Origin of the sequence: Nostoc sp. UHCC 0302, from assembly GCF_038096175.1 — a bacterium.
Classification (GTDB): domain Bacteria; phylum Cyanobacteriota; class Cyanobacteriia; order Cyanobacteriales; family Nostocaceae; genus UHCC-0302.
In genome coordinates this window covers 57,672-173,014 of record NZ_CP151102.1, presented here as the reverse complement: position 1 = coordinate 173,014, position 115,343 = coordinate 57,672, and the positions used below count along the sequence as shown (strand labels likewise).

At 40.7% G+C, this 115,343-nt stretch carries 119 protein-coding genes and 10 pseudogenes (2 of these 129 cut by a window edge); 52 read left to right on the top strand and 77 right to left on the bottom strand.

Translation table 11 applies throughout. The features are described from left to right. Together WKK05_RS40990 and WKK05_RS40985 are read left to right on the top strand one after the other, a co-directional pair. Positions 1 to 84: the 3' portion of a hypothetical protein gene (locus WKK05_RS40990; RefSeq protein WP_341531959.1), read on the top strand. Its footprint begins 240 nt before the window's first position; only the last 84 of its 324 coding nucleotides appear in the window; its start codon lies off the left edge, out of view; the stop codon is at positions 82 to 84. Positions 85 to 250: 166 nt separating this feature from the next. Next, positions 251 to 1,567 (top strand): glycosyltransferase, encoded by a 1,317-nt coding sequence (locus WKK05_RS40985; RefSeq protein WP_341531958.1) that lies wholly within the window; start codon positions 251 to 253, stop codon positions 1,565 to 1,567. Positions 1,568 to 1,877: 310 nt separating this feature from the next. On the opposite strand, the gene WKK05_RS40980 is transcribed toward WKK05_RS40985, so the two are convergent. From WKK05_RS40980 to WKK05_RS40970, 3 genes are all read right to left on the bottom strand, one after another. Further along, on the bottom strand, positions 1,878 to 2,165 hold the full coding sequence (locus WKK05_RS40980) for a hypothetical protein (RefSeq protein WP_341531957.1): 288 nt from the start codon (positions 2,163 to 2,165) through the stop codon (positions 1,878 to 1,880). Between the two features lie 329 nt (positions 2,166 to 2,494). After that, positions 2,495 to 2,710 (bottom strand): hypothetical protein, encoded by a 216-nt coding sequence (locus tag WKK05_RS40975; RefSeq protein WP_341531956.1) that lies wholly within the window; start codon positions 2,708 to 2,710, stop codon positions 2,495 to 2,497. Positions 2,711 to 3,126: 416 nt separating this feature from the next. Continuing rightward, the gene (locus WKK05_RS40970) at positions 3,127 to 3,384 is read right to left on the bottom strand and encodes a hypothetical protein (protein WP_341531955.1); all 258 of its coding nucleotides are present in this window, start codon (positions 3,382 to 3,384) and stop codon (positions 3,127 to 3,129) included. A gap of 178 nt (positions 3,385 to 3,562) precedes the next feature. Here WKK05_RS40970 and WKK05_RS40965 point away from each other — a divergent pair, with 178 nt between their 5' ends. Beyond that, positions 3,563 to 4,291 carry a response regulator transcription factor gene (locus WKK05_RS40965; RefSeq protein ID WP_341531954.1) on the top strand — a complete coding sequence of 243 codons (729 nt, stop codon included), beginning with the start codon at positions 3,563 to 3,565 and terminating at the stop codon, positions 4,289 to 4,291. A gap of 161 nt (positions 4,292 to 4,452) precedes the next feature. Here the strand turns inward: WKK05_RS40965 and WKK05_RS40960 are convergent, their stop codons facing one another. The 4 genes and pseudogenes from WKK05_RS40960 to WKK05_RS40945 all read right to left on the bottom strand — a co-directional run. Continuing rightward, positions 4,453 to 4,701 carry a hypothetical protein gene (locus WKK05_RS40960; RefSeq protein ID WP_341531953.1) on the bottom strand — a complete coding sequence of 83 codons (249 nt, stop codon included), beginning with the start codon at positions 4,699 to 4,701 and terminating at the stop codon, positions 4,453 to 4,455. Positions 4,702 to 4,914: 213 nt separating this feature from the next. Next, a pseudogene (locus WKK05_RS40955) lies at positions 4,915 to 5,085 on the bottom strand (IS66 family transposase); the annotation flags it as partial. A 34-nt stretch (positions 5,086 to 5,119) separates the two neighbouring features. Further along, a complete protein-coding gene (locus WKK05_RS40950; RefSeq protein WP_341531632.1) occupies positions 5,120 to 6,427 on the bottom strand; it encodes an IS4 family transposase in 1,308 nt (435 codons plus the stop codon). A gap of 278 nt (positions 6,428 to 6,705) precedes the next feature. Next, positions 6,706 to 8,016 (bottom strand): annotated as a pseudogene (locus WKK05_RS40945) (IS66 family transposase); the annotation flags it as partial. 379 nt (positions 8,017 to 8,395) lie between these two features. On the opposite strand from WKK05_RS40945, the gene WKK05_RS40940 reads away from it, so the two are divergent. Next, positions 8,396 to 9,538 (top strand): IS4 family transposase, encoded by a 1,143-nt coding sequence (locus WKK05_RS40940; RefSeq protein WP_341531013.1) that lies wholly within the window; start codon positions 8,396 to 8,398, stop codon positions 9,536 to 9,538. A gap of 28 nt (positions 9,539 to 9,566) precedes the next feature. On the opposite strand, the gene WKK05_RS40935 is transcribed toward WKK05_RS40940, so the two are convergent. Then, entirely contained in the window at positions 9,567 to 9,725 is a 159-nt protein-coding gene (locus tag WKK05_RS40935; RefSeq protein ID WP_341531952.1) for a CopG family transcriptional regulator, read from the bottom strand. Positions 9,726 to 9,856: 131 nt separating this feature from the next. Between WKK05_RS40935 and WKK05_RS40930 the strand changes: the two are divergent. Then, positions 9,857 to 11,206 (top strand): annotated as a pseudogene (locus tag WKK05_RS40930) (transposase). Positions 11,207 to 12,035: 829 nt separating this feature from the next. Here WKK05_RS40930 and WKK05_RS40925 read toward each other — a convergent pair. Then, positions 12,036 to 13,793 carry a PQQ-binding-like beta-propeller repeat protein gene (locus WKK05_RS40925; protein WP_341531951.1) on the bottom strand — a complete coding sequence of 586 codons (1,758 nt, stop codon included), beginning with the start codon at positions 13,791 to 13,793 and terminating at the stop codon, positions 12,036 to 12,038. 339 nt (positions 13,794 to 14,132) lie between these two features. On the opposite strand from WKK05_RS40925, the gene WKK05_RS40920 reads away from it, so the two are divergent. The 3 genes from WKK05_RS40920 to WKK05_RS40910 all read left to right on the top strand — a co-directional run bounded on the left by WKK05_RS40920 (position 14,133) and on the right by WKK05_RS40910 (position 16,416). Then, entirely contained in the window at positions 14,133 to 14,699 is a 567-nt protein-coding gene (locus WKK05_RS40920; RefSeq protein WP_341531950.1) for a GIY-YIG nuclease family protein, read from the top strand. A gap of 44 nt (positions 14,700 to 14,743) precedes the next feature. Continuing rightward, on the top strand, positions 14,744 to 14,935 hold the full coding sequence (locus WKK05_RS40915; protein ID WP_341531949.1) for a hypothetical protein: 192 nt from the start codon (positions 14,744 to 14,746) through the stop codon (positions 14,933 to 14,935). Between the two features lie 104 nt (positions 14,936 to 15,039). Further along, positions 15,040 to 16,416 carry a serine hydrolase gene (locus tag WKK05_RS40910; RefSeq protein ID WP_341531948.1) on the top strand — a complete coding sequence of 459 codons (1,377 nt, stop codon included), beginning with the start codon at positions 15,040 to 15,042 and terminating at the stop codon, positions 16,414 to 16,416. A gap of 188 nt (positions 16,417 to 16,604) precedes the next feature. Here WKK05_RS40910 and WKK05_RS40905 read toward each other — a convergent pair whose 3' ends face one another. After that, positions 16,605 to 17,534, bottom strand: coding sequence for a LysR family transcriptional regulator (locus WKK05_RS40905; protein ID WP_341531947.1), 930 nt, complete (start codon positions 17,532 to 17,534; stop codon positions 16,605 to 16,607). A gap of 212 nt (positions 17,535 to 17,746) precedes the next feature. Here WKK05_RS40905 and WKK05_RS40900 point away from each other — a divergent pair, with 212 nt between their 5' ends. Further along, positions 17,747 to 18,658, top strand: a complete 912-nt coding sequence (locus WKK05_RS40900) for an aspartoacylase (RefSeq protein WP_341531946.1) — start codon at positions 17,747 to 17,749, stop codon at positions 18,656 to 18,658. Next, the gene (locus WKK05_RS40895; RefSeq protein WP_341531945.1) at positions 18,655 to 18,882 is read left to right on the top strand and encodes a hypothetical protein; all 228 of its coding nucleotides are present in this window, start codon (positions 18,655 to 18,657) and stop codon (positions 18,880 to 18,882) included. Before WKK05_RS40900 ends, WKK05_RS40895 begins: the two co-directional genes overlap by 4 nt. 728 nt (positions 18,883 to 19,610) lie before the next feature. Here WKK05_RS40895 and WKK05_RS40890 read toward each other — a convergent pair. Further along, positions 19,611 to 20,507, bottom strand: a complete 897-nt coding sequence (locus WKK05_RS40890; protein WP_341531944.1) for a tyrosine-type recombinase/integrase — start codon at positions 20,505 to 20,507, stop codon at positions 19,611 to 19,613. Positions 20,508 to 20,607: 100 nt separating this feature from the next. Between WKK05_RS40890 and WKK05_RS40885 the strand changes: the two genes are divergently transcribed. Next, positions 20,608 to 21,000 (top strand): helix-turn-helix transcriptional regulator, encoded by a 393-nt coding sequence (locus WKK05_RS40885; protein ID WP_341532201.1) that lies wholly within the window; start codon positions 20,608 to 20,610, stop codon positions 20,998 to 21,000. A 1,891-nt stretch (positions 21,001 to 22,891) separates the two neighbouring features. Here WKK05_RS40885 and WKK05_RS40880 read toward each other — a convergent pair. The 3 genes from WKK05_RS40880 to WKK05_RS40870 form a co-directional block, all read right to left on the bottom strand. Beyond that, positions 22,892 to 23,146 carry a hypothetical protein gene (locus WKK05_RS40880; protein ID WP_341531943.1) on the bottom strand — a complete coding sequence of 85 codons (255 nt, stop codon included), beginning with the start codon at positions 23,144 to 23,146 and terminating at the stop codon, positions 22,892 to 22,894. A 1,212-nt stretch (positions 23,147 to 24,358) separates the two neighbouring features. Further along, on the bottom strand, positions 24,359 to 25,117 hold the full coding sequence (locus WKK05_RS40875) for a transposase (protein WP_341531942.1): 759 nt from the start codon (positions 25,115 to 25,117) through the stop codon (positions 24,359 to 24,361). Next, on the bottom strand, positions 25,099 to 25,728 hold the full coding sequence (locus WKK05_RS40870; RefSeq protein WP_341531941.1) for a hypothetical protein: 630 nt from the start codon (positions 25,726 to 25,728) through the stop codon (positions 25,099 to 25,101). The genes WKK05_RS40875 and WKK05_RS40870 overlap by 19 nt, the downstream gene beginning before the upstream one ends. Before the next feature lie 1,271 nt (positions 25,729 to 26,999). Here WKK05_RS40870 and WKK05_RS40865 point away from each other — a divergent pair. Then, positions 27,000 to 27,434: a response regulator gene (locus tag WKK05_RS40865; RefSeq protein ID WP_341531940.1), complete on the top strand. Its 435-nt coding sequence runs from the start codon at positions 27,000 to 27,002 to the stop codon at positions 27,432 to 27,434. A gap of 540 nt (positions 27,435 to 27,974) precedes the next feature. Beyond that, a pseudogene (locus tag WKK05_RS40860) lies at positions 27,975 to 29,166 on the top strand (ISAs1 family transposase). A gap of 472 nt (positions 29,167 to 29,638) precedes the next feature. Here WKK05_RS40860 and WKK05_RS40855 read toward each other — a convergent pair. The 3 genes from WKK05_RS40855 to WKK05_RS40845 form a co-directional block, all read right to left on the bottom strand. Beyond that, positions 29,639 to 31,000 carry a right-handed parallel beta-helix repeat-containing protein gene (locus WKK05_RS40855; RefSeq protein WP_341531939.1) on the bottom strand — a complete coding sequence of 454 codons (1,362 nt, stop codon included), beginning with the start codon at positions 30,998 to 31,000 and terminating at the stop codon, positions 29,639 to 29,641. A gap of 357 nt (positions 31,001 to 31,357) precedes the next feature. Then, complete coding sequence (locus WKK05_RS40850) at positions 31,358 to 31,591, bottom strand: hypothetical protein (protein WP_341531938.1); 234 nt, start codon at positions 31,589 to 31,591, stop codon at positions 31,358 to 31,360. 223 nt (positions 31,592 to 31,814) lie between these two features. Then, complete coding sequence (locus tag WKK05_RS40845; protein WP_341532195.1) at positions 31,815 to 31,994, bottom strand: hypothetical protein; 180 nt, start codon at positions 31,992 to 31,994, stop codon at positions 31,815 to 31,817. A 1,082-nt stretch (positions 31,995 to 33,076) separates the two neighbouring features. Here WKK05_RS40845 and WKK05_RS40840 point away from each other — a divergent pair. Beyond that, positions 33,077 to 33,553: a response regulator gene (locus tag WKK05_RS40840; protein WP_341532194.1), complete on the top strand. Its 477-nt coding sequence runs from the start codon at positions 33,077 to 33,079 to the stop codon at positions 33,551 to 33,553. 10 nt (positions 33,554 to 33,563) lie between these two features. Here WKK05_RS40840 and WKK05_RS40835 read toward each other — a convergent pair. Both WKK05_RS40835 and WKK05_RS40830 read right to left on the bottom strand, forming a co-directional pair. Then, positions 33,564 to 33,859 (bottom strand): annotated as a pseudogene (locus tag WKK05_RS40835) (hypothetical protein); the annotation flags it as partial. A 105-nt stretch (positions 33,860 to 33,964) separates the two neighbouring features. Continuing rightward, positions 33,965 to 34,111 (bottom strand): annotated as a pseudogene (locus tag WKK05_RS40830) (DUF1993 family protein); the annotation flags it as partial. Between the two features lie 211 nt (positions 34,112 to 34,322). On the opposite strand from WKK05_RS40830, the gene WKK05_RS40825 reads away from it, so the two are divergent. Continuing rightward, positions 34,323 to 35,018, top strand: a complete 696-nt coding sequence (locus WKK05_RS40825) for a tetratricopeptide repeat protein (RefSeq protein WP_341532193.1) — start codon at positions 34,323 to 34,325, stop codon at positions 35,016 to 35,018. Between the two features lie 523 nt (positions 35,019 to 35,541). On the opposite strand, the gene WKK05_RS40820 is transcribed toward WKK05_RS40825, so the two are convergent. Next, positions 35,542 to 35,901 (bottom strand): hypothetical protein, encoded by a 360-nt coding sequence (locus WKK05_RS40820; RefSeq protein ID WP_341532192.1) that lies wholly within the window; start codon positions 35,899 to 35,901, stop codon positions 35,542 to 35,544. A 199-nt stretch (positions 35,902 to 36,100) separates the two neighbouring features. On the opposite strand from WKK05_RS40820, the gene WKK05_RS40815 reads away from it, so the two are divergent. The 3 genes from WKK05_RS40815 (at position 36,101) to WKK05_RS40805 (ending at position 37,767) form a co-directional block, all read left to right on the top strand. After that, positions 36,101 to 36,265 carry a hypothetical protein gene (locus tag WKK05_RS40815; protein WP_341532191.1) on the top strand — a complete coding sequence of 55 codons (165 nt, stop codon included), beginning with the start codon at positions 36,101 to 36,103 and terminating at the stop codon, positions 36,263 to 36,265. 149 nt (positions 36,266 to 36,414) lie between these two features. Then, positions 36,415 to 37,557, top strand: a complete 1,143-nt coding sequence (locus WKK05_RS40810) for an IS4 family transposase (RefSeq protein ID WP_341531013.1) — start codon at positions 36,415 to 36,417, stop codon at positions 37,555 to 37,557. Positions 37,558 to 37,635: 78 nt separating this feature from the next. Then, complete coding sequence (locus tag WKK05_RS40805; protein ID WP_341532190.1) at positions 37,636 to 37,767, top strand: hypothetical protein; 132 nt, start codon at positions 37,636 to 37,638, stop codon at positions 37,765 to 37,767. Between the two features lie 125 nt (positions 37,768 to 37,892). Here the strand turns inward: WKK05_RS40805 and WKK05_RS40800 are convergent, their stop codons facing one another. Beyond that, positions 37,893 to 38,066, bottom strand: a complete 174-nt coding sequence (locus WKK05_RS40800) for a hypothetical protein (RefSeq protein WP_341532189.1) — start codon at positions 38,064 to 38,066, stop codon at positions 37,893 to 37,895. A gap of 44 nt (positions 38,067 to 38,110) precedes the next feature. On the opposite strand from WKK05_RS40800, the gene WKK05_RS40795 reads away from it, so the two are divergent. Beyond that, positions 38,111 to 39,262: a pentapeptide repeat-containing protein gene (locus WKK05_RS40795; RefSeq protein ID WP_341532188.1), complete on the top strand. Its 1,152-nt coding sequence runs from the start codon at positions 38,111 to 38,113 to the stop codon at positions 39,260 to 39,262. A 32-nt stretch (positions 39,263 to 39,294) separates the two neighbouring features. On the opposite strand, the gene WKK05_RS40790 is transcribed toward WKK05_RS40795, so the two are convergent. Then, positions 39,295 to 39,630 (bottom strand): hypothetical protein, encoded by a 336-nt coding sequence (locus tag WKK05_RS40790; RefSeq protein WP_341532187.1) that lies wholly within the window; start codon positions 39,628 to 39,630, stop codon positions 39,295 to 39,297. Positions 39,631 to 40,032: 402 nt separating this feature from the next. On the opposite strand from WKK05_RS40790, the gene WKK05_RS40785 reads away from it, so the two are divergent. Together WKK05_RS40785 and WKK05_RS40780 are read left to right on the top strand one after the other, a co-directional pair. Beyond that, a complete protein-coding gene (locus WKK05_RS40785; RefSeq protein WP_341532186.1) occupies positions 40,033 to 41,382 on the top strand; it encodes an ATP-binding protein in 1,350 nt (449 codons plus the stop codon). A gap of 239 nt (positions 41,383 to 41,621) precedes the next feature. After that, complete coding sequence (locus WKK05_RS40780) at positions 41,622 to 47,801, top strand: hypothetical protein (RefSeq protein WP_341532185.1); 6,180 nt, start codon at positions 41,622 to 41,624, stop codon at positions 47,799 to 47,801. Between the two features lie 13 nt (positions 47,802 to 47,814). Here WKK05_RS40780 and WKK05_RS40775 read toward each other — a convergent pair whose 3' ends face one another. The 11 genes and pseudogenes from WKK05_RS40775 to WKK05_RS40725 all read right to left on the bottom strand — a co-directional run bounded on the left by WKK05_RS40775 (position 47,815) and on the right by WKK05_RS40725 (position 59,956). Continuing rightward, entirely contained in the window at positions 47,815 to 48,687 is an 873-nt protein-coding gene (locus tag WKK05_RS40775) for a DUF488 family protein (RefSeq protein WP_341532184.1), read from the bottom strand. Between the two features lie 444 nt (positions 48,688 to 49,131). Then, on the bottom strand, positions 49,132 to 50,121 hold the full coding sequence (locus tag WKK05_RS40770) for an RICIN domain-containing protein (RefSeq protein WP_341532183.1): 990 nt from the start codon (positions 50,119 to 50,121) through the stop codon (positions 49,132 to 49,134). Between the two features lie 932 nt (positions 50,122 to 51,053). After that, complete coding sequence (locus tag WKK05_RS40765) at positions 51,054 to 51,548, bottom strand: DUF1392 family protein (RefSeq protein ID WP_341532182.1); 495 nt, start codon at positions 51,546 to 51,548, stop codon at positions 51,054 to 51,056. Then, on the bottom strand, positions 51,545 to 51,799 hold the full coding sequence (locus WKK05_RS40760) for a DNA cytosine methyltransferase (RefSeq protein WP_341532181.1): 255 nt from the start codon (positions 51,797 to 51,799) through the stop codon (positions 51,545 to 51,547). Before WKK05_RS40760 ends, WKK05_RS40765 begins: the two co-directional genes overlap by 4 nt. A gap of 30 nt (positions 51,800 to 51,829) precedes the next feature. Continuing rightward, positions 51,830 to 53,137 (bottom strand): IS4 family transposase, encoded by a 1,308-nt coding sequence (locus WKK05_RS40755; RefSeq protein ID WP_341531632.1) that lies wholly within the window; start codon positions 53,135 to 53,137, stop codon positions 51,830 to 51,832. 270 nt (positions 53,138 to 53,407) lie between these two features. Further along, positions 53,408 to 54,172: a DNA cytosine methyltransferase gene (locus tag WKK05_RS40750; RefSeq protein ID WP_341532200.1), complete on the bottom strand. Its 765-nt coding sequence runs from the start codon at positions 54,170 to 54,172 to the stop codon at positions 53,408 to 53,410. Positions 54,173 to 54,490: 318 nt separating this feature from the next. Further along, positions 54,491 to 55,522 carry an IS701 family transposase gene (locus WKK05_RS40745; protein WP_341532180.1) on the bottom strand — a complete coding sequence of 344 codons (1,032 nt, stop codon included), beginning with the start codon at positions 55,520 to 55,522 and terminating at the stop codon, positions 54,491 to 54,493. A 288-nt stretch (positions 55,523 to 55,810) separates the two neighbouring features. Beyond that, on the bottom strand, positions 55,811 to 57,298 hold the full coding sequence (locus WKK05_RS40740; protein ID WP_341527375.1) for an IS1380 family transposase: 1,488 nt from the start codon (positions 57,296 to 57,298) through the stop codon (positions 55,811 to 55,813). Positions 57,299 to 57,441: 143 nt separating this feature from the next. After that, positions 57,442 to 57,963, bottom strand: a complete 522-nt coding sequence (locus WKK05_RS40735; RefSeq protein ID WP_341532179.1) for a hypothetical protein — start codon at positions 57,961 to 57,963, stop codon at positions 57,442 to 57,444. 209 nt (positions 57,964 to 58,172) lie between these two features. Continuing rightward, positions 58,173 to 59,444: pseudogene (locus WKK05_RS40730) on the bottom strand (IS701 family transposase); the annotation flags it as partial. Further along, a complete protein-coding gene (locus WKK05_RS40725; protein WP_341532178.1) occupies positions 59,387 to 59,956 on the bottom strand; it encodes a hypothetical protein in 570 nt (189 codons plus the stop codon). The pseudogene WKK05_RS40730 and the gene WKK05_RS40725, both read right to left, overlap by 58 nt. Positions 59,957 to 60,193: 237 nt before the next feature. Between WKK05_RS40725 and WKK05_RS40720 the strand changes: the two genes are divergently transcribed. Beyond that, positions 60,194 to 60,490, top strand: coding sequence for a hypothetical protein (locus tag WKK05_RS40720; protein WP_341532177.1), 297 nt, complete (start codon positions 60,194 to 60,196; stop codon positions 60,488 to 60,490). Here the strand turns inward: WKK05_RS40720 and WKK05_RS40715 are convergent. From WKK05_RS40715 to WKK05_RS40705, 3 genes are all read right to left on the bottom strand, one after another. Then, positions 60,435 to 60,689 (bottom strand): hypothetical protein, encoded by a 255-nt coding sequence (locus tag WKK05_RS40715; RefSeq protein WP_341532176.1) that lies wholly within the window; start codon positions 60,687 to 60,689, stop codon positions 60,435 to 60,437. The genes WKK05_RS40720 and WKK05_RS40715 overlap by 56 nt on opposite strands. After that, entirely contained in the window at positions 60,686 to 61,273 is a 588-nt protein-coding gene (locus WKK05_RS40710) for an IS630 family transposase (protein WP_341532175.1), read from the bottom strand. The genes WKK05_RS40715 and WKK05_RS40710 overlap by 4 nt, the downstream gene beginning before the upstream one ends. Positions 61,274 to 61,368: 95 nt before the next feature. Beyond that, positions 61,369 to 61,506, bottom strand: a complete 138-nt coding sequence (locus tag WKK05_RS40705) for a hypothetical protein (protein WP_185592387.1) — start codon at positions 61,504 to 61,506, stop codon at positions 61,369 to 61,371. Between the two features lie 49 nt (positions 61,507 to 61,555). Here WKK05_RS40705 and WKK05_RS40700 point away from each other — a divergent pair, with 49 nt between their 5' ends. Together WKK05_RS40700 and WKK05_RS40695 are read left to right on the top strand one after the other, a co-directional pair. Continuing rightward, positions 61,556 to 62,350, top strand: coding sequence for a hypothetical protein (locus WKK05_RS40700; RefSeq protein WP_341527844.1), 795 nt, complete (start codon positions 61,556 to 61,558; stop codon positions 62,348 to 62,350). A gap of 5 nt (positions 62,351 to 62,355) precedes the next feature. Beyond that, positions 62,356 to 63,195, top strand: coding sequence for a hypothetical protein (locus WKK05_RS40695; RefSeq protein ID WP_341527843.1), 840 nt, complete (start codon positions 62,356 to 62,358; stop codon positions 63,193 to 63,195). Here the strand turns inward: WKK05_RS40695 and WKK05_RS40690 are convergent. After that, positions 63,184 to 63,450 (bottom strand): helix-turn-helix domain-containing protein, encoded by a 267-nt coding sequence (locus WKK05_RS40690; protein WP_341532174.1) that lies wholly within the window; start codon positions 63,448 to 63,450, stop codon positions 63,184 to 63,186. The genes WKK05_RS40695 and WKK05_RS40690 overlap by 12 nt on opposite strands. Before the next feature lie 80 nt (positions 63,451 to 63,530). Between WKK05_RS40690 and WKK05_RS40685 the strand changes: the two genes are divergently transcribed. After that, positions 63,531 to 63,659: a hypothetical protein gene (locus tag WKK05_RS40685; RefSeq protein WP_341532173.1), complete on the top strand. Its 129-nt coding sequence runs from the start codon at positions 63,531 to 63,533 to the stop codon at positions 63,657 to 63,659. A 288-nt stretch (positions 63,660 to 63,947) separates the two neighbouring features. Next, positions 63,948 to 64,241 carry a carbohydrate-binding module family 14 protein gene (locus tag WKK05_RS40680; protein WP_341532172.1) on the top strand — a complete coding sequence of 98 codons (294 nt, stop codon included), beginning with the start codon at positions 63,948 to 63,950 and terminating at the stop codon, positions 64,239 to 64,241. A 42-nt stretch (positions 64,242 to 64,283) separates the two neighbouring features. On the opposite strand, the gene WKK05_RS40675 is transcribed toward WKK05_RS40680, so the two are convergent. The 10 genes from WKK05_RS40675 to WKK05_RS40630 form a co-directional block, all read right to left on the bottom strand. After that, positions 64,284 to 64,562: a hypothetical protein gene (locus WKK05_RS40675; RefSeq protein ID WP_341532171.1), complete on the bottom strand. Its 279-nt coding sequence runs from the start codon at positions 64,560 to 64,562 to the stop codon at positions 64,284 to 64,286. Further along, positions 64,559 to 64,777 (bottom strand): transposase, encoded by a 219-nt coding sequence (locus WKK05_RS40670; RefSeq protein WP_341532170.1) that lies wholly within the window; start codon positions 64,775 to 64,777, stop codon positions 64,559 to 64,561. Before WKK05_RS40670 ends, WKK05_RS40675 begins: the two co-directional genes overlap by 4 nt. Next, a complete protein-coding gene (locus WKK05_RS40665; protein ID WP_341532169.1) occupies positions 64,746 to 64,928 on the bottom strand; it encodes a hypothetical protein in 183 nt (60 codons plus the stop codon). Before WKK05_RS40665 ends, WKK05_RS40670 begins: the two co-directional genes overlap by 32 nt. Before the next feature lie 106 nt (positions 64,929 to 65,034). After that, entirely contained in the window at positions 65,035 to 65,268 is a 234-nt protein-coding gene (locus tag WKK05_RS40660) for a helix-turn-helix domain-containing protein (RefSeq protein WP_341532168.1), read from the bottom strand. 92 nt (positions 65,269 to 65,360) lie between these two features. Then, positions 65,361 to 65,603: a hypothetical protein gene (locus WKK05_RS40655; RefSeq protein WP_341532167.1), complete on the bottom strand. Its 243-nt coding sequence runs from the start codon at positions 65,601 to 65,603 to the stop codon at positions 65,361 to 65,363. A gap of 39 nt (positions 65,604 to 65,642) precedes the next feature. After that, a complete protein-coding gene (locus WKK05_RS40650) occupies positions 65,643 to 65,972 on the bottom strand; it encodes an ASCH domain-containing protein (RefSeq protein WP_341532166.1) in 330 nt (109 codons plus the stop codon). Between the two features lie 53 nt (positions 65,973 to 66,025). Beyond that, on the bottom strand, positions 66,026 to 67,789 hold the full coding sequence (locus tag WKK05_RS40645; RefSeq protein WP_341532165.1) for a hypothetical protein: 1,764 nt from the start codon (positions 67,787 to 67,789) through the stop codon (positions 66,026 to 66,028). Between the two features lie 61 nt (positions 67,790 to 67,850). Next, entirely contained in the window at positions 67,851 to 68,027 is a 177-nt protein-coding gene (locus WKK05_RS40640) for a hypothetical protein (RefSeq protein WP_341532164.1), read from the bottom strand. Positions 68,028 to 68,220: 193 nt separating this feature from the next. Continuing rightward, positions 68,221 to 68,355: a hypothetical protein gene (locus WKK05_RS40635; protein WP_341532163.1), complete on the bottom strand. Its 135-nt coding sequence runs from the start codon at positions 68,353 to 68,355 to the stop codon at positions 68,221 to 68,223. Between the two features lie 111 nt (positions 68,356 to 68,466). Beyond that, a complete protein-coding gene (locus WKK05_RS40630; RefSeq protein WP_341532162.1) occupies positions 68,467 to 69,318 on the bottom strand; it encodes a DUF5131 family protein in 852 nt (283 codons plus the stop codon). Between the two features lie 41 nt (positions 69,319 to 69,359). Here WKK05_RS40630 and WKK05_RS40625 point away from each other — a divergent pair. Continuing rightward, a pseudogene (locus WKK05_RS40625) lies at positions 69,360 to 70,022 on the top strand (cytosolic protein); the annotation flags it as partial. A gap of 25 nt (positions 70,023 to 70,047) precedes the next feature. On the opposite strand, the gene WKK05_RS40620 reads toward WKK05_RS40625, so the two are convergent. Then, positions 70,048 to 71,114, bottom strand: a protein-coding gene (locus WKK05_RS40620) for an ISKra4 family transposase (protein WP_341532161.1) whose coding sequence is annotated in 2 segments (ribosomal slippage) — positions 70,048 to 70,958 and positions 70,958 to 71,114 — 1,068 coding nt in all. Because the reading frame shifts where the segments join, the coding sequence is not laid out codon by codon here. Between the two features lie 65 nt (positions 71,115 to 71,179). Between WKK05_RS40620 and WKK05_RS40615 the strand changes: the two genes are divergently transcribed. Continuing rightward, on the top strand, positions 71,180 to 71,491 hold the full coding sequence (locus WKK05_RS40615) for a hypothetical protein (protein ID WP_341532160.1): 312 nt from the start codon (positions 71,180 to 71,182) through the stop codon (positions 71,489 to 71,491). An 88-nt stretch (positions 71,492 to 71,579) separates the two neighbouring features. On the opposite strand, the gene WKK05_RS40610 is transcribed toward WKK05_RS40615, so the two are convergent. From WKK05_RS40610 to WKK05_RS40575, 8 genes are all read right to left on the bottom strand, one after another. Next, positions 71,580 to 72,266 carry a hypothetical protein gene (locus tag WKK05_RS40610; RefSeq protein ID WP_341532159.1) on the bottom strand — a complete coding sequence of 229 codons (687 nt, stop codon included), beginning with the start codon at positions 72,264 to 72,266 and terminating at the stop codon, positions 71,580 to 71,582. Then, a complete protein-coding gene (locus WKK05_RS40605) occupies positions 72,263 to 72,466 on the bottom strand; it encodes a hypothetical protein (protein WP_341532158.1) in 204 nt (67 codons plus the stop codon). Before WKK05_RS40605 ends, WKK05_RS40610 begins: the two co-directional genes overlap by 4 nt. Before the next feature lie 56 nt (positions 72,467 to 72,522). Continuing rightward, positions 72,523 to 72,798 carry a hypothetical protein gene (locus tag WKK05_RS40600; RefSeq protein WP_341532157.1) on the bottom strand — a complete coding sequence of 92 codons (276 nt, stop codon included), beginning with the start codon at positions 72,796 to 72,798 and terminating at the stop codon, positions 72,523 to 72,525. A 37-nt stretch (positions 72,799 to 72,835) separates the two neighbouring features. After that, complete coding sequence (locus WKK05_RS40595; protein WP_341532156.1) at positions 72,836 to 73,129, bottom strand: hypothetical protein; 294 nt, start codon at positions 73,127 to 73,129, stop codon at positions 72,836 to 72,838. A gap of 37 nt (positions 73,130 to 73,166) precedes the next feature. Continuing rightward, entirely contained in the window at positions 73,167 to 73,829 is a 663-nt protein-coding gene (locus WKK05_RS40590) for a hypothetical protein (protein WP_341532155.1), read from the bottom strand. 152 nt (positions 73,830 to 73,981) lie between these two features. Further along, entirely contained in the window at positions 73,982 to 74,116 is a 135-nt protein-coding gene (locus WKK05_RS40585; protein ID WP_341532154.1) for a hypothetical protein, read from the bottom strand. A 144-nt stretch (positions 74,117 to 74,260) separates the two neighbouring features. After that, entirely contained in the window at positions 74,261 to 75,193 is a 933-nt protein-coding gene (locus WKK05_RS40580; protein ID WP_341532153.1) for a hypothetical protein, read from the bottom strand. A gap of 135 nt (positions 75,194 to 75,328) precedes the next feature. Further along, positions 75,329 to 76,375 (bottom strand): hypothetical protein, encoded by a 1,047-nt coding sequence (locus tag WKK05_RS40575; protein WP_341532152.1) that lies wholly within the window; start codon positions 76,373 to 76,375, stop codon positions 75,329 to 75,331. Positions 76,376 to 76,608: 233 nt separating this feature from the next. Between WKK05_RS40575 and WKK05_RS40570 the strand changes: the two genes are divergently transcribed. From WKK05_RS40570 to WKK05_RS40560, 3 genes are read left to right on the top strand one after another with little or no spacing between them, the layout of a single operon-like run. Beyond that, positions 76,609 to 76,944: a hypothetical protein gene (locus WKK05_RS40570; RefSeq protein WP_341532151.1), complete on the top strand. Its 336-nt coding sequence runs from the start codon at positions 76,609 to 76,611 to the stop codon at positions 76,942 to 76,944. A 60-nt stretch (positions 76,945 to 77,004) separates the two neighbouring features. After that, on the top strand, positions 77,005 to 77,442 hold the full coding sequence (locus WKK05_RS40565; RefSeq protein WP_341532150.1) for a hypothetical protein: 438 nt from the start codon (positions 77,005 to 77,007) through the stop codon (positions 77,440 to 77,442). Positions 77,443 to 77,446: 4 nt separating this feature from the next. Then, a complete protein-coding gene (locus tag WKK05_RS40560; protein ID WP_341532149.1) occupies positions 77,447 to 77,953 on the top strand; it encodes a hypothetical protein in 507 nt (168 codons plus the stop codon). 249 nt (positions 77,954 to 78,202) lie between these two features. Here WKK05_RS40560 and WKK05_RS40555 read toward each other — a convergent pair whose 3' ends face one another. Both WKK05_RS40555 and WKK05_RS40550 read right to left on the bottom strand, forming a co-directional pair. Next, positions 78,203 to 78,856, bottom strand: coding sequence for a sigma-70 family RNA polymerase sigma factor (locus WKK05_RS40555; RefSeq protein ID WP_341532199.1), 654 nt, complete (start codon positions 78,854 to 78,856; stop codon positions 78,203 to 78,205). Positions 78,857 to 79,226: 370 nt separating this feature from the next. Continuing rightward, positions 79,227 to 79,862, bottom strand: a complete 636-nt coding sequence (locus tag WKK05_RS40550) for a sigma-70 family RNA polymerase sigma factor (protein ID WP_341532148.1) — start codon at positions 79,860 to 79,862, stop codon at positions 79,227 to 79,229. Positions 79,863 to 80,465: 603 nt separating this feature from the next. Here WKK05_RS40550 and WKK05_RS40545 point away from each other — a divergent pair. Together WKK05_RS40545 and WKK05_RS40540 are read left to right on the top strand one after the other, a co-directional pair. Beyond that, positions 80,466 to 81,155, top strand: coding sequence for a thermonuclease family protein (locus tag WKK05_RS40545; protein WP_341532147.1), 690 nt, complete (start codon positions 80,466 to 80,468; stop codon positions 81,153 to 81,155). Positions 81,156 to 81,170: 15 nt separating this feature from the next. After that, positions 81,171 to 81,596, top strand: coding sequence for a hypothetical protein (locus WKK05_RS40540; protein WP_289794525.1), 426 nt, complete (start codon positions 81,171 to 81,173; stop codon positions 81,594 to 81,596). A 282-nt stretch (positions 81,597 to 81,878) separates the two neighbouring features. Here the strand turns inward: WKK05_RS40540 and WKK05_RS40535 are convergent, their stop codons facing one another. Together WKK05_RS40535 and WKK05_RS40530 are read right to left on the bottom strand one after the other, a co-directional pair. Next, a complete protein-coding gene (locus WKK05_RS40535; RefSeq protein ID WP_341532146.1) occupies positions 81,879 to 82,238 on the bottom strand; it encodes a hypothetical protein in 360 nt (119 codons plus the stop codon). Beyond that, positions 82,238 to 82,573, bottom strand: coding sequence for a DUF5674 family protein (locus tag WKK05_RS40530; RefSeq protein ID WP_341532145.1), 336 nt, complete (start codon positions 82,571 to 82,573; stop codon positions 82,238 to 82,240). The genes WKK05_RS40535 and WKK05_RS40530 overlap by 1 nt, the downstream gene beginning before the upstream one ends. Positions 82,574 to 82,796: 223 nt before the next feature. On the opposite strand from WKK05_RS40530, the pseudogene WKK05_RS40525 reads away from it, so the two are divergent. After that, positions 82,797 to 83,673, top strand: a pseudogene (locus tag WKK05_RS40525) (pirin family protein). 195 nt (positions 83,674 to 83,868) lie between these two features. Here the strand turns inward: WKK05_RS40525 and WKK05_RS40520 are convergent. Beyond that, positions 83,869 to 85,218, bottom strand: a complete 1,350-nt coding sequence (locus WKK05_RS40520) for an MATE family efflux transporter (RefSeq protein ID WP_341532144.1) — start codon at positions 85,216 to 85,218, stop codon at positions 83,869 to 83,871. A 208-nt stretch (positions 85,219 to 85,426) separates the two neighbouring features. Here WKK05_RS40520 and WKK05_RS40515 point away from each other — a divergent pair, with 208 nt between their 5' ends. The 10 genes from WKK05_RS40515 (at position 85,427) to WKK05_RS40470 (ending at position 91,614) form a co-directional block, all read left to right on the top strand. Next, entirely contained in the window at positions 85,427 to 85,750 is a 324-nt protein-coding gene (locus tag WKK05_RS40515; RefSeq protein WP_341532143.1) for a helix-turn-helix transcriptional regulator, read from the top strand. Positions 85,751 to 86,241: 491 nt separating this feature from the next. Then, positions 86,242 to 86,883: a hypothetical protein gene (locus WKK05_RS40510; RefSeq protein ID WP_341532142.1), complete on the top strand. Its 642-nt coding sequence runs from the start codon at positions 86,242 to 86,244 to the stop codon at positions 86,881 to 86,883. A 414-nt stretch (positions 86,884 to 87,297) separates the two neighbouring features. Next, the gene (locus tag WKK05_RS40505; protein ID WP_341532141.1) at positions 87,298 to 87,852 is read left to right on the top strand and encodes a hypothetical protein; all 555 of its coding nucleotides are present in this window, start codon (positions 87,298 to 87,300) and stop codon (positions 87,850 to 87,852) included. A 226-nt stretch (positions 87,853 to 88,078) separates the two neighbouring features. Then, a complete protein-coding gene (locus tag WKK05_RS40500) occupies positions 88,079 to 88,351 on the top strand; it encodes a hypothetical protein (RefSeq protein ID WP_341532140.1) in 273 nt (90 codons plus the stop codon). 44 nt (positions 88,352 to 88,395) lie between these two features. Further along, complete coding sequence (locus tag WKK05_RS40495; protein WP_341532139.1) at positions 88,396 to 88,794, top strand: hypothetical protein; 399 nt, start codon at positions 88,396 to 88,398, stop codon at positions 88,792 to 88,794. A 112-nt stretch (positions 88,795 to 88,906) separates the two neighbouring features. Then, on the top strand, positions 88,907 to 89,203 hold the full coding sequence (locus WKK05_RS40490; protein ID WP_341532138.1) for a hypothetical protein: 297 nt from the start codon (positions 88,907 to 88,909) through the stop codon (positions 89,201 to 89,203). An 88-nt stretch (positions 89,204 to 89,291) separates the two neighbouring features. Further along, a complete protein-coding gene (locus WKK05_RS40485; RefSeq protein WP_341532137.1) occupies positions 89,292 to 89,561 on the top strand; it encodes a hypothetical protein in 270 nt (89 codons plus the stop codon). A 162-nt stretch (positions 89,562 to 89,723) separates the two neighbouring features. Continuing rightward, on the top strand, positions 89,724 to 89,912 hold the full coding sequence (locus WKK05_RS40480; RefSeq protein WP_341532136.1) for a hypothetical protein: 189 nt from the start codon (positions 89,724 to 89,726) through the stop codon (positions 89,910 to 89,912). A gap of 73 nt (positions 89,913 to 89,985) precedes the next feature. Beyond that, entirely contained in the window at positions 89,986 to 91,059 is a 1,074-nt protein-coding gene (locus WKK05_RS40475) for a hypothetical protein (protein ID WP_341532135.1), read from the top strand. Positions 91,060 to 91,173: 114 nt separating this feature from the next. After that, positions 91,174 to 91,614: a DUF1257 domain-containing protein gene (locus WKK05_RS40470; protein WP_341532134.1), complete on the top strand. Its 441-nt coding sequence runs from the start codon at positions 91,174 to 91,176 to the stop codon at positions 91,612 to 91,614. Positions 91,615 to 91,689: 75 nt separating this feature from the next. On the opposite strand, the gene WKK05_RS40465 is transcribed toward WKK05_RS40470, so the two are convergent. Continuing rightward, positions 91,690 to 92,832: an IS4 family transposase gene (locus tag WKK05_RS40465; RefSeq protein ID WP_341531013.1), complete on the bottom strand. Its 1,143-nt coding sequence runs from the start codon at positions 92,830 to 92,832 to the stop codon at positions 91,690 to 91,692. Positions 92,833 to 92,897: 65 nt separating this feature from the next. Between WKK05_RS40465 and WKK05_RS40460 the strand changes: the two genes are divergently transcribed. The 6 genes from WKK05_RS40460 to WKK05_RS40435 all read left to right on the top strand — a co-directional run bounded on the left by WKK05_RS40460 (position 92,898) and on the right by WKK05_RS40435 (position 96,612). Further along, on the top strand, positions 92,898 to 93,344 hold the full coding sequence (locus WKK05_RS40460; RefSeq protein ID WP_341532133.1) for a DUF1257 domain-containing protein: 447 nt from the start codon (positions 92,898 to 92,900) through the stop codon (positions 93,342 to 93,344). A 3-nt stretch (positions 93,345 to 93,347) separates the two neighbouring features. Beyond that, complete coding sequence (locus WKK05_RS40455) at positions 93,348 to 93,560, top strand: DUF2997 domain-containing protein (protein WP_341532132.1); 213 nt, start codon at positions 93,348 to 93,350, stop codon at positions 93,558 to 93,560. Positions 93,561 to 93,628: 68 nt separating this feature from the next. After that, positions 93,629 to 93,883, top strand: a complete 255-nt coding sequence (locus tag WKK05_RS40450; RefSeq protein WP_341532131.1) for a hypothetical protein — start codon at positions 93,629 to 93,631, stop codon at positions 93,881 to 93,883. After that, a complete protein-coding gene (locus WKK05_RS40445) occupies positions 93,880 to 95,505 on the top strand; it encodes an AAA family ATPase (protein ID WP_341532130.1) in 1,626 nt (541 codons plus the stop codon). Before WKK05_RS40450 ends, WKK05_RS40445 begins: the two co-directional genes overlap by 4 nt. A 73-nt stretch (positions 95,506 to 95,578) precedes the next feature. After that, complete coding sequence (locus tag WKK05_RS40440; protein WP_341532129.1) at positions 95,579 to 95,809, top strand: hypothetical protein; 231 nt, start codon at positions 95,579 to 95,581, stop codon at positions 95,807 to 95,809. Between the two features lie 245 nt (positions 95,810 to 96,054). Next, positions 96,055 to 96,612 (top strand): WGR domain-containing protein, encoded by a 558-nt coding sequence (locus tag WKK05_RS40435; protein WP_341532128.1) that lies wholly within the window; start codon positions 96,055 to 96,057, stop codon positions 96,610 to 96,612. A gap of 82 nt (positions 96,613 to 96,694) precedes the next feature. Here WKK05_RS40435 and acpP read toward each other — a convergent pair whose 3' ends face one another. Further along, on the bottom strand, positions 96,695 to 96,931 hold the full coding sequence (gene acpP / locus WKK05_RS40430; protein ID WP_341532127.1) for an acyl carrier protein: 237 nt from the start codon (positions 96,929 to 96,931) through the stop codon (positions 96,695 to 96,697). Positions 96,932 to 97,240: 309 nt separating this feature from the next. Between acpP and WKK05_RS40425 the strand changes: the two genes are divergently transcribed. Continuing rightward, the gene (locus WKK05_RS40425; RefSeq protein ID WP_341532126.1) at positions 97,241 to 97,381 is read left to right on the top strand and encodes a hypothetical protein; all 141 of its coding nucleotides are present in this window, start codon (positions 97,241 to 97,243) and stop codon (positions 97,379 to 97,381) included. Positions 97,382 to 97,557: 176 nt separating this feature from the next. On the opposite strand, the gene WKK05_RS40420 is transcribed toward WKK05_RS40425, so the two are convergent. From WKK05_RS40420 to WKK05_RS40355, 14 genes and pseudogenes are all read right to left on the bottom strand, one after another. Next, positions 97,558 to 98,721, bottom strand: coding sequence for a hypothetical protein (locus WKK05_RS40420; protein ID WP_341532125.1), 1,164 nt, complete (start codon positions 98,719 to 98,721; stop codon positions 97,558 to 97,560). A gap of 51 nt (positions 98,722 to 98,772) precedes the next feature. Continuing rightward, a complete protein-coding gene (locus WKK05_RS40415; RefSeq protein WP_341532124.1) occupies positions 98,773 to 99,957 on the bottom strand; it encodes a hemopexin repeat-containing protein in 1,185 nt (394 codons plus the stop codon). A 268-nt stretch (positions 99,958 to 100,225) separates the two neighbouring features. After that, positions 100,226 to 100,777, bottom strand: a complete 552-nt coding sequence (gene cysC, locus WKK05_RS40410; protein ID WP_341532123.1) for an adenylyl-sulfate kinase — start codon at positions 100,775 to 100,777, stop codon at positions 100,226 to 100,228. Between the two features lie 127 nt (positions 100,778 to 100,904). Further along, on the bottom strand, positions 100,905 to 101,828 hold the full coding sequence (locus WKK05_RS40405) for a sulfotransferase (protein ID WP_341532198.1): 924 nt from the start codon (positions 101,826 to 101,828) through the stop codon (positions 100,905 to 100,907). Positions 101,829 to 101,994: 166 nt separating this feature from the next. Then, the gene (locus WKK05_RS40400) at positions 101,995 to 103,701 is read right to left on the bottom strand and encodes a calcium-binding protein (protein WP_341532122.1); all 1,707 of its coding nucleotides are present in this window, start codon (positions 103,699 to 103,701) and stop codon (positions 101,995 to 101,997) included. Positions 103,702 to 104,400: 699 nt separating this feature from the next. Beyond that, positions 104,401 to 104,532: a hypothetical protein gene (locus WKK05_RS40395; RefSeq protein ID WP_341532121.1), complete on the bottom strand. Its 132-nt coding sequence runs from the start codon at positions 104,530 to 104,532 to the stop codon at positions 104,401 to 104,403. Between the two features lie 459 nt (positions 104,533 to 104,991). Then, on the bottom strand, positions 104,992 to 106,035 hold the full coding sequence (locus WKK05_RS40390; RefSeq protein WP_341532120.1) for a hypothetical protein: 1,044 nt from the start codon (positions 106,033 to 106,035) through the stop codon (positions 104,992 to 104,994). 495 nt (positions 106,036 to 106,530) lie between these two features. Further along, on the bottom strand, positions 106,531 to 108,813 hold the full coding sequence (locus tag WKK05_RS40385) for a carotenoid oxygenase family protein (RefSeq protein ID WP_341532119.1): 2,283 nt from the start codon (positions 108,811 to 108,813) through the stop codon (positions 106,531 to 106,533). A gap of 230 nt (positions 108,814 to 109,043) precedes the next feature. Beyond that, positions 109,044 to 109,502, bottom strand: a pseudogene (locus WKK05_RS40380) (carotenoid oxygenase family protein); the annotation flags it as partial. Positions 109,503 to 109,756: 254 nt separating this feature from the next. Continuing rightward, positions 109,757 to 110,239 (bottom strand): TerB family tellurite resistance protein, encoded by a 483-nt coding sequence (locus WKK05_RS40375; RefSeq protein ID WP_341532118.1) that lies wholly within the window; start codon positions 110,237 to 110,239, stop codon positions 109,757 to 109,759. 216 nt (positions 110,240 to 110,455) lie between these two features. Next, positions 110,456 to 110,650, bottom strand: coding sequence for a hypothetical protein (locus tag WKK05_RS40370; protein WP_341532117.1), 195 nt, complete (start codon positions 110,648 to 110,650; stop codon positions 110,456 to 110,458). A gap of 94 nt (positions 110,651 to 110,744) precedes the next feature. After that, the gene (locus tag WKK05_RS40365) at positions 110,745 to 111,983 is read right to left on the bottom strand and encodes a hypothetical protein (protein ID WP_341532116.1); all 1,239 of its coding nucleotides are present in this window, start codon (positions 111,981 to 111,983) and stop codon (positions 110,745 to 110,747) included. Between the two features lie 217 nt (positions 111,984 to 112,200). Continuing rightward, positions 112,201 to 113,805, bottom strand: a complete 1,605-nt coding sequence (locus tag WKK05_RS40360; RefSeq protein WP_341532115.1) for a hypothetical protein — start codon at positions 113,803 to 113,805, stop codon at positions 112,201 to 112,203. Positions 113,806 to 113,983: 178 nt separating this feature from the next. Further along, a complete protein-coding gene (locus WKK05_RS40355) occupies positions 113,984 to 114,352 on the bottom strand; it encodes a helix-turn-helix transcriptional regulator (protein ID WP_341532114.1) in 369 nt (122 codons plus the stop codon). 410 nt (positions 114,353 to 114,762) lie between these two features. Between WKK05_RS40355 and WKK05_RS40350 the strand changes: the two genes are divergently transcribed. Next, positions 114,763 to 115,343 carry the 5' portion of a hypothetical protein gene (locus WKK05_RS40350; RefSeq protein ID WP_341532113.1) on the top strand. It continues 538 nt past the right edge of the window, so 581 of the gene's 1,119 nt are visible here — the first part of the coding sequence; it begins with the start codon at positions 114,763 to 114,765; its stop codon lies beyond the right edge, outside the window.

Here is a 115,343-nt window from a genome sequence, read left to right as displayed (position 1 = left end):
GTTGTAGCAGCGATAAAACGCGAAAATGTTTTGCTTCGTGAGTGGTTCGGGTTATGGTTGATTGCCCTTGTTCCTAGAAAATAGATGAAGAGATGCCTCCGATTGGGGGCATTAGTTTTTTGATTGAATCTCAATTGACTCCAAAGCGAGAGCGGAAACCCCGTTGTAAGCGATAAGCTTTCGCGATCGCCTGACTCACAATTGGTTAAAATGAGTGAAGTCTAACCTCCTTTACCAGCAGGAGAAGCATTTGAGCCAAAGTAGACCTACTGCTCCAAGCCGAAAACTGAAGATTACGATACTAACAGTAGGTTCAAGGGGAGACTTGCAACCATACTGCGCTTTGGCTATTGGCTTGAAGCGTGCGGGGCATGAAGTAACGCTGGCAACGCATGAGAACTTTGCATCATTTGTTAGGCAGTTCGATTTAAAGTTTGCAGCGATCGCTGGAAATATGCAGGAGTTTCTGCAATCAAAACAAGGGCAGCGATTGATAGCGGGAGAAAAGTTGAAGCCAGAAGAAGGAGATAAACTTTTGCTTCAACAGTTGGAATCTGCTTGGTTAGCGTGTCAGGAAAGCGATGTAATTATCTACACGCCGCTAGCCAACTGGGGATATCATATAGCGGAGAAATTAGGCGTACCTTGTTTTTTTGCATCATGTCTGCCGTTGACTCCGACAGGGATGTTTGGGTTTTTAAGATTTGGTCAAATAGCTAAAAACCCATTAAGGAAAGCGATTAACTATAGCAGCTACTTGTTAGTAGAGTTTTTATATTGGCAAAGATATCGAAAACTGCTCAATCACTTCAGAACCGAAACTTTGAAATTGCCGCCCCTGCCATATTTGGGCAGTCGCTTTAGACAGAAGACTCCGGCAAATGTATCGCAAATCCCTGTACTGTATGGATTTAGCCCACACGTTATCCCAAAACCTCATGACTGGCCGCATTGGGCGTATGTGACAGGTTTCTGGTTTATTGACTCTTCAGGTGACTACAAACCACCACCGGAATTAGAAGATTTTTTAGGACGAAAGCAAATACCTTTGTGTTTTGGATTTGGCAGCATGACGATGGCTAATCCAGAATATCTTACACATTACATTGTAGAAGCCTTAAAGAAAACCCATCAAGGCGGCATCATCTTGTCAGGTTGGGGGAACGTTGGAAGAACGGTGCATGTAAAAGATTCGCTACGAGTGTTTGTGATTAAGGAAGTTCCCCATGACTGGCTTTTGCCCCAAGTGAAGGCAATGGTACATCACGCAGGTGCAAGTACAACAGCGGCGGTGTTACGTGCAGGTATACCATCAGTGACCTTACCATTTTTTGCAGACCAACCAATTTGGGGTGAAAAGTTAACCCGACTGGGAGTCAGCCCACCACCAATCCCGTATAAAAAATTGTCTACTGAAACTTTGGCGGAGGCTATTGAAGTTGTACTAAGCGATGAGGTGATGAAGAAGAAAGCCCAAGAGTTAGGCCAGAAGATAAGGGGTGAAGATGGTGTAGCAAATGCTGTTAAAGCATTCCATCGACATTTGGGGTTATTGCAGGATGAGTAATGATGTGCGATAGCCTTTATGTTTAAGCGAGAGTTTCTCGCTTGGCACAGATATGCAGGCAGTACTAAAACACCCTGACAAAATAGCAACTATTTATACAACACCGAAATTGCTTTTCCCCCCATTTTTTCAAGGCATATCTTCATTAGAACTTACTACACTTTTACTGAATCAAACCGCTAATAAACTTGCTACATAAGAATAAAAGCCTACTACATATTTTTATTATCCATAGGAATAATAAAAATCATCACTCTAAGTTTTATTAGAGTTAATTCGCTTAGCCGACTGTATAATTTAACTGCCTAGCTCACCCACAGAAGTCATCCACCCGGATATCGCGCCACACGTCAGACGGTTGCCAACCAGAGTTACCAACGGAGCGTAAGGGGCGATAGTATTCAGGAATATAGTCAGATTCGGACGCTTCGATGTATGCGGATGGAGTGGGTTCAATTACTGGTTCGGGAATATCTTGAATTTCCGGTATCTCAGTAGCTTCGGCAGGTGATGGGGTTGGGTCTATTTTCTTACGAATGGGTTTTTCAGTTTTTTTGATCAGTTGGCGCAAATCCATAGGGAATCTTGGGGTCAACATAGGTCAGGAACTCCCAGATTAACAAAATTTGGGGAAATACGGCAAATAAACGTATTTTTTGCAACTATATATGTCCTGCTAGGTAGACGCGATTTATTAACTGTCATACATGGGTGCGTTGCTACATGAGTACAACCAACGCAAGTATGAGTCAGTAATCTATCTTAAGTAGGTTTTTGATGTATAAGACAGTAACTAAGCTGTTGATAGATGGTTAGGAAATAGTTTGCATAGCAGAGTACTCAAACGATACAGAATTGTGGGTACTCTTTATCTAAGTATTTTAGGATGTTCCGGGGTATAGCTAAGTAACAGCTTAGGTATCCTGCTCACATATTTGAAAGAGAATTAACCCGTTCTAGACGTTGACGCTGTTTCGACCATTCTTTGCAAGCCTCTGTTGCCAAACGTATTTCTTCTGGTGTCAATAGCTCATCCGATTTGCCAGAAGCTATAACCTTGGCTGCTGTTGCTGCTAAATTATAATTGACACCGTGTTTGACTAATTGTGTATGGAAATATTTTTCCTCGTCAAAAACTGACATAAAAAACTCTCTTTCAATCAACAGTTAGTGCATTAAAATTAATTTTGAAATTGGATAACAGCAACTACGGAAAATTATTACAAAGTTTTAAGCTCTTTAGCTTCTATCGGGAGAGGCATGAGTAATTATACTTAAGATTTTCCCAAGTTAGACAGCGCTCTCAGCAGAGTCGCTAACGGGAGCATGAGTTTCTTTTGGTGCTGCCAGAATTAAAGTAAGTTCAAGAGCAATGCGATTTTGTGAGATGGGTAAGCAGGGGAGGCAGGGGAGGCAGGGGAAGAGAAAGAAATAATTGTATAAACAATCTATTTCAGTAGTAAAAAGTACTAATATGTCTCTTTGCTCCCCCTGCTCCCCCTGCTCAAGAACAGCCTATTTCACGAGGATCTCACTTTTTCGCGTTGCTCCCAGTAAGTTCAAGCTGATGGTGGGGATTTAGTAATTCCCAATTCTCTCTGACTGTGCTTTAACTGTTTCCAAAGTGCCTTGATTTGGTTGTAAGACTCAGACGGGTCAAGCTTACCACTGGTTTGCAGCGCAGAAATGTAACCGACTTTTTGAGTAAATTCTTGTAAGTTGGCATTGAAAACTAAATTTTCTGGCTTCATCTGACCGTAGTAACAACTACGAGGGGAAAGAAAATTGTATTTGTCTTCAAGATTAGCTTCATCCATTATTTCGCCCTGATTAATTTGAACCCATCAAAGTCAAGCAAGCGATGGCGTTGGTGAGGTTATTTCAAGATATTTATCTTTTATTTATTAATTCAGTTATATGGGGTAAAGTTATGCCAGTTTGGCAAAAATATTCAGTTTTTTTGGCTAAAAATACATTAATTAACAATGCACAGACGTGGAAAGCGATAAAGGAAGGATTCTGGTAGTAGACGATGAAGCTAGCATTCGCCGGATTTTAGAGACACGACTTTCCATGATTGGCTACAATGTGGTCACAGCTAGTGATGGTGAAGAAGCTTTGTCAGCTTTTCATGTAGCCGCTCCTGACTTAATAGTTCTGGACGTAATGATGCCGAAGCTGGATGGCTACGGTGTATGTCAAGAATTACGTAAACAGTCAGATGTGCCAATTATTATGCTGACAGCCTTGGGAGATATCGCAGACCGAATCACTGGGCTAGAATTAGGCGCTGATGACTATATGGTAAAACCATTTTCTCCCAAGGAGTTAGAAGCAAGAATTGCTAGCGTACTACGACGACGCGACCACAAAAGCAGTGCCAATACGATTCCTAATTTTGGGATAATCCGTGTAGGCAATCTGAAAATCGATATGAATAAACGCCAAGTTCACAAAAACAATGAGCGGATTCGCCTGACTGGTATGGAGTTTAGTTTATTAGAATTGTTAGTAAACAACACTGGACAAGTCTTTTCCCGATTAGAAATGTTGCAACAAGTGTGGGGCTATGTACCAGGGCGTAATGTAGACACTCGTGTGGTAGATGTGCATATCTCGCGGCTGCGGACAAAGATAGAGTCCGACCCCAACAACCCAGAGTTGATTTTGACAGCGCGTGGTAGGGGTTATCTTTTCCAACGGATTATTGAATCAGAAGTCTAATCAAGTAAGATTCACTCCCTGAGTTTTACACAAGAAGCAGATTATATAATTGCTCTTGGGAGCGACATAACGAGAGTGCAATCATAATCCCCTGAGTTCGATGTTATGCTCAAAATTTATGCAACGAACTGGCTCTGTTCTAAATTTTGTCGGAATTAGCTTTATAAAGCAAGAGTAATTTCAGCTTTTGGCTCCGAGTCTGTAAAGTCTCCTTGCAAAAGAACCCAGTGAGTAACTTTAGTAACTGTGAACTTTTCTGCTTGAGAATAGACGTTCTGATTTGCATAAATCTCTACAGATTCGCCAATATTGGGTACTCTGCTCATTTGAACAACTGTCACCGATTCACTGTTGAAATCAGGTCTAATACTTAAAGCAGAATCATCAAACATTAACGCAACTGAAATCATTGTGAGTAGCTTATAGGATTAAAAATATGAAGGAACATAGAGAATTTAGTGCAAGGCGTAAGTAGAATATTGCTACTTTTGGTTGCTCACTTAAAAAGCAAGACGAGAGCAACACATTCTCTTGGTAGATATATGCATTGCTTTCGACTCTTGCAGCATAGAGAACACAATAAAGACTTAGCGCACCAATACTTTTCGGGTAAGGATTCAGGTCTAATATCCAGGAAGTAGAGACGGACGAGACTGATAGTCAAGAGAACCAACCAGTAGAGCTTGTGCAAAAAAATCAATTACAGACCTACCTTGACGGCGGCAGGTTTGTACCACAGTCAACAAATTAGCAGTGTGTTGAAACCGCTCCATTGAACGGGAACCACCGCTAACCCATCAGTGAGAGGTTAGAGTGATTGCACTTTTGTCAAGAGGGTGCGGGAAAAGGCGATAAATCCAGCTTGGAGACTGGTTTTCGCAGGGCTTTAACTACTCCTAAATCTTGATTTTCTTTGGCAGCGAAGTACTTAATTGGGTCATCCGCCTTACCTTTATCATAGGCGACACTAAAATGATATAAACCACGAAAAATCATCTCTAAAGAAATGCGGTCAAATGGCAAAGATAATTCGTCTGCAACCGCATCTCCCAAGTCAACCAATACTGCATAAAAGAGCCAAGTTGCCCACACTTGTAACTTCACACCATTAATAGAACCAGTCCATAAATATGACAGTCCCAATAAACGCTTGACCACGTAAAAAGCTTCTTCAACTCTCCATCTTCGGCGATATAAATCTGCGACAACGTAAGGAGGTAAGATTTGTGGGTCGAGGACAGAAGTAATATAAGAATAGCTAGTTTTACCAACCTTAATTTCTATTAAACGTAAAGTAAGCACTGGTGCACCACGACGAACAGTTCCAAGTTGAATCAATCGGTCTTTAACTGAATGGTCATAGCTGAAAATTTTTAAGTACTTAATAGATGCTTTGGCTTTTAAACGAGTAATAAAATGAACTTCTTGGTTAATGAGTTGTTGTAAAAAGTGGAAATGATAAAAACCTCTATCAAGTAAGATCAGAGTTTTAGCAGGTAGTAGTTTCAGCAATGGAGCTTCAAAGTTAGTTTCTGATGCAGCAGGATTAGTGTGAAACCAAACTTCAATAGGTAAGCGATTGACTAAATCAATAACTGTACAAATCTTTCCTGCTAATTGACCTGTTTTCAAGTCTTCTAGGCTTTTTAGCTTTCGGAATAAGGCTTCTAATGTAGACCCGTCAGCTATCCAAATTCGTTCAAAATTAAGAAGTGCAAATTTAACACTATCAGGAAGTGGTCGCTTCAGCCGTCGTTGCCAATTAAGTTGTAACTGAGGTAGTAAATCTTTAAATACTCGCTCAAATAATTCAGATGGGAATACTAAAAATCTTTCAGAAAGAGATTGTTGAGCAATTATTCTAGAACGACACCACAATAAATCTTCTCTTGCTAAAAGCCTTGTTAATTCTTGAACTCCAGGAACTTGTCGCCACAATAAAGTTAATACTGCTGCTACCATGAAGGATAGGTTGATAATTCTATCTCGTAAACCTAACTGCTTATAGTATTTTTGTTGAGCAAAGATAGCTGGAGTTAGTAACTCTTCTAAATGCGACGCAATCGCTTCATTATCTATGGTAGGAGTATTATGCTTTTGCGCGTGGTCGGAGTTTCGTTTTGCAGCTTTGGGCATAGTAGTCAACAAGCACTTTTCATTACCGCATTTGATTACTGAATTTACAATAATAATGAAACTCACTTTTGAAAAATTTATTCTCTCGTTACAATACTTTTTTGCCTCACATTTTAGCCGTTAAAAACTTATAGATAATGATAATCAAATAGAGAGGAAGGAGGCGAGTGTCGCTCGCCTCCTTCCCCTCCCCCACGCACGATTATCATTTTCATTAAAGTTTTTTTGAGTATTTTAACTGATTGACAAAATTTACTTTATTCTAACCTCTCACCGATGCCGCTAACCTTACGCTTTGTCACAGCCAAACGAAGCGATCGTTCAGCCTGATTGTTATCTGGAGGAACTTCAGGATAATCAAGAAAATACCACCATTGATTTGCTTTATCACGCAAAGAACGTAAAAGGTTGCCAGCTGTAGCTCCTGCCTTGTCAATCCACTGATTAAGTGAGGAGTGCAACTTAGATTTAAATTGATTGACCCAATCGTTGTAACCCAAGGAGTCAAGGCTCTCAAACCATTGAGCGTAATTCCTAAAGGCTTCATCAATTAAATTAACAAACGTTTCACCGATAGCTTGGTTGTGAAGACCTGGAAGAATAATTAGTTTTTTGAAGTGTCGGCGTAGATGAGCCAAACATTTCTGCTGGGCAAAAGCTGGATAACCATTGTAAACGCTAAAATCATCGCTGCTGAGTACCCCTGTATATTCAGTCCCTAAAATGGCTGATAATTCGGCTCGTGAACGAGTGTCAGCAGCAGTAAACAGGCAGAAATCAGAATTGGCAACTACCCACAACCATTCTTTGATCCCTTTGACTGACCAAGGTGTTTCATCCACATGAACATTAGGTTGTGTCTGTTTTACCCAATTGCTCAATTCATTAATGCTTGGTTCAATCGCTTGTTGGATTCGTTCATTAGTTGCAACTAACGTTCCTAACCCAATTTCAATTTGCCCCAGTTCCCACAACATTTCTTGCTGTTTTTCATAAGGCATGTGTGCATAATTGTTTACCCATCCTAAAAACGCCTGTAATCTAACTCCTAAATCTTGTCCTGGAACGATATCTGGCGACCATGAGGCTGTTTGTACATTTCCACAACACTCACACACGCAGGTATGGCGTTGATATTCTACTATTTCAATGGGACGTTCTACTAATTGCGCTACAGCCTGTTTTTCTACTTTTACTGCTAGGGGTGCAAATGCTTTGTTACCACAACAGATACAATCACTTGGACGTAAGATTTCATAACGGTCTACTCTGCCAAACCCCTTACGAGTTTTACCTTGATGTCCTGGCTGTCCACCTGGTTTCTTTTTCGGTTGATTTGATTCTTCTTGCAGGGGTACCTTTTTGTTTTCGCTCTTTTTGTGGATGTCTCCAGATGGTGGTTTCGACGAATTAGAACTGTCTAAATCCCTACTGATTTTTAAACGCTCTATTTCTTGCTGTAGTTCTAAAATGATTTTTTGTAAATCACGTATTACCTTGCTCTGCTCAATGATGATATCCACCAGTTCTTCTTTTGATAACTGGTTCAAGCTTTCTCGATCTAATTCTTGAGGCAGGTTTTGGTTCATATTTGCGATATTCTCCCTCAAGTGTCCCCTTTGTCAATACCCTGCCACCTGAATCCTTACCTTTTCGGGTTTTGGGGGAAAGGGGAAAGGGAAAGGGTTTGAATTTACCTTTCCCCAGACCAAAAGAGAGATTATTGGGTTTATCCGAAAAGTATTGCTTAGCGCACACGCCTTATATAAACTGAAGTATTTAAAGATTGGACTTTAAATTAATAACGAACAGCTCCCAAGGGCTGTGTGTAATAGAAGTAGTCTTCATTGTGTGGGCTATTCCTTGAGGGGATACGAAATACCCTGAAATAGATATAGGGCAACGAGTGTAGCAATTTGTGGTAAAACAAAAAGAGCATTCATTCGCAATAAGCTCTATTTAATGATAATATTACCAGAATTCTACGAGACACACCTCAAGCGAGAGCTTGGACGTACTGAATACTTATTACTAAAACTCCTTATCTGTTTATTACAATCTATTAAAACTGTTAGCCTTGAGGCGCTAGCGACTGCTTTACCAATACCAATACTATTTGAAAGTAGAAGGAAAAAACTTCAGCGATTTTTATCTTTAAATTACATCAATGTTGAAGAAATTTGGTTTCCAATTATCAAAAGCTGGCTAGAAATAAATTTTCCTTTAAATGAAGTTATTTATGTAGTTATAGATCGGACTAATTGGGGATGCATTAATCTATTAATGATTAGCGTGGTTTGGGACAAAAGGTCTATCCCAATATATTTTGAGCTATTAGACAAGTTAGGCTCAAGTAATTTTGATGAACAAGAAGCAGTATTTAAAAAAGCATTACCGATTTTCAAGGATTATAAAATTGTAGTGTTAGGAGACCGAGAATTTTGTTCAATAAAGTTGGCTAACTGGCTCACAGAGCAGAAAGTATATTTCTGCTTACGCTTAAAAAAGGACGCATTTATAGAAATAGAACCAGAAATTTGGCTGCAATTAAGAGATTTGGGTTTAGCACCTGGTCTTTCCTTCTTTTACCAAGGTATTAAATATACGAAATCTCAAGGGTTTGTTAGCTTTAATCTCGCTACTAAATGGAAACGGAAACGTTTTGGAGTTGCGCCGGAAGAGGGCTGGTTTATTCTGACTAATTTAGATGATTTAGATTCGGCTATTAAGGCTTATAAACAACGTTTTGATATTGAGGAAATGTTTAGAGATTTTAAAAGCGGTGGTTATAATTTAGAAGATACTAATGTATCAGGTCAAAGGCTAATTTCCCTAATATTATTAATCTCACTTGCATACACGGCTGCAACTATATCTGGTCAAAAAATTAAACGCATGGGTGTTCAAAAATATGTAGGCAGAATTAAAGAATCTGGGCGGACAGTTCGCCGTCATAGCAGTTTTTATATTGGATTATATGGGTCTAACTGGGTCGATTTCATGGAAAATTCTTATGAATTGGTGGCTGAGTTAATGACACTAGCTCCTAATAAGCGTAAGTATTATCAACAAGGAGAAAGGGCTATGAGGCTTATTTTATCTGCATTCTAGCCCTTTTTGTCCCCCCTCAAGGGGCTATTCAGGCGCTGATAACGTCTGTTATTGGCAAAGAGCGAATTAACTCCCGAATCACATCAGTTGCTGGTCTGCCCGTAATTGCACAATATCGTTCAAGTTTTTCGCTTTCAGTTGATGCGAGATTTATTGTGATTCGTTTAACAGCCCATTGTTTGTTCATGACTTACTCTTGCTTTTCAAATTTCCTTTTGTTATCCAATACCTTAGCCAAAATAAGAGGGTGAAGAGAGAGGGCTGATGTAGTAGAGTTATTGTCTTCCCAAACGACAACTCAAAAGCCACAATCAACCCATGCCCGATATCCTATCACTGTTACAATGCTTGTTACCGCAGATAAATGCTACGACGATGCGCCGAATGAGCCATATAATCCTGGCGATGTTAGCGATGAGCGGGCGAGTCACTATGCCCTTGAATCTCACGTTGGACAAGCACTGGTGGTAGTTACCGGACGATGTTGAGGTTCTTTCATACAGTAATACCTTGGACAACGTTGTTTTGGCTATTTTTCCGCAAGCATTTGTTCCGTGCGAATGAGGTATATTTGCTGGCAGGAGATGAAGTTGTAATAAGTAAATCAGGGAAACAAACTTATGGGCTGGATAGATTTTTTTCTAGCCTAGTTAGCAAACCTATATCAGGACTATCTTTTTTTACATTGTCATTAGTAAGTGTTGAACAAAGGCACTCGTTTCCGATTCAGATAGAACAGGTAATCAAGAGCGATATAGAAAAAAGTAGTATATCGCCAAGATTAGCAGAAATCAAACCTAAAGAAAAACGTCGACGGGGACGACCAAAAGGGAGTAAAAATAAAAACAAAACAGAAGTAATTCTCACATCGGAATTACTAAGAATTAAGAAGATGATTAATAATTTATTCAAGTTAATAGCTAACTTTATCCCTTTAACTTACTTAGTATTAGATGGTCATTTTGGAAACAATAATGCCTTGCAAATGGCTAGACAAGTTAACTTACATATAATTTCCAAGCTGCGTTGTGATTCGGCATTGTATATACCCTATCAATATCCTGACTCCAATAAACGCTCTCGTCGCAAATACGGTGATAAGCTCGACTATTGCAACATACCTGATAAGTATTTATGTAAAAGTACTATTGAAGACGATATCAAAACTGATATTTATCAAGCTACTCTACTCCACAAGGAATTTGCCCAAGCACTGAATATAGTTATTTTAGTCAAGTCAAAACTAATCTTAAAACTAATGCTCGTAGTCATGTAATTCTATTTACTAGCGACCTAGAATTGTCATATGAGAAAATAATTGATTACTACAAACTGCGCTTCCAAATTGAGTTTAACTTTCGTGATGCCAAGCAGTTTTTGGGGCTGGAAGATTTTATGAACTTGAGCCAAGTTGCGGTAACTAATGCTGCTAACCTAGCATTCTTCATGGTCAATTTATCCCACCATCTTCTCGCTGATTTTCGTCAGCATAATCCCAGCTCCGGCATTATTGATCTTAAGGCTTATTATCGTGGTTTTCGATATGTTCGTGAAATATTAAAAATGCTTCCGGAAATGCCTGAGCCTATTTTATTAACCCAGATTTTTGCCAAGCTTACCGCTTTAGGACGTATTCATCCCGTTTCCACTGGCGTTGAACCCTCGTAAATTGGCAGAGGTATTGTTATCTAGACTTACAACGTCAAATGCTCCTGTTAACAAACAATAGCCTCAGCTAGATGTTAAGCACAGCATACTTGCCGTAAAACTATTTCTAGCACATCCTTTACCAGGGTATTTACTTGCTATCCAAAACTTCACTAATAAATCATTTATATGAACTTTATACGTATTTTAAAATTACTTACGTTTTCTATAGATGTTATTAAGAAGCACATGAGAAACTAGAGAAGCAAAAGACTTATACTAAGCAAGTACTGCCGATTAGATTTTGGTTAACGCTATTTTTATATATAGCAATCCAATATTCATCTGCTCTTTATCCAGAGATTGAATCAACTAAGCTAAACTTTGGATATGAACTTCGAGCCTATCACTATATTTAACTCTCTAATTTAACAAAATATTAACGCCTTTGGAAAAATTTCTAGAGGCATTAACATTTAATAAATTTTGAATATCTGCCGAGCGTTGTGTTTTTTTTTACTCCTTAAACCAATATCACCCAATCTCACTAACTGATTCTCAGGCGATGGCGGTGCGGGAGCCCGCCCTTGAGTGCGATGGTGGAAGTACCCGCCTGATTGCGATGGCGAAACGCCCGCCGTAGGCGATCGCTCCTGTAAATATTTAGATGCTAATTCCGGGTTTGAAACAGTAAACTAATTTCTGGACAAAACTATAGTAAGTTGACTGTTTCTCCACTTTTTCAATTCGTTTGTCTACATATTCTCTTAGCCGTTCTTACCAATAACTTTGCTCAACCCTGCTGATCACCTTGAGATATAGATTCTCAAATTTCTTCAAAAAACCATTTTTACTCATTGCTTTTGTGACAGGCTGGAGTGCCAGGGACACATAAAGCGGTAATCTTTTGTGGCAAGAATGACGAGATATTAAAAAGGTCTGCGGGATTTTCAGAGCGCTGGCCTGTACCTGCTCCAACGATAACTATACCGTTATAGATGACTGCACCAGACACAATGGGAGTAGGGATCTGTTGTGGGAAGCCAGGAATAGACACAGGTTCAGCAATTGGAATCCGTGCAAGAAGAAGACCAGTATCTGTGTCATAGGCACGAAGTACGCCTTGTAAGATACTACCCGTAAAAGCCACTCCAGGAATGGCTGAAACAGGAGAAAAGCTGGCATCATCCGGTTTTTCTGTAAAGTTTTGCCACAACACATCTCCTGTATCCATATTCAGAGCATGGATAGTTGGTGTCTGGGGATTAAAGGTATCGTTAATTCCTCCAGGGGCTGTGGAAAAGTAGATCCGACGTGAGCGCTCATCTACTGCCGCCGTGGCAAGAATGCCACCAGCAACACCGCCAGGAACCACATTGCGTCGCCAGTATGGAAGTTGTTTAGCATCCAAGTCGTCCCAGCGCACGCCATTATAGTGATTGATGCCATCGCGATCAATAACGTAGTACGTACCATCCTTGTTGCCTACACCTACAACATCACGGAGTCTACCGTTGACCTGAATACGGAACAAGTTTGGTACTGCTCCAAACGCTAAATCAGCATTAAAGCACTCAAAGCCACCACCTTCACACGTTTCTCTTGGTCGCCAGCGCCATACTGGTGTGCCATCAAAATCTAAAGCAAAAATTGCCTCATTGAATGGTGAACTCGGTGGCGATGGTTTAAGTGTTTTGGGATCTTCGTCTACATCACAATTGCTTGATGCCAAGAAAATGAACCTTCTTTTAAAATCAACGGCTGGTGATGACCACACATTGCCACAACCAGTCGGCGTTCGAGCAAAGTCGCAACCAGGGCGACTCGCTAAGAATCCTTGAGGTAAACCTAGCTGCTGTTCTGTATGATAGCCATCAAATGCTCGAATCTCATCTCTTGGAAAAGCACGACAAGTTTGAGCAGTATCAACGTCAAAATACCACTGCAAGCGACCGTCACGGGCATCTAGAGCATATACTCCCCCTTTACCGCCTTCTAGGTCATTGACATCCATGCCAAATATCACTTTTCCGTTAGCAACTATCGGTGAAGATTCGGTTTGGTTGCGTTCTTTGCCAAAACCGCACAACTTGGATTTTTCAGAACATCCTGTGCCAGCATAGAATTTCCATATCTGCTTACCAGTGCTTGGTTCGAGCGCATACATGGTTTCGCCTGCACCGAAAAAGAGTCTCTGCTTACCGTCCACTATATCTATATGAACAGAGCCAACATTGGGAAAGCCAGCACCTGGTTGTACTTCGGTCTTAAAACGCCAGACCTCAGTGCCATTAGAAAGACGCAGTGCATAAAGGTTATTGTCCCAACTTTGAACAAATACAATTGATACAGGTTTGCTTTTATTTAGCTTGATCGGATAGATGACTGGAGATGCCGTTACAATTGCTCCAGTCTGAAATTGCCATTTAACAGTCAGCTGAGATACATTATTTTTATCGATCTGGCGCTCTGACCCATTAAAAAACAGACGCTTGGCACTACCAGCATAAGTTGGCCGAGCTTGAAAATTGAAGTCAGGGATACTAAACGCTGTAGCCATTGGTAAGGTTACCAAGGCAATCCAAAAGGTTATATGTTTCAACAACATAACCTAACCCCTTTTGCTTAAAATATGTTTTATCAGCACCGACATAAGCAGTTTAATTGATATAAATAACGCACAATACTTAATTTTTATGAATCATTCCAACATCAGCAATATGAAAATTTCAAAAATCTAAGTAGAACGAGTGAAAAAAATCAAACTATTTTAATACCTCGCCTCACGCAGGTTTGGGCGCAAAAATAAGTTTATGATTCCGGTTCCGGTTCCAAAGAATGCGATGGCGTACCCGCCCTTTCCGGTGGCATTGCACCAAGAAAGCAGTTAACAGGTTTACTCAGTTCAGTTTTGGGGGATAATCTATTGGGAAAGTAACTTCCAGTGATGACCTTGGAACCGAATCAGCTAGACCTCTTCTCAGATTTACCCCTGACATCAGCACGTCGAACAGAGACGTTGGTTATGAGTGCTGATGCCCTGCTGAAGTGGAAAAGGCAAGTTTCGGAGTATCAGCAGAAGGTAAGAGAGAACAAATCACCACAGCAGACGGCATTATTTGACATTGCAGCTAAGCATTGCGACCCAGAACGAATTGATCCGCTCTTGCTGCGGCTTGCGCCATTATCTTTTTGGAGAATGCCATCAGATAGCCCAGGGGAAGCGTGTCTTTATTTCATAATTGACTCGGCTGCTTGTGTTGTACTGTATGTGGGGGAAACTTGCAAAAGTAACAAGCGCTGGAAGGGCATACACGCCTGCAAAGACTATATCGGCAGCTACCAAGATTTGCACTATCGCTATGGGATTGAGACTGCGGTAAATGCGGCATTTTGGTGGGATGCTCCCGTTGACCGACGCGCACGACAAGAGTTGGAATTGAGCTTGATTTGGAAGTGGGGCTCACCTTTCAACAAAGAGAATTGGAAACGATGGGGGCAGCCATTTGGGTAGAAAAAGTAAACGACATTTGGGGATCACAATCATGACACCGCCAAATGTCCCAAATCAAGGTTGATGAGGTTATCTGTATCAAAAGCAGCGTCCTGATAGTATTTTACACATCTGGAAAATGCTGGCAGTTTTGCGTCATCAGTCGGACAGGTGGGATATTTGGAGAACAAAAAATTTACTACACAGCTTCTGCGGCGCTGAGGAGTGGGTTGGAGTGGCTCAGGGATGAAGTATGATTTTCTTTATTCGGCATGAAGCCCAAAATCAACGAAATATCTTACTTCAATTCGGTTAGTGATGATTGTGAATTCCGCCATGTCAAGAAATTGGTAGTTAATAGATGAAACAAAGCCTCAAGTATATATTTTTTAGTTTGGGGTTAATTAGCCTGGGTGTTGCGAGCTATTTTGGCTATACATTGTGGCGAGTTTTGAGTACTGGCACGGCTTATCAAGCTAAACAATTCTGTTCAGGTGTATTTGTCTCTGGGCGCACTCGTGAATCTATTTTCAACCAAGATGTTTTAGCTGAGATCAAGGGTTTATCAGCACTGGAACAGTCAATTGTCAAGTCAATTCAAGTAAAGATTGAGCGCCCACAACAATCTGTAACAGCAAGTATTTTCGGCTTGGCAAAACATCAAGCCATCTTTCGTTATGGGCTTGGTTGTACTCTAGTCATCGCTAGCTCTCAAGCAGAGTTGCGCTCACCATTGAAGCCAATGGATTTGGTTCCCCAAAAACTAGATGAACAGTGGTTGCTAGGGCAAACAGACCGAGAATCACCTGAAATTAACCAAAAACTCATCAAAGAAGCTCTAAACAGGGTTTTCCATCCCCAACAGCACACTAGGGCTGTAGTTATTGTTTATAAAGGTCAGATTATCGCCGAACGCTACGCGCCAGGGTTTTCCGCTCAAATGCCTTTACCTGGATGGTCGATGACCAAGAGTGTAATTAATGCACTTGTGGGGATTCTAGTAAAGTCGGGTAAACTATCGCTGACAGATAAAAATCTGATGCCAGAGTGGAACAATAGGGGCGATCGCCGCAGGGAAATTACTCTAGATTCGATGCTTCGCATGAGTAGCGGGCTGAAGTTTAACGAAACAGAATCAAATCCTCTAGGAGATTTGATTCAAATGCTATATGGTCGGTCAAATACGGCTGTATATGCGGCAAACCAGCCCTTAGAAGCCGCTCCAGATACTAAGTGGCAATATTCTAGTGGGACAACTAACATTATTTCCCGTGTAATCCGCAACGCGCTCAGTAACGATGCTGATTATCTAGCATTTCCCCGTCGCGCCTTATTTGATCGCTTGGGTATGAAGAGTGCTGTACTCGAACAGGATGCATCGGGAACCTTTGTTGGCTCGTCTTTCATGTATGCTACAGCAAGGGATTGGGCGCGATTTGGTCTACTTTATTTACAAGATGGTGTATGGGAAGGGCAACGCATTTTACCAGAAGGCTGGGTAAAGTACAGCCGCACCCCAACTGAGCTTTCCCCCAAGAAAAATTATGGCGCTCATTTTTGGTTGATGGACGTTGCTACATTATCTGGAAAAAACCAAATTCTTACCGCTCAAGGATTTCAGGATCAATACATTGCTATTATTCCTTCACACCAACTAGTGATCGTTCATCTGGGGAAAAATGAAAACGCGACGCATCAACAATTTATTCCTCAAATATTAGCGGCTTTTGCTAAATGAACTACCCTGCCAAGTAATGTTAGTTAATTGTGATCTGACTTTTCCCGTTAAGTCGTGAAACAACAAAATAGCAAGGGTTTCAGACTACAGCTTATTCTCAATTATTTAAAATTAGTGACAATGAATTACCAGAAATTTATAAAAAATTTTAAGTAAAACTAATGTTGATTTTGGCTTCGGAATTACACTTACTTTCCTAAGCTTTTCTGTAATACTATATTTTTGACAATCTCTATAAACTCATTTAAAACAGCAGATTGCTCATTGCGCCGCATTAGTGCAACAGTCTGGATTTTTAATTTGTCTGCTTCAATTCCTTTAATTAGTCTATAAACAACTCCCTGACGCTGAATATTTTGGGCATTCTTCAACAGTAATGACACCCCAACACCACCTGCGACTAAGCTCAATACAGTTAGCATCCAAGTTGCTTGTTGCACAATTTCTGGTTCCCGACCAAAAACCTGTTTACAAAAGTCGATAATTTGCTTATAAAAGTGGACTATATCTGGTGAAGGTAAGACAAAAGATTCATCCGCTAATGCTTTGAGCGGAATTTGAGCTTCATCTGCTAGTTTGTGTGACTCAGATAAAGCAATCACTAGTGGCTCTTGCAAAATAGGCACATAAATTAAATCAGGATGCTCATCCAAGGGTAAATAATTAAACGCAATGTCAATTTGATAATCTAGCAACTGCTGTATTTGGTCTTGGGGCGGTGACTCGCATAGAACTAGCTTGACATCAGGACGCTGGCTACGAAAAGTTTGCAGTACTACTGGTAGAACACTGTTAGTAATTGAGCTATTAACTGCAATAACTAACTGTCTTATGTCCTCTCCGCAACTAGCTCTAAATGCTCGTTCTTTTGCCTGTTTGAGCAGCCTTACAATCTCAACAGCATCTTTGTTAAAGACTTCTCCGGCAGATGTTAATTTTCGTTGTTTCCGGTCAATAAGTATACATGGAATCTTTGAGTATCCCAAGTCCTTTTCTAATTGACGAATATGCCTACCTAAATTTGGTTGGTCAATACCGTTTAAACTTTCAGCAGTCCGACTGAAATTGAGTTCATTTTTTACTAAAGCAAGAAAAAGCTCTATATCTTCTAGATTCATAAAATTATCTCTAATATGCAATTCAATATTACTAATTAAACTCTTGTTAATAAGGTTTATATCATAGTTTTATTGTTAAACCGTTCTTTCTGGTATGTAACTTTTGATTTGTTCAATGCAAATTTTGTTAGATAAAAAGAGGAATAAAGCATTTACTTTATCAAGTACTTATGTGATAAATAAATTAATTCAAATTTATCTCCAACAGAACTATGAGAGAAACCAAAGAAATTACCAACTATTTAATTAAGTTTGTAATGATTATTGGTGGAATACATGGGAATGAGCTTATAGGAGTATATCTAATTAAACTCTTTGAGAAAGTTCCCCACTTAATTCAACGACCTAGCTTTGAATCATCTACATTGTTAGCTAATCCCAAAGCTGTTGCAGAATGCAGACGTCATATTGAGAAAGATTTAAACCGCAGCTTTAATCGTGAAGACCTAAACGATCCGACACTCTCTACTTTTGAAGATAAGCTAGCAAAGCAAATTTACAAAAATCTTAAATCTCAAAATCAATCACAAATAAGTATGTTTGTAGATTTGCACAGTACAACTGCAAACATGGGGTTGACTTTAATTCTAGTCAAACTTCATCCTTGGTTGTTGCAGCTAGCAGTATATTTGAGTTCAATCAATCCAGAAGTGAGGGTTATTTATATACCATCTAATGCGGCAAATAACGTTTTGATTTCTCAATGCGAATTAGGTTTTGCGATTGAAGTAGGGCCAGTACCTCAAGGCGTGTTGGATGCAGTTTTATTTCAGAAAACAAAGGAAATAGTTTATGCCATTTTGGACTATTTACAAGCATTCAATCAAGGTTTAACCCAGTCTAATACCAATACGCTCACACTGTATGAATATGTAGGAACTGTGGATTATCCCAGAAATGAGCATGGAGAGATTCAAGCAATGATTCACCCACAACTTCAGTCTAGAGATTTTGCGCCTTTAAATCCTGGAGAGCCAATATTTCTTGCTTTTGACGAAGAAATAATTACATATAAAGGTGCATCGACTATTTACCCAATTTTCATTAATGAAGCCGCTTATTACGAGCAAGGCACTGCCATGTGTTTAACTAACAAGCGACAAATTGTTGTAGAGGCATTATGAAAGAGTTGTTGGACTACTTTGTTATCGGTGTTGCTATTACCGTGTTCTGGCTTTTCTGGCAAGGAACTTTTAGCAAAAATGACAATCCAGTTGATGCTTGTGTTGTCGAGCTTTTTAAGGAAACTCAAGATAAAATGTTGTACTCTGATCTCAAACACAAGTGCGCTCAAATGTGCCAACGTTTTGAATTGAAGGGTTGTCAACAAAATATTCCGCCTCTTTAAACGCCTCTAGTCTTTCTTCATCCTGCTTTCGGTTTGTGGACTTAGAGCTTAGCTTTAAGCTTGTAACGCGTCAGATGATGTACAGTTGCTCCCCTCAGCTTTGATTCCCAAAGTCTGAAACCTATACCGGACGTACTGTTAAATATTTTTATCTACTGCTTTATAGGTGGTTCCAAAATCTTAAGACTGGAGAAGATTCTAGGGGTTACACCCTGAAATTCCCTAATTCCGTACTTACTGTGTCCAAGGTGGCGTTGCTTAGTGGGTATGTATATAGGCTGAAGCTTTCAGTACGTAGCTTGTAAATTCTTTAAGAGTTATCCCTGTTTTGTCACTTTGGGAGAATGCAATAGCCCAAAGGATTATGCAGCTTTAGTTTCCAGCTTTTAGCTATGAATTTTAGTTTTTATTAGGAAATAAAGCCTCAAATGTTGATGAAATCAAAACCTCAGAGCAAGGCTTTGATTATTGTTTTCCGAGAGTGACAAAACAGGGTTATGGTGTTTATTTTTCTGATTTAAAAAATCTTTTTAGGGAAGGATAACTTGTCCGTTTGCGATTAGAAGCATATGGTGTCCGTAACGGACAAGTTATCCTTCCAATGACAATACTTAAAATTTCCTGCTACTCAACCCTCACCCCTTTGATGCAGAGTATGTGTAATACTCTGCTTTAATTTATCTAAGTAGTGTTTTAGAAGCGATCAATCTAGCAAAATCTAAAAAAAATTATATACTTCTAACTAAACTATTTAAAGCTGTCTTAGCTACTAATTCTGCTCTAGAAGACGTTATTTTCTGGTAGCGTAAAGTAGTTTGAATATTTTCATGTCCCATCAGCGCCCTTAACTCTTCAATCGCCATCAGACCAACCCGTTCGGTAGCAAAAGTATGACGCAGGTCATGTAGCCGAGTTTCTTTGAGTTCTTCATGTTGATCTACTACTTTCCTCCAGTCTGCATTCACTGTTCTGTACGAAACTGGGGTTACAACTTTAGTCGTCGGGTGCTGGGCAGTGAATAATGCTGTACTATTTTTATGACGATAATATTTAATATAGTCTTGTAAAGCATTATCTGCATCTTCGCTATAAAAACACCAGCGTTGTTTGTTGCCTTTACCAACCACTTGAAATTTGCGTTGCTCAAAATTTAGTTCTGATAACTGTAGAGATAATAATTCTCCAATTCTGGCTCCAGTTCGATGTAGCAAGTAAACTATCGCCTCTAACCTTGCATTCGACTTCTTCACACCTGCATACAAGACATCTAAGCCAGCTGGTGTGAAATAACGTATGATTTCGTCTGTTTTATGCTCTCCTCGCGCACGCTCTGGTTTCCTCTGACTTAATCGGCCTACAGGATTTGATTGGATATAACCTTCCTCAACAGCAAAATTAAACAGGGCGCTGATTATTGCTTGGTGACGATTGTGTGTTGTGTAGCTTAAATCATCTAAACTCTGAAGATAATCTTTTAGGAGCTGACGGTCTACTAGTTCTATAGGTAGCCTGCCATGTGCTTTTAGCAAAGATAGTAGTGTTTGCTCGTAAGATTTAAGTGTACTTGTAGCTAATCCTTGCCGGGAAAAGAAAGCTGTAGTAACTTGTGCTAATGTAGTTGTCAAGTTTCACCTCTAGATTTGAATAAAAGCAGTAAAATTTATTTCAAATACGCACTTAAGTAAAATAATTAGTTATATATTTTAGTACACATTAAAAGTATGGATAACACCCCCCAACCCCAAGAAACGCTGGCAGAGTACGTTAAAAGAATACGCACCAGCCTTTCGCAAGCGTCAAAATGATTTAGCGGTAAAGGCAGGTATTCACCTCCAGAGTATAGGTAAGATTGAACGAGGGATGACTACCAAGCTCAATAGCAAAAGTCAGCGTGGGTTAGCGGTTGCATTGCAAGTTCCACCGGAGTACCTTGATGCTGTTGTCCGCGGTGTTGCTGTCGTCACGTCAGATGTAATAAGATTTTGCTCCCACTGTTGGACTCCAGGCACGGCTGTTGAAGAAATATGGTTATCACCGTTATTAACTTCGCCAGTGCCAAACGCAATCGCAGGCTTAATCCCCGGTCGTTTCCATTATTCGCTTCTAAATTGTTATTGAAGATAAAACAGCAAAGCTGTTTACTCCAGAAGATTTTTTGTTTCAATTAATTCGCTTCCACAAAGTTAGTGGAGACTTGAAGAAGTTTAGAGCCAGGATATGGTCTACATGATGACGAAGACAGCGAACGGCTATCGCTAGATGAATAGCGCACTTCACAAGCAGAGCGATAAGCTCTTGCTTATAGCCTTCTCCTTCTCCCACACGCGCATGGCTTAAGCCTTCTCCCACACGCGCATGGCTACGCCAATGGAGACGAAGACAGCGAACGGCTATTGCAGATAATTGTCTCTGTGCGGAGTTGAAGAGCTGATGATGGTATGCCTCTTCAGTGGTGAATGACCGAATATTTCGTAATGACTTAGTGTCACAACACTTTCCTCAGACGAGCGCAATACCTAAGCCATACGTGGACTAGCCAGAGGATTGATAGGGAACTTTAAAGGAGCAATTGAAGACTTTGAGGGATACATAGTTAAAAAATGTTTTGAAGCTCTTTCTGAGTAAATGTCGGTTAACCCATAATATTGCCGCGACTGGAACCATAATATTGCCGCAACGGAGGCTGTAATACTCATTATTTCGTGAAGCGATCGCATCCTTTTTTGATGCATTGGAACCATAATATTGCCGGAAATCCAAAATGGAATTATAAGCTTGCCAAAAAAAGGTAATCTTAAGATTTGATTTTTTGGTTGGTGTATGATTCCTAAATGCTTATGCCAGAAGAGCTTCAGGTTTTTAGGAGATTTCAATCCTACATTTTTAGTCCAGGTTCGTTATCAACCATTTTATTGCCAAATGTATAGCCTGTAAGGATTATAGACAGTGGAAGGATAATATTGCCAATTTGAATTAGAAGCATAAGCACGTAAAAACGGCAATATTATGGTTCCACCGACAGTAAAGGGTTTAGTCGACGCATGGTTGTTGATGACAGGCTCGCTACTTTTGTCCCTTTTAATTCTTTTGTATATTTTTCTAAAAGCTCACTCTATAGGATGAGCAAATGGGCTGTCATTTACCATATATTAGCAGTACTCTGCGTAATTCTTAAGCCTGGTTAACAATAGCCAAGCTTTGCTAAAAATTTACAGCACCAGAAGTAGACGTATCTGAGAATACGTAGAAAGCAAGATGGAAATCTGCGTAAGCCTAATGGTTATCTGCGTGAGTCTGATAAGCTTAGTAGGTGACGACTAAGCTTATCTTTAAGATTACTAACTTTAAGGAATCTCTGTATTATCTATATTTCAAAAAGGCAAAACAGCCGTGCATCTCCATAAAACTTATTTTCTTGTTATGCTGCTCTGGCTCTGCTCCAGGGCAGTTTTCTATTTGCTGGTCAAAGCCAAGAGTAAGTTCTAGTAGTCTGCCAAGACAACGCTTGCGTTGTAGTCAGCAAGGGAGGCTGGCGTTGCAAAATCAATGAATAGTAGCAGTATTTCCTCCAATTCTCCCCCTGCTCGACCTACACAGCAATTTTGGGTTGGTGAACTACTACATTCACCAGCGATGCACTGAGCGTGGTCGTTGTGTTGCGCTCCTATCAAATTCTGACCCAGCGACCGACGGTAGTTGAGCGCGGTCGAAACTCAGGGCATCACTCCTGACTTTTGAATTCTGAATTCTCTATTATTAAAGAAGTAGAGCCATAAAGTTAGCCAATACTCAGTAAGATAATTGAAGTCCGAGAGTACACCGTCAGAGCGCATAAGCGTAAGATTCACACTCGCATTTTCAACTTTGTGTGCAAGCAGTGCCAACAGCCAACCCAACGCGAGACTTTGGGCCTATCAACTACAAGAGTGACGAGGGTAAGATGGGGTAACTTTTGTCAGATTACCAGCACGATGATGAGAGCGCTCGCTATCAAAAGTGTTTGACTAAACTAACTTCTGTACAGCTTCCCAAACACCTCGTTAAGAATTTGATTGACTTCATGTTCTGTTGCTGGAGTATCCCAGGCTCCCGTAGACACCAAACTTTGCGTGTACTCTTGAATCCAAATCTTTAAAAACTCTTTTTGCTCAACTCTTGTTCCTCTCGGCAATATTATTGTGACTAGAACTTGATTGAAGACCAGGCTGCAAGCTTCGCACACTCCCAGACCTGAAACATGAGTTTTGAAAATTCTGTTAGACATACTGGACTATTCCGGCAGAGACCAGAAGGATCAACAACTTGCGTGCAAGGTGTAGGAAACCCATCGATCAGCTGGGGAGCTTGATTTAAAAATGTTATTAACCTACTAATAGTAATTATAATTAAGGAAAGACTGCAAAAAAATATTAGTGTGCCATACAGAATTTGTATGGCACACAAGTAATTAATACTTAGTCATCTTTAGCAAGCCCGGTCTTATCGAATTGCTTTTCGACACAACAAAGATACAACTGTAAGAGGCACTCTTTAAAAAAGAGTGCCTCTTCTAAACAGTACAAAAGCATCAGTAAGTATACTTCACTGATAAATATCCAAGGAAAAGCAGTCTGAAACAACTACTCCCTACTTAACAAGTATAAACTTGGTAAAGTGGGAAACAGCGATACACGAATACCAGAACCAAACGATAGACGAGCAACAGATGGAAAATCTACTAAACCTCAATAGCGGTTGTTGATATTCCTGCCTACAGTTCTTAACGTTGGACTGATTTTTCTAGTTTATCCCCCTATAGGATGAGTAATTAAGCTGTTATTTGCTATATTGTAATAGCAGCCTGCGTAAATCCTTTTCCTTGTTTTTCAACTTTTGTATAACAGCAATAGGAACTCATCAAATCACTTGCTTGCGGAAGGTAATTACCTTCCGCAAGTAGTTTATCAACTCTATTAAAATAACATTTATCAGGGTAGATTTTCCCCAGCTTTATACTTTCTTAAAGTTGCTATTTTTTTCTTGCCTAAATTTTACATAGCTGACGTACAGTTATCTCACTAGTTCCAGAAGAAAATATTCAAAGCTTAACAATAAGAAGCTAAAAGCCGCCAGCTTAAAAATGTGACTAAAATGAAATACTTAGTTCAATTAGAGAAACTTATTGCTAGAAAATCCTGATTTAGACTACCCGTAAAAATCTGAGATAAACTAGTTTTTTAGATAGTTATAAAATACCTAGCTGCCAAGCGTACTCAGAAGAGAGAATGTTTGTATAATCCCAGATATATTAAGAAACTAGGTAAATGATGTCAAAGCCTTTGTGTACGTACATTTAAGGCTATTTTAACCGTTTTTTGTTTAAGTCCCAGTAAAAATAAGCTGCTAGTGGATGGTAGTTCACTTGCACTGAGTTTCATTTCTACTCCTTTATAAAACAATTTCAGAGTAGTTTTTCACTCTCCCCAATAAAAAGGAATTAAGAAGCAACAGGAATAGGAGGATGTTTTATACCTCTACGAGCTTGGGTTAGAACTTGAGCAATATAACTCCAAGGGTCAACTTTTCTCAGCCTGCAAGTTTCAATAACACTCAAAACAGAGCAATAAGCTAAACTACCTTCACTAGTGCGAGTTCCATAGCTAAGACGTCGGGCAATAACAGCATGTCTTAAAGCCCGTTCTGCTTCATTATTGGTCGGTGGTAATTGCGGATGATAAAAACACGCAACCACAGCATCCCAGTCAGCTAAAATCTCTTTTGCTAGAGCTTTTAACTTGGTATGCTCGACTCCCGTAGCCAATCGGCAGACTCGATAAAGGCGAGCGGGGTTTGAGTCGGTTTCATCCTTATCCCCGTCGCCAGTGGCAAGCTCATGTATTAGTTCCCTTAGTTCTTCTAATAGCCACTGCCCCAAATCCGCTACCTCCCGATCTACAGCTTCGGTCAAAGCGATCGCTTTGCGGATGAGATGAGCTAAACAATGTTGGCGTTTAGGGTAATTAATATAAGCCCCATAGCCATCAGTTATTAACCATCCCACAAATGCCGAGGTTATCAGACACAACAATTCTTCTTTGCGACGACTACCGATGTGGAAAACTGCAATTGTACTTGTAATAGCTACCCATAACCATCGATATTTCCCCTTTTCATACCAGGGTGTTTCGTCAAGGTGGATTATTTCTGCCGATTGCAATTCTTCAATTAATTCCTCAACTACCGGGGAACTAAGCATAAATCTCTACTTCTTCCTTCAACTACCGAAACGTAACCAAATTGTGGCTTTATTTTTGTGTGGTGTCCACAAGAGCAAGTTGCTTGATAATAGTGATGAAGCGTACATCTTACCTCAATTCCAGAATCTAATTTTTCTAGTTCTAATACGTAATAACCCATGTGGGGTTTTGCATCGGGGTCTATTTCTAACGAACTGTTACAGGATGCACAAGTTAGAGGATGATGGGCAACTATTTCACTGGCAACCAAGGGTGTTGTCCGCCATATTCCCTTAGCTCCTTTTTGCTTTCCCGGTAATTTTTTCCCAAATCCCTTGCTTTTCGGTTTCTCGCTTTCTTCTGAAACTTCCTTCTTTTCTTGCTTTGACTCCGAAACAGAAGTTTCACTCCCCGTTTCTTGTTTTTCTTCTAACTCCGAAGAAGATGTGCTTCTAAATTGGTCTGATGATGGGGGTAGGGAACTATTGCTTGAGTTTTGTTCTAATTTTTCTATTTGTTCGACTGCCAGAGAATGAAGATTACCCGCCACTTCTACCAATTTCTGTTTATCCAGAGATTGGAAGTAGTCCCGGTTCATTTGTGCGAGGTCTTCTTTGCTCAGTCGATTCATTCGTGTTTAGCTAAAATTGCACAATTATTTTTTACACTACCACATGATGCTCACCCCTACTTTTACCTATACTGCAAACCCTCACAGACGGGGGGAGAGTGAAAAACTACATTTCAGAAGCTAAATAGAATAACTGAAAGAAACCGAGCCTTTATTTAACTATTTTTCTTTCAAAATGTCTCGTAGATGTCGTCCCAGCCCGGAGGGCTGGGACAAGGCTGGATCTGTTTTTATGCCTAGATACTTAACTGAAAAATAAACAAGCTCAAATATAGTTACTTTCTTACTAATAACTAGAAATATTGATTCATAAAAAAGTCTAAATTTAGAATTCAGGATTTAGGTAAAAAATCTTTATAAGGGATTCAATCCTGCCACTTAAATTAAAAAGTTACACTCTTAATCTGCAAAAAATTGGAGTAAAACTAATCTCTAGCTTTTCGCTGATTGTTAAGCCCTTGGTTATGAGACACTCCGCAAAGGTAATTTCGTAGAGTAGACTACAGAACTCTCAATTTGCTGATGCTTTTTGACTAGTTTATTTATGCACCAATTACTCTAATTAAATTTTCAATTCCGGAGACTAACACATATATTCTTTACTGCTAACATAAAAGGAATAAATTTATTATACCCAACTATTTTTAGGGTATATTTAGCAATTAAAACAAAAGCTATTAGGGTCAGGTAAAATTTATTATACAGCACTTCCAGCAGATATGAGGTACGTCCTAAAAGCTGAAAGCAATGATAGGAGAGGGGCAAGGAGAAAACTATATTGCATAATAGCCGGAAGCGCTGTATCTCTGCTTAATTAAATATATAAATGGAAATTCAAATAGTTAGGTGTAAAGGCATAATCCTATTCTTTATGTCTAAATAATCAATTACCCTATATTGATTTGTTAAATCTTAACTGGCAAAATGAAATCATAACATAGTTAAGTTTTGTAAATTTAGTATTTTTTATTATGCCAAGCTAAACTCTTTTCTTAGTAATAAACAGAAAAATTATCTTGAGAAGGGCTGTAGAAAACTCGTTAATGCTAAGCTAACGGTTCGCTGACGCTGACGTGAGGGAAACCCTACCAAGACTTCTATCTCACTGTAAAAGCGTCTATGGAAAGAGAAATTGGAGCGTAAGCTTTTTCGTAAATGCACAGCCGATTATCGTCAGACATCCAAATTTGGGAGAAACCTCCGCTTTGACTTTCCACGCTCCTTCCCTACGAAGAGTGATTCTGACGAATGTACTTTTATTTAGCCAGTTTATGAATAAAGCTGAACACACTATTCTACTAGTCTCTGACGTTCCTACACAACTTTTAATTAAGCATATGCTTGAGCAGGCGTTGTTAGACCAGGTTTTTGTCTTGATAATGCACTCCAAAATCCAAGCTGTATATTATCTTGAAGAGATACTTTCTAATACTCACAACTACTGCTCTTCTCTACCTGTGGTAATATTAATAGATTTAAATTTAACTGTCCTGTCAGATTTCGAGTTACTCAAGTGGCTCAAGCAACATTCAATATTGATACATATACCAGTTGTGGTTATGAAAAACTCAGAAGATAAAGACCAAGTTTTAGAAGCAATGAATTTAGGCGCTAACTCTTACTTTTGTAAATCGCGCTCACTCAATAGTTTAGTCTATCTTGTGAAGGCTTTTTTGCCTAGCTATCAGATAATGGATGATTTTTAATTGACAGTTATTCATAGAGATTAACTTTAAGAACGCACGCGTTCTCTTGACGGTACAAAACTTTAGCGTTAAAGCAACCTTCTCAAATCAATACTCCAGACAATTTTTAGTTGACGAAATAGACAAGAAAGTTATCGAACTATTAAGGTGCTGATTAGAACAAACAAGCACCAATTCGATAGCCATGTGAAAATTTTACAAAGCGTACTGACCAAAATAGGGATTTTCACAAACCGCTTTCGACTGGTTCAACTGCTGCAACCTCATGACAATTCTTTCCCTTTGGCTAGCACTGAATGTCATTAAGAAAACGTGAAATCTCGCGCTTGGCAGGGTGTTGGGGGCAGGGCGAACGCATCTAAATATTGATGGAGATTAGGACAAGACCATGAAAGCAGGTAGTAAAGGGATTTAGGGAGTATAGAGCGAAAAAAACAGTTGTGATCGCCCAGGATGGAAGATATGGCAGCAAGGATAGACAAATGTAGTATCCTAACCTGGATTTAGGTGTGCTGTCATAGAAATAGATATTAAATAAACATGAAACTGAAGCCCAAAATTACAATAGCTGACCACTTTTTGGGAATAGAAGATCCAAGAATAGAGCGGACAAAAAGACACAAATTAATTGATATTCTGACGATAGCGATTTGTGCAGTGATATGTGGAGCAGAGGGTTGGATAGAAATAGAAATGTATGGATGTGCAAAACATGGTTGGCTAAAAACTTTTTTAGAATTGCCAAATGGGATTCCGTCTCCTGACGGAGACGCTACGCGAACACATGATACCTTTGCGAGAGTATTTGCCAGAATAAAACCAGAACAATTTCAACAGTGTTTTGTGAATTGGATGAAATCAATACAAAAGATAATAGAGAAAGATATAGTAGCAATAGATGGAAAAACATTGCGTGGTTCTTATGATAATGGCAGTGATAAAGCAGCAATACATATGGTAAATGCTTGGGCTGTACATAATAGATTAGTACTAGGACAAGTCAAAACAAATGCCAAATCAAATGAGATTACAGCTATACCAGAATTACTGAAAGTTTTAGAAATATCTGGATGTATAGTCACAATCTTATCAATAGGTTGTCAAAAAGAAATAGTTAGGCAAGATGCAGATTATGTAATTACATTAAAAGAAAACCAAGGTCATCTACATTCATATGTAGAAAGCTTATTCAAAATCGGTATACAGACAGGGTTTCAGGGATTAGATGAGGGAAGATACACAACAGAAGAGAAAGGGCATGGACGAAAAGAAATTCGTCATTATGTAATGATATCATCAGAAAAAGCACAGTTAAATTTTAATACAGACTGGGTAAAATTAAATAGTGTTGGTATGGTGGAGCATATTCGTCAGGAAAAAGGGGAAACAACAGTAGAAATTCGTTATTTTATCATTAGTCTTCCGAATAATATTGAAAAGTTTGCTAAGGCAGTTCGTGGTCATTGGGGAGTAGAGAATTCTTTGCATTGGGGAGGCAGCGCGTTGCGGGGGTTCCCCCCGTTGTAGCGACTGCCGTTATTAGATGTAGCATTAAAAGAAGATGAATGCCGCATCAGAAAAGATAATGCACTCTTATAATTTTGCAGTATTACGTCAAATAGCAGTAAATCTTTTAGGTAAAGAAAAACGGATGAAAGTTGGGATAAAGAACAAAGGATTTTTAGCAGCAATAGATAACGAATATTTAGTCAGAGTATTAGCGCAACTTTAAGTAAAATAATTACTTAAAATTTGAAACGAAAATAAAATATTTATATTAGTAGTAGTGATGGCATGAATTTTCTACTTATATTGTAATATTTAATTTTATCTAGTTACAATTTAAAGTTATTTCGAGCATTCGATAATACAACTGTTAGTTATTACAAATATAAAATGATTCAAATTTACTATTTTATTAACAAAAAGTAGTTTTTGATTAATAGTTTAAATGTAGCTTACTAAACTGTTAACAAATAAGATGCGTTTGCCCTGATTGTAAGAGTGATAAGATGTCTGGCATGAGTAGCTTGTAGTTTTTGAGTTGTCGTTGTGAGAGACAATAGCTCTACTACGAAGCGCCCTACCTTTTCATGCTCTTATTTTGGCTAAGGTATTGTTATATAACTATAGTTAGTCAAATAAAATCCCTAGATGTCTAGGGGTTCTTTGTTAGGTGTTGGGTGTTAGAGGTCAGGTATTAGTTATAAGTCACCTGATGTTCCAATAGGACTATTTACTAGCTTAGGATGCTTAGGTCTACCTGTGGTAGTAAGCACATCTAGCAATGGATCTACCTGAGTGATACTAGGGGTTATTTTCTTACCTGTACCCGATACAGCAGGGTAACTATAGTTACCGCCACCCTCAGTAAGGGTATAGGCGATCTGTTGCCCATTAGTGCCTGAGTTACGGTCAAAAACGGAGTCAGAGACTACATAAGAGCCTACAGGGTTCCACATGAAACCACTACCAGCCGCTAGGTTATCCTTAGCGGTTATGTTGTCAAAGGTGGCTGATATCTTGGCACTACCATTAATGGAAATAGCCCCACCGTTGCGTACTGCTGAGTTAGCAGAAAACGTAACTTGAATCAGGGTTACAGTGGCAGTAGATCCATTGATATAACCATCTAGCCATAAGCCACCTGCATCTCTAGCAGATATGTTACTGGCGATAGTGGTTCTTAATAGCTGAGTTGTACCTGCTAGTCGGATGCCTCCACCGTAATAAGTACCACGGCACTCATTGTCAGTGATAATACAGTCTTCAACTACTGAAGTATCAGGGTAATAGTCAAAGAAGTTAACCGCTCCACCGTTGCCAGCCAACGCAATATTGTTATGGAAGTAGCAACGGCTTAGACGACCTAAGCCACCTACTCGGTTAGCTACGGTCTCTGAGTCTTGACCAAAACCGTCTGTATAAATAGCACCGCCACCCTGTTTAGATGTGTTGCCTCCAAACTCTGAGTCTTCAACTATAAGACCACCAAGAGATCGGTAAATAGCACCGCCCACAACGCCCTTGTTGTTGAAAAAGTCGCAGTTATATACCTCTAAAGAGCCTCGGTTTCTAGTGGCGATACCACCAGCCGCGAAGCCATTATTTGCTTGAGTACCATCATTATTCTCAAATAGGTTATTACGTACAACTAACTTACTTTGAAAACCTGCGTGTATAGCCCCACTTGTGTCACCTTTGTTACCTCTAAAGGTACAGTTTAACACTGTGGTATTGCAGTAACTAGAGGTTGTTAAGCCTCCAGCCGTAAAACTACCAGTCATGTAGCCATTAATAAAGGTCAGACCTTTAATGGTGATGGTTGTACCCTGACCCAGTGCCATACACCGGAAAGCATTGTTACCACTAATAGTAAACATAGGTGCAGCACTGGCATCTACTGTAATATTCTTGGCGATGATCAGTGTGCTACCTACGGTCAATGTCTGACCAGCTAATGCAGGAGCAAACACTATTGAGTCTCCATTTATACTTGCAAAAATAGCCGCACGTAAAGAGCCTGTGCCAGTATCAGCAGTTGTAGTAACCGTTCTAGTAGTCATGAGTTATCCTTAAGATCACTGATAAAATCAGAACTTACGCATTGACAGGAATCTGACTATGTGAGTCGAATGGCACTAAGAAAAGGTGAAACGTCGCTAGGGCAGGGTGTTGGGGGTAGGGTGTAGGGTGTAGGGAAAGAGTAAGAAAAATAGAATGGGATAAGAACATTAATGAACTTCTTGCTCACTACACCCCACACCCTACACCCCACACCCAAAAGCCTTAGAAATAATAGGTTTGCCGTTATCTTAGTGCCATTCCTATGTGAGTCCAAGCCCACTCTTTGTTCAAGATGTTCCAGTATGAAGTCATGAGCCACTTGAAGAGACAAATTCCTCTGGACTTCATACCAGTTTTCAATTAACTGTTCGGTTCGCATTAATTCTAGTTGTGTGAAGCAGGGCGAACGCACGGTATTTCTGAAACCCTTGCTGAATAAGGATCTGGACGCTACCTTGAATATACTTCAGTACAAGCTGAACACCTAATCCTTCTTGCCGAAAGGCAATTTGATAGTGGTCTGGGTTGAGATCCTTGTTGTTCTCTTTGATGAAATTAAAGAAGCTGTTCAAACTAAAATCCGTATTCATTTGGTTTAATTCCTGTGTACTACTTGATTTTCCAAACACAGTTAAACTTGAATAGCTTAACTTTTATCTCCAAATACCACACTTGATAAGTACGAACAATATTTCCCGATTCCATCTGCATCAGAATATTTGCAAGTACCATGTTCTAGTGCAATTGCCTTTAATCACTATTTGGGCGTTGCTGTATCGAAATATGAATTCCTCAAATGATACTTCTTCAACCTTATTCTTTGAGTTTTTGCACCTTTGCGTAAGGCAAATTCATATTAGATTTGTTGGGAAATAACGTTAGAATAGAAATTGCTGAAACACCTGCACCATTTAGGTTGTAAGTATTTTTGAGCAAAATGACTGGGATATCTGCCATTGCTGAGTTATAGACATTGTTCGGCTGATTTCCCAACAACTCTATTCTTAATCAGCAACGCCACTATTCGAGTTAATACATCTTGCTGCTCTATTCCCTTTTTTAAGCACACTGGATTGCACATCTCAAAGAGATATTTTTTCTTGAGTGGGAAGACTCCTCAGAGCTACTTCACAGCATTCGTTTAACTTTCGCAAGTATTTTTCACCTGATCTGACCACACTTCATAAGTACAAACACTTACTTTTCAAGCAAAATATTATCTGCTTGCTCCTCCTGCTTATACCAGAATGATTGTGAGCAGTTAACTGTTAATAAAACTATAATTTCACTACCACCAATGCAGTGCACTCTGCCGTCTGATTCCCTTTTTTAGCACACGGGCAACTGAATAATCTCTATAAAAACTTTTTTGGTGGGATTATTAATCTAACACACTCTTGTGAAATTTCAAGTGCAATTCCAAAGCACTAACCCGAAATTGAATTCCCTGCCAACGTCTGGAGCAAAGGAAGCCTCTATTACAAAGTAAAGCAGGGCGTCGGCTTTTCAAATCCCCTAAAAAATCAGCTTTGAGGAGGGATATTTTGCACAAAAACAATCCCTCTTAAAGGGGAAATAAGGCATAAATAATCCCCACCAGGGGGATAATAAAATGAATAAGCATTTCTAATAATATGATTTCACATAGTGTAGTTAGATGTCGTAGCTACAGATATCACGATACTCAATTTTTTGGAGTTGCTGATTGAGAATATGAATTTACAGCAGATTTCAAGTTGATGAAGTACACAATATAGGTCTCAAAGTCAGGTATAAAGCCTATTTTATTCTGAATTCTGACTTCTGTCTCCTGAATTCTGCTGTATCTCACGCAGAGGCGCGGATTCGCAGAAAGTAAGAGTTGAAAAGAGTTGATTTTTGAATTTTATATTCAAATTCAGCAAGTCCCATTTTTTAGTGGCATTAGAAGAGCCGCGCTTTTATTAAACAGGGTGTAGTGTTTGTGAAAAAATACTCAAAATTCGGAATATACCCCCGTTAAAATGCCAAACTATAGCGCTAGCTCTAAGTAAAAAGATTTGTAATTGATTGGAGAGCTAAGGGGTAAATCTATCATGTCAGAAAATTTTGTTGCTCCGAATCAGGAAAATGATAGAACAGATATAGATATTTTCAAGGAACTAACAATTCTTGTCATCGATGATCTAGAGGATAACCTGGTTTTGATGAGCTTTATTCTTGAAAGCTATGGAATACAGGTAGTGACAGCATCCAATGCAAAAGATGGATTAGAAGCCGTTAAACAATCCCCGGTCGATATTTTAATCTCAGATATTAATATGCCGTTTAAGGACGGGTATTGGTTAATACAGGAGATCCGTTCGCTGCCGCTACCACAAAAAAGAGACATTCCAGCGATTGCTGTAACTGGTGATGTTGAATTTCAGGTACGCTCAAAAGCTCTGGCGGCTGGATTTCAGGCTTATATGGAAAAGCCTTTGGCTCCAGAGCAGTTAATTGCAGAAGTAGCAAAACTTTTAAAAAGCAGGAAAGAGAAATTGACGACCGTCTACTCCCAGTTTAAGCACTAGTTGTTGAGGTTATGTAGGAGGAGTAACCAGACCAGAACTGTACAGGGGTAGTGAGTATCAACCGTACCCAAGGATTGTGCAACCATACTGTTATAAAAGGTAAGTAAGCTAATCGCCATTCATTTTTCCAGATTGATTCGCTTGTAGTAAGGGCTTCAGCCCTGGTTTTATGCAACTTCAATGCTCATTAGCTTACAACCCTGTAATCATAGGCAGCGAACCTATGACTGAGACAGTACTAGTGATGCCTCCTATCACCACCTTTGGCATTAAATCGCGAGATTCTCTTAAGCGATGTTTTTTATCCCAGTATTAGTAAAGGGAAGGCAGTAGCCAAAAAACCTCTTGCAAGAGGTTTTTTCAGGGTAGTTTATACCTTTATACAGCGCCAAGATTTGTGTTAAACAAGCTATCGGGGGATAGACGACTATTAATCAATACAGAAGGATCTATTTTTTTAGTTTCTGCATAAACAGCACCTTTTTTAAGAATATTTGCAAGGTTATTCAGTGCACGAATAGACACGGGTATTGACGCTTGGTACATTGAAATAGTCATTGATATTTCTCCACAAAAAATCGGTTCTATCGTCTAAACTATGCTGAATCAACAGCTATATTCCAACAGATTAAGCAAAGCAGCTCAATATTTTGTATCGTATGTTACATTAGCATATCAAACCCGATAGAGCCAAAAATTCAAGCGACTTTGAGCTAACCCATCTAATATTAGAAGGGATTGGCTATAATCTGGTGTTTTTGGTTAGTTTATGCAGCAACAGACTATAGAAACTTATATTCAAGCGATCGCCATCTATGATGCTGCACTCAAGTTTGCTCCTAATGACCTCAAAACTCTTAAGCGCAAGGGTTTTGCTCTCGAAAAGCTGTCCGAGCTACAGTTATCTCAGCAGCAGTATACAGAGGCTATTGAGACTTTAAAGCAAGCGATCGCCACATATGATAGTGTCTTTTCTACATACCACAGTGATGCGATTGATATCAGTTATCACGGAACGATTATTGAAAGATTAGCCGAACTATACTTAACCAACAAGCAGTATAGAGAAGCATTCGCCACTTATCAACAAGCACTTACTACTTATGAGACTGCCATTCAACTTGCTCCCGTTGACTTTTGCAATCACGGGCTCAAAGCTGGTGCATTAGCATCTGTGGCTGATTTGCATTGCGGCTTGTCACAATACACCCAAGCAGTTCCTTACTATCAACAGGCGATCACTTGCTATAATACCTCGCTTGAAATTAAACCTCTCAAAGCTAATGAATTCGAAAAGGCTTGCGTGTTGCAAAGATGGGGTAACTGTTTTCAACAATTATCTCGAAACTCACAAGCACTTGAGTGTTACCAAACAGCACTTGAGATTTTACGCGAATTACCACCAACGGATAGGCATATTCTTTCTTTGGAAGAACAGATACAAAAACTGAGTCAACAGTCTTAATAAACTCTTTATTTATAACTGTTAAGTGACTCTGTTTTCAATCACTATATTTAGCGTATATTATTGATTATGGAAGATTTCGCATCTTGAGAATTTGAAGCAATATTATAAAATCCACTCTTGATAAACTATGCAATAGAGTTTGTCATTACTAATGAGGTATTAACTTGCAAGTAGTTAAGTTATTATATTGCATTAGTAACGCCTTCTTATTAACTTATTATTCCCAAAATGTAGCTGATAGTGTTGATTTATGCAGCTTGCGATTGGTTCAACTGCTGCAACCCTCATAATAATTCTTTCTCTCTGGCTAGCACTCACTTTGACACTAGCAACATGAGCGCGTCTTTCTGAGGAATATCTCTCGTAAATCCGCCAGCATCTCGAAGCTTTCGCACGCCTCTAAGCACTCAACGATGTAGTCGATTGAGTCGAGACGTAGCCACTCCTTTGTCGCTTCCTGGTCACAGATATAATACTGCATAGCTTCGCATTAGCTCTGACCATTATTTTAATACAGTACTCACTCACCAGGAGGATTTGAGCCGTTGCCACCTTGCCTAAAAGCTTTGGAAATCATCTGCTCCATGTGTTCAATTGCGTAATCGATTGTATGTATGAGGTCAGCCACGCTATCTCCTAACTGTTGACGTAATTCCCCGATGGCTAGATTGTTTTGAGCGATCGCCTCGCTGTTCTGTTGGGTTACTTCCCGTAACTCGGCTATGGCAGTGCTGTTTTGCTGGGTCACTTCCCGTAACTCGGCTATGGCAGTGCTGTTTTGCTGAACAGTCTGTTGCAGCACTCCTTGATTAGCAGCAACTTGCTCCAAAATTCGCTCAATTCGGTCAAGGCGATTAGTTGACTGTCCAGCGTCGCTCATGTAGGTACTTCAGGTGAACATAGGGAAAGCGTTCGGTCTAGCTAACTCATCATATCAAAGCTAGCAGAGTGATTTAAACCGGAAGACAACGTATTCCATGCATAAGGGAGCGACGGGTCAGCAGTGTCTTCATGCTCTCGATTTTATATGCGTTTAATCATTTATGCTGTGTACGCTGCTCCCTCAAAACACAGTTGCAATGGATCTCGACCGATATAGCTTGAACATTGCTGCTGAAAAATATCGCGGCTTACGTGGGGCAACAAAGCAGTGTAATTCTACAGCAGTTGCTCCTTTTCCTTGTGTGATGGCACTTTCAAAGTTTTTGGTTTTTTTGCGTAAAACTTTTCAACAACCTAGATAACTCTAGATAACTCTATATAAGACATTACCTTTGTGTTGTAGCCCTTGAGGGGATACGAAATACCCTGAAATAGATATAGGGCAACGAGTGTAGCAATTTGTGGTAAAACAAAAAGAGCATTCATTCGCAATAAGCTCTATTTAATGATAATATTACCAGAATTCTACGAGACACACCTCAAGCGAGAGCTTGGACGTACTGAATACTTATTACTAAAACTCCTTATCTGTTTATTACAATCTATTAAAACTGTTAGCCTTGAGGCGCTAGCGACTGCTTTACCAATACCAATACTATTTGAAAGTAGAAGGAAAAAACTTCAGCGATTTTTATCTTTAAATTACATCAATGTTGAAGAAATTTGGTTTCCAATTATCAAAAGCTGGCTAGAAATAAATTTTCCTTTAAATGAAGTTATTTATGTAGTTATAGATCGGACTAATTGGGGATGCATTAATCTATTAATGATTAGCGTGGTTTGGGACAAAAGGTCTATCCCAATATATTTTGAGCTATTAGACAAGTTAGGCTCAAGTAATTTTGATGAACAAGAAGCAGTATTTAAAAAAGCATTACCGATTTTCAAGGATTATAAAATTGTAGTGTTAGGAGACCGAGAATTTTGTTCAATAAAGTTGGCTAACTGGCTCACAGAGCAGAAAGTATATTTCTGCTTACGCTTAAAAAAGGACGCATTTATAGAAATAGAACCAGAAATTTGGCTGCAATTAAGAGATTTGGGTTTAGCACCTGGTCTTTCCTTCTTTTACCAAGGTATTAAATATACGAAATCTCAAGGGTTTGTTAGCTTTAATCTCGCTACTAAATGGAAACGGAAACGTTTTGGAGTTGCGCCGGAAGAGGGCTGGTTTATTCTGACTAATTTAGATGATTTAGATTCGGCTATTAAGGCTTATAAACAACGTTTTGATATTGAGGAAATGTTTAGAGATTTTAAAAGCGGTGGTTATAATTTAGAAGATACTAATGTATCAGGTCAAAGGCTAATTTCCCTAATATTATTAATCTCACTTGCATACACGGCTGCAACTATATCTGGTCAAAAAATTAAACGCATGGGTGTTCAAAAATATGTAGGCAGAATTAAAGAATCTGGGCGGACAGTTCGCCGTCATAGCAGTTTTTATATTGGATTATATGGGTCTAACTGGGTCGATTTCATGGAAAATTCTTATGAATTGGTGGCTGAGTTAATGACACTAGCTCCTAATAAGCGTAAGTATTATCAACAAGGAGAAAGGGCTATGAGGCTTATTTTATCTGCATTCTAGCCCTTTTTGTCCCCCCTCAAGGTTGTAGCCTTAAATAAGCTTAATTTTAGACCTAAGTAAATACCAGGGAGAAGGAAAGTGGTAAAAGCTCAACAAGAACAATTGTTAAAAAATCAAGGTAATTTTAAGCCACCCAAAGTAGGCTCTCCTGATAATCGACAAGGAGGGGCAACCCGTCAAGTAAAAGCACCTGATATCAAATTGGAATAATAACTGCCTTGTTTTGTGTCTTTCCGGAAAGTCCAAAATTCTAGCTGTATCTGATTACATACCGAATCTACTATATGTAAAGTCAGGGACGACAGCCTAAAAGTCCCTTATATAAATTCCACTGCTTAAAACTGCTCCGGTTCTACTCCTGGGCAGTTTTTTATTACACAGGTGGTCTCAAGAGAGCCTGCACCCATTGTCAGCAATTGAGATTCTTGTGCAGTGCGTTGTTTACCCGCAGGAGCCGGAATATTGCGCGGAGAGTCCGTAAAAGCAGATATTTTAGGTGTAGCAAGCATAAACCCTCATCAGCAGTAAAACTCCTAACACAGGCATTTAAGCAATGGCAAAGATTACGCAAGCAGAAGTTAGTAAGCAGTTTGCGATCGCAAACTCTAAAATCTGGGGGCGTGTGCTAATTACTATATCTATTGTGGCTACTCTTATTCCTGTTGTCTCGGGGACGTATTTGTATGGCACAGGATTTGGGACAGATTCAAATAAATCAGTAAGCATAGAAGAAGTAATAAACCCTAAAGATGGGAAGATTATTAAGGTTAGGAAAGAAACTGAGCAGTTCCAATCAGGTAAGACTCTTTGGGATTGGTTGAGCTTAGCTGGTACATTAGCTATTCCAATTTTAGTAGCTATTTTAGGATATCAATTTCAGCGTAGAGAGCAAAAACGCACTGAGCAGCAAAGTAACCTTGAAAGAGAAATAGCAGAGATTAATTCGCGTGAAGAAGGTATAGAAGCTTATATTGACCGAATGTCAGATATATTGCTTGACAAGCAATTATCACAAAAAATTAAAACTTTAGATTTTAGTGATGTAAAAAAAACAAGAGAAAAGATAGAACAAGATTCAGAATTAGATACAGCAATTAATGTTGCTCGCGTCAGGAGTTCGTCAATATTACGGAGGTTGAGCAGTGATCAAGAGCGTCAAGCAAGGATTTTATATTTTTTACGTGATACTGAACTTTTGAAATTTATTTTTATAGAAGCAAAGCTTGAAAAGATTAACCTTAAAGAATCAGTACTAAACGATAGTAACCTCTCTGGCGCTAACCTCAGAGGCGCTAACCTCTCTGGCGCTAACCTCAGAGGCGCTAACCTCGACGGCGTTGACTTCAAAGCTACTGACCTCAGAGGCGCTGACTTCAAAGCTGCTGAACTCCAAGGTGCTGAACTCCAAGGTGCTGACCTTAGAGGCGCTGACCTCCAAGGCGCTTACCTGTGTAACGCTAGCCTTAATGGCGCTGACCTCCAAGGCGCTTACCTGTGTAACGCTAGCCTTAATGGCGCTAACTTCCGAGGCGCTAACCTCTCTGGTGCTAACCTTAATAGCGCTGACCTCAGAGACGCTGACTTCCGAGGCGCTTACCTCACTGAAATTATTTGGAATGAGTTTACAAGATGGGAAGATGTACAAGGATTAGAAGCAGCTATAAATGTGCCTCAAGCTTTACTAAAACAAAAGAAGACTGCATAGCATTAATTTATACTCTAATTTCTCAGCAAACCTTACTCTCCCGACCCATCCCACCGAACACCGCCACATACCCCCCACTGAACACCCTCTGCACCCGTCCCCCACAACGCACCTCCAGAAAACTCACTAGCGCCCAGTAGTCCTGCTGGAGAGAAAGCTGTGGGCTTACTTTGCGTTCCGATTGCGATCTGTGCGAGCGCCTTTAGTACTGCTATTAGGCGATCGCTTGCATAAAGTAGAGATGCACCGCCGCTCTGTTTTGACTCTATCAACACTGTAGGGCTGGCTGCTGTCGAAGCTAATATAGTTTCGCTCCCTCTAGACAACACAATCCCACGCTTTGCAGATATAGGCTGAGTCCATCGCAATGCCTGAAATATTACCCTTGAGGGTACTACTGGGGGTTACCCATGACTGCAAGTATTTGAATATTCATGTCAAGGCATAAACACTTAAAATATGGGAGTAAAGATAAGTGTAGTGTTATTTAATAAAGTCTTGAAGAAGAATTCAGAATTCAGGAGTCAGAACAAGAAAGTGTGAGATTCAAATCCGCCACTAATTGTTCGATGATTACGTCTCCCTTTCGGAGAAGACCACTAAATCTCCAATAAGCGTGGGGGTTTTAAACCCTTGCAATTTATCTGCCAGTCGCACTCAGGTAAATTCTGACTCCTGACTCCTGACTCCTGACTCCTGAATTCTGTTTTAATAAAGTCTAATATTATTCTTTTTCTAAAAAATATTAAAAACCATTACATTACTTATTTATGACCATAGATTTACTAGAGTTTTTCCAGCGAACAGACCCCAGCCGGACTTTACAGGTCAATCAAGGCTTAGATAAGAAGTACTACATTGATTTCTCTCCAGTCAGGGGTGGCGATATTATTGGCAAGCTGAAGCAGAAAATTACGTTTTTCAAAGCGAACGAACCCACCTGCACCCTGTTCACTGGTCATATCGGCTGCGGGAAATCGACAGAACTAGTCAGGCTACAGGTGGAACTAGAAGCGCTGGACTTCCATGTGGTTTATTTCGAGTCTAGCGAAGATTTGGAAATGACGGACGTAGATATAGCAGATGTGCTACTCGCGATCGCTCACCGTGTAAGCCAAAGCCTGGAGAAAATCACGCTCTCGGAACCGAACAAATTCCACGAACTGCTGCAAGGGGCATTGAGGGCGCTAGACTCCGAGGTAACGGGGTTGAAGCTAAAAACACCAGTTGGCGACGTTGGCTTATCTACAGAAAAGGAGAAATTCTCTCTTGCGTTGGGAATCGGTGAAATCACAGCGAAGACGAAAAGTAACCCGATACTGCGAGAGAAACTTAACCAGTACCTGGGGCCACAGAAGACCAGACTCCTCGAAGCGATTAACCGAGAGCTGCTAGAGCCTGCGATCGCCAAACTCAAGCAGCAGGGGAAAAGGGGACTGGTAGTGATAGTAGATAACCTCGACCGTATAGACAACCGGATTAAGCCGTGGGGTCGTCCGCAGCAGGAGTACTTGTTTGTGGATCAGGGGGAGTTCTTGACAAAGCTGAATTGCCACTTAGTTTTCACAATGCCCTTGGCGCTGAAGTTCTCGAACGATTACGGAACGCTGACCCAAAGATTCCCAGAAGACCCGAAAGTACTGCCGATGGTTCCAGTGCAATGGCCAGACGGGAGCATACATGAGCAGGGGATGGGGCTGATGCAGCAGATGGTACTGGCTAGGGCATTCCCTGATTTGCAACCAGATGAACGGTTAAACTACATCAGTGAAGTCTTCGATAATACAGAAACGCTAGAACACCTGTGCAGAGCGAGTGGTGGTCATGTGCGAGATTTGCTCAGATTGCTGAATACCTGGATTCAGGAAGAAATGATACTTCCACTTTCCCGTAATACCCTAGAGCAAGTGATTCGCTCTCGACGCAATGAGATGACGATGCCGATTTCGGATTCGGAGTGGGAGTTACTACGTTATGTTAAGCAAAAGAAGAAAGTCAGCGATGACCAAGGATACCAAAAGCTAATCCGTAGTAGATTTGTGTTTGAATATCGAGATGGGGGTGAATCTTGGTTTGATGTCAATCCGATTTTGGCAGAAGCAGCGGAGTTAGGTAGTTGAGGGAGCAGTTCACCATTTACTAGGAAGGGGGAAGGGGGAAAGGGTAAAGAGTAAAGGAAGTAACTATTAGAGCTTTTCCCCGCAAGGCATAGAGCAAGTATTTTTAAATATGGAGAACGTTAAAGAAGATAATGCCGCCATGTACAGAGAATTAGCGTATAACTACTTGAAATACCTGTTTCCTAATTAATTAGTTCTCTTTCCCCTTTCACCTTTCCCCCTTTCCCTTCTTCAATTCTATGAGTACACAGCGCCAATCAGATGAACCCATAGACAACGAGCGTTCGCTACAGCAGTTAGCTTGGACGCTTCAGGCTTCTGTGGGTCAATTTAAGCTGATTTGGGCGCGGTGCAACTACAGTGATTTACGGACTCGCTTAATCGAAAGGTTAAGTGAAATCTGTAAAATCAAGATTCAGGTATTGCAACTCAAGGAATCGGAAAGAACGCTCTACACTGCAATCCGTTCAGAATTACAGCCAGATACCCAAGCTCTAATGATTGTGGGCTGGGAATCATTGCATGATTTACCGCAGATGTTGACAAGTGCTAATCAGGTACGCGAAGAATTTCGCAAAAACTTGTCTATTCCTGTAGTCGTGTGGATTAGTGAAGAGATTCACCACACCATCATGGAGATTGCCCCTGATTTGGAGAGTTGGGGAACTAGCAGAAGTTTTGCGATCGCGCAGAATGATTTAAGCGAGTTTATTAAACAACTGGCTGATAAATATTTCAGTGGTAATTTAAGTATAAAGGATTACTCTGTACTAGAGTTAGAATTAGAGGCAGCACAGAGAGAATTGCGGTCTAATGACCAGGAAACAGAAGCTAATTTAGCCTCTGCGCTAGGTTTTGTAAAACAGACTAACAATAAAATAGACGAAGCTTTAGAGCATTACCAAAAAGCCTTATTGCTATGGCAACAACTGAATAATACCCAAAGGCAGGGAAAGATTCTCGGTGAGATAGCTTACTGTTATTATCTCAAAGCTTTTAAAATTAAAGATATTGCTCATCCAGATTGGCAAGCTACTCGGCAGTATACGCAAGAATACATTACATTTCTCAACGAAGCTAATAGTCAAGAATTAACTGCAAATTCTATTGCTAAGTTTGGTAATATTTTACGTGATTTGAAGGAGTGGGAGCAACTTAAATATTTAGCACAACAAGCTTTAGAAGTACACGAAGCTAACAATCAGGCGATAGAATTAGCGAAAGATTACGGGTTTTTAGCACAGGTTGCGCTGGCTCAGTCGCACTGGAGTGAAGCGAAACAATTGGCGCAAAAAGCTTCAAATATCTTACCAGTAATTTCTGGCGCAGAAGTAACAGAGAGTTCAGAGGTAGTGGCTGGACTTGCAGAAAAACCAACTATTCCATACGATTTAAGCCTGTATTACTTTATTTTGGCACAGGCTGAATATGAATTAGGCGGACCCCAGCAGGCAATTCAAAACCTAGAAGTTGCAACAGATGTTAGTAGCCCTATAAAAGATTTGCAGTTGCACCTGGATATTCTTAGTTACTTGCAAGGGCTGTACTTTCAGAAAAAAGAATATCTCAAAGCATACAATACAAAACAGCAACAGAGGTCTATTGAACAGCAGTTTGGTTTACGAGCGTTCATTGGTGCAGGGAGATTACAGTCAACAAAGCTTGCCCAAGTTGCAATTACTAAAACTAAAGTTCAAGAAAGCATTGCTCCTGAAATCGCTGCATCAGGTCGGTTATTGGATGTAGAGCGATTAGTTGAACGTCTGGGACGGCATGATCACAAACTCATAGTTATTCATGGACAATCAGGGGTTGGTAAAAGTTCATTAGTAAATGCTGGGTTAGTTCCAGCTTTAAAGAATAAAAGCGTAGGTATTCAAGACTATCTACCTGTAGCAATGCGAGTTTACACCAATTGGGTAGAAGAGCTAGGAAAGCTAATGTGGGAGGCATTAGAACACAAAGGTAGAGCCAAGAATGAAGAATCTTTAGAAATTGAAATTGTTAGTTCAGAATTTCAAAGTTCCGCTTTAATTGCCCAACTGCGCGAAAATGAACAGCACAATCTCAGAACAGTGCTGATTTTTGACCAGTTTGAGGAATTTTTCTTTGCTTACACTCAAGAAACGCACAGGCAACAGTTCTTTGAGTTTTTGGGAGAATGCCTCAATATTCTTTCAGTAAAAGTAATTCTGTCATTGCGGGTTGATTATCTGCCTTACCTACTGGACTGCAATGAGTTATCTAGTATGACAATTATTAGCAAGGATATTCTCAGCAGCAATGTTCTTTACAAGTTAGGTAATTTTTCACCAGATGATACCAAGTTAATCATTGAGCGGTTAACAGAAACTACTAACTTTCAGCTAGAACCTGCTTTGATTGAGCAACTGGTGCAGGATTTAGCCTCTGAATTAGGTAGGGTGCGTCCTATTGAATTACAGATAGTGGGAGCGCAACTACAAACAGAGAACATAGCAACTTTGGCAGAATATCAGCAGCTTGGCACGAAAGAAGAACTAGTTAAACGCTATTTGGCTGAGGTGGTTAATGATTGTGGTGTAGAGAACCAGCAGATAGCCGAGTTTTTATTGTACTTGCTGACAGATTCTAAAGGGACTCGTCCACTGAAGACGCGTGTTGAAATAGAACGGGAACTGCAAGCATTAGCCGCAGAGATAGCCACGGATAGTAATAATTTAGATTTGGTATTGGAAATTTTTGTGAAATCTGGCTTAGTAGTTTTGTTACCAGAGAATCCGGCTGACCGTTATCAGCTAGTGCATGATTACATAGCTTTGTTTATTCATCAGCAACAAGAGCCGAAATTAAACGAGTTAATAGAGGAACTAGAAAAGGAAAGAAAACAACGTTTATTAGAACAAGAACAACGCCTGTTAACACAACAGCAGCTCAAACAATCTGAGGAAACTCAACAAATTTTAGGAAAAGCAAATAAAACAGCTAATCAGCGAATTTATATTGGATCTATCGTGTTAGCCACAACTTTTGTGACAGCAGTTGGAATAGGATTTTGGTCATCTACTAAAGTTATAAATGCTAGCGAAAGTTCAAGATTAGAGCGAGAAGGTAATAACACCTTAAAACAATTTGAATCAGATCAACTTGAAGCATTATTGCAGACAATGCGCGCTGCTCAAGATTTAAAAGCTTTAGTAAAAGATAGTAAAACTCTAGCAAATTATCCAACTACTAGCCCAGTATTAGCACTTACACATATACTAGGCAATATCTCTGAGCAGAATCAAATAAGTTATGTTGGAAAAAAGATTGCTTCAGAAAAGCTAACTTCTGATGGACAATGGGCAACTGGGCGAAAAGGTAATGTAGCTTATTTGTTTAAGCTTGATGGAGAAAAAATTATAGAGTTTAAAGACCCTAGAGGAGATATCGATGATGTTCAAAAAAGCCCTGATGGACAGCGTGTGCTAACACAAACCGTTACATCAAACAGTATTACTGCTACGTTGTGGAATATCGACAGGCAAAAGTTAGTCCAATTCAATCTCAACAGCACTGAAGATCAACCTAGTTTTAGTCCTAGTGGAAAATATTTAATACAAATAGAAAGAAGAAAGGATAATATTGTAAGAATATTTAATTCAGATGGACAAAAGCTAGCTCAATTTAAGATATCTAATGAAGATGCAGACTCTTTACCAGAGGTAGAATTTAGCCCTAATGAAAATCTCTTGATAGTAACAACAAAAAACTCTTCATCAATACCTAAAAAAATAGAAAAAACCGCTATGAGGTTATACAACCTCAATGGTAAAAAACTGGTTGAATTTAAGCTTCCGTTAGGAAGGCGTATTACTACTGCAAGTTTCAGTCATGATAGTCAAAAGCTATTAGTAGCAGGGGATGATGGAATCGTTAGACTGTGGAACCTTAATAGTCAAAAATTAATAGAATTTATCACTTCACGAAGTGCTGTTTATTATTCGAGAACTATTGATAATGGTACTGTGATAAAGATTGAAGGTAGTCTTTCTCATGCTCAATTTAGTCCAGATGGAGAGCGGTTAGTAACAGTAGAGAATGACGGTAGTATTAAGTTATGGGACTTAAGTGGACAAAAGTTAGCTGAATTTGTCTATGGATTTAACAGGATTATAAAAGTACGCTTTGTTCAAAATGGAAAAAACTTAGTAACAGTGGATAACGAAGGAAAAATCAATTTATGGAATATTGATGGAAAATTTATAAGGAGTTTCCAAGGTGCTACACCGTATTTGAATCAAGTATTATTTAGCCCTAATGAAAAACGTATAGCAATAGTGGACAAGGAAGGAACTATTAGGGTATGGAGTCTTGATGGACAAAAACTATTTGAATTAAAAGGAGATCAACAAGACCTAATTAGGGAATTTAATTTGACTAATAAACAATTAATTTTACTTAAAAATAGTAGTGAAGATGATACGGAAATTAGATTTTTTAATATTGAGCAACAAACTAAAAAGGAAATTAAAGGAAGGGTTGTAGTACGATTTAGCCCTAATAGTCAACAGGTAGTTACTGGTAAGGATAATAATACTCACGATTCTGGTAGATTATGGAGCATTCAAGGAAAACCGTTAGCTAAACTTGGTGAAAATCAGAATCAAATTTGGGCAGTAGCTTTTAGTCAAGATGGTACGCAGATAGTTACAGCTGGAGATAGTGGTATTAGGCTATGGGATAGTAAGGGCAGATTATTAAGAAAATTTGAGAATTATCCAACTTGGGTTCGAGATATACAATTTAGTCCTAACGGGCAATATTTAGCTTCTAGAGGAGACAATCTGGATCATGACCAAATTTCTCAGGTAATTTTATTTAGCTTAAATAATCCAGAGCAAAAAATATTTATTGATAAAAATAAACACTCAAGCACAGATATGCACTTTAGTCCAAATGGACAGTATTTTGTAACAGTAGGGCAAGATGATATTGTCAAGTTATTCAACCTGAATGGGCAAAAAATAACTGAATTCAAAGCAGATCAGAATGGAATTAATAAAGTAAAATTTGGAATTAACAGTAAAGTTTTAGCAACAGCAGGAAATGATGGTACTGCTAAACTATGGGATATCACTGGCAAGTTACTAGTATCCTTTAACGGGCATCAAGGAAAAGTTAATGAGGTACAATTCAGCCCAGATGGACAGTCTTTGGCAACAGCAGGAAATGACGGTAATGCTAAACTATGGAATTTGACTGGAAAAATATTGGCAGAATTCAAGGGATACAATCCAATTAATAGGCTACGATTTAGCCCAGATAAACAACGTTTAGTTACTCAAGACTTTTATGCTACTAAACTTTGGACTCTTAATGGACAATTGTTAGCAGAATATCAAGACCATTCAGAAGAATTGTCTGATGTAGAGTTTAGCCCGGACGGTAACTACTTAGCAACAGCAAGCCATGATGATAAAATTTTACTACACCCAGTTGAAGGATTAGATGAATTACTTATACAAGGTTGTAGTTTCTTAAATGATTACTTGGTTACTCATCCGAAAGAACTGGTAAAACTGGAAGTATGCCAAGATAAATCTAGAAAGATAGCAGCAGCCTCCTTTTTGGATAAAGAAGGTGAGGAACAAGCAAGACAGGGTAATATTAAGGATGCCGTTGAAAGCTTCCGCCAAGCATTACAGTGGAAGCCAAGTTTAACTTTCAATCCCGATGCAAAAGCTCAACAATTAGTCAAGGCTTCAGCTTTAGTTAAGGAGGGAAAGGAGTCAGGTGAACAAGGAAATGTTGAAGCTGCACTTGCTGCCTTCCAGGAGGCTTTGAAGTTAGACCCTAGTTTAGACTTTAAGCCAAAAACAAAAGTCGCTTTTCTACTGGTGACAAGAGGAGAAAAATTGTTAGAAGGGAAACAGTTTACGCAGGGAGAGGAGTTAGGAGAACGAGGAAATGTTGAAGTTGCACTTGCTGCGTTCCAGAAGGCTTTGGAGCTAGACCAAACTTTGAACTTTAAGCCAAAAACAAAAGCTGCTTCTCTACTGGTGACAAGAGGAGAAGAATTGTTAAAAGGGAAGCAGTTTAAGCAAGCAGCAGCCGCTTATCGAGAAGCCCAAAAGCTTAATCCAAAAGTCGAAATTTCTGCAAATTCTTGGAACTTACTTTGTTGGTATGGTAGCTTAAAAAAGCAAGCCAACATTGTGTTGCCTGCCTGTGAGAGAGCAGTAGCTCTTGCCCCTAATGATCGCAATATCCAAGACAGCCGAGGGTTAGCCAGAGCGTTGACAGGTGATACCAAGGGAGCAATTGCAGACTTTGAGGCGTACATTGCTGAAGCTGATGCAGATAGCAAAGCACGAAGACAACGGTGGGTGAAAGAGTTACGCGCTGGCAAGAATCCGTTTACAGATGCAGAACTCAAGAAACTGCGTGGCGAGTAGATGATTTTTAGAACTACACTGTAGAGTTTGATGCAGTTGTCTCATCACCCACGAACACCGCCACACACTCCCCACTGAATACATAAAGCACTCGCCTACCACAGCATACTACCAGAAAGCCCCCTAGCTCCCAGTAGTCCTTGACAATCCCAGGTTGCCACTGACGGGAGACGAGGTTGTAAACCTGTACTGAAGTTCCAATCCCGACATCTGCAATAACCTCCACATTCTTCCAGCCAGGAGGCAGTTCATCATAACTCTTGACACCACCAAGCAGTTCAGGAATAGTCAGATGTTCGGTAGTAGATTTGACTAGTGTAAGGGTACTCTCATTGTGAGTACCCAAAGATTCATTTGTAGGTTGTTCCCTTAGAATGACGATGGCTTGGGCTGCTGCACCGTTGTTGATGTTTAAATGCGATATGTTTGACTTGGGATCAAACTTGTAATATTCTTTACTTTGTGTTTTGTGAGGAGCCTGGGTATCGGTTAATCCGCTACCCTTATCTAACTCGGTGGCAATTTCAAGGGTAAGAACTGTATTCGTATCCTTTGGATAATTTACAACTTTACCAACTTCCCCGCCCCACAGTTCCGGCAGCGATCGCCCGATCACCTCCCGCCCAACGATATACCTGTGGCAGAAATCCCCGCTCTTCTCGAAACACAACAAGGTAATATCTGCACTCGTCTGCTGCTGCCTCCGCACCCAAAAGTCAATCAGCTGCTGCTGCTCCTGAAGAACCTCTCGAAACCGACGCTCGCATTCAAGTTCCGCTTCAGCATCCTGGGCTGATGACTTCCACCACTTGAGCAGTTCTGGAGTTGGCGCGAACAGTGGGAGGTGCTTGACGAGCCAGTTTTTGGTGAGGATACAGGGCAGCAATTCTCATTATGAGAATTGCTTAGTAAATCAGTTCTTTAGAAGTTAACTGACAATTGTCAATTATAAGTGAATGTCACTAAGAAAAAGTGAAACCCTTGCCAGTGTGGGGTGTAGGGGGAAATCATAACGCGGATTGACAAGTTTTACTCTTGATTTCAAATCTTATTCTTTCCCTTATACTCCTACACCCCTATGCCCGAAAGCTAAGCACATTAACGATTTGCCGTTATCAAGCGTGCCATTCAATTATAAGTGACCGAAGCTCCTTCGGGGCGGGTGTGGGGGAAGACAAGCAAGCCCCGAAGAATGGATACAAGCCTCCCCTTTTAAGGGAAAGAAAGAAAAAATGTGTTTTGAGGTGCGTAGCACAAAAAACACGGCATCTTTGTTTGAAACTCCTCCCTTAAAGGAGGAGTCCCCACACCCTACCCCCTGTTCATAAAGTTAGCTTTTACTTTCAACGGACAAAGTTTCTAACTTTACAATTAGATCATCAAAGTCTTGATCTCCTCCACCGTAAGTATCTTCAAAACCGTATTCATTTGGCGAGATCACTTTGACATGAGACTTGCCATCGGGGTTGGCAGCACTATTAAGAAAGTAAGCCAGAGGAGGATTAGAACCTTGATTTTGAGGGTTTTTCTCTAAAAATAGTGCTGGAGTACCGTTAGCAATCAAGAAGACACTATATTTTGACCCACCCGGTAAATCGTATTGAAAGGTTTGTCCTTTTTTATATGAACCTTGATCAGCATCTACTAAGGCAATACGGTTTTTTACAACTGTAGCAGCGTAATTAGGATCTCCGGGTTTGGCTCCAGCAATGCTGCCATCATCATTAATAGCGAAGATACCAAAGCTGTTGTTATAACCAATATTGAGCGGAACATTAACTGTGATTTGAACCCTGTAGGTTTTTCCAGCTTCAGTGTTTATCGTTCCATTATCTGAGATGGGTGGTAAAGAAGGTGTTGCAGTAGTTTCAGGCGATACAGCCTCAAATTTCCATTTGAAGTGATCGACTTTCTCATTAGGCGATTGTATAACCTTGGTTCCATTAGCTTTGAGACCACCATCCACAGCTAAAGCTTGACCAGTATGTTTAACTATGAGATAGAAATAACTATCACCCGCATCTTCTAACCGCCACTTGAAGTGATCGACTTTATCGTTAGGCCATTGTATGACACCAGTTCCATTAGCTTTAAGCCCACCATATACAGCTAAAGCTTGACCACTGTGTTTAGCGACAAGATAGAAATAGTTATCACCTGCATCTAGTAACTGCCATTTGAAGTGATCAACTTTTTCGTTAGGCCATTGTATGGTATTGGTTCCCTGAGTTTTACTAGCACCATCTACAGCTAAAGCTTGACCACTGTGTTTAGCAATAAGATAGTATTCTTTTCCTGCGATAGGTAGTGTTGAGGACATAGCTTAAACTTTCTCAATTACAGAAATGTGGATATAAATGTAGCTTTTCCCTTACCGGAAATGTGCAGAGATATCAGCACAATATTTTGCTACAAGACACTTATCTAAGACGTAACATTGCTACGGCAAATGGTTTTAGAGAAAAAAGAATAGCTAGGAGATTGCTGTGAGCAGCGTATATAGTCGCTGACTTGAAGCGTCTAGCTTGACTTTAGTCAGGATTAAAAACCGTTTGAAATGTTTAGGAGCAGGATTTACAGTCTTTAATTTCTCAGAATCTGAATGAGGATGCAAGGACAGTTAAGACAGTTAAGGTAACATTTAAGAAACCTTCATTTAACAGCATAGTTGCTTTATGGTAATTTTATAATGTGTTGATTACTACATTTGATAGCAGAGATAGGTTAAGTAAATTTATTTAAGTAAAACAAGGTGAAAAACCAAATTGTGTAAATATAAATATGCATAACCCATTTACTACGGTAACAGTGACATGGGCAGCGGTTTAACCCTGTTATGTCAAACTGGGAAAAGCCAATCTCTGAAAGGCTTTCAGAGATTGGCTTTTCAGCTTTTGGCTAGAAAATTTAATTTGTATTAGAAAAGAAAGGCTCAAAGTTTGATTAGATAAAGGTTCCAATGTTTAGCTGCTATTATTGTTTTCCGAAAGTGACAGAACAGGGTTAAGGGTATTTCTAACTCCAAAACAAGATAAAACTCTTTTTGACCTGAGAACGGCAGATGTACCGCAGAAAGTGAAAGACCGATCTTTTCAGCTTCGGCATCTTTGGTAGAGCCTTTCTACCATTTCAGGAATTTTGGAGTTGGCGCGAATAGGGGAAGGTGCTTGCCTCTCCAGTTTTTGAGAGGATACAGAGAAATTGAGATCCCTTCGCCTCGGATTTCGCCACGATAGAATGAGGTGAACACTGTCATAATCGCACCCGCTCCAAGTCATAGTCACTCACCCGTGCGATGGGCGAAGCCCCGCCAAGGGCGATCGCATCTGCTGACGTGAAAACCTCGTCGCCTTTTTCCGAGATGCCAGGGGACATCCATTCAATCGTGTAGAACCAAGAATCGTTGATCAGATGTATGCCCTGGACAATGCGAATTGTTGGCCCATCACCATGAAATCGAAACTCGACCAACTCACCCAGGCGAAACACAGGCTTTTCTCTAGTAATCGGTTGCAAGTTACCTGTACCAATGAGTTCGCTACCCCAAACAGTAATATTGTCATTACCCGTGAAGATTTCGTATTTCCAAGCGTGTTGTGACCACTCGACACCGCAGCAGTAACCGAATGCTTTGACTCTCTTGACGTACACCCGCTCAAGCAAACTTATCAGTAACGGCGGGATTCGTTGACCCCAGGGTGGTGAAATGTACCAGCACTGTTCTAAGTCGTGGACAAGGTTAGTCATGCGATCGCTCCTAATAATTTGCTCTGTACAGATATAAATAATTGAGTTGCAAAACTGGGAGGCACAGAATATCCAATAATTGACCCGGCCGTTGCTGCCTCTTGGGGGAACTCGTACCAACTGGGAAACCCTTGCAAGATTGCAGCCCCTTCAATAGACAAGGATTTGACTGTACCATCCGGCAACCAGATATCAGCGAACTTACTACGGTTACAGCCTTTGTGGTCGGTGAAATGTGATCGTAAGATCATCAGTGAGAGGTTAGAGTGATTGCACTTTTGTCAAGAGGGTGCGGGAAAAGGCGATAAATCCAGCTTGGAGACTGGTTTTCGCAGGGCTTTAACTACTCCTAAATCTTGATTTTCTTTGGCAGCGAAGTACTTAATTGGGTCATCCGCCTTACCTTTATCATAGGCGACACTAAAATGATATAAACCACGAAAAATCATCTCTAAAGAAATGCGGTCAAATGGCAAAGATAATTCGTCTGCAACCGCATCTCCCAAGTCAACCAATACTGCATAAAAGAGCCAAGTTGCCCACACTTGTAACTTCACACCATTAATAGAACCAGTCCATAAATATGACAGTCCCAATAAACGCTTGACCACGTAAAAAGCTTCTTCAACTCTCCATCTTCGGCGATATAAATCTGCGACAACGTAAGGAGGTAAGATTTGTGGGTCGAGGACAGAAGTAATATAAGAATAGCTAGTTTTACCAACCTTAATTTCTATTAAACGTAAAGTAAGCACTGGTGCACCACGACGAACAGTTCCAAGTTGAATCAATCGGTCTTTAACTGAATGGTCATAGCTGAAAATTTTTAAGTACTTAATAGATGCTTTGGCTTTTAAACGAGTAATAAAATGAACTTCTTGGTTAATGAGTTGTTGTAAAAAGTGGAAATGATAAAAACCTCTATCAAGTAAGATCAGAGTTTTAGCAGGTAGTAGTTTCAGCAATGGAGCTTCAAAGTTAGTTTCTGATGCAGCAGGATTAGTGTGAAACCAAACTTCAATAGGTAAGCGATTGACTAAATCAATAACTGTACAAATCTTTCCTGCTAATTGACCTGTTTTCAAGTCTTCTAGGCTTTTTAGCTTTCGGAATAAGGCTTCTAATGTAGACCCGTCAGCTATCCAAATTCGTTCAAAATTAAGAAGTGCAAATTTAACACTATCAGGAAGTGGTCGCTTCAGCCGTCGTTGCCAATTAAGTTGTAACTGAGGTAGTAAATCTTTAAATACTCGCTCAAATAATTCAGATGGGAATACTAAAAATCTTTCAGAAAGAGATTGTTGAGCAATTATTCTAGAACGACACCACAATAAATCTTCTCTTGCTAAAAGCCTTGTTAATTCTTGAACTCCAGGAACTTGTCGCCACAATAAAGTTAATACTGCTGCTACCATGAAGGATAGGTTGATAATTCTATCTCGTAAACCTAACTGCTTATAGTATTTTTGTTGAGCAAAGATAGCTGGAGTTAGTAACTCTTCTAAATGCGACGCAATCGCTTCATTATCTATGGTAGGAGTATTATGCTTTTGCGCGTGGTCGGAGTTTCGTTTTGCAGCTTTGGGCATAGTAGTCAACAAGCACTTTTCATTACCGCATTTGATTACTGAATTTACAATAATAATGAAACTCACTTTTGAAAAATTTATTCTCTCGTTACAATACTTTTTTGCCTCACATTTTAGCCGTTAAAAACTTATAGATAATGATAATCAAATAGAGAGGAAGGAGGCGAGTGTCGCTCGCCTCCTTCCCCTCCCCCACGCACGATTATCATTTTCATTAAAGTTTTTTTGAGTATTTTAACTGATTGACAAAATTTACTTTATTCTAACCTCTCACCGATGTCGTAAGATAGTGTTACAGGGCAAGTGTGCAGGTTTATACTTTGACTCTGTACGTCCCCCAACTCTCTGTATTAGCAATGGCGTTGGTTCGTTAGCCATCAGAAATTGTTCTACCGCTTGCCGTTGTTTGGGGAGTAGTTGGGAATCGGTCATGGTGGGGATGAGGTGAGCGATCACCTCATACCACCCTATTTGTTTTCTGTGAGCGGGTAGTGCAACACGACAACCCCTACTGGCAACCAGAACTAACCGCCGACGCGCTTGGGGTAGTCCGAATTTGTCCATGTTGATCACGCTGTAATCAACTGAGTACCCCTCAAGTTCCAAAGCTGACAGAATAATACTGAAACTCTGACTGTTCTGATAGTGTGGAACATTTTCGAGAGTGAACACCCGTGGCTGCAACTGTCGGATGGCTTCTGCCACAGCTAATGCCGCCGTCAGATCGTCAACCGTTTCAATGCCCTTACCCGCTTTGGCAGTGTGGGCTTGGCTGAAGTTGGCGCACACCGGGGAAGCATGGAGATAGTCGGGGTATCGCGGAAACCCTATGAATCCTAACCGCGCTACTTCTTGAACTGTTAGCTGGATTATTCTACAGCCATACTCGTTGAAGTTACGATGATGGGTTTTGGCGATCGCCCGGCTCAGTTCTGGTTTAGTCGGGTCGAATTCCACCGCGATGACTGGACGAATTCCGGCTTCGACCATCCCCGCTTCTATTCCACCGCCACCTGCGAAAAGTACTACGGCGATCGGGGCATCATCTGGAAGTATTGGTTTTAACGCTCTTTCATCACTCTCGCTAAAAAAAATGTGTTTTAAAATTATCCAGAGTTAAGTGTAATGTAGCCACGAAATTGGTTCATGATATTTTGTAATGACAAAAACTCGTGTTCTAAAAGAGGAATATTAAAAATATTTAACCAAGGCTTGAGCAAATTTAAAAATATATAGGGCTGAATAATCAAATGCAAGTTGTTTAAAGTTGATTTCCATCCCAGAGTGAAATCCCACCATTTATGTCGGCTATAAACTTCAGGCTCTTTGTTAGATACTGGGGGAATATTTTTGTTATCTGTTTGAGAAATGCTGCGCTAAATCTCGTTCGATAGCGTGCCAGCTTACCATTAAATATACACAACAAACAGTCTCCCACCATCTTTGGATCTGCTGATAATCAGTTAAACGAAAATCTGCCCAACCTAATTCATTTTTAGCTTGTTTGATACCATATTCAATCCAATTACGAAATCCATAGGTATTGCCAACTGTCTGTTGAATTTCTCCTGATAGATTAGTCATCAAATACCAGGTTGTATTTTTTCGTTCTTTCAATATATCTTTAGTAATCTTCCAATATCTAATATCTTCCCAGCCTTGGCAGATAATCTCTTGAATGTAGTAAGTTTGCTCTTTTCCATTAGAAAATATGCGCTCAAACGTATGCCAGCCACTGAATTCCACTTCTCCCAACTCTGCCCATGCCTGATGATTACTACGTACTGCTACTACATAATTTAATTCACATTTCTCTAAAATTGTGCGAAAAGTCTTACTCTCTCCATATAAGCAATCTGCTAAAACTATATCGAAATTAAATCCTAATTCTCGTAATTCGCTAATGATTTCTACTGCTAATTCTGGTTTGGTTTTATATATATCTCCTTCTTTAAGTGTTGATTTTGGTTTAAAAATTTTAAAAATTAAAGGAAAAACTATTGTTCCGAAAATTCCATACGCATTGACTGATACTAGACCATTTTCTACTTTCCCCAAATTCCCGATATATTGTCTTGATACATAATCCGTACTGTGTCCTTTCTTTTTGTCTCCGGTCTCATCTATTACTAAGATAAATGATTCTCCTTTTAACATTGATAATGTTAGAGACAATCTCCGGCTTTCCAGAAGTTTGGTATCCCAAGGTGAATCAGTTAAAAAATGGTGTAAAGATTGTTCGTTATCTAAGCCTACAACCTTAGCAATTGCTGGTAAGGATTTTCGTTTAATTTCCGATATCATTCCCAAATGAAGATATTTAAAACTCTCAAAACTTCTCACTTCTGGGAATATATCTTGGTATTCAGCACAGTAATCATCCACGAAGCGGACAGTGTTGACTGGTTTTCCCGGATTTCTCACAAGTGAGAAAAAATCATTGAGATGAGTAAAACTTAAAGTAAATTATTTTATACAACACTAAACTATAATCAACAACAGATTATGACAACGTGTAAACCGAAACTACAAAGACAAATATGATACATTCTAAACAATAAATACTAAAGCAAAGATTATTGAAAATGATAAATAGACAGCCTAAAGCTAGGGTTAAATCAATGAAATCTACCCAAGTTAAAGCTAATAACTATAATTCCAATTAGCTGAAAATCAACCAGAACAGTTTAGCCGAGATAAATAGCTGTAAGCTGTTGCAAAAATATTCTTGTATGGACAATCTCTACTAATAGCGATTAAAATATATCGGCTATTAACAGTAATAACGGCTCCCAATTTCAGTAACTTTGTACGAACAGTTCCAACAGTAGCATTTTTGAGTTCGCTTGTTGTTAAACATTGCTCTCGGAGAGCGTTTATCAAAATATAAGCAACAGAAGAAAACCACAGACGTAGTTGATTTCCAGCAAATGTATGAGTACTAGTTCTATCACTTTTTAGTGATAACTTCTGTTCTTTTAAACGATTCTCCATATCACCTCGTGGGCAATACTTCTGGGTATAAAGTCGTCCTGGAGGCACTAATTTAGTAGGGAGTGAAGTGACAACAAAACGAGTACTTACCCCTGACTTACTATACTCAATTTTTGAGACAACACGGCGATTACGGCTCCAAGATTTTAAAGTTTTATAATCAAGCGAACAATACCAAACTGAGTTATCAACAAAGGCTGCTGCTTGTTTTTTCAAGTCATCTGACGGAGTAAATAAAGTTTCAAAAAACTCTACTACAGTTTCCAGTTTTTGCGAATATTCAAGATAAGCCCGGTATTGGGTTGGTTGGGATAGTTGAATTAACCGACTATTCTGGGCTAACCCAAAGACATAATCTACTCCAACTTGAGATTCACACCAACTCATAATATCTTCTCTCGAATACGCACTATCTCCACGTACAATAATTTTCACATTATCCCAACGTAAACGTATTAGTTTTATTACTCGTTGCAATTCTGATAATGCACCCGACGCTGGATCTACATTAGAAGCACGAAGCTTTGCTGCAATTAAATGTTTACCGCAGAAAATATAAAGTGGAGCATAACAATATCCTCTATAATAAGGGTTAAAAAACACTTCTTCTTGATTGCCATGCACTAAATCATCAGTCACGTCCAAGTCTAAAATTATCTGTCGTGGTGCTTTGGAGTAGGATTCTAAAAATATTTCAACTAATAATTTCTCTATAGCTTCTGCATCATGTCCAATGCGATGATATCGACTTGATGCTCTTGATTCAACAGTTTCTGGACAGTGTTCGATACGATTTAAAGTGCTTTTACCTGCTAGGACTGGTAGTTCTTTTTCTGAACCCATTATTTTCCCTAGCGCCAGGATAAACATTGGATCGTGACGCAGTTCCTCGTGGTCGTTTAAGTCTTCATAACCCATTATCAAACCATATATTCTCTGCGTGATTAGGCTTTCTACTGAATGGTCAATTCTATTGGAATCTCGGTAATCTTTAAAACATCTTGCTACTCGCGATGTAATTTCTCTTTTTCGGTCTAGCTCCGCAATTAAAGTCAATCCTGCATCTGATGTTACCCTCTCACCCTTGAAATTAACTACGACTGGACATGATTTAACTTGTTCAAATTTGAACTGTTCCGGTATACAATCTGTTTTCTGAGGGGTCATGCTTAAAACTGCTGGAATTCATGTGCAATAGATATTTTGGCAGTTTTTGACTCCTCTTTTCTCCGGCTTTGTGAGAAATCCGGGTTTTCTGGGCGCTATCATTGATGAACTCTAAGGCTAAGTATTTTGTTCCTTATTATACTCTAGCCAGATTGATGAAAGAGCGTTAATTTTGTGTTATCAAAATTTTTGCAGACATCTAATTTTGGTGATGGCTTTTTAGTTTTCGCTCTCTTGATAAAAGCGATAATATCTTCCCTGGTTGCCCCCTGTTGTTGCATTAGACGAATCATTGGGACAGCGCCAGGAGGAATTGAGCCTATACTTCGTCCTTTCCAGACTCCATTGTGTTTTTCCTTCCAATTAAAACCCCATCGCCAACATTCAGGATTATTTGGGTCACGTTCACCAATCACACGTGGATAAAAAACCTTTGACCCATCAAGTAGCTTTTTAGTTTCAATGTACGGATACAGGCATCCAACCGATTCATCCTGTGAGGCTTTAACCCCTTTCTCTAAGAATTTTTCGAGTATCGCAGATAACTCAGCTATTACTGTTTTAGTCATGCGATCGCCTCCATGACCAAATCGGAATGGCACTAAGAAAAGCTCGAAGCTATGTAGAATAAGGGCTACAGCTTTAATGCCTAGTCCCGCAGTCATGGTATGAGTCAGGCGATGGTCGCAAAGCGAACCGCCTTTGGCATCGCAGATGGAGAAATGATGCAGGGTTGCCCAAAAATTTCGTAGTTAGAAAAAGCTTACTCGTTCATGGAATACTTTCTTTGATACGAGCAAGCCAACACTATAATTACTACTGTGACACTACGAGTACAAATTCTCAAGGATAAATTTAGCCCTCTTTTGTCACTTTATGCAGAGGAAAAATGGAAATCGGGGTTAGACAGGAAAGTAAAAGTTGGAGAGGTGAGGTTATAAATAATAGATTGGAGTTTAGTAAAACCCAAATATAGTTGAGGAATAGGAAAAACCGTTAACCAGGGGTATATCAGATTAAATAATGTAAAAGGTTGAATAATCAAACGGAGATTGTTAAGAATATTTTTCCAACCATTTCCATTATCCCACCAAGGATGGGAAGCAAATTTGGACTCTTGTTTTGGTGGAGATGCTTGAATCTGTTCTGAGTGCAGACTTACCATTAAATAAGTACTGCAAATAATTTCCCACCACCGTTCAATATCTGGGTAACGAGTCAAACGAAAATCAGCCCATCCCAATTCATTTTTACTTTGTTTCAAACCATATTCTACCCAAGTCCTTAACCCGTAGAAGTTTCCAACTTCCCTTGGTGTAATACCAGAATATTTACTCATGACATACCATGTAGAGTTATCGGGTAAATTCTCAGGATCTGTTGTAATTTCCCAATACCTCAATTCTTTTCGTTTTCCCGCAATTATCTCTCTAATAAACCGCTCTTCTGTCTCCAGATTAGAGAATACTCTCTGGAATTTATGCCACTTTAACTCTTGAACTCTCTGTCTTGGAAGTAGCTCCACAGAATGATTAGAGCGGATTGCAACTATATAGCTTAAATTTAATTCATCTAATACTTCAATAAAATTCTTACCACTTTCACCGTATAAGCTATCTGCAAGTACCAAGTTGAAATTAAAACCCATTGACTGTAACTTTTTCATCAATATTGAAGCTATTTGTGGCTTGGTAAGATATTTATCTTCTGGCTTTAATCTTTCACGGGGCTTGTATACTTCAAACAGTAATGGAAACGTCATCCCGCAGAAAACGCCATACGCTGTCACTACAACAATTCCATTTTCAGTTTTTCCCAAATTTCCTATGTATTGACGTTTCACGTAATCAGTTGACGTTCCTTTTTTCTTGTCTCCTGTCTCGTCAATAATTAAAATGATTGGTCTTCCCTTTAGTACCTGTAGAATTAACTCTAATCGCTTGCTCCTTAATTCTTCTATCGACCACGGTGATGACGTTAAAAAATGGTGTAATCCTTGGTGGTTATCTAGCCCTACAATTTTAGCGTTAGCGAAGCTCGCCGCAGGCATCGCAGGTAATGTTTTCCGTTTTATATCAGAAATACAGCCTATGTGGAGGTACTTAAAAGCCTCGAAACTCCTAACATCTGGAAACAGGCTTTTATACCCTCATTGTTTTGTGGTGGGTTTGGTTCTGCCTCTAGCTCAGAAATAAACCGATCCAACGCTCTAGACGCGGCTCTAAATTGAGGCGACGAGGTGGCGACTTTTGCCCTCAAGGATTTTAAAATGCGATCGCGGATTACCTGATAATTTGGCTTAGTTTCTGGTCTATCTTCTTCAATAACTTGTCTATCTTCTATTATTTCTTCTGTCGGTGGCTGTCTATCGTTTTGTCTATATTCTGCTAGCAATCGCCGCTCAAACTCCCGCAGTCGCTTGTCTATCTTACTGTCTAGATGTTTGTCTACTTCCGCCAGAATTGTCTCTAGAGAAGGTGTGTCTGTGGGCGTGGTAGTTGTTGGTTTACCCAATGCGGCAAGAATTGCGCCTATAACGAATTGGCTTGCGGTAGTGTTGCGATCGCTGGCAGCCTTTTTTATTTCGTCTAGCAGTTGGGGTTCTTGGTGCAGGCGAATATTTATTTGGGGTCGATTATTAATAGGTTTATCCGGCATAAAAAATGGTCTGTCAGTTCGTCTAACCAAAAACAGTACAATTTTTTGCGACCGATTTTATGGCGGATGAATTAAGCCAGATTCTAGTTGTGCGATAGTGTCCTTTCAGGGGATATCGTTTCACCTGTAATACGCACTTAACCCTTGCTCTGCGGCTGTTTAAGCCCTATGTCGTCATACTACTAATTCCCGACATCTCACCAGAAACACCAAACATCAAAACTAGGAATAAATTCAATGACTTCTCCAAAAATCTGCCAAATAACACCAAAAGAATATCAAGATGAGATTGTCAAAATCAGTAAACATTACCCTACATTTGGCACTGATAAAGCATTACCAACTTACAGCGCCGGATTATCTGAAGAAGTAGGTGAGGTAATGGGAATTATTAAACGGCACTTTAGAGGTGATGCAAAACCTGAAAACTTTAAAGAAAATTTGACTAAAGAACTAGTAGTCTGCCAAGGGAAGTTTGCTAGGTTAAATTTGGATATAAACGCTGCATTTTTTGACGTGCATCCTTGGTTTTAAAGCTCCAATGGACACTTGTTTGTTGTTGATTACGTTGTGATTCCCAAGCAGCAATTTCAGAAGTTAATGTTTCTGTATCAGGAATACGTCGTCCTAAACATTGACGAGATAAAACAGATAATTCAATTTCCACTTGATTCAACCCTTCGGGTTCGCCAGTTGCTTCAAGTCGGGGAACCCGCCCAACGCACTGGCTCACCAAGAAGCGTGTTTAGGGGTATAGTGAAACTCTAATTTTTGACTAATTCTACGTGCTTCTTGTGGTGTGAAAGCCTCATATAATGTACTTGGAGTATGAATATTCAGATTATCAACTACTAAACGGATTACCTCAGCATCGCGGTAATGAACATCTACTAACTCTTTCAATTGTTTAGCAAAGTCAATTTTTGTACGACGTTGTGTAACTTCAATATGCCTCCATCCAGCTAGAGGTTCAAAAAGGGCAAATAAATTTACTACGCCGTTACGTTTATATTCATAATCATAACGTTCAGATTTTCCTGGTTCTGCGGGTATTGGAAGTCTTACTTCTTCTACTAACTGATATGGGCGCTCATCCAAGCACAGTACAGGCTTTTTCGGATTGTATGGCTCATTATATAAATCCAACACATCTTCCATTCGGAGTACAAATTCTGCATTAACTTCTGGAATACACCACTGTTCTTTCAACCAGGGTTTAATTTCATTTTTTTTAAAGTTTGACGTACTGTTTCGTCGGAAATTGAATCTACTATCCCAACATTTACCAAGTGATCTGCTAATAATTGCATTGTCCAACGCACTCTTCCTTCTGGTGGATTCGAACAAGCAGTTGCTTTTCAATTATGCCTCCTGTTTTTCATCTAGTTTTTTAGGTTTTGGTCCCTAGCTATCTAATTGGTATACAAAGCAGGTAAACTGAGGAAAGCACCTAGCAGCAGTAAAAAATTAGTGATAGTAAAGTTGCCTCGCCATCGCCCAGAACGAAAATTCAGTAATATCAAACGAATAGTATTAGAATGTTCACTCATTGAGTGCGTGCATTGTGGGGCAGAATTAGCGCTACGCAGACCAAGACACATGCGTAAAACCATTCAAACAATGGATGGTGCAGTATTTGTGGCAGGCAAGAGTAAAGAATGTACCAATCATAGTTGCACACATTTTGGTAAACATTACTACGCGACTGGCGTGTTAAAATACAGTCTGCCTTACAGTACTTATGGGCTAGACGTGCTGGCATTTATTGGTTGGCAACATGAAAATGAGCATCAACAGTTGGCAGAAATTCGGCGCTTATTAAACCAGCGTGGTGTTGAAATTAACGAAAGCAATGTAGGTAAGCTATACCGTCAATTTCTGGCACTATTGGGTGGAACGATTGCACATACACAGGAGAAATTAGCTGCCACAGCAGTCCATCATGGTGGCTTGATTTGGGCAATAGATGCCTTACAGCCCGAAGGCCACGGAACCTTACTGTATGTATTGTACGAGGTATTAAGCGGTACACCAGTAAGTGGAATTCAGTTACCACAGGCACAGGCACAAAGGTTAATTGAGTGGCTGCAACCATATAAAGAGTTACCGTATAAAGTGCTAGCAACATTGTCAGATGGGGAAAAATCAATCATTGCGGCAATGAATTCAAGTTGGCCAGATGCACCCCATCAACGTTGTCAAGCCCACTTTCTCAGTAATTTAAGTGAAGTGGTGCTGCCATTAGACACAAAGCTCAGACAGCAATTAAAAGCAGATTTAGATGATCTGCCAAAAGTCCCTGAGTACTCAGAAAGAGCCCAACACCCAGGCTCCGAACAGCAGCAAGACAGTCTCCCTTTTTTTCAGGAATCCCCTATTTGTCACGAGACATAGAGTTAATGGCAATCGAATCCCAGATTCGGGCTGCGGTTCGGGATTGTGTCAATCGCACCAGTCGCAAACCTTTTCGCTGGGGCGGTTTAAGCGGCTACCAGCAATTAGAAACTATTGGACAGATACTACGTAGTTTACCATGTCGAGAACTTGATACAGATTATTTGTCTCTCTTGTCAGTATGGATTGACCAAGCCTTAAGTAGCAATCGTTCATTAGCCTCCGACTTAGAAGAAACACACAATTGGTTGCAACGAATTGCAGAATGTTTGCACTATCCTGAACAAACCAGTCCACGCATTGATTGCGCGACCGATGTTACACAAACTGTAAAATTACCTTTAACAAGTTTTCAAGTTCGGCGCGAAATGGAAGAGTTATTACAGCAATTTCAGCCCGACCCTCAACAAAATCCCGCACAGTTTGCCTTGAAGAAAAAGCTACAAAAACTATGGCATAAATACGGTACTGATTTATTGCACTGCTATGACATTCCTGGCTTACCGCCAGATAACTTGAAAATGGAAGCTATGTTTAGCCTTTTGCGTCGCAATCAACGGCGAATTAGTGGGCGCAAATCAACTGCCGAATTACGTGATTTTGGGCAATATCAAGTTCTTTTCTTCGCCGAAAGTGAACAAATGTTGCTGACACAAATTCGGGAAGTGCCTGTAGCGGAATACAACACTCAACGTCGCAGATTAGCAATGGATGAAGCACCCCGTCAACAAAAACATCGCCTTCATCGTCATCCAGTTACCACAATACAAGCTTTAGTCGATCAACATACGGAACTTCTGACTGTGCTTGAGTCTCAAGCCCTGAAATACCAATTAGATAGCTAGGGGTTTTGGTGGATATTCCCCATCTTTTAAAGCAAAATCTAATCCGCCAATTACAAATTTTTCTCTTGTTCTTTCCACCGTAGCAACATGAACTCGCACTGTAGCAGCGATCGCCGTGTCCGTTTCTCCTTCCGCCGCCATCAAAAGAATGTTTGCACGGGTGATAGTTCTTGCTTTGTGCTTTCCTTTTTTGATGATTGATTGCAGTTGTAAAGCTTCATCTTCGCTTAAATCTACAATATATTTTTTTGCCATGCTCAACCCCCTTTTTGAATAGTTTATCAAATAGGGGTATTACCTAGCAAATTTGCCTTGGTAGACTACTAGGAGACGTTGTGGCACAGTTGGTACTGCTTGCGAAAGAATTCGATATTGATTTTGAAGATATTCTCATTGTGAATATTAACAAACTGCATAAAAGAATCCAAAATGGTACTCAGCTAGGTAGTGGTGACGATAGATAAAATATGCCTACACAAGCAGATTAACCACACATTCCCCATAATTCCATTTGTAGCAGGTAGCGCTTCTTATGGCTAGCTGTGGCGTTTTTGCATTGGTGATGAGGTGCGAATAGGTAGGTGTGCAAAATAACCATAAACACTAAAAAGGCATACAGCCTTCTCTAAACCTAAAAAAATTATTAAGTATTTCTTAAGTTTCTTAAGTGTCTTAACAGTCCTTGCTTTTTTATTTCCAACACAGGACAATACTGAAGTTTTAGTCCAAAGAATTATTGGAAATTAGATTTAATGAAAAAGCTACTCATTCGTGTTTTTCTCACAATCGTCCTAAGTATAGGGCTGATGACAAGTAGTATAAGTATCGCCAATGCTGAAACAGTATCTACTGTTCCTACAGTTCCTGATTATCCATGCGAACCTGAAGACGTTGATAATCTCTATCAAAACCCTGAAGACCCCAATAGCTTTTATCAATGTGCGCCTTATGGACTTGTACTAATGAAATGCCCATCTGGGTTGGCGTTTGACGTAGACTTGAATATTTGCAATTGGCCGAAAGGTTCAGAGCAAGATTCACAATAAGATATAGGCTTGAAAATCTAGTAGTCTGCCAAGGGAAATTTGCTAGGTTAAATCCGGATATAAACGCTGCATTTTATTACGTGCATCCTTGGTTTTAAAGCTCCAATGGACACTTGTTTGTTGTTGATTAAGTTGTGATTCCCAAGCAGTGATTTCAGAAGTTAATGTTTCTGTATCAGGAATACGTCGTTCTAAACATTGACGAGATAAAACGGATAATTCAATTTCCACCTGATTCAACCCTTCGGGTTCGCCAGTTGCTTCTCCTGTCGGAGACGCTGTGCGAACAAGTCGGGGAACCCGCCCAACGCACTGGCTCACCAAGAAGCGTGTTTAGGAGTATAGTGAAACTCCAATTTTTGAATAATTCGGCGTGCTTCTTGTGGCGTGAAAGCTTCATATAATGTACTTGGAGTATGAATATTCAGATTATCAACTACTAAGCGAATTACCTCAGCATCGCGGTAATAAACATCTACTATCTCTTTCAGTTGTTTAGCAAAGTCAAATGAGTGTACGACGTTGCGTAACTTCAATATGCCTCCATCCAGCTAAAGGTTCAAAGAGGGCAAATAAATTGACTACCCCGTTACGTTTATATTCATAATCATAACGTTCGGGCTGTTCTGGTTCTGGTGGCAAAGGAAGTCTTACTTCTTCTACTAATTGATATGGGCGTTCATCCAAGCAGAGTACAGGTTTTTCGGATTGTATGGCTCATTATATAAATCCAATACATCTTCCATTCGGCACACAAATTCTGCGTTTACTTCGGGAATACACCACTGTTCTTTTAACCACGGTTTAATTTCGTTTTTTTTAAAGTTTGACGTACTGTTTCGTCTGAAATATAATCTACCATCCCAACATTTACCAAGTGATCGGCTAATAATTGCATTGTCCAACGCACTCTTCCTTCTGGTGGATTAGAACAAGCAGTCGCAATTAAGAATGCTTCTTGCTTTTCGTCTAACTTTTTAGGTTTTGGTGGATGAGCTTCATCCTTTAAGAGCCTGTCAAGAAACAACTTTTACAATCTGCTATCTGAAAAGCTTGCTATGAAAGCATTTCTCACTTTAAAAAAGCAAGGTTGTTTCGTGACAAGCTCTAAAGCAAAATCTAACCCCCCAATGACAAATTTTTCTCGTATTCGTTGCACTGTCGCAACGTGCGCTCTAACTGTACCAGCGTTCGGCTTTGCCGTTGCCCTTTGGGCATCGCTTGATCCGTTTCTCCTTCCGAAGCCATCAGAAGAATGTTTGCACGGGTTATGGTTCTTGCTTTGTGCTTACCTTTTTTAATTATCGATTGCAGTTGAGAAACTTCATCTTTATTTAAGTCAACAATGTACTTTTTGGCCATGTTACACCCCGTTTTTGGCTATTTTACCAATTAGAGGTTTTACTTAGCAAAGTTACCTTGGCAGACTACTAGCTGCCAATGGTACTGCCCAGGTATACCCCAACCTGACACAACCTGTGAGAACCGACAGTCAACTATTGTGACGATACCGATGACTTGACCACGACGGAGACTATGAAGTTCTGGTATAGACACGCCCATGCTTTGACAAAAGATGGAGGCGATTTCATATTCCTTCTTGGTACACTTTTTCGCAGCATGGATTAGAATATCGCCTCGGTAGTTGATGGGCCAGCCACGATTCTCTATATCCTTGGTGGAGTAAATGATTCCCCATGCCCAAGGTTGACGGACGGATATCGCTTTCATGTACTACCCTCCAAAAATTCAGTAGTTGTTGAACTGGAGTGATCGCATTCCTTTTAAAAATCCACCCATTTGATATCAATAATCTGTCCATTTTTTTTAACTAGCTGACATTGATTAATCGGGTCAGATGCCCAATCAATTGCTTTTTGCCGGAGGACATCGCTACCAAAGTGGAGATACTTTCTCATGTCTTGAAGGATGGCTTCGTCATCTGGGATGGCAGATTGAACTATTTGAACCAGGGGCGTGAGCTTTTTTGGTTGCTGTGCTTTTTTGGCTTTTAATGCTTCAACCACGGCTTTTGCAGTTTCTATCTCCTGATTAGAGACAGGCAGTTTTTTCGCAATTGGTACAACGTTAGGTGTAAAGTTCGCCCAAAATTGACTTTCTTCGGGCTTGATTATAGTTGAATAAGCTTGAGGATTAATACAACCAAATTCATCCTTTGGTGGCTCAATACGAGGGGAATCAGGCGTGATTGGTGTTAGGTTCGGTTTTGGAGAAAGTGAAGAAGGACTTTGTTCTAGAGTGGGAGTATCTGTGCTTAAGAACGGCAGAGCATAACTGGCAACAAGTTCAACAACTTCACTGGAAGTCTGAGGTTGGGTAACTCGCATTTGTTCGGGCAAGCAGGCAACTGCACGCGCCTGTTTTGCTATTTGTTGTTCCGAATGGGTGGTATCCATGCCGTTACTGCGACGTGTCTGGATATTAACCACGCGATGAATGAAAGTGGATTGATACCATTCCCATTCAATTGGCAGGTTAGTCACGTCATTGCGAAAGTGTTTGAGTACTTTGGCTTTATTGGCGTGCAGATCGCTGCCATATTCTTTCATCCAGCGGGTAGCAAGGGCGGTTTGGAATTCGTTGTCAAGCTTGCCGTCTTGGTTTCGCCACGGCCCCGAAGGTAGCCAATCCCAGGCAATATCCTTGGGGTTGGTGCGGCGATTGTTAAAAAATGGGTCGGGCGGCGGCGGCGGAACATTTGCCTTTACCAGAGGCTGAATTGCAACTTGCATAGTCTCGGATTTTTTTGACAACGGAGCAGAGAAACTTGAATTAGATTCTTCTTGTAGAATTTGAAATCCAAATTCCGCTTTTTTTTCTTCTCTCTCTTGCTCAAGTTTTAGGTTATTCGGTATGAGAGAGGGATTTAGGGAGAGAGAAGAAGTCTCTTGAGAAATCTCTATGAAATCTCTATATATAGATAAGTTACTCGTTTCGTAATCGGTTGTTACTGATTTCGTAGCTGCTTGTTGACGATTTCGTAACTCCTTGTTACGCGTTTCGTAATCTGGAGTTACCCATTTCGTCAACAAGGACTTTTCAAGGGTTTGAGCGTTTTGGTTGGATACAGTGCGATAAGTAATTGCAGCTAGAGCTTCTGGACAAATGTCGATGTGCATGACATTGGGGAGGACTCCGTAATTGGTTTGCACTGGTTGGAGAATGACTTTGATCAAGCCCATTCTTTCTAACAGGTGCATTGATTCGCGGATACATCGTGGTGAAGCATTGAGTGATTCGGCAAAAGCGTCGGGACTACGGCGCAATAAATCTTCTTTGAACTTTTTCTTCCAGCCGATTTCTTCACCTGTCAACTCATCTCTTTGTAGATATGGACGATACCAGTAAACAATGTCAGCCAAAATATCAATCGCTAACCGATCTGCCTTTTTCTCACCAGACTTAGTTTGATAACAAATATGCTTGTACCAGCTTTTTGGGGTGATGTCGCCCTCGAATTTGATGTGAGCAACAGCATCTACTATCGGGTGTCCTGTCAAGACAGCACTACAGAAATCTCTATTCATACAATTAGGACTCCATTGAAATATGCAGAAAATCCCCTGGTAGTTCCTTGATCTGGTTAATTTAATGAAGGGGTGATGCTCGTTTAACTAATTCACCAAAACCAAGGCTTTCGTGTTCCCGTTCTAAAATCTGTCTGAGCAAAGTACCAAGAGGAATTTTTTTCCATGCAGCAACTTGGCGAAATTCCTCGTACGCTCTTTCTGATAAAGTGACTGTAATCATGTAGCGCTCTGTCATCTGACTCTCCAATATTTGAGATAGTTAAAAGATGTCTATTTAGCTCTTGATAGTACAATTATACTATCAAACATCACAATTGCATAATAAAATCAATGCGTTAGTACAACAATTGTGAGATAACGGCAGCATTCTTTCCGATAATCAATTCTGAGCCGGGGCTGTCCTTGATGATCTGGTAAATGCCTCTTAGTTAATCTGACTGTTGTAAAATTCCGGCGATTAAGTCACCACCAGCTACGTCTACATAACAACGTTTGACTTCTATCGTGTCCCTAGAACGCGATTCCCAAGATAGAAAACTGTTTTGGTCACAGAGCCAATTCATATTTCTATACCTCAAGGATCAGGTTTTCTGCTAGACTCATAGTTAACAATCTCCAGTTTCTAAAGTTTTGTGGTTCCTTATCCCCCGCATTGCCCTTGCGGGGGTTTTACTTTAGTCACACATAGATAGAGATAATTCTTGCAACCGCAGATGTTTGGGAAACTCCTCAATTTCTCCCCCCTTGTGATCACAGGTTTTAAATCGCTGTCCCCCAAGGTGAGCATTAGCACCCAACTGCTTCACAAATACGGGTGTTTTCGATTGTTGGCATTGTTGGACAATTAAATCAATCCATTCGATGTGGCATGGTCTTGAGTTTGGGCCAGACTCACCACCAAGAATGAGCCATTGAACATCTTCATTGACTAATTCCCGTTGATAATCATCACTAATTAATCTTTGGAAAACACCTGCTTGTATAAAGTCAATTTCTTCAAGTAACGGCTCACAAGATAAAAATCGGACTACTGCTGGTATTTGTAATAGTAGAGGAATACGTTTGTCGGCTGTCTGTTGATTCTCTACTGATGTACCAACCCAAATATTTGCAGGTAATTTATCTAATCCGTGACAGGAGAGCCATTCGTTTATAGAGGACAGCATAATTTCTGGGCGCTTGGTGAGGATTTGGAATGTTTGCTTTGGTGCAACGAACATCCCATCGAGCATTTCATGTTGCCAAAAGCGTGGAACCCACTCACCAAAAACATCAGTCATTGAAGAAACAAAATGCTTTCTAGATTTTCTCTGAAATCCCCATTTACGGATAGCTTCTGTATCTAATATTAGCTCTGGTGGTTGTCTAGAGTAGGGTTGCTTGTTTCCGCCAAAGAAAGAATTTTGATTCAACTTCTCGCTATAGCAATTTCTGCAACCCTCTGAGACTTTTTGACACCACCAACCGCCAGTCTTTACACGAATGATATTATCAGTTTGGTCTGTCCATTCTATATTTGTTGGCATAATTACTTCTCTCTCATTAACTTGAAATTGAAAAGTTGAGTATGACTAATAAAACACCTCAAACGGAATATGATTCGCCGTGGAAGCAGATACTACAGTTGTATTTTGAAGATTTCATGCAATTCTTTTTTCCGCAAGCACATAGAGAAATTGATTGGAGTCGTGGTTTTGAGTTTCTCGATCAGGAGCTACAGCAGGTAGTCCGCGATGCTGAATTAGGAAAGCGGTTACTTGACAAGTTGGTGAAAATTTACCGCATTGGGGGCGAAGAATCTTGGCTACTGATTCATGTAGAAGTGCAAAGCCAAGAAGAAACCGATTTTCCCAAACGTATGTTTGTATACAACTATCGGATTTTCGACCGTTACAATCGCTCTGTTGCATCATGTGCAGTACTTGGGGATGACAACATCAACTGGCGACCGTCGCAGTTTGGTTACGAGTTGTTTGACTGCACTGTTCATTTTCAGTTTCCCGTGATTAAGTTGTTAGATTATCAACAAAGGTTGTCGGAGCTAGAAGCTAGCCGTAACCCGCTTGCTACTGTGGTCATGGCTCACCTAGCAGCGGTACAGACCCGTAGCGATAGGTCGCAACGCAAGCAGCAGAAACTGGCTTTAGTGCGTCGGTTGTACGAGCAGGGGTTTGAACGAGATGCTGTTCTCTCTTTATTAGCTTTTATTGATTGGATGTTGACGTTACCGGGAGCATCTCACTTTTTGAAGTGGCTCAAACAGACAATAATCCATTGAGGTAAGCACAGCGATGAGCCAGAACTTGAGGCACATTTTCTCGTTTCCATTGCGCCCCAGAAATCTTTGTTCGACGGTCAATCTGTTTAACGGCAGATTCAACTGACCCAGAACCAATTGAACAAATTTCTTCAGCTTGATGATATTCGTAGTTGATGATGCGATGACGATGCTTATCGAGATAACGACAAAAGTTTTGCACTTGTTTACCCTGACAACCAGTAAATAAGGTTTTGGTTTCTTCTACTTGACCTTTCCATAGTAAAGCTTGTGCCTGTTTCAAGCGTTTCTGTGAACCTCCAATTTTGTGAAGGTTTTCTATTAAATGAAACCAATCCAGTACTTCTCGACGTTGTACATCAGGTGCTAATTGGTCAACAATATTCCAAATGCCGTCATGTCCATCACCAATACAAGTGACTGTACTACCCAGTTGTTGGTGATTAACCCAATCAATTACAACCTGATTATTTTGAAAAGACGTTCCCACGGTTTCATGGTGATGTAAGCTAATCGCTTTATAGCCCAGCCATGCACTTATTTCTCCTGATTGAGTCCGCACACGAATGTTTCCACCATCGACACTTAATTCTTCAACTGTATGTTCTTGTCTTGGCAATTCAAAATTCTGACGATGCACTAATCTCTGTTGACTGCTATTGGAAACCTGTACACCTGTAAAATATTTGATGTCTGATGCTGCATCTTCATAACTAACATTCGCACTTACCCTCAAACAACAAGTTTCTAGATACGGGCTCAGTTGAGTACTCGGCGCAACTTCTAATTCAATGGCTTGTTTGCTAGTTATTGGTAACTCTCCAAGGATGCTTTTGAGTCGTCGTTCATATCCTGCGCTTGTTCCTGTAATCGTTTTGATAAAAAAACCCCTACTTCTGGCATAACGTGCTTCTGCATTTGACTCCGCACTGCTTCTTCAATTCCTGCAAGATTTGTGAGCTTTTCTTTTGACGTATCTTCGTACAATATTTTAGCGATCGCTTGAATATGTTCTTGAAGAGTTTGCTTTTGTTCTGGGGTCATCGGTAAGTAAATACACTCGTTTTACTTATCCTGACTGATTTTCGCCATCTTTGCAAAAAACTGGGATGCTCCCGACGTTACCATTAGATTTAGAACTAGAGTTTAAAAGGGAAGTAGAACAACTGGAGGTAGAAGTGCGTATGCAGTACATGACATCATTTGAGCGAATTGCCCGAATAGAATCTTTGTTAAAAGGCATAGCTTTGGGATTAAAACTCAAATTTGGAACACAAGGACAAAACTTATTACCTGAAATCGAACTGATTGAGGATGTTAATTTACTCGAATCAATCTTAGAAGCAATCGAGACAGCAAATACTGTTGATGAACTGCGTTCTATTTATCAGTCAGCAGGTGACACTCCGCCACTAAATTAGCGTTTTTTGAGTTTGATATCTGATTTTTCAATCTTCAATTAGTAATGATTCAGCTTTAATACTTTTACTCGCTTACTCACAGCATTTTTCAGGTGTAATTTGTAATAATCTCCCCACTTGCAATCGCCTGAACAATGTCTTCTGCCCTTTCTTGCGAAATCGCCTGTTCTGGATTCTTGTAAAACCCAGCGATCGCCTGCTTTGGACGCACAATAATTTGTTGCCCTGTTGCGCGTTTATCCCACACAAAGCAGGATATGGTAATGTTGTCTGTTGCCCAACGAGTACCCCTTTTGTCCTTACGAAAGCAGAAGCGGGGCATAATGATTACAAGCGACGGCGGGTGCTGCTGCAAGAAATCCGCTCGGTCATCACAGGGTTCGAGAAAGCTAGTAAGTAAAAATGCTGCAACACCCACACAAGCTTTGTGGAAGGCATTTTTAATAATTGGGGATGCGAACTCCGAATATGGCGGATTAGTGCAGATCCAATCGCACGCTGGAAACTCATCCCAGGACTTGGATAGTGTTGCATCCAAATGGTAATCAGCTTGTTTGTTCGGATCAATATCATTCGTCCACATTTGCTTGGTGTAGGGCCATACTCTTAACAAAGAAGCAATCGCCCCATGTCCTACACATGGCTCACCAATCACACCGGACAATTTGACATGACGCAGTAGTTCAGTTGTAAACCATGAGGGGGATTCGTAGAAGTTCAGAGGATGCCTACCAATAGTTTGTGGTTGTGGTGTCAGTAGTTGTGCAACAGTCATAAATCTTCTGGTGTTTGTTTGACAATTTTGGCGCTGATTGATTCAAAATCAACGTGAAAAATATTCAAATCCGTCAGCATTTCGCCACTGTTATAGCGGTCTACTATGTGCTGCCTAATAGCGGGTTCTGTTAGCCCATCAGGAATATCAATGTGGGCTTGGGATGAGATTTTCTCGACAAGTGTGACAATGACTTTCATTTACACTCCATTAGTTTTTATTTTGTAACTTGTAAGGAAGTACTAAGGACGGTGTACTACTCACGCTTTAACTGAACCCCTGGCAACAAACGTTCTTCAGGGAATAAACAATCGATTTCATATTCATCATCATCTTCATATCCTTCGGATGAATCATTGATTGATTCAAATTCTTCCACTGCAAAAATAGCCATAGCTACACACGCCCTTTCTGCTGGATGTGTGGCTGATTGCATCCGGTAGCCTTCAGGAACTACATAGCCCTGAATCGCGTAGAAGTTACGGGCTAACTTTTCGATGAGTACGTCTTTCTGGAAGTATCCGAGTTCCATATTTTTTCCTCTTATTTGTTAACATGAAGCAGTTCAGCTAGGGTTCAATAAATCCTTCTTTAAGTACTTTGAGATGATGTTTTTGTTCCAGATGCAGTGCGACAGCTTTAGCTAATTCTTTGTTGTCATAGGGGCTTTTGCCAATAAAAAAATAACCTTGATTTTTTCGGTAATCATGAACTTCTACGCCATCTTGTGCCAAAGAAAGAAGATCATTGACAATTTCGGAATCTACTTCTCGATAGAAATTGATTTCAATCCGAAAGTTTTGATAGGCATAAATTTTGCAATCATACTTATTAGAAGGTAATTTGATGTTTCCGAAGTTCATAAGCTTTCTCACTTTTTACTAGTTGTGTTCTAGCGTATTACCTCCACGGGGTAAAATTATTCCATTGAAACCAGCTTGAGCCAGCCTCCGAATAACTAGCGGTGCGGTGGATGGCTATTGGATTACCCCAGCAACAGCAAGCGTTGATAGCGAATGTCGGTTTATCCTGCAATGTTCCATCTGGTAAGAGAATCTGGTAGACTTCATCCTCAGACCACAGTTCTAGCCACTCCCGTTGCAAGTATTCGGCGTAAAACTGACTCCAGCGAGATTCTAGCCAACGCGATTCTGTTTCACGGTTGTAACGCCACAGCTTGAAGGCGAGGTTCCAATGTGCGAGAAACTCTAGCGCTACAGGCTTAGATTGCATTAATATCTCCTTATCCCCAGGAACGAGCGTTAACTCTTCACACAGCCGGGGAAGCTCTACAGCCATGCCGCCATACTCGACGGTGTACCACTCGATACCGCTGATATTTTGGCTTACCTGTTCTGTCCACAGTGTTTGTCGCTTATCGGCTGTGTCTTGCGCTCTCGTGAGAAACATATCGAAACGCAATACAGCTTCTACTGGGGATAAACCGCCTTTTGCTGTGTGGTTTTGTAGGGCAAGGTCACAGGCTCCTTCCCAACCGGTTGCATTGATTTGGTCTATTTGTTGGGCGATCGCAGCGGCTCTTGGGTCTTGAAATCGTGTCATTAACCTCTCCTTATCTGTTACTTATTCTTTGTTTCATCAACAAACTTTAGAATCTTTTATGGAGATTTGATTTACGGAAATAGGTATTGGTTTAATAGCTGGCATTTAGTAAACCAAAGCTCAAGTTAGTGATAACTTTTGGTAGATGGTCACTAAACCGATACTTTTTCCTTCTTACTGGCGAAAGTCCCCGCCTGTCTGAGGGCGAAGCTGGAATGAGGATGGGCGAAGAATTCTTCAATTGCTTTTGTTAGGGCTGCGGCTCTTGTGTCTTGAAATCGTGTCATTAACCTCTCCTTATTTGTTACTTATTCTTTATTACATCTACAAGCTTTAAAATCTTTCAGGGACAGTTCGATGTAAATAGGTATCAGTTTAATAGCCAGCAGTTAGCAAAAGACAAGTTAGCGGCAACTTCTGATTGATGGTCACTAAACCGATACCTTTTCCTTCTTACTAGCGAAAGCCCCCGCCTGTCTGAGGGCGAAGCTGGGGTGAGGATGTGCGAAGAATTCCTCAACCGCTTTGGTTAGTCCTGCTGCAACTTCTGGGTCATGGCAGGCGTAGACGTAGACTTCTTGCTGAGTACCATTAACCAATCGTGTTTCTTGGCGTGAGCCTAAATGTGGGTAGAATGTTCTCACCCATGTGCCGAGATGACCACGGTAGTGAGTGCCGCTCAGGGGGACTTTTTTACCTAGTTCAATCTCAGCGAAATTCACCACGCCAAGCCACTTTTCTTGTGTGCCGATTAAAGCCTGTCTGTTGTAGTCAGCTATCAGATTAGCAGCGAAGTCTTTGCAATGCTGTTCGATGTAGGGATTGAGTCTGCCGCCTGTCAACTCTGCGAGAGTCTTCATCGCTTGTACGAAAGTTTGCAAACGCTGTTCGACTGGGGGAAGGGCTGGTGTAGAGGGCTGAGATGGAGGTGTAATATTTGGTACAGCTACAACTAAATCTAAAATTATTGTTCTTACTTGGGCTGCAATTTCGGATTCAGTTAGTAGCATTGCAATGCGGAGCGTCCCCAAAGGTGAAAACACCCTGGCTTGGGCTGTTCGGGATGCTAGACCCAGTTTGGAGCGAGCATCAGATAAGTCTTTACCAGTCAATTTTCTAGTTTCGTTATCTCGGAACTCCTTACTGTTTCTCTCGTAGATATGCTTAACACCTTGTATAGAACATTGAAAATACTGAGCTAACTGTTCAACTGTTGCCCAGCCTTGCCCATTCCAAGCGGCAAACACAAGAGCTTTTGCTTTGTTCAATACTTGTTGAGAGCGAGAATCATCCAACCCATCTAATGCAGATGTCCTTAAGGAGGGAGACTCGATTAAAGCGCTTTGGTTCAAAGACAAACTCATGCTAACTCCTTGAATTAATATATTTTTTGGCAGGAGATAAACTTGAAGCCTGGAAATGCTTGAAAAGATGCATCCGCTCTAAGTAGAGATGAGCAGCAATAAATATTGCTGCCCACTTCTAGATTTATGCTGCGATTAATTCTGACTTGTACTTTCGTCGTCGCTGCATTCATCAAAACTCAGCATCTCAAACGGTCGGCCTAATAATTCCTTACAATCAGTAAGTTTTGTTTGGATGCTGGGTAAGATTTCTAGCATCGATAAGCGCCAGACTGCATCAAATGCAGACTTACACATCACTTGTTGTTGATTCTCCTGGCTGCTTATCATCCACCAATTCCCGTCAGTGCATCCGACTTCACCCAACAGACGGTGATTGTGGTATATGCGACCGTCATTGTAGATATCAAAGCCATACTTTTCGCATTCAACGAAAATCTGGGACATGATTTCATTACCAGTGATGAAAATTTCCTCTGGTAACTGTTCTTGTACAGGTAATGTACCTCGTTGATATTGCTGCTTAATGAAGCTGTGGCATCTGGCTGCGGAGAGGTCGCGAAAAATTTCAACTGAGTTAACCAAAACTCGCCAGTATAAATTCTTGTAATTGTCGTGATCGTAAACGACGCTAGCTACAAGATAGTCATCGCCAATAAACGCTTCTTGGTCATAATATGAGATTTCCAAGATTCTTGGCGCTTCTGGGACTTCAAGCGGCGCAGGGAATGTTTCCCTGAGAGTTCCGTCTTTGTGATGCCATTCAATGAAGCGCTGGCATCGGGAAACTGTGGTGTTGCGGAATTTCTCTTTACCATTGACCATCACTACCCAGGGTTGGGTTGCGAATTCATCATAATCATAGGCGATGTAGGCGACCAGTTCTTTGCCACAGTAGACCTCGTAGTGATGGGAAGTGATTTCTACTGTTGTCAGTGGCTCAGGGGCTATGGCTTTGGCTTGAGCAGTAATGTAACTGTCGAGTTCGGCTTGAGCTAGGGCTTGTTCATCAGTGACTTTTTGAGTTTGGGCGGACTGGTAAGTAATAATTGCGTTTATCCAGCACTCTTTATAACGCTTGTCTGTAACTTCAACTTCAGAAACAATTTGCACATAAATAGTTTTGAGTTGTTTAAGAGTTTTTCGTTGCAGTTGTTGTTGGGTGTAGATAGGGTGTGTCATGATAAATGTTGCTCCATTTATAAAGTGGATGTTTTACAAAAGGCGATCGTCTCGAAAGTTTCTCAGGCTAAGGGCGTCGCCTTTTGTTATAAGCTTGGTTTCCCTTGCTTACAACTCCTATTTTATGCTTTTAAAAGCATAATGTCAAGTCTTTAAAAGCATCAGCTATGGTTTTTATGGCTTGCCATTTTTCTTTTAAAGGTATAGAGTTGTTAGGTAAGGAGGTTGTTACTATGTCTGGCATTAGCAAATTGCCTTATGCCTTTGTAGACTTATATAGAAGTCGCAGAGGTATAAGTATGGATATGTCCGTGATCAGGGAGCGGATGGAGGAACTGGGCATAGATTTAGCAACGTTAACCCGCCGCTATTGCGAGATTCGTCGCCGGAAAGGAGATGAGTCAGCAACCCCTGTCAATCGGAGAAATATGCTTGCTAAGGCAATATCTGATCAAGGAAACCCAACGCTGGAAACTTTTATGGACATACTTGCTGCTTTAGATGGCAAAGTCCTAATTGAATGGAAAAGCACAAAGGTGAAAGAATTTGGAGGTGATAATGCAGCATGAGTGCAATCAAATGTAAAGCAATCAACTTCCTAGCATGATTGTTCAACCAGAGGTGGACTAATGAATGAGTTACCACCTAAGCGCAAAAGAGCCACTATCTCTTCATCCAATGACAACGCACCTCCAAATAATTTTGCCCAAAAACATATATCCCCCGAGAAAAACCCAATTACAACTACCGTTACTGCTGTTGAAATCGCTGAATTAAGCGAGCAAGAGCAAAGCTTACGCCTTCATTTAGAACGCAAAGTGGAAAGAGCGTTTTTTGAAGCTGGTAAAGCTTTAATGGAGTTACGCGATGGGCTTACGCCCCGCCGCAGGCGATCGCCGTTTATATCGCTCAACTCACCGTACTTTCGAGGAATATTGCCGAGTTCGCCCTTGGCGTTGGCAAAGCCATCGCTTTGGTCACAGCCGCTAAAAGTCGAACTACTTAATTGCAGCAGCCGATGTGTACGAAAATTTGACAACAATTTGTTGTCAAAATTTGGGAATTGAGGATTTGACAACAAATAGATCACAAATTCTGCCTACCAGTGAAGGGCAAGTTCGACCGATGACGAAGCTAGAACCTCAAAAGCAGTGGGAGGTGTGGCAAGCGGCAGTGCAACAAGCTGGTGGCAAAGTGCCTACTGGTCGTGTTGTCAAGGATGTAATTGACCGGATTCTGGAGCGTACCAAAGTTCCTAACCCCTACCACCTTGGGGAAGTATGCCAGATTGTTGTCAAAGATGACCCAGACTTACGCGGTAAAGGTGACTGCTGGTGTATCGTTAGCCATGTAGGGGAATTCAGCTGTACTGTAACAGCATGGGATGGGCAATATACTGTGAAAATCGACCACCTTAAATCACTCAACTATTTGGATTCGGAATGTCAACAGATGCAGTTAATCAGCGATGGCGCAAGCACCCAGCGAAGCTTAAGCCTTCGGCTATCGCATAAACAGGCTGCGAGACAACGAGAACTTAGAGCAGGCTGCCCGTGCTGTGCTGAAGCACTTGGGTGAGTTGAAACGCCCGTATTTGATCCCTTTTGAGGAAGAGCTTTTGAGTTTTATTGAGCAAAAATGTACAGCTAAAGGTTAATCTGTGCGTGATTGGAGTACTTAAAAGAGTTTAAAGGTTTTGTCTTCCCCCTTTCTACTTAAATGACAAAAATTGAAGTATAAAGCTATACTAAATATATAAAGCTAGTATAGCTTTCAAGTTTGATTAACTAATATCATCCCTAACAGGGAAGAAATTCTCTAGGATTTTTATAGTAAGCCCTCTAATTCAGCAAATTTTCGCAAGCGTGGCAGACACTGACGTTGATAAAAACTGCTCAATGTCGGAATTGGCAACCCAAATTCCTCAGACAATTCTCTCCAGCTAACTTCTGGGGGTAGGCGTTTGAGAATTAACACCTGACAATTCACTTCTGGATGCCCTTGAATGTGAGTATGACGCAGTTCTCCATCAGAGTCTGTTTTGACCCATATTTCCAAGTTTTCCAAAATGGGGGGTGCTTGGGGAGTGGCAGGCAAGTTATCTATGGGGTCAATAGTTTCATTCCTGTCACCCGATGTAGACTGATAATGCCTAAGAGAGACTGTTGTAGCTTGTTCTCGGTGGAGATTTAAGTAAAAGTCTTGTAGTCTGCGTTTTAGGTAAGCATTTAACCAAGTAGTAACACTGCCATAAGTAGGGTCATAGATTTGACCTGTTAAACCTTCGCAGATGTTGCGACAGAAATACAACCAGGTTTGTTGCAGTGCATCTTGATAGTAAGGAGTACTTTCCCTCCATAGTTTTCTAGAAGTTAAGCGGATAATTTGTGTGAGCAGTTTCTGACGCTCTTGGCTTCCAAGTGGGTGTCCACAGGCTTGTGTAATTAGGTATCTTAGGTGTTCATCGGGGTTTTTCTCCACTGAATTACCATACGATAGATCAAGAATTTCCTGATTTATTGTTTGTAAACGCTTATTAACCTCTGTATCAGTATGAACACTTTTTACTTCTAAAGAATTTTGAAGTCCTTTATCAGCCTCAGAAGGAATAAATAAGTGATCATCAAGTAAAGTACTAATTTCTTCTTCTATAACAATCGGTATTAGTTGCTCTTGTTCTTGATAAGCTAGGTTGATTTCCCCAATAATCTGTTCTAACTCAGGATCATCTAAAGCTGTTTCTATAACTTGAGCAAGACTGTCCATATTTCCTTGCTCAAGGGCTAGGATATAGCGATGAATTGCTTGCTCACGAGAAGTAGAATTTTGACCATTACTGTTTTCGTACATCTTATTTGTCCTTTTCAAGTTTCCGCATATTAAGTGCGTAGGCTTGACGCAACCGCACAATCGCTCGGTGTAAGCGTACCCAAGCTGTTCCTTCCTTAATATTTAAGGCTGAAGCTAACGATTTCCCCTTCAGCCCCTCAACAAAGGATAATCTAAGTACTTCTCGATCGCTGTCTCCAGCTAAACAGAGTAGTTCTTCTAAAATAAGCCGCCCATAAGGATCGCTTTGCTCTGGTAAATGATGTAAGAATTCAAACATTTCTGCTTCTGAAGTTAATTCAAAACCAAGTTGCTGAATTTTTTTGCGAACTTGGGGAGTATCTGTAATAGGCGTAATGTGTTGAGATTCATAGCACTGTTCGCGTCGCCTTTTTCGCATCACATTGAGAGCTACACCAAGTAGCCAAGAAAGTGCTGGACGATTAATGTCATAATTTTGTGATTTTTCAAGAGCGATTACGATAGTGTCCTGTAAAATTTCTTTAACTAGCGTCTCGACTTGAGTGCGCTCTTTCACAAAACCAAACTTCCAAATGTAAACTTGAATACCCACCAAAAGTTCTTGATAATGCTGTTCAATAACTTTTCTGAGTAATTTTTGCTTCAATTCTTTATCTTGTGAGCTATGACTGTTCAACGTACCCTCCTAAATATCATCCGAAAGAGATAATTGTTAGAAGGGCTACAAATCCTTTGTGAGCCACAAAAACTTATGAAACTGCACATCTACTATTCCATGCCAAAACATTGCTCCTATTATTCAATTGTCAAAAGGGCAACAAATCCTTACAACCTTCAGGAAAATAATTGAATTAAGGGGATTAGACAGCTGCTTTTCGAGCTAGGGTATGTTCGTACAGTATCTGCGTTAACATTCCTCAAAAAGAATGAAAAGACACTTGCTACTGAAATAAATACTTATACCAGCCTATACCCTGGATTTCTCACTTTACTAGCTATGACACAGCAAAATGAAGAGGTAAAATTACAAAGCGCATGACTTCATCTCATCTGTTAGTGTCAGGGGTTGTCAGATATAGCAATATTGTTTACCCAAAGGCGGATCTGCTTTAAGCAGGGATTGCCGCGAGTTGAGGAAAAAAGAGCTTACTGAGCAAATGGGAGTAATTTATTTGAGATTAGATTGTCTAAAGCTTTAATCTATGAAGGGAGTTCACTATAGATAGTGATTGCTGATTCATAACTGGGAATCATGAGGTTAGAGTGATTTCTAATACTTATGTTCTCTAAATTTTACTTAATCGCTTTTAGTAGTCTGTTGTTAGCTCAAACAATGTTACCCGTTGTTGCCAATAATCTTAATGCCACAATTGTAAGCGTCGGTGACGGTGACACTATACGTGTAAGAACTGGTAATAAAACTGTAACTGTCCGCCTTGCTTGCATTGATGCACCAGAGATGAAACAAAGTCCTTGGGGGCAGCAGTCATCAGCAAGACTTAAACAACTGCTACCAGTGGGACAAGCCATTACTCTACGCCCTGTTGAAACTGATAAGTATAAGCGATTGGTAGCAGAGATTTATGTAGGGAATCGCAGCATCAATGTCAACATGGTGCAAGAGGGAGAAGCTGTAGTTTATCGCCAGTATCTCAAAGGCTGTCCGCAGTCTAAAGATAGCCTGTTACAAGGTGAAAACTACGCCAAACAACAGCGTTTAGCTTTTTGGAGCCAGTCTAATCCTGTAATGCCTTGGGACTTCCGCCACAAAACTACCCAACGGACAACTTCAGCGCTAGCTCAAGGACAGCAACAGAACAACTGTGACCCTGCTTACCCAGATTTTTGTATTCCAAAGAATTCACCAGACTTAAATTGCCGAGATATTAGCCAACGAAGATTTAAAGTGCTGCCACCCGATCCTCATGGTTTTGATCGAGATGGTGATGGCATTGGATGTGAACGGTAGAAGGAGAAAAATTACATGAGATTAATTAAAAAACTTTTAGCATTATTTTTTCTGGGATTTGGAATTCCATTTTCTATTTTGATGATTCTGGAAATGATTAATCCTAAAACTACCCCTAAAGACAAAGAAGGTGCTGTAGCTGCTTTAATTATTTTTACTATTCCGTCAACAGCTATGGGCGGGTGGTTGAGTTGGTCTTTAATAAAGCATCACAAAAGAGAACAAGGATTACTACTTGAGTCAGAACAAAAACGGATTGAGTTAGTGTTTTTAGAATTACTTGAAAACAACTCCGGGAAAATAACAGTATTGCTACTGGCGAAAAATGCCCAGATATCAACTCAGTTTGCTAAACAGTATTTAGATGAGAAAGCTAAGGAACTTAGTGCTGATTTTGAAGTAAATGAGGATGGGAATGTTTCATATCGGTTCTTATTATGAGACTGCTACAATTACAGTAGTTTAGGTCAAGTGATTGCGTTAAAGCTCAGTACCGAAGGCAATAGTATACCTCTTATCCAGATTTTTTCCTGACTAAGAACTCACCAGATTTGAATTGCCGAGATGTTACGCAAAGAAAGTTTAAAGTGCTGCCACCTGATCCTCATGGGTTTGACCGAGATGGAGATGGTATTGGGTGTGAGTAGTAAAAACCAGACTTAATATGATAACTCAGCGTCTCCTGTTGTGAGGAGGGCTGTAGGGCAATTGCACTGCTTAAAACTATGCACTCATGGATTCAGAAGTGAGCAAACCTGACATATTCAATACTCGCTGTGACCAAGTAAATGCAATATCTGCAATATTTGCAGTTTCGTGTGAGTTGTTCCCAATATTAAGCCAATTCTGTTTCCAGCCTTGCAGCAAGCCTTGAAGTTGATCTAATTCACTATTAATTTGGCTTTCTCGCTGGATCAAGGACAAATATAGTAAACTTTCGTCTAACAATACCGGAACTACTTCAAGGCTTGCACTTTTTTGTGACCAAGAGTTAAGACGTGCCAAAGTAGCGGCCAACTCTCCCAATTGTTGTGCGTGGGGTAGATTTAGAAAACTAGCTTCAATTGCACTCCAGTTGGGCATTATAATCCTCCCAGCAACTGCTGGGTAATTTGGGTGACTCGTTCTCGAATTTCGGGGGATCTAATTACCATACTACGGTTATTTTGGCTGGGGCGGATGTTGATGATTGACTCAAAGGCAATTTCCTGAGTGGAAGGAGACCAATCAGCACCCCAAATATCTCGTTGTCTGCTACCGTCTTTAAGCAACTCTTGTTCACATTCGTAATGGCGAACGCCACCACCTGCAATAACTTTGCGTTCGATATCTACTGCTATTTTAATAAATACCTCCCAAGTTTTCAGCATTTCTTTTATCTGTTCACTGGTAGCAGGCTCACGGATGATTAAAATCAATTGAAATTAGTCCTAATTAGCAATTAACAACGTCAACTTATACACTACTGGTTCATGCCAAACAAATGAAGATAGGCAATTGGTAATTTTTAGTTGCGCGTTGAGAACTCGGCTTGGGACAGTGAGAAATTTTAAGACAAACAGATACCTCTTAAATGTTGGCTTTTTCTCAAATGAATCTACCTATAATAATCTCATCATTCATAATCTATTTTTATCAATTATGGCAATAATTCAACTGATTGAACCCGAAGTTAAAGATTTAGGTGGGTTTACTGCCCGCCGGAGTCTGCCATATCTTAATCGCCAAATGGTCGGGGCGTTTATCTTTTTTGATCATCTTGGCCCGTCCGTGTTGCCCCCCAACAGAGGCATTGATGTGCGACCACATCCTCATATTAATCTTGCAACAGTAACTTACTTGTTTGATGGTGCTTTGATGCACCGCGATAGTTTGGGTACTGTGCAGTCAATCCAAGCGGGTGCAGTGAACTGGATGACGGCGGGCAAGGGGATTGTACATTCAGAACGATCTCCGGATCATGACCGCTATAACGAAGCCAGCATTCATGGAATTCACCTTGCCTGTAGAATACGAAGAAACAGATCCAAGGTTTACTCACTATCCTGCTGAAACTCTTCCGACCTGGGAAGAGAATGGCGCTATCATCAAACTCATTGTTGGACAAACACGCTTCTATACCTCACCTGTGAAAGTTTTCTCACCCATTCTTTATTTAGATGTGGTGCTGTCTGCCGATGCTCATTTCATTGTCCCCAATGGTTATTCTGAGAGGGCAGTATACAGTGTCACAGAAGGGTTAAACATTAATGATGAACCGCTAGAGCCATATCGCCTCGCCATTTTAGAGCCAGATAATGAGATAAAGGTTTCTGCTGTCGCTGCTGCTCGATGCATTATTATTGGTGGTGAGCCATTGGGTACACGCTACAAATGGTGGAATTTTGTCTCTAGCCGAGCAGAGCGAATAGAGCAAGCTAAAGCTGATTGGCGCGATCGCCGCTTTGCAACCTTGCCAGATGAAACAGAGTTTATTCCACTACCAGAAGTGGTAACAGAAGCTAATCCCTTCTCCTAGTAGCAGGTCTGAATTCCTCACTTTTTTATTCTAAATTCTGAATTCTTTTTCAATCTTGTAGCTGTTCGGCTGAACCAAAATGATCACGCAATTAAAGTAGCTTGCCACTCTCACAACACCGTTCAAATTTACAAGTGATATACAGCTATACAGCCGTGAGTTCACCAACAGCTACAGACAATTCATCGGTGTTTCTCAGTAATTAGTTGTTCTGGTGCTAAAGCGCCAAGTCAAGATTATTGCAGCGAGGGTTAAACCAATAGCCAATCCCCACCAAAGACCAATAGCTCCATAGCCCGACGTGATTCCGAAAGTATAACCAGTGAATAAGCCAACACACCAATAAGCAAAAATTCCAATCAACATAGGGATTCGAGTGTCTTTGAGTCCGCGTAATGCTCCCGCAGCAGTAACTTGCACACCGTCAACTATTTGAAAAATCGCCGCGACTCCGAGCAATTTCACTGCCAGGGCAACCACCTGTGCATTGTTTTGGTCGTTAATGTCAATGTAAAGAGAAATAATTGACTTTGGCACAAGCCAAAATGCAATGGCTGCTACAGCCATAGATAAAGCTGCAATGGCAATGCCTACATATCCAGCCAGACGAGTGCTAGCGAGGTCATTTTGTCCGGCTAACTGCCCAACACGAATTGTTGTCGCAATAGAAACGCCCAGCGCAATCTGAAACGACATAGAAATAGTTTGTAAAGCAATTTGATGAGCAGCAAGGGCATTTGTTCCTAATTGCCCGCTCAAGAAAGTGACGACAGTGAACAGTCCTACTTCTACTGCAATCAGTCCGCCGATTGGCAGCCCAACCTGAAAAATCTCGCCAATGATATGGCGATGTTCTAAGGTAAAAGCTTTGTAAAATGAGGGTTGAAAAACACCATATACTGCAAATTGAGGTTGATTACATACATAAACTGTCAAAGCAACAAACATACTCCATAGTGAGAGTGTGCTTGCCCAACCAATACCAGCTAAACCCATCGCTGGAAAACCCAGCTTACCAAACATCAGCACATAGTTAGCAGCAATGTTGAGCAAAGTACCCAAAACTACAGTCACCATCACTAATTGCGGTTGCAACAGAGCAGAAAGAAAACTTTTAAGTACCGCAAAGCCTAAAGCAGGAATGAAACCCAGTGCGATCGCTCTTAAATAAGTCTGTGCTAATGCTGCTGTGTTAGCATCCTGCCCTAGTTGCAGGAGTAAACTACCTCCATTGCAAAACAGTAAAGTAATCGGTATTGCTAGTATCAGAGATATCCCTAATCCCAGCCGTACAATTGTCCCGACTTTCTCTTGATTTCCAGCTCCGTATGCTTGAGCAGCTAGGGGACTAACAGCAGAAACAATACCAGTAAACAGCAGCAGACAAAAGCCAAAGATACTAGCTCCTAAACCTCCAGATGCAATGGTCTGACTTCCTAGCCAGCCCATCATTACCGTATCCACAAAACCAGTCGCCCCCTGAGCCAGTTGTGCCAAGGAGAGAGGTATGGCTAACAAGAGGCATTTCTTGATTTCAGAAAACATAATAACCCGATGGAGAGAACAGAGGGTTTTTGAAAAATGTAAACCTGATGAGTGGAAATGTTGCTTTTTTGAACTAAAGTCTTTGCTATGCCTGCCATGTGCGTAAAGAGTGAAATACGGATTATATAGCAAGCAATCGCTTTGGTTCAATTTTTGCTACTAATAGTTGCAATTATCCATTATATTAGTCAATAAATAGTTGCATAATATGATTAGTCAAGAAGAACAGCCAGAGGTCACAATGATACCGCTAACAGAAGTAGGATCTATTAAATGGACAGATGCACGTGGGCAGAAAATGCGTGAGTTGCGTGGCGATATACCGTTAATGGCTTTAGCCAAAAGGCTTACTGAATTTGAAGTAGATATTTCTCGCCAGTACTTGAACAGGATAGAAACAAATACAGAGGTCAAAAACGTTTCCCCAGAACTCATTACTGCTTTGTGTCAAGTATTTGGCTGTACTTTAGCCGAATTACTATGTTTGAAATCAACCAAGATTGTGCAACTAGGGATTGACAACTGTAACTAAAAGTTGCACAATAATGCTCAAGGAGAGCAAGCTGCTTTCCTCAAACACGAAATCCGAGAGCAACTGAATCAAAACTGAAGTGCCGCCGGGAAAAGTAGCCGGAGCTAACCCGGAGTGGCCGGAAGTAAACTTCTAATGCTGAAGCCGCCGGAGAGATTCCGATGACCTACCAAGTCTGAAAACTGGTTGCAAAAAAAATCAAGATTACAGAAGGCGATCGCTACTCCTCAGTAAGTGATCGCCTTTTCAATGGACACCACATGGCTGCACAGAGGACACGGCAACATCCCAACATCTTCTCTACAGCTTAGTGATATCTGGTGTTTTGACATCAGCTGATACGTTTCAAGAGTGGAATATTTTCATGAGGCTTCGCCAATTCTAGATTGAGAGTGTTGTGCAAGCACAACAACTTGACACAAAAACAGAGGCGATCTCTTGACCTGATAAATCTGCGATCGCCTTTATTACCTAATTAAGGTTTTAAAATTATGCCACAAGTTGCAACAACTGTAACCCCTTGCGTCAAAGTTGAAGAATTAAGAGTAGTAGAAGTCTGCTTTGGCTGCCACGAATATTACGCTGATGACAAACTGATAGCCAGCATCACCTATGACCATGACCACTTAACGCAACGCTGGGTAGTCATGGTCAATGATGAAGAACTCCATCGTGCTGCTACCCCAATGCTTTGCCATCGCTACATCTGCTGGGAGTATAAAGCCGGCTCACTACCAGTGCAAGAGCAAGAAGCTCCAGGCGCGACAACTGGGAATGAAATCATGGTTCAGATTGCTGACGAGTGTGAAAAGTACGGTTTTGAAATCCTAGACGATGGTATTTACTACCAAGACCAGAAGCTTGGTCAAGTAGGCTGCACTAACGGCAGATGGTGGGTCACAAGAACTTCGTCAGAACATCAGCAGAAAGTCCCGTGTGACTCTGCTCTTGATGCGGTGTGGTCGTTGTCAATGACTCAACTAACCTGTTGCGAAGACTTGCTAGATAGACCATTCGAGACACTAACGGTTGAAGAATGGCGAAGGCTAGTGGAATATCAGCCAGAAGTTAGTAGTGGTGTAATTGCTCATCAGCAGCCAAAAGCCCTCTGTCTTACTAAAGGGTTTGGTTAAAGTAGCTAGGAAGAGTACGAAAACTGAAAAGCCAGATACCTGTCTGGCTTTTTAGTGTTAACAGGATATGGTAATGTTTGAATAGTATCAGATAAATATCTTTACAAATACTGATACGCATCATATATGCAACGGCATTTTACGCATTCAATCTAGATATTAGTAAAAGCCTCATCTAAAGAGCGAGATGGGGCTTGTTTAACTTTCTTGCACTGTTACTGTAAAGCAATTATGCAGTTAACCAATATTCCATTAGACAGAATAAACTGCGATGTAGCACTGTTAAGCGTAATAAATAATACAGCTTTTTCTAAGTCACAAAATACTAAGGGCAGGATATACAAACACATTTAAAAACAATAACTCTAATAAGGCTGCGCCAAGCATCGATGAAAATGTATTGGTATTAAACACATGACTCCTCAAGAAACATCAGAATTATTTGCCCTCTTGATGCGCCAAGAAGAATTACTCAAGCAGTTGGTCGCTTCAATCAATAAACCGAAACTGGGATTGCACTCTGATGCTGGCAGTTGCAAAATCTACTGCAATCGTCATAACAAATCGTTGTGGTATGTGCTATCGAATAATGAACCAGTTGCGATTACCCAAACTGCTTTAACTGGATATCTGCGAGAACTGAAATTTGATAAGAGCGACAGGAATGGGGAAGAAAAGTGCAAATTGTTGATTTCAATTCAAGCAGACAAACTCTACATCTTAGAAAGCGGCTATGATACGCACTTTTCAAAAAGCATATTAGCAGCCGTTGCCTTGTTGACTCCACAACAGCTTTATTCCCCAGTGACAATTCAACCGCAGGCAGGGGATAAGGGAACTGTGTTGTTCTGTCGCGTGTGGGTAGGGTCTGAGCTAATCATGGCTAACTACAACGAGCAAACGGATTGGCGAGAAATAAGTAAACAGGCTTTAGCTGTTACGAAAGCTGCGAATGAAATGGTGTTTTAAGCAGAAAATCTTAATAAAAATAGGCGGAAAAAATCCGCCTACTTGGGTGAAAAATACTGCTTAAGAACCGATTATTGCAGATTACTTGAGAACCTATTTAAAGTTATGTCTTAAGTATGAATTCATCAGTTAGTTATAAATAGGGTTTGTAACAAATTTTACTATCAGTTGCTCAAACCTTATCTACAGCTTACTGTGCTGTGTATTCATTACCCAAAATAATCTAATGACAACAACAATTGTTCATCCAACTGTCGAAAACTTACAACAGTTTTCTGACTCATTTGACTTATCCAAGCTGTTGAAATCTGAGGGAGTTTTGCCGTGGCTTTTGGCTAACGGTTGGAACTATGACGACAAGACACGATTAATTGCAGACATTGTTGACGAGTCCACGAGTCTTGATGAAGTTTGGGATTCATCAGAGTTTGATTTTAACGCTTTACCAGATGAAGAGAAAGCAAAACTTCATCAAATCTTCGAGCATTTCTATCTGTAATCCTCTGTCACTTTCAACCACTAATTAATCAAAAGGTAACAAAAATGCAAGCCACAATCACACTGACACGCTCTCTATCTCAACCTCTTTTTACTATAGGTCAGCGTACCCAACAGGGAAAAATTATTGGTATCAATTATTCGACTCAAAAGAATCGTCAAGGTTGGTACTATACAGTATTAGTCAATGAAACTACTGGTCAAGCACTAAATTTACTGGAAACACAAATTCATCTCCTAGCAGAGCAAGAAAAAGAAGCCCAAATCCTAGCTGAAATTGATTTACACTTGCAACGGCTAGCGGTTCTTCAAGAAGAGTTGAATACGGATTTGGAAATCCGTACTCCATTTGGTACAATTCCTGCGCCTATCTCTCTGACCCCTCGCTCACCTAACGGCACATCCAGATTATCCGAGCCAAGGAAAAAAAGACTTACTGCTTAACAAGAGTTGCTCATATTTGTCAAAAAGTGGGAACTGAAATCTCTATAAAGTTCCCACATAATTACCAAATGGTAGCAATAAACTATAGCACACTCTACAACAATTGCTGCAAATGAGTAAAGTACAACAACACGAATCAGCTTGGAATGCACTGATGGGGTTAGATAAACGCCATTATGTAGCTACAGGATTTTATGCACTTGGCGACGCTTATTTAATAAGTGGAAAAGACCCCAAATACAAAAATATTATTGTTCTTGTAGAACATCGGCAGAAAACACAAATCAATCATTGGCAATACCAGTGCAAGAAATCCGAATGCTCTCAGCAGCCGACAATCACAACTAACGGTGACGATGGTAACGGGAATTTGAAACGGAAAGCTCCATCACTTAAGGTTTACAACTAAACAAGAGAGCGCAATTGTTGAAAGTATTTCTGGGCAATCGCTACGCTGCTTAGAGATTGAAAGTATTTACTAAATCAGGAGAACGAAAATGGAACTTAATCCTGTTTACGAGCCAAGGCTATTAAATCCATCAAAGGTTTACCAAATTGATGGAGGGTTATATCAGTATTTGCGTCAATCAGGTACTAGTACTAATCCTCGATATGTCTTTGGTCATTTACCTACCCCAGGACACAAAAAGAAATCAGATATAGTTTTAAATCGGACTAAATTAGCAATCCGTTGTCAAGAAGTAGTAGGGATGTCTGCCTCGACTTCTGCGCCTGGAGATAACTCTGAACAACTTCAATTATTTTGAAACAGAATACAGAATTCAGAATACAGAATTCAGAATTTAGTTAAGAAAAGCATTTCAAGCTATTTTAATTATTTCTGAATTTTGATGAAATCTGTTGACTTATTTGTGACCTAGAATTCAGTTTATTCTGACTTCTGACTCCTGAATTCTTCTTTTAAAGTCATGTCAATTTATAAACCACCTGTTGTCAAACGACCCATTAAGTTACAAAACAATGGGTCTACAAAGATAGTTTACCGAACTATCAAAAACATTCATCGGCTAAAAGATAGTCAAGAGTTAGGAACTGCAACTATCAATCGTACATCCTATATGGTTCGGAAATCAGGAACTTATTGGGTTGTGGTCTAGCTTCCAACTATGGCTTTGCAAGAGAGCTTCGCTACACAAGAAGTGAAAAGTAATAATTGGAGAATTAACAGAAATGGTACAAGCAATTGATCACGCTGCTACTTCAAACTTTCTAACTGATGCAGTGGTTGAACGTCATAATTTCTCGCAGTTGAATAAAACCCGTATTCGGTTTCGGATTCAGTTAAAGAAAAGTACAAAATCTGCTGCACCTAAATGGGCTGATGTCTTAAAAGGTGAAGTCTCTGAAATTGAATCAGACCTTGTGAAAGTAACGAATTCCGAAGTTGGGCTCAGAGGTATCAAGGTATTCAAGAAGTTGGACGAAGCCGCCGCCCAACTCAGACAAGAGATTGCTTCTGTGCAGGAGTGGATGTCATCTGATACTGGTGATTGGGTTTGCCCAATTGATTTAGCTCCACTTGTTTGGAGTCAACTTCTTAATATCAGAGATAATATCGCCCCTGGACTGCGTAATCAATTAAAAGTTGATTACGAAGCAGGACTTCTCGATTATCAAGAGCGGATTGACCAGTTCCTCTCACTTAACACTTGGGAATTACCGCAGTCCAAGCAAGAATCAGTAAAAGCCAACTTGCTTCGAGCCTTCCCTACTCTGACTGACCTTGAAGACTACTTACAAGTAATCATAGGTCGTCCAGTGATTATCCCAGCACTGTCTGAGCAACTGAACCAGCAGCAAGCCGAATGTCTAGACCAGATTACCAAGTTCATCCAACAGTATGACCAAAATCTAGAGCAGCGGTTACGTGAATCAGCCCTCGCTGGTGGTGAACAACTTGCTGCTCAATTACTCGAAGAGTTGGCTGATTGGGAACCAGGAAGGAAACCGGTTCTCTTTAAGAAAAAAATGCAACGGCATCTGATGAAGGTTCAGGTGTTACTGGCAAACGCTGATCCTCTTGCTGGCAGCAGCTTGGAGGCGATGATGGCGCACTTGGATTCAATTGTGAATGATCCGGCGATTGAGTCCAAGAATCTAGGTTCAGATACGCGCAGTCAGTTGCAGCAGAAGATGGATTCTATCCGCACCAAGTTGTTAGATGAACAACGTAATCTCCAACAGTTAGCAACTGGCGACGTAGGCTTGTCAAAAGCTACCGTCATGTCGTTCAAGTTCCGGTAAAAAAATAGTCTTGGGCGAGAGTGTATTCGCTCAAGACTAATGAATTTGATGATTAAAAGTGCCATATTCACTTCAAAAAGAATATCGCACTTTTACTATTATGAGCAAAATTCCATGTCACATTTTTCTAAAATTGCAGTCCAGTTTAAAGACCAATCCTGTTTAGTTGAAGCCCTTCGACACTTGGGCTTTTATCCCCAAATCCACTCTTCTCCAGTTAATTTGTATGGTTGGCGAGGAGACAAAAGAGAGGAAGTTGCTCACATAGTTGTACCTCGTGAGCAGATTAGTCGTGTCAGCAATGATTTAGGATTTTGGTTCAACGGTACAGATTATGAATGTTTAATTTCTGATTACGACCGACACAATGGACAAGCCTTTTCAGGTGTTGGCTTAGGCACACAGTTTATCTCAAAATTGCGACAACATTACATCAATTTGTATCTACCATTAGTAGCTACGCAATTTGGAGGTGAAATAGTAGAAACCGTGACAAATGGTTCTGTTACTACTGTTCGAGTCAGCCTACAAACTCAACAACATACTAGAAAATAAAATGTCACACTTTGCAACCGTTAAAACTAAGCTTGCTAACCGTGAATGTCTGGTCTTGAGGGGGGACAAAAAGGGCTAGAATGCAGATAAAATAAGCCTCATAGCCCTTTCTCCTTGTTGATAATACTTACGCTTATTAGGAGCTAGTGTCATTAACTCAGCCACCAATTCATAAGAATTTTCCATGAAATCGACCCAGTTAGACCCATATAATCCAATATAAAAACTGCTATGACGGCGAACTGTCCGCCCAGATTCTTTAATTCTGCCTACATATTTTTGAACACCCATGCGTTTAATTTTTTGACCAGATATAGTTGCAGCCGTGTATGCAAGTGAGATTAATAATATTAGGGAAATTAGCCTTTGACCTGATACATTAGTATCTTCTAAATTATAACCACCGCTTTTAAAATCTCTAAACATTTCCTCAATATCAAAACGTTGTTTATAAGCCTTAATAGCCGAATCTAAATCATCTAAATTAGTCAGAATAAACCAGCCCTCTTCCGGCGCAACTCCAAAACGTTTCCGTTTCCATTTAGTAGCGAGATTAAAGCTAACAAACCCTTGAGATTTCGTATATTTAATACCTTGGTAAAAGAAGGAAAGACCAGGTGCTAAACCCAAATCTCTTAATTGCAGCCAAATTTCTGGTTCTATTTCTATAAATGCGTCCTTTTTTAAGCGTAAGCAGAAATATACTTTCTGCTCTGTGAGCCAGTTAGCCAACTTTATTGAACAAAATTCTCGGTCTCCTAACACTACAATTTTATAATCCTTGAAAATCGGTAATGCTTTTTTAAATACTGCTTCTTGTTCATCAAAATTACTTGAGCCTAACTTGTCTAATAGCTCAAAATATATTGGGATAGACCTTTTGTCCCAAACCACGCTAATCATTAATAGATTAATGCATCCCCAATTAGTCCGATCTATAACTACATAAATAACTTCATTTAAAGGAAAATTTATTTCTAGCCAGCTTTTGATAATTGGAAACCAAATTTCTTCAACATTGATGTAATTTAAAGATAAAAATCGCTGAAGTTTTTTCCTTCTACTTTCAAATAGTATTGGTATTGGTAAAGCAGTCGCTAGCGCCTCAAGGCTAACAGTTTTAATAGATTGTAATAAACAGATAAGGAGTTTTAGTAATAAGTATTCAGTACGTCCAAGCTCTCGCTTGAGGTGTGTCTCGTAGAATTCTGGTAATATTATCATTAAATAGAGCTTATTGCGAATGAATGCTCTTTTTGTTTTACCACAAATTGCTACACTCGTTGCCCTATATCTATTTCAGGGTATTTCGTATCCCCTCAAGATGTCTGGTACAAGCTTTACAGGATTTGAACCTCGCACCGCAAGTACATGAAACAGCACAACCACTGCGAGGTTATTACGGTAGCTCCCAGGGAAGGAGTGCTGAAATTATCGTATCTGGTCGCACGATTAAAGCCCGTGCAGACATTGGATTCAAGTGGAATCAAGAGAGTAATGTGTATGATGTGATACACGATGCCTACGAGACAGACCCTCGTTTAGGGCAAGACTTCTTTAGTAACAAGTTAATGCTGGCTTATGGACAACGGATGGTTCGTGCCAAGGCTGTCGAGCTTCAGCAGCAATTTGGAGACTGTGCGATCGCTGAAGAAACCAACGGGGCTGTGCAAACCCTACGCCTAACTTTCGCCGGACATCAGCAACAACAGCAATATACAAGGAGATAACGCATGGAACGTTCAATATTGATTCATTTTGATTCAGTGACAGGTGAAGTTCGTGTGGAGGCTGAGGGATTTGACGGAGTGAGTTGTTTATCAGCTACGCAACCGTTTGAATCCGCACTTGGAGTTGTGGACGAAGGCGATCGCATTTATAAAGACGAAGCCCAAACCCAACAACTTCGGGCTACGAACAGCAGCCAAACCAGACTTAGACAGTAATAAGAAAAGGGGAACTGCGACTATTGCCAATGGCTTTGTTGTCGTGGTTCTCCCAAATAAGAGATTTTATGTACCTACCAAAAGAATACCCTTTTATCCATGTATACGCCCAGCAAAAACCACGCCAGCCCGTGATCATCAAAGCTAATACTGAGGGTTTGTGTGTATTGATTAATGCAATTGTAACTGCAATCGCTCAACCAGAGCGCAATGGTATGGCTGAGGTTTTTGACGGCGATGCCGAAGTCTATGAGGTAATCGTGAGACTGGTTAATACTCACGATGAACTCTCTCTAGTTCCTTATGAGATTGAAAAACAATGAAACTCTCAAATTTACTCTCCACGCTTGATTCACAAATCCCCATTGCAGCGCTTGATGTACTGTCGCCCGACGAAGCAACGATTATTCAGTGGTTAACTACTGAAGCTAACAACAAGTTAAAAAGTCCAGTGTTCTTTTGGAACCTCGGTGTTTCTAGTTTAGAACAGTGTTTGATTGCGTCGGATGGTGGCTTGATGTTTAAGCCAGTAGCGGAGTATAAGAAACCACCACACGCTGACCCGCTGTTATATGTATTTGATTACATTGCAAATTTTAGTGGTGATGGAGTCTTTATTCTCGGAGATATTCACTCGTTCATTGGTAAGAATTCGCCTTCGTTATCCTGGGAGATTGTCAGTAAGGTAAAAAATCTCTACCATCGCCTCAAGCCAACTGGAAAACGCATTGTGCTGCTGGGGCAAAACATTCAACTACACGAGTCACTCATACGCTTAATTCCTTACTGTGAAGTGCCTCTCCCCAGTGTTGAGCAGGTAAAAGAGCATATTAATTGTTACTTGTACGACCTGTGGGAATTAGCTTCTCAAATTGATGAGCCTTTTAAGTTGAATTTAACCAATTCCGATCAAGAAACCCTTTCTCGCGCAGCTTTAGGACTGACCTTGGAAGAGATTAGTGATTTCTTACGCCTGACGGTAAAAGAAAAGCTGACCGACGATGGCATTGTTGTTGATGCCGACTTCATACCCAAGGCTGTCGAGTACAAAACTCGACTATTGGCTCAGATGGGTATCGAGTTGGGTAAACCTGCCAGCGTACCATTCGGCGGTTTGGATTTACTGCGCGAGTGGTTACAAAAACGGCGGCGGCTGTTCACAACTGAGGCGCGTGAGCTGCATTTGCCGCAACCCAAAGGTGTGCTATTGGCTGGAGTTCCAGGTACAGGTAAGTCAATGGTTGCCAAGAATATTGCTAATATCCTGAATTTACCACTACTCCAGCTAGATATAGCCTCAATGCTAGGTTCTTTAGTTGGTGAATCTGAGGGGAATGTTCGCCGCGCACTCAAAACAGCCTCAGCGATTGCACCTTGCATAATTTGGATGGACGAGCTTGAAAAGGCTCTGTCTGGAAGTGGCGACACCAGCGGCGTTTCACAGCGAATCCTGGGGAACATCCTCACGTTCATGTCTGAATGTACAACTGGTGTGTTCGTTGTGGCCACTTGTAATGACCCATCTGCGCTACCTCCTGAACTCAAGAGAAAAGGACGTTTTGATGAAATGTTCTTTGTTGATTTGCCGACAGAACCGGAACGAGTCCAGATTCTAGGGATTCATCTGCAACGCTTTGGCATCACTGTTGAATCGGAGTATTTGGAGGCGATCGCCACCAATACTGCAAAGTTTTCAGGCGCAGAACTGGAGACGCTTGCTGCTGAAGCTGCACTGTTGGCGTTTGACGAAGGTAGACCACAGCAAATCACACTTGGGGATTTAGAAGCCTGCCGTCAAACCATTACCCCGCTTGCTATTCAGGATGCGGCGGCGGTGGAACGAATGCAGGGTTGGGCGGCTACCGCACGACGGGCAAGTAGTCCTGTTGAAATGACAGCGAAAACTCAATCGTTACGTGCTGCCAAATTCCGGAATATGAACTGATGAGAATAGCGATTGCTTCATAATATTAGAAGCGATCGCTCTGTTAAATGCAAAAATTAAGTTTAGGAAATAAATGAGCCAACAAAATCCAAAGATTTCGCTCCTCAAAGAATTCGTATCAGACGAACTTCTAACAGTAGCGCAGCAACAAATCCCACAAGGAAAATCTCAAGAATATTATAGAGGGTTGCACGATGCCTTTTCTCAGTGTGCTAAAATCCTTGCTTCTTTGAATTCAAAAGACCAAGCTTTAATGATTGCAGCTTTATTGATTGAATTGGAAAAAAAGATAACACTTGATTAGTGTTGCTAACCTCTTCTACTGCCGTAAAACCAATACAGAGCGGCGTTGTTACTAAGGAGAGGGCGGCTACTGCAAGACCCGCAAGTAGTCCTATTGTACAGACGGCGAAAACTCAATCTTTGCGTGCTGCCAAATTTCGGAATATGAACTGAGTGAAAAGCGGTCGTTTTGTAGAGAGCGACCGCTACGCCAAAACAAAGTGAATATCAAATATTCACCTGCTCACTAATAACAGCATTAAAATTATGGAAATATATCTTGTTTATGTTGACGCTGCCAACAACAGCAACAAATTCTGGTCAGCTAAGGTTGAAGGTAGTCAGTTAACAGTTCAGTGGGGACGAGTCGGCTACAACGCTCAAACCAAAATTCATTCCTTTAATAGCCATCAACAAGCTGTTTCTAAATACTACAATCTCTTAGCCGAGAAGAAAACGAAAGGCTACCGCGAAAGTCAGCCACAAATAGCTACAAGTGATGTTTACGAAATTGAAAGAGCTATTGGATTGCTTAATGGGTTGCGCTCTTATGTTGTTAATAGGAATTTTGATGAGCATTATATTCAAATGCTGAATCAATACTTAAAAATTGTACCCACACCATTAGGGATGCAAATTGATCCCTACACAATATACCGCACTGTTGCAGATGTGGATCATCAGCGAGAGTTACTCAAATCACTGCTAACGACACCTGCACCACAAGTTGCTGCGGTTGCTGTTGCTACTACTACTGAACCAACTGAAGAACCCAAGGTTGTCAGTCTCAAGACCATCAGCAAGAACTTCTGGCGGCATTTGTAAACGAATTACCATCAAACTTTTTGATGAGTTTGGTGGTAATCATTAGTAAGAACATGAAAGTTACCAGCTTTTCAATTCAAACTTATGCTTTGTGAGAATCTATGTAATCTATAGCTGCTTGTACTGTAGAAACTTTTTTAGATTCTTCATCAGGAATTTCGACGTCGAACTCCTCCTCCAATGCCGCTATCAATTCTACAACATCCAGTTCGTCAGCGCCTAAATCTTCAACAAAACTAGCACTTGGGGTAACTTCCTCTTCTTTTATACCTAGTTGGATACTAATGAGCGACTTGACTCTTCCCTCAATATTACTCATAGATTTTTACACACTATATAGACCAAATATTTGAAGTAAAGCTTAGTTATGAGAACTCACTCTACCCCACTGAAAGATTACTAAGTTCTGAATTCTGCATTCTTCTTTAAGTCTTTCACACCTATTAATATCACTTACTACTTTTAGAATACAAGGACAGTTAAGACAGTTAAGACAGTTAACTATCAAGCATAAAAATATTAAATAACAGCTTAATTGCCTAATACTAAATTAGTATGTATTTCTCCGTATGCAGGGAGTTGACATAAAGACTCCAACTTATTCCTGCATCGTCAACCGCCGCATAATTTGGGCCAACACCACAGCCTCACCCAGGGAGCGCTCCTCCCGACATCCCCAGCACAATCTGCTGTTGCTTCGCCCACTCAAAAGGAAGGAGCGATCGCCTACGGTGATGATACTATTAGCGAAAATATTACAAACGCATAAACAAAAGTATTACAACTCAAAGCTGCAACGATAGATTGAAGGTTTGAGCTTACGTAATACCCTAGAATACAACTATGTATTACATTCATCAACAGTATCAGTATGGGCGGCGGAAAAACTCCCCTTATGAGTATCTGTGTTGTTATAAGTTCCTCAATGTGATGAAAAGTATAACCTCAAGTTAGCGCATGAGATTTCCATAAAACCTTATAATTGGCACCGTCACCTTCAAACTTAAGTTCTAAATTTCTGTTGTCTTCTAAACATTCAACTGGCACGTCAAATTCTGAAAGAAATTTTTTCACTGATGAATCACCTGCCACATAAAATTTACTGTTAAACCCGATAAAATCATCTGGATCGCCAATAGCAATCAGAAATAGTGTGAGTTTATCTGCGAGACTTAGTTCCAAAGCCTTCTGAATATGTTGTGTTGCCTCATTTATTGCTTTAGCAGGATCAGTTATATCAAATTTCCCGTCCTCAATCATTTTTTTAAACTCATCAAAAATAGCTTGCTCAAGCTTACTCATCAAATTTATGATGTCCTTAGCTCTTGTGTTATCACTTTCAAGGCATACTCCAAGAAAACCAATGATTTCTGGAGCCTTATTATTATCAAATATGTCTGCTTCGCTCAATAGCTTAACATCGGGGAAAATTAATTCTCCCATGTCTTTTGGAATTGTTGCTTTATCTCTTGTGTCTATACCCGATGCCCAACTATCGTTAATGAACTGATGCCAGAATACTTTTGTTGAACCAGGAACTTGAAAGGTTGACCTGACACCAAAAAAAATAAAATATGGCTCATCACCGTTACTAAGCCCAGATTGTTCCTGAGCTTTAATAACTTCTAGAGTATGGAAACGAAACCTCCATTTCGGAGGAGACTTAACTATTGGTACTGTCGTGCTGTAATAAAGCCAAATATAAGCTCCTCCAGATCCTTCATTTATATCTTGTGGAATGGCTATCCATCCTGGAATATTTGGAGGAGAACTTTGATCACCAGCAATCACTTGAACATTGATAATAGCAGGCTTGTTACTTTCTCCAGTTTTCCACAACAGATAAATATGTTTACCACCTGCTCCTTGATTTAAATCTGTCGAATCCCAAGACCACCCTTGCGGGGGATTAGACTGTGCAGAATCATAAGATTTGACATCTACAGAAGTAATAGGAGGTTGCCCATCTATACTTTGATATCCAAAATAGATGAATTTTCCTCCAGCATCTTTATTCAGGTCTGTTGTCAGAAAATCCCACCCAAGCTCATACGAAGGTTCTGAATCATCGTTAGCCTCAATCTTGAATTTAGTTATTGCTTGGCTCATAATCTTATCTACCCTAATTTGCAGTTTTTATTAGAGGTTGTTTGAATAGTTTTACTGCTTCAGCTCAAAAGTTTCTAACTTCACAATTAAGTCATCAAAATCTTGATCTCCACCACCGTAAGTATCTTCAAAACCGTATTCATTAGCTGATATGACTTTGACATGAGATTTGCCATCAGGATTAGCAGCAGTATTGAAGAAGTAAGCTAAAGGAGGAACAGAACCCTGATTTTGCGGGTTTTTCTCTAAGAATGAAGTCGGAGTACCGTTAGCAATCAGAAAAACACTATATGTTGGCCCACCCGGTAAATCGTACTCAAAAGTTTGTCCTTTTGTATATGAACCTTGGTCAGCACCTGATAGTGGAATCCGATTTGTCACTACTGTTTGAGCGTAATTAGACTCTCCTGGTTTGGCTCGGGCAACACTTCCATCATCATTGATTGCAAAGATACCAAAGCTATTGTTATAGCTAATATTGCCAGGAATATTGACTGTTATCTTAACCTTATAGGTTTTACCTGCTTGGGTAGTGATCGTTCCATTATTAGAGATAGGTGGTAAGTCAGGTGGTGTTTGCTTTGCGTTGCCCCATTCGACAGCAGCATCTACACCATCAGCAAAAGCTTCCATTCCAGGCCAGTAGTTGTTATCCTTAATTGACATTGGATAACCCGCATCAGCTTTATCCTCTGCGATATCGTAGCGAATATATTGATTGCCTTTAAAGAAATATGCTTTTCCATTGCCCCAGTTGACAACAGCATCTACACCATCAGCAAAAGCATCCAACCCAGGCCAATAGTTGTTAGCCTTAATTGACATTGGATAACCCGCATCAGCTTTATCCTCTGCGATATCGTAGCGAATATATTGATTGCCTTTAAAGAAATATGCTTTTCCGTTGCCCCAGTTGATAACAGCATCTACACCATCAGCAAAAGCATCTAATCCAGGCCAGTAGTTGTTATCCTTAATTGACATTGGATATCCCGTATCAGCTTTATCCTCTGCGATATCGTAGCGAATATATTGATTGCCTTTAAAGAAATATGCTTTTCCGTTGCCCCAGTTGATAACAGCATCTACACCATCAGCAAAAGCTTCCATTCCAGCCCAGTTACCTTTAATTGACTTTGGATAACCTGCATCAGCTTTATCCTCTGCGATATCGTAACGAATATATTGATTGCCTTTAAAGAAATAGGCTTTACTGTATACAGATGTATCTACCATGATTTGAACTCTACTTTTTGACAAAAAACTTCCTTCGATGGCTGCAATAGTTTTTAATATTGCAAAATTTTCTGAAGAATATAAGGACAGTTAAGACAGTTTCTAGCCATCATTCTAACAATCATAACACTTTATCTGCTTGATAATACATTGATATCGCGGTTATATATGCAGATAGTTGACATAGTGAGCAGTATTCACTTCTACATCAGAAACTTCCCTATCATCTCGGCTAACGCCACAGCCTTACCATGCGGCGTGTACAAAATTATTTTGTAACAAGCTCTAAAGCACAGATTAAGTTTTGCCGTTCTAAATAATCAAGTACTTGCTTAACACATTGCTCAACGGTAAATTTATCAGTTTGACAGATAATCTCTGGATTTAATGGTTCTTCATAAGGATCAGAAATGCCAGTAAAATGCTTAATTTCCCCTGCTTTGGCTTTAGCGTAGAGTCCTTTCACATCACGGAATTCACAAACCGAAAGTGGAGCATCTACATAAACTTCGACAAAATTGGTAGAAGTTTTTTTGAGTTGCTCTCGAACTTCACGGTAGGGGCTGATTGCTGCAACGATTGCAATTACGCCATTGCGACTGAGTAGTTCTGCAACAAAGTCAATACGACGCACATTTGTATCTCGGTCTTGTTTGCTAAAACCCAATCCTGCACAAAGATGGGTGCGAATTATATCACCATCTAGCACTTCTACTAAGCAATTTCTCTTTTGAAGTTCTTGGGCTATACCTTGAGCGATCGTTGTTTTCCCAGCACCACTTAATCCTGTCAGCCAGAGAATTGCACCAAATTGTTTCATACTTCATTTCAAATTAACTTTTTAGTCAGAATTCAGTCCTGATGAATAATTAAAGAATCAGGCTAAAATTTGATAAATCAATATCTTAATTTTACTGAAATTCTCATAAATTCTGACTCCTGAATTCTTACCTTTTCTGTTTAGTTGATTTTTTCGACTTAGAGCCATTTAAAGAGTCAAACAGTTCTGTATCACTCTGGGGTGCTAGAGGAATCTGTGGTTGAGCAACAATCACATTTGCTAGACTACTACTGGTTGGAGTTTCCCAGAAAGATAAGCTTTCATATTGAGCAAATAAATCAGGGGGTAAAATGGTTGCACGTGGTTGAAACTCGACTTTGGAGCGTACTTGATGCAGTCCTTCTGTATTCAGCCGACGGTCAAATTCGTTAGCTTCGTACTCCACATTAGTAAAGTCATGCTCGAAGGGTGATTCTCCCAGAAATTGATAAATCAGCGATAAGGTTTTATCGGGAGCTTGGCTTAAAATATCGTAGTCTACCAAAAGTAAAGATTCGCTATATTCACTGTAAAATGCTTCCTTGAGAGCGTTATAAGCAAACCCAACTAACCTACCCGATTGACTTAAAGCTTCGGTGCGCGTGTAAACGGTAGAACGTTCACCAGAATTATTAAATAAACGCGACACATCAAAAGCATTTTTCCGAATCAATCGTTCGACACTATCCATAATCCAAGCAACATTCCGCACGCAGCAAATCACTTTCGCATCGGGGAATAGCTCGTGGATTAAAGGCAATTTGCTACACCACAAGCGATTGGTATCAAAGATAACTGCTTTGTCTGCTTGCGGCTGATAGTAAGTTGAAAAAATCGTTCTAGTTAAAGCTTGTTTTTGTTCTTTTGTAATAAAAACTGAAAACTCATTATCTGCACTCATGGCTTCCAGCATACTGATGACTAGACCCCCAACAGGACTGCTCATACTGGCGTGAAAGCGGGGATTTTGTCGCAGCAAAGCTCCGAGTAAGGTGGAACCGGAACGGGGTAATCCAGAGATAAAGTGTAGTTTAGGTTGTGTCACTTGGATAATTCGTAGTTATGTAATAATTCAGCATCCAAAAGTCAGAATAAAGACAGGAATTTATCAAGGCATTTTTGCATGATTTTACACTCATTCAGGAGCCAGTTCGACTCCAATTCATACGCTCATTCTGACTCCTGACGAATGTATTCTGTTTGATAAATTACTCTAGCTAGGTGGTAATCACAAAATCGCTGGCAGTCGGTGTGAAGTTGCCTTGAAGCGTAGCAAATTTGGTCGGGTTTGTTAGACCACCAAAAAGACCGTCATCGACGTAGTACAAGCCTCGATCTTGGCGATTGTATATGATATTGGCGGCTCCCAATCCCTCAAAAAGATCGGTCACGAGATTGAGATTATCAACAACATCAAACTCATTATTTTGACTGAATCCATTGCCCACTGCACTACCAATGCCAGTAAAAGTGGATTTGGACAAAGCAATCTTATCCGTACCTTGCACAAAATCGCTGACAGTATCTAGTCCCACACCCGCAGAAGTAAACGCTTGTCCAGAGTTGAAAATAAAGCGATCGCTCCCAGCACCGCCAATCAGGGAGTCATTTCCCGCCCCACCATTGAGATTATCACTGCCAAGCCCACCGTAGAGGATGTCACTACCAGCACCACCGTTGAGGTTGTCGTTGCCCTGACCGCCAATCAAAATGTCGTTGCTGCCGAGTCCATTGATAGTGTCGTTGCCTGCACCGCCATCTAGAATATCGCTGTTGTTAGTGCCATTGATAGTATCATTACCAGCCTTGGAGTCAGTCACGGTGTTGACAGTGCCAAATACGTTGTCGTTATTATTGCTGGCTCCTGTATCATCGCTGGCGGAATTGCCTGAGTAGGTTGGCTGCGCCCCCTCAGAGACAACAGTCGGCAAAGTGGTAGGCATCCCTTGATTGTTATCGTTGGAATTTTCAGTGCGCTGCATGATGAACAATGCCCCTCCCAAGCCTTTACTGCCATTGCCTTGACTACCGCTATTTGCTGAATTGTTATTCAGATTGACTCCGTTGAGGGTGAGCTTGCCACTACGGATAAACATCGCACCTCCCATCCCTGCGCCGCTGCCGGCACCAAAGCCGCCGCCATAGCCGCCCTCGCCTAAGCGGCCGTAGCCGTAGGCACCGCCGCCGCCGTAGCCCCCGTTGCCGCCTCTTTCTCTGCCGTAGCCACCGCCGCCACCAAAGCCGCCGTTGCCGCCGTTGCGTGCGTTGCCGCCGCCGGCACCGAAGCCGCCGTTGCCGCCGGCGGCACCGAAGCCGTAGCCGCCACTATCGCCGCCTTTACCGAAGAATCTGTCGTTGCTGCTATAGTTACCACTACCACCATAGCCGCCATTAGTATTACTGCCAGAAGCAAACAATCCGCCGCCGCCGCCGCCGAAGCCGCCGTTGCCGAACATACCACCGCCACCATTGCCGAGGCCTTGCTCAGTGGTGGAGCCACCTTGCGCTAGGTTGTTGCTAAAAGTTACGTTGCTTAAAGAGACATCCCCACCGTAGATAAACATCCCTCCTCCCATTCCCGCACCGCCGCCACCCAAGCGACTATCCCCTCCTTTAGCAGTGCTGTTGGTAATAGTCAGGTCGTAGAATTTCACGTTTCCAGACTTGATGAAGAACGGACGCAAATCTTCATTGTCAGTTTGCCCATTATTGTTGGCATCGCCACTAACTGTCTTGTCGTTGCCGATGATCACGATATCACTATCAGGCAGCCTCTTCATTACGCTCGTAATTCTGACGTTCGTTTTCAATTCGATCGCGTCAGTCCCTGCATTGCGATTGGCTTGGAGAATGGCATAGCTGAGAGTGCCTACCGTGTCTCCGTTTCCGTTGTCGGTGGTTTGAGTGACTTGATACAGTGTCATCAGATTTAACCTCTTTGTTTAATTATTCGATAACAAATAGTTGAATTTCTTCGTTTGCTGCTCGAAACAGCAATATTGGCATCAAAAGCTAGAATTTATTCCCAATTCTGATTTCTAAATAAGTGGTAGAATATCGTGCAAAATCTATAAAGAATTCAGTCCTTCAGAATTCAGAATGACTGAATGCAATAAGTGGGAGAAAAGACCACAGACACAATTTAAGACCGCTAAATTTTTAATTTAGTGTTAGAATTCAGCACTCAGGTGGTCACTGAGCTTAGTCAAAGTGAGTCAGAAGCGATGCCCTGAGCTTGTCGTTCGCGAAGCGTCCCGCTCTTAAGGGTCAGAATTTAAAAGCAATGAGTGTATGATTTGTATATTGATTGAGAAGAATTTGACTAAAATTTCTAACATTCTGACTCCTGAAGGACTGAATTCTTCTTCATGCATTTGTTATTTGGAGCTTTCTAATCCTAACAAGTGAATTCTTCAAAAGTGATTCATTTAGATTGATAGTTGCTATGTACTAGCTACCAAGTTACAGGTTATCAACAGGATAAACAAGGGGTATTAGAAAATTCCCCACTAAACCCACTTTTCCTACTTCACTAAAACAGAAATATTGTTGTTGTAGCTAATTTTCTCTTAGAATCCCTGCCATCTTCAGCTTGGATATCCGCCACAGTCAAGCTTTTGACCTTATAGCGATGGCGGAACGCCAGCCGAAGGCGATCGCCAGTTTCCTTGTGCTATCACTCCTGCATCGAATATCGCCGCATCATCGAGAGCAACTCCACAGTTTCCCCTGACAGTACTTAGTGCTACAGCCATTCATAACAGTAATATTTTTTTCATTAAATGTATAATTTTATGCTACTTATGTATTACTCATTAACGTACAGCTAATACGTTGACGATGCAAGGACAGTTAAGACAGTTAAGATAATTCCGAAAAATAATTCATTAATGACTAATTTTTTGTTCAGTTCGCTTGAAAATTACTTCTGTTGATTTGTCTGTTCATTGACAACAGCATCGTCAACCGCCGCATCATTGAGAGCAAGTCCACCGCCTCACCCAAGGCGCGTATACACATCTGACCCTGACATTGCAATCATAATCCTCTCCTGCTTTGCCCACTCAAAGGAAGCAATCACATTAGATTTCTTATGTGCCGCCTCTGGCTTTAGCGACAAATACAACCTTTGGTGATTTGATTCCCTTACTTGTTCATAGTGCCTGTTTCAAAGCTAGCGATTGCATGAAGCACTGTTATACTGGGCAATAGCGCTACCCCTGCCAATCGACTAACACCCCATCCACAATCACAACACCCCACTGTGGAAACTTCACTAGCAATTTCTTGATCACTATCATCAGTGCCGGATCATCCCAGCACTCTTGCAAGAACCAAAAACCCGGATTTTGCCCCGAAGTGCTTGCCACCTTGAGTTTCTGCATACGCGACGGTCGCATATTTGACCTTGCGACAATCGCTTCATGCGACCATTTCTCAGCATTTGGTACAGGTACAGCGGCGGAACCTTTACCCTCACTTACCGCTTTCACTTCTCCAGCTAAAACTGAGTTTTCAGACATCACCCTAAGAGGTTGATTTAGTTTTACTTGATTGGGTGGTTTTTCATTCTCAGCAACGGGGGCGGCGGAATAATCGCTTTCAAGGCAGTCTTTCTGCTCATCACCAAAATCCCGATTTTCTCTTTTCAACAAAGTAGATCCGTTCTGTACAATATCCACTCTTTGTAGCAACGTGCAGTCCGTTGCCGTAGGCAATTCCACTTCATTCTCTGACACGTTTGCAACAAACTGAGGCGACGCGCCCCCCAAGGGCGCATTCGCCGTCTCTTCATCACACAAATTTTCCTTTTTCGTGTCAGAGACACACCTCACCAACTCTACTGAAGAGTTGGTGAGGTGTTCTTGAGCAGTTCGTGAGTGTTTTTGAAACCCTTGCTCTGACTGGGTTTTATCTGAAATAGATGCTTTATACAAAGCACGCATTTCTTTGGAGCCAGCATCTTTCTCTGAAATCTCAGCATTTAGTTCTTGTTTTAGAGAATCTGGTTGCTGATTAAGAGCATTAGTTTTCTCCCAAAATTCCTTCATCCGGCTGCCATGCAAATTCCGCACCATCCACCTAACAGTCTCCCGGCCATCCTGAATCGACTTATCCGGCTTAAAAATGAACAATCCACTTTCTGTTAGAATTTTCTTTGCAGAGATAAAAGTACTGTAGCTCAGGGCAGTAGTCAGCGGCATCCACCGAGAACCATAGGGGTCAGCCGTCCACGCCTCCTGCCACAATTGTGTCACTGATGGCTTTTGTTGCGATGCCCACACCTTTTACATTTTTATTTTAAACAATTGTTACCGTACAAAACTTTTTGAGTACCATTTGGAGCAAACCGGACACACCAACCCTGTGTTTTTACTTACCAATAACGGAAGGCTGTAGCCATCGTAAATATAATTACTGTCCCTAAAGTTGTTACCAGCAGAACTTGCCGCCAACGAATTGGATTTTTTGCCAACATTTCCTATCCTCTAAAGCTCTAGTTATAGTTCCCAAAAATAAAAAGCGATACGTGTGGTAGAGCAGCAGGTAACGGGAGCAGGTTTACTATCTAATGTGAGCTCCATTCAATTAATGTCCTCAGCGAGTAGGAATCAGATTAAATAATTACTAATAGATTTAGTGTGAAAAATACCAAAATCTGCAAGTTGATGAAATCGTTGTTAGCCTCTTAAAGCACCCATAAAAGGCAAGTTTTTGCTTCAGTTTCATGCTAGTGCTAGTGGGCTTGTCGGTTACATTGCAACAGAAGAAATCCAAGAAGCATGGAAACCGTAAGGAACGCGCCCAGGCATAATTACCCGCGCCATCGGTTCAGATGTGAAGTTTTGGGCATCAATAATCAGTAATTCAGACTGCTTGGCTACTGCATCCCAGATCATCGTTAGCAACCAACCATCGTCTTCAGCAGTTGCACCTGGACGAGGCGCAAACGCGCTATCACCACCAAAGCGCCCTCGACCAAATTCATGTACTTGAGTGCTACCAGTCTTCAAGTCATACTTGAGCAGACCATCTAACAAAAGTCTAGGTCTCATGTAAGTAGCTTGTCGAGATGCGTAGACGTAACGTGTCTTTCGCCCAGTCAGGTCATCGTTAATCCGAGGAAATTCCGTGGCGATATTATTGTTATTTAGCAATTCTTCTTTCACAACACCCGTTGCCAAATCGAGCCGGTATAGATATAGGCGGAAGTGTTCAAATTCAGTATCTCCCCCCTCACCATTGTCTTTCTGAGGAATAAAGAAATACGTATCGGGTGTCCTGGTGGAGATAAGTACAACTTCGTTGCCTTCCTCCCAAGCGTTAGCAACATGGTAGAGCATACAAGTCGAGATATTGAACCAGCGAATAGTTCGGTTATCACCGTGGCGGGGTACAATGCCGATGCGGCTGGGGTTTTGCTTTTCAAATTTAATGGGCAACTGATCCTGCATAATCCGCATAGGACTAAAGACAAGCGGCATATCCAAAAAAATGGTGTAATGTTCAGTGATGGCAAAATCGTGCATCATCACTGGCGCAGGTAGATCAATAGGTACGGTTCGCAACATTTTGCCATCTGCGGAAACAACGCTGTATTCCAGGTAAGGAGGAGTAATAGGTGCAAAGCCGATTACAATCATTTCACCCGTTTGAGCATCGACTTTTGGGTGAGCTGTAAAGGTAGAAGCAAGCTTACCGTCAAAGGTATGTACCCCAACTGTTTCTAAATCAGGAAGACGAATTTCATAAGGTGCGCCAGCTTCCCACAATGCCAGCAGTTTACCTGCGTGCCATATAGTCGAAGTGTTAGCAGTATTCTTCATTATCAAACCATAAGGGGCATCAAATCGAGGCAGATTCAGAAAACCAGGCCAAATTGCTTTACCTTGTTTTTGCTCAATTTCAAACCCCTCTGTGCGAATGTAGCGATTGCGGTAGCTGGCTTTGCCGTTGCTGATATTTACTCCATGAAGCATTCCATCTCCATCTAACCAGTGATGTAGTCCGATAGGCTCGAATTGGGGATTAGGGCCGTTGCGGAGAAATATACCATTCAGTTCTTGGGGTAGTTCACCAATGACGCTTAGGTTATCGGCAGTTATTTCTTCTTTGACAGGGGCAAAATTGTCAGTCAAATAAAAATCTGCTATGTCTTTTGCCAGAATATTAACTCTAGTAGTAGTGCTGAGGCGGCTCAAAATTTGGTAAGGTACACGAGCGTAGTAGCCAGTAACCGAAGGCCCTTTATTGACTATTGATGATCGCTCCATCTGTAAAACATTAGCTAGGAATTTGCTATCCATCAAAGCGCTCATGAATCGCCGATGCAAATTACTAGAGCGAGTACCAGATGGGGCTGCTGTGGTGATCACAAGGGTTTGTATGAGTTCCTTTTCTTTTGCATCTAATACACCATCGGTATACATCAACGAGTTGAGAGCTTCGTATAACTCCTGAAAACTTTTTTCATCAGGATAACTTCCCAAATAAGACTGAAGCCAGCTATAACATTCTTCTGGTTTGACAGGTTGATTTGTCGATAATAAAGATTTAATTTCTGAATCTTCAGTCAATCCTTTTTGTTGTGCAACTCGCTGCAAAAATTCTTCTTCTTCAGCTTCTAATACTCCATCAATCCAAGCAATACCAATGAGAATTTTTAATAATTCTTTAGCATTTTTTGATGGTTTATGTACTATTTCAACATGAGGAATTGGTATGTCGAAATGCTCATGTGTAGTAGCATCAGAGCGAATATCTTTCTCTGTAGAAAACAATATTTTTGAACTGTCTGCTGTTTTAACAATAAGAAATAAATCGGCATTACCCTCAAATTTATCAAATTTGCCTTTAAAATCAGCTTCGGTATAGTTAATTTCAAAAGTGCCAGTACTATTGGTTTTAACTTGTCCTAATTTATCTTTACTGACAATATCCTTATCAAATGCTTCAACTATTAAATTAGGGATTCCTAAACCGCTTTCAGCTTCGTAAATTCGTCCAGTAACTTTAAAAATTGTTATATTTTGCATGATAATTTGACTTTGAAGATAAATTTTAATTTCTCAGTTATTGAATAGGGTTTTTATTAGCACTTTTTTGAAAAGCTGCTTTCAGGATATAAATATTGTAAGTATTTCTGTGAGCCAATTCACAAGCAGAAGGTTGTTGAGAAAGTAAATTTATACACTTGTCTCAACAAGGAAATTATCTCATAAGAACTTGTAAAAAACTTGGTAAAACTAAAATTTTTTTGTGCAAACTTCCAAGTGCCGTGGAAACCAGAAGGAATGACACTCGGTAATCCCAGTTTGCAGACGGGTTCTTCGTTTAAGCAATTGCTATCAAATACCCAAACTTTACTACTATGAGAATTGCCATCATATATCACGCTTAAAACCCAAGTTTGCTCAGAGTTTTGGGCATCTGGTACAGGTAGTGGTTCTGAATTATAGAGATTTTCTTTCAAGTTGGCTTCTACAAGGGTTTCAGTTTGGTGATCGAAGCGGGCAATCGCGTTTAATAATTCTTGACCGATATCTATTCCTTCTCGGAATGAGGAAAAATATGTATACCTTGAGGGCTGTCCTGCATTTTGCGGTGGTACAGATGGTAGCTCACAATGTCGGTCTACAATTCGCTCAATGGTCGTCACATTGCCAGTTCAGGGCTGAATATGTATTTTTGTTAGTGAACTTTGAGCAGGGGTGTGAGTTTGCCCTGGGCAGCCGTCGGATGCCTCTAATTCCCCCTATACAATGATTATTATTACCATTTGAGTGAATATTTAATTGACTGAAAGCCTTATTAGATTTGGGTTTTGGTAATTTCTACTCTGATTTAGGTTCGTCAATATTTAGATGCGTTTGCCCTACAACCCAAGCTTTCTTGGTTGATCCATTAGTGATTGTCTGCATATCAAATTAAAAAAATAACTACACCAATATTTCTGATCTAATCAGCAACACCAGATTGTTAGTAAGGACTTTTATCAGGATATAACAGCTTGAGGCGTTGTTGCCGCAGAGATGATTCTTCTTGTTGTAGCTGCTCTAATTGTTCTACTATGTCTTCTTTTACCCCTAAAATAGCAGCCATTTTCCGAATTTTTGCCTTTTCTTCTTGATGATATTCTTTATCGGCAGCACAAACCCAAATTGCAGATAAGAGTATATCTCTTTGTGCTATCGATACTTGAGGAGAACGAGCAATTACTTCTTCTATAGGTTCATCTGCTTCATATTTTTTCAGTTCCTCGATTGCCCAATCTGCAACTCTCCAAGACGCACAGAATCCAATTGCCCAATTCTTTTCTTCTGGTGAAAGAACTCCATCTCCCTTGGCGCAACATAAAACAGCTTTCATATAAATGAGACTGTCTTCGTTTGTAGGAGTTTGGTTAAAACCAAAAAACCAATTCATTATCCAAGATGTAGCAATATTTTTAATGTCAGACATGAACTTTCTTTTTATTTACTAATTTTTCTAGGTTTTTTAGTTAAGAACTTAGACTTGAATATTCTCAATAACAGAGGCAAAATACAAGGACAGTTAAGACAGTTAAGGAACAATTTTTGGACAGTTAGGACAGTTAACAAAAAAATATCTTAATTTGAAAACCCTGCCAGCAAAATGCTTGACATTAAACATTTATCTACTATCAAATATAAATATTTAAATTGAGTTTTCTGCTAGATTTACTCTTAAACCCCAAACCGCCGCATCATTTGTTGCAACTCCATAGTCTCTCCCCAAGCCTGCATAAACGATTTCACCTGACATTGCAATCACAATCCTCTCCTGCTTTGCCCACTCAAAGGGAGCAATCACATTAAATTTTCTCTGTGCCGCCTCTGGCTTTAACGACAAATAGAACTTTTGGTTACTTGATTCCCTTACTTGTTCATAGTGCCTGTTTCAAAGCTAGCGATTGCATGAAGCACTGCTATACTGGGCAATAGCGCTACCCCTCCCTATCGACTAACACCCCATCCACAATCGCAATCCCCCACTGCGGAAACTTCGCTAGCAACTTCTTGATCACAATCTGCAAAGCCGGATCATCATTCCAGCACTCCTGCAAGAAATCAAACCCCGGATTCTGCCCCGAATTCGCCGCAACTTTCAGTTTCTGCATACGTTCCGGTCGCATATTTGACCTCGCTACAATTGCCTCATGCGACCATTTTTCAGGATTTGTCACGAGCGGCGCGGAACTTTCACCCCCATCAACTGCTTTGACTTCTCCACCCGAAACTGAATTTTCAGTCATTAACTCAGCAGAAGGGCAACTCGGTTCTATTTTCTGATCTGCGATGGCTACGCCCGCCGCAAGTATCGCTGAACTTGAAGAGAATTCATTTTCAGCAACAGACGCGGCGGAATAAGTACCTCCATAACAGTCCCTCTGTTCGACACTGCAATCCTGGTTTTCAGCCAGCAACAAAGCAGATTCACCCTGTACAACATCCACAAGCGTTAGCGTTGGCGCAGCCTCTCGTAGAGATGTGCAGTCCTTTGCCGTAGGCAATTCTTTTCCCTTCTCTGACACGCTTTCGACAATTGAAGGCGATGCGACCCCCAAGGGCGCATTCGCCGTCTCTTCATCACACGAATTTTCCTTTTTCGTGTTAGAGACACACCTCACCAACTCTACTGAAGAGTTGGTGAGGTGTTCTTGAACAGTTCGTGAGGGTTTTTGAAACGCTTGCTCTAGCTGGGTTTTATCTGAGATAGACGCTTTGTATAAAGCACGCATTTCTTCGGAGCCAGCATCTTTCTCTGGAATCTCAGCATTGGATTCTTGTTTTTCAGAATTTACTTGCTGATTACCAGCATCTACTGACTCCCAAAATTCCTTCATTCTGCTGCCATGCAAATTCCGCACCATCCACCTAACAGTCTCTCGTCCATCCTCTATCGACTTGTCTGGCTTGAAGATGAACAATCCACTTTCAGATAGAATTTTCTTTGCAGAGATAAAAGTACTATAGCTCAGGGCAGTAGTCAGCGGCATCCACCGAGAACCATAGGGGTCAGTCGTCCACGCCTCCTGCCACAATTGCGTCACAGATGGCTTTTGTTGCGATGCCCACAGCATATCCTCGATTGGAATAATCACATGGAGCCGCCTGTACGGTGACTGTGGAATGCTTGCAGCAGCAGACTTTTTGGACTTGGGGCGGGTAATAGTTGCAGTCATCTTTCAATCTCCTTGTTGACGCACGAAAGCTTGCCCCCTTTGTGGGTGCGAGTATTCATATTTGGTTGCTTAAAAAATCAGTCTCTGCTTTGGCAGTACAACTTGCAGATTTGTTAAAATCTAGGGTGTTGTCTACCATTTGCGGCGGAGACACATTTCAAAGGGTGATTGCAGAGTTTCTAACGCTTGCAATCGCTCTAGCCAAAACCTCATCTACTCAGGTATGCGGTTGCCAGAATCGCAACTCGTCCCTGGAATAAGTTTCAGTCTTTTTCAACTCATTACGCCAGCGTTCCCAGGCTACAACTACTGTTTCCCCTAGCTCTTCCACAACTTCGCCCCTTTGCAAATACAGAGTTCGGTACGGGTCAGCGTGGGCGACAATAGAACCGACGCCAATTGTGCAGAGTTCTGTAGATGCATTTTGGAGAACCGCAATTAAATCAGTTTCCTCGGTGGTCAGTTCTGCCCAGTAATCCGATTTAATTACCTCGTATTCTTGGGCAACACTCCGAAACTCCTGCCATGTACACCCAGGCTTGGACAATACTCGCCTAATATCAGTAACCGCCTGGGGCAACATTTCCAGCTGCTCCGCTCGATAAGCGATCGCTTGCGGTGTCGGTTCACTCCCCAGGATTATCGCCGCAGCTTCGAGCGCTTGGGTATTATTCATAGCACTGGCAAGATTCTTCAACGCCATGCCCATCAAGCGTAGACATTCGGTGGCATTCTCTTTGGGTGGCTCCTGGGCCAGTGAGCGCAAATCAATAGTTTTCTCCAGTGCCTGTTTCACCTGTTTGTTCAGTGCCTTGGTTGCTTGCTGGCTCATGGTATTGCCCCACTGCTGGGTAGGGCGTTGTTCTACGGCATTTTCCAATTCCTGAATACGTTGCTGCAATCGCTGATTTTCCAGTTCTAGCTGGCGTAAACCCTCCATCTCATCTAGGCGCTGCTGTAACTGAATGTTCTCTGACTTCTGCTGTTGGTAAAGTTTTTGGGATGATTCGAGTTGTTCTCTTATTTGTGCCTCCGCTCTGGCCGTAACTTCTGCTTGTAACCCCATTCTTAACTCCTGCTCTAAGCGCTCTAACTCTCGTCTGTGCTGTTCCTTAAGATCCGCAATTACTTCGGCGTATTGTTTTGGGTAGATGCGCTCACTTGAAAATGACGCAATTGTGTCATTTTCATGAGTCAAATCAGCATTGTTAACCAGCAGTCTTTCGCCATCGCTAAAAGTGACAATCTGCTGGTAATTGTTTGGTGGGTCAGCCTCAATCACTCCAGATTCGCCGTAACGGGGATGAGATTGTGATGAAACCTTGACTGATTGACACAATTGCGTTTTATGTTTTTCTTGCTGTGTGGTATTGGTTTTAGTAGTGTCCGACGTGCATTTTGGTACAACCTTCTGGACTGCTTTGGCGAAATCTGCGGCAGTGGGGAAGGGTTTTTCTTTGGCAGCGATCGCTACGACTTCCTGTAACTTATCAGGAGTCTTGACCAGCCGAAGCAACGGACGGGTCTGGGATGGTTTAGTAATCTTTTCCCTGAGCGACTCTGGCAGAGTGTCAACCACCTTAGTAGCAGCGAGTAAATCTCTTACGCGACGGTATCCGCCATATCTGGTCAGTTCCTTCTCGCAATAGCTTTCAAAACTGGTGTACCCAGCATCCTTGAAATAGCGGTTGTCTCGCATTAACTGCAATTCTTCGATTGCCTGCCACTCGAAACGGTCAATGGCGGCTAAAGTATCGAGTATGCTGCTGTTGAGACTGCTGTAGTCGAGTGGTGGTGTTTGTTCGGGTTCTAGTGTCAGCATTTTTCTTGCCCACTATGGTAAATGCTTGAAAATTGTGGTGTTGCAGTTTAACCAAAGTGAACCGGGGAGCTGATTTAAATGGTTTTCCCAAAAATGTGTCAGCATTATAATTAGTTCACTTTTTCGTGAATCAATAGCAAGAGCGATCGCAAGCTTTGGTCGGCAGTGATCGCTTTTACTATGCAGCAGTTGATAACAGAGAATTTTCTTTTTCGGTTTCAGAACTCGCTACACGAGATTTTTTTTGCTGGGTTGGTGCTTTGGCTCCTTTGATTTCAAAATTCTCATCAATGACGGGGTTTGGCCCTCGAACGTAGCCAATTAAGTCAGATGGGGTAATCTCTCCTTCCAAATCTTGTGCAAGTCTATTTAAGGATTCACACAGATTATTCAAAATTTCCCCGTCTAACCGTGGCATAGTCCTAGCATTCCGTAAGTTTGATACGGAGTTAGCGCTGACCCCCATTTCAGCAGCAAGGTCACGGGCTTTAACGTTATGCCTTGCCATTACTTCCTTTAATCTCCACTTAATCAAGGCTTGATTCATAATTCTACACCTTAAGCTTACTTCTATCCTTACTTTACTACAAATAATCAAGCTTTACACTGGATAAAACAAAAGTTAAGCCTAATAAATCCAGTTTTAAGCTTGACAAATCAAGTTTTAAACTTTATATTGGTAATCATAAGGGTTAAAAAAGCAAACTGCTTGCATTAGGGTGCAAGCCTCTATTTGCATTCACAGAACCTTACAAACAAAAAAAAACAACTCAATCTCAACTGGCTTGAAACTAACCAAAATATTGATGCAACCATTAAAAGCTGGAGCTACATAGCTTTTAACTGTTCTAGTTCTTAGCCAATGCTTTTTTAAGCAAAAAGCGACCGCTCCGTCTACCAAACAAGTGCGATCGCCTTTTAGATTTCCCACCCTCTACAGATGGAGTAACAAATATAATGACACACGGAACGTATACCCAACAACAGCTGCAACTCAAATCCATAGCTCGACTCAAAGAAATCTACAGCCAGATTGGTGCTACCGTTGAAGTTATAGACAAGCGCTGCAAAGATGCCTGGGTAAACGCAATCACCGCTCATCAATCCTCTCAACTCCACAAGGTCGATGAGCAAGCGATTGCCCAAGCCGAGCTAGAGCTTCACATCGAAGCCCAAGCGCAAACTGTAGCACCAGAAGAATTTACAGTTGTAGAAATCAGCTTTTACGAGCACGAAATATATTGCGCTTCAAAGCTGATTGCAACTATCACCTACGACGACAATCACTTGACTCAGCGTTGGGTAGCGATAGTGAATGGCACAGAAGTATTCCGCCGTGGCTGGTGGCAAAAGTGTTTCAACGATATCTGCTGGCATTACAAGCGCGGGACTTTATTACCTGCTCCTACCCAATCACCAGCTACTGTTGAAGAAATCCCACCAGCAGAAAACACTATAGAGATAACCACAGCACAGCAACCCCTGGTCGAATGGGACTTCAGCATTCCCAAGTGGAATTCACCCGCCGCCATCTGCCC

Bases quoted from the DNA above. Each gene is read 5' to 3' on its own strand.
- WKK05_RS40980 (WP_341531957.1), bottom strand. From the start codon at position 2,165: ATGTTGACCCCAAGATTCCCTATGGATTTGCGCCAACTGATCAAAAAA.
- WKK05_RS40975 (WP_341531956.1), bottom strand. From the start codon at position 2,710: ATGTCAGTTTTTGACGAGGAAAAATATTTCCATACACAATTAGTCAAA.
- WKK05_RS40970 (WP_341531955.1), bottom strand. From the start codon at position 3,384: ATGGATGAAGCTAATCTTGAAGACAAATACAATTTTCTTTCCCCTCGT.
- WKK05_RS40960 (WP_341531953.1), bottom strand. From the start codon at position 4,701: ATGATTTCAGTTGCGTTAATGTTTGATGATTCTGCTTTAAGTATTAGA.
- WKK05_RS40950 (WP_341531632.1), bottom strand. From the start codon at position 6,427: ATGCCCAAAGCTGCAAAACGAAACTCCGACCACGCGCAAAAGCATAAT.
- WKK05_RS40935 (WP_341531952.1), bottom strand. From the start codon at position 9,725: ATGAACAAACAATGGGCTGTTAAACGAATCACAATAAATCTCGCATCA.
- WKK05_RS40925 (WP_341531951.1), bottom strand. From the start codon at position 13,793: ATGTTGTTGAAACATATAACCTTTTGGATTGCCTTGGTAACCTTACCA.
- WKK05_RS40920 (WP_341531950.1), top strand. From the start codon at position 14,133: ATGACCTTGGAACCGAATCAGCTAGACCTCTTCTCAGATTTACCCCTG.
- WKK05_RS40915 (WP_341531949.1), top strand. From the start codon at position 14,744: ATGTCCCAAATCAAGGTTGATGAGGTTATCTGTATCAAAAGCAGCGTC.
- WKK05_RS40910 (WP_341531948.1), top strand. From the start codon at position 15,040: ATGAAACAAAGCCTCAAGTATATATTTTTTAGTTTGGGGTTAATTAGC.
- WKK05_RS40905 (WP_341531947.1), bottom strand. From the start codon at position 17,534: ATGAATCTAGAAGATATAGAGCTTTTTCTTGCTTTAGTAAAAAATGAA.
- WKK05_RS40900 (WP_341531946.1), top strand. From the start codon at position 17,747: ATGAGAGAAACCAAAGAAATTACCAACTATTTAATTAAGTTTGTAATG.
- WKK05_RS40895 (WP_341531945.1), top strand. From the start codon at position 18,655: ATGAAAGAGTTGTTGGACTACTTTGTTATCGGTGTTGCTATTACCGTG.
- WKK05_RS40880 (WP_341531943.1), bottom strand. From the start codon at position 23,146: ATGTCTAACAGAATTTTCAAAACTCATGTTTCAGGTCTGGGAGTGTGC.
- WKK05_RS40875 (WP_341531942.1), bottom strand. From the start codon at position 25,117: ATGCTTAGTTCCCCGGTAGTTGAGGAATTAATTGAAGAATTGCAATCG.
- WKK05_RS40870 (WP_341531941.1), bottom strand. From the start codon at position 25,728: ATGAATCGACTGAGCAAAGAAGACCTCGCACAAATGAACCGGGACTAC.
- WKK05_RS40865 (WP_341531940.1), top strand. From the start codon at position 27,000: ATGAATAAAGCTGAACACACTATTCTACTAGTCTCTGACGTTCCTACA.
- WKK05_RS40855 (WP_341531939.1), bottom strand. From the start codon at position 31,000: ATGACTACTAGAACGGTTACTACAACTGCTGATACTGGCACAGGCTCT.
- WKK05_RS40850 (WP_341531938.1), bottom strand. From the start codon at position 31,591: ATGAATACGGATTTTAGTTTGAACAGCTTCTTTAATTTCATCAAAGAG.
- WKK05_RS40840 (WP_341532194.1), top strand. From the start codon at position 33,077: ATGTCAGAAAATTTTGTTGCTCCGAATCAGGAAAATGATAGAACAGAT.
- WKK05_RS40825 (WP_341532193.1), top strand. From the start codon at position 34,323: ATGCAGCAACAGACTATAGAAACTTATATTCAAGCGATCGCCATCTAT.
- WKK05_RS40820 (WP_341532192.1), bottom strand. From the start codon at position 35,901: ATGAGCGACGCTGGACAGTCAACTAATCGCCTTGACCGAATTGAGCGA.
- WKK05_RS40815 (WP_341532191.1), top strand. From the start codon at position 36,101: ATGGATCTCGACCGATATAGCTTGAACATTGCTGCTGAAAAATATCGC.
- WKK05_RS40800 (WP_341532189.1), bottom strand. From the start codon at position 38,066: ATGCTTGCTACACCTAAAATATCTGCTTTTACGGACTCTCCGCGCAAT.
- WKK05_RS40795 (WP_341532188.1), top strand. From the start codon at position 38,111: ATGGCAAAGATTACGCAAGCAGAAGTTAGTAAGCAGTTTGCGATCGCA.
- WKK05_RS40785 (WP_341532186.1), top strand. From the start codon at position 40,033: ATGACCATAGATTTACTAGAGTTTTTCCAGCGAACAGACCCCAGCCGG.
- WKK05_RS40780 (WP_341532185.1), top strand. From the start codon at position 41,622: ATGAGTACACAGCGCCAATCAGATGAACCCATAGACAACGAGCGTTCG.
- WKK05_RS40770 (WP_341532183.1), bottom strand. From the start codon at position 50,121: ATGTCCTCAACACTACCTATCGCAGGAAAAGAATACTATCTTATTGCT.
- WKK05_RS40765 (WP_341532182.1), bottom strand. From the start codon at position 51,548: ATGACTAACCTTGTCCACGACTTAGAACAGTGCTGGTACATTTCACCA.
- WKK05_RS40760 (WP_341532181.1), bottom strand. From the start codon at position 51,799: ATGATCTTACGATCACATTTCACCGACCACAAAGGCTGTAACCGTAGT.
- WKK05_RS40755 (WP_341531632.1), bottom strand. From the start codon at position 53,137: ATGCCCAAAGCTGCAAAACGAAACTCCGACCACGCGCAAAAGCATAAT.
- WKK05_RS40740 (WP_341527375.1), bottom strand. From the start codon at position 57,298: ATGACCCCTCAGAAAACAGATTGTATACCGGAACAGTTCAAATTTGAA.
- WKK05_RS40735 (WP_341532179.1), bottom strand. From the start codon at position 57,963: ATGACTGCGGGACTAGGCATTAAAGCTGTAGCCCTTATTCTACATAGC.
- WKK05_RS40725 (WP_341532178.1), bottom strand. From the start codon at position 59,956: ATGCCGGATAAACCTATTAATAATCGACCCCAAATAAATATTCGCCTG.
- WKK05_RS40720 (WP_341532177.1), top strand. From the start codon at position 60,194: ATGACTTCTCCAAAAATCTGCCAAATAACACCAAAAGAATATCAAGAT.
- WKK05_RS40705 (WP_185592387.1), bottom strand. From the start codon at position 61,506: ATGAGTGAACATTCTAATACTATTCGTTTGATATTACTGAATTTTCGT.
- WKK05_RS40700 (WP_341527844.1), top strand. From the start codon at position 61,556: ATGCGTAAAACCATTCAAACAATGGATGGTGCAGTATTTGTGGCAGGC.
- WKK05_RS40695 (WP_341527843.1), top strand. From the start codon at position 62,356: ATGGCAATCGAATCCCAGATTCGGGCTGCGGTTCGGGATTGTGTCAAT.
- WKK05_RS40690 (WP_341532174.1), bottom strand. From the start codon at position 63,450: ATGGCAAAAAAATATATTGTAGATTTAAGCGAAGATGAAGCTTTACAA.
- WKK05_RS40680 (WP_341532172.1), top strand. From the start codon at position 63,948: ATGAAAAAGCTACTCATTCGTGTTTTTCTCACAATCGTCCTAAGTATA.
- WKK05_RS40655 (WP_341532167.1), bottom strand. From the start codon at position 65,603: ATGGCCAAAAAGTACATTGTTGACTTAAATAAAGATGAAGTTTCTCAA.
- WKK05_RS40650 (WP_341532166.1), bottom strand. From the start codon at position 65,972: ATGAAAGCGATATCCGTCCGTCAACCTTGGGCATGGGGAATCATTTAC.
- WKK05_RS40645 (WP_341532165.1), bottom strand. From the start codon at position 67,789: ATGAATAGAGATTTCTGTAGTGCTGTCTTGACAGGACACCCGATAGTA.
- WKK05_RS40640 (WP_341532164.1), bottom strand. From the start codon at position 68,027: ATGACAGAGCGCTACATGATTACAGTCACTTTATCAGAAAGAGCGTAC.
- WKK05_RS40635 (WP_341532163.1), bottom strand. From the start codon at position 68,355: ATGAATTGGCTCTGTGACCAAAACAGTTTTCTATCTTGGGAATCGCGT.
- WKK05_RS40630 (WP_341532162.1), bottom strand. From the start codon at position 69,318: ATGCCAACAAATATAGAATGGACAGACCAAACTGATAATATCATTCGT.
- WKK05_RS40615 (WP_341532160.1), top strand. From the start codon at position 71,180: ATGCTCCCGACGTTACCATTAGATTTAGAACTAGAGTTTAAAAGGGAA.
- WKK05_RS40610 (WP_341532159.1), bottom strand. From the start codon at position 72,266: ATGACTGTTGCACAACTACTGACACCACAACCACAAACTATTGGTAGG.
- WKK05_RS40605 (WP_341532158.1), bottom strand. From the start codon at position 72,466: ATGAAAGTCATTGTCACACTTGTCGAGAAAATCTCATCCCAAGCCCAC.
- WKK05_RS40600 (WP_341532157.1), bottom strand. From the start codon at position 72,798: ATGGAACTCGGATACTTCCAGAAAGACGTACTCATCGAAAAGTTAGCC.
- WKK05_RS40595 (WP_341532156.1), bottom strand. From the start codon at position 73,129: ATGAACTTCGGAAACATCAAATTACCTTCTAATAAGTATGATTGCAAA.
- WKK05_RS40590 (WP_341532155.1), bottom strand. From the start codon at position 73,829: ATGACACGATTTCAAGACCCAAGAGCCGCTGCGATCGCCCAACAAATA.
- WKK05_RS40585 (WP_341532154.1), bottom strand. From the start codon at position 74,116: ATGACACGATTTCAAGACACAAGAGCCGCAGCCCTAACAAAAGCAATT.
- WKK05_RS40580 (WP_341532153.1), bottom strand. From the start codon at position 75,193: ATGAGTTTGTCTTTGAACCAAAGCGCTTTAATCGAGTCTCCCTCCTTA.
- WKK05_RS40575 (WP_341532152.1), bottom strand. From the start codon at position 76,375: ATGACACACCCTATCTACACCCAACAACAACTGCAACGAAAAACTCTT.
- WKK05_RS40570 (WP_341532151.1), top strand. From the start codon at position 76,609: ATGTCTGGCATTAGCAAATTGCCTTATGCCTTTGTAGACTTATATAGA.
- WKK05_RS40565 (WP_341532150.1), top strand. From the start codon at position 77,005: ATGAATGAGTTACCACCTAAGCGCAAAAGAGCCACTATCTCTTCATCC.
- WKK05_RS40545 (WP_341532147.1), top strand. From the start codon at position 80,466: ATGTTCTCTAAATTTTACTTAATCGCTTTTAGTAGTCTGTTGTTAGCT.
- WKK05_RS40540 (WP_289794525.1), top strand. From the start codon at position 81,171: ATGAGATTAATTAAAAAACTTTTAGCATTATTTTTTCTGGGATTTGGA.
- WKK05_RS40535 (WP_341532146.1), bottom strand. From the start codon at position 82,238: ATGCCCAACTGGAGTGCAATTGAAGCTAGTTTTCTAAATCTACCCCAC.
- WKK05_RS40520 (WP_341532144.1), bottom strand. From the start codon at position 85,218: ATGTTTTCTGAAATCAAGAAATGCCTCTTGTTAGCCATACCTCTCTCC.
- WKK05_RS40515 (WP_341532143.1), top strand. From the start codon at position 85,427: ATGATTAGTCAAGAAGAACAGCCAGAGGTCACAATGATACCGCTAACA.
- WKK05_RS40510 (WP_341532142.1), top strand. From the start codon at position 86,242: ATGCCACAAGTTGCAACAACTGTAACCCCTTGCGTCAAAGTTGAAGAA.
- WKK05_RS40505 (WP_341532141.1), top strand. From the start codon at position 87,298: ATGACTCCTCAAGAAACATCAGAATTATTTGCCCTCTTGATGCGCCAA.
- WKK05_RS40500 (WP_341532140.1), top strand. From the start codon at position 88,079: ATGACAACAACAATTGTTCATCCAACTGTCGAAAACTTACAACAGTTT.
- WKK05_RS40495 (WP_341532139.1), top strand. From the start codon at position 88,396: ATGCAAGCCACAATCACACTGACACGCTCTCTATCTCAACCTCTTTTT.
- WKK05_RS40490 (WP_341532138.1), top strand. From the start codon at position 88,907: ATGAGTAAAGTACAACAACACGAATCAGCTTGGAATGCACTGATGGGG.
- WKK05_RS40485 (WP_341532137.1), top strand. From the start codon at position 89,292: ATGGAACTTAATCCTGTTTACGAGCCAAGGCTATTAAATCCATCAAAG.
- WKK05_RS40480 (WP_341532136.1), top strand. From the start codon at position 89,724: ATGTCAATTTATAAACCACCTGTTGTCAAACGACCCATTAAGTTACAA.
- WKK05_RS40475 (WP_341532135.1), top strand. From the start codon at position 89,986: ATGGTACAAGCAATTGATCACGCTGCTACTTCAAACTTTCTAACTGAT.
- WKK05_RS40470 (WP_341532134.1), top strand. From the start codon at position 91,174: ATGTCACATTTTTCTAAAATTGCAGTCCAGTTTAAAGACCAATCCTGT.
- WKK05_RS40455 (WP_341532132.1), top strand. From the start codon at position 93,348: ATGGAACGTTCAATATTGATTCATTTTGATTCAGTGACAGGTGAAGTT.
- WKK05_RS40450 (WP_341532131.1), top strand. From the start codon at position 93,629: ATGTACCTACCAAAAGAATACCCTTTTATCCATGTATACGCCCAGCAA.
- WKK05_RS40445 (WP_341532130.1), top strand. From the start codon at position 93,880: ATGAAACTCTCAAATTTACTCTCCACGCTTGATTCACAAATCCCCATT.
- WKK05_RS40440 (WP_341532129.1), top strand. From the start codon at position 95,579: ATGAGCCAACAAAATCCAAAGATTTCGCTCCTCAAAGAATTCGTATCA.
- WKK05_RS40435 (WP_341532128.1), top strand. From the start codon at position 96,055: ATGGAAATATATCTTGTTTATGTTGACGCTGCCAACAACAGCAACAAA.
- acpP (WP_341532127.1), bottom strand. From the start codon at position 96,931: ATGAGTAATATTGAGGGAAGAGTCAAGTCGCTCATTAGTATCCAACTA.
- WKK05_RS40420 (WP_341532125.1), bottom strand. From the start codon at position 98,721: ATGAGCCAAGCAATAACTAAATTCAAGATTGAGGCTAACGATGATTCA.
- WKK05_RS40415 (WP_341532124.1), bottom strand. From the start codon at position 99,957: ATGGTAGATACATCTGTATACAGTAAAGCCTATTTCTTTAAAGGCAAT.
- cysC (WP_341532123.1), bottom strand. From the start codon at position 100,777: ATGAAACAATTTGGTGCAATTCTCTGGCTGACAGGATTAAGTGGTGCT.
- WKK05_RS40400 (WP_341532122.1), bottom strand. From the start codon at position 103,701: ATGACACTGTATCAAGTCACTCAAACCACCGACAACGGAAACGGAGAC.
- WKK05_RS40395 (WP_341532121.1), bottom strand. From the start codon at position 104,532: ATGGCTGTAGCACTAAGTACTGTCAGGGGAAACTGTGGAGTTGCTCTC.
- WKK05_RS40385 (WP_341532119.1), bottom strand. From the start codon at position 108,813: ATGCAAAATATAACAATTTTTAAAGTTACTGGACGAATTTACGAAGCT.
- WKK05_RS40375 (WP_341532118.1), bottom strand. From the start codon at position 110,239: ATGTCTGACATTAAAAATATTGCTACATCTTGGATAATGAATTGGTTT.
- WKK05_RS40365 (WP_341532116.1), bottom strand. From the start codon at position 111,983: ATGACTGCAACTATTACCCGCCCCAAGTCCAAAAAGTCTGCTGCTGCA.
- WKK05_RS40360 (WP_341532115.1), bottom strand. From the start codon at position 113,805: ATGCTGACACTAGAACCCGAACAAACACCACCACTCGACTACAGCAGT.
- WKK05_RS40355 (WP_341532114.1), bottom strand. From the start codon at position 114,352: ATGAATCAAGCCTTGATTAAGTGGAGATTAAAGGAAGTAATGGCAAGG.